Below are 115,343 nucleotides of genomic sequence, written 5' to 3'. Positions count from 1 at the left end.
GCCTGCGACTGTTTTTCGTCCATAAATTAACCTGCTTTTGATGCTGGATTGAACATATCAAAATCAGGCAATGACACAAATCTATGTACTGGCTCTAACGCGAGGTAACTCTCATGCTCCATACTCACAATCCCATCATGCTCCATACTCACAATCCCATCATCAAACACAACGCCGGCCTGCTCAAGCTCGCCGAAGAGCCCGGTAACGTCTCAACAGCCTGCAAGAGCACGGGCGTGTCACGCGACACCTTCTACCGTTATCAGGAACTGGCTGCTGAAGGCGGCATTGACGCGCTGGTTAACCAGAACCGCCGGGGTCCCAACCTGACGAACCGCGCCGACGAAGCCACTGAACGCGCGGTTGTTGGGTTGTTGAGTACGCCGTTGAGTTCCCGGCCCCCGGGCAGCACCGGACCAGTGATGAGCTGCGTAAAAAAGGCGTGTTTACCTCCGGCAGCGGCGTGCGCGCCATATGGCAACGACACGACCTGGAGAACTTCCGTAAACGCCTGAAGGCACCTGAGGAAAAGCTCGCCAGAGAAGGTATCGTGCTTACCGGTGCCCCAATCGCCGCGCTGGAGAAAAAGGCGCATGATGATGAGGCCAGCGGCGAAATCGAGACCGCTCACCCGGGCTATCCCGGGTCGCAGGACACCTTCTGTGCTGGCGATCTAAACGGTGTGGGCCGTATCTGCCCGCAGACGTTCGTGGATACGTACCCGAAAGTGGCACACTGCAAGCGGTATACGAGTAAAACGCCGAACTCTGCCGCCGACCTGCTTCGAGTACGCGGCTCATCGTTGTCATTTGGCCAGGGGCAGGTTTAATATGATCCTCATCTTTACGCCTGTTTTGTGGTAATTTAATCAACTCTTCCGGTTTGCCATAGTAAGTTTCCCAGCAGTTAAAAACATTTTTTACGATATTTTTGCTTTCTTTTAGAAATCGGCTGACGGCGCGGATCATGGCTTTTAAAAATCCACCGTCTAAATCGCTGGCGCGTTCCTTTGCCTGAAGCAGTGTTAACGAAGGACAATCACCTGTGTCATGCTGGTTTATTTTCTCATCGGTAGCGATAAATGAATGTAATAGTGCCAGTGAGCCTGGCGTTCAGATCCTGTGCACCAGACATTCTTTCAACTGCCTGCCTGGGGGATTTTCTTCGTTTGATGTCGGTGAACGCATGTGTACACAAAATCATTAAACTGGAAGCGACAGGTAAATTGTAGTAAAACAGGTCAAAGCAATGTCATGAAACAATTCATTGAAATAGATGGAAAAATTCAATTAAACTCATGCAAATCCGATAACAATAAAACGGTGCTGTATGCCCTCCGTTAATATTTACGCCGAAAAACGGCTTCCCAGCCCGTTTCGCCGTACCTGGCGGCTTTTCTACCGCGATACTGCCGCGATGGTGGGTTTTTATGCTTTTATCGCGCTAATTTTCATCTGTCTTTTTGGTCGTATGCTGGCACCATACAGTCTGGATCAACAGTTTATGGGGTTTCAGCTGTTGCCTCCTTCCTGGTCGCGCTACGGTGAAGTCTCGTTCTTCTTAGGCACTGACGATCTTGGTCATGATCTACTCAGCAGATTACTGAGTGGTGCAGCGCCAACTGTGGGTTCGGCCATACTGGTCACGCTGGTTGCTGCTTTGTTTGCCACGGTACTGGGCATTTTTGCCGGACTCACGCGCGGTCTGCGTTCAGCGGTGATGAACCATATTCTCGATACCCTACTTTCCATTCCTTCACTGCTGCTGGCGATTATTGTAGTGGCCTTTCTCGGCCCAACGCTGGCACATGCCCTTCTGGCGATTTTTCTGTCAATAATTCCACGCCTGGTGCGAGCTGTTTATAGTGCCGTTCATGACGAGCTGGAAAAAGATTACGTGGTAGCCGCCAGGCTGGACGGTGCCAGCAGCGGGAACATTCTGCGCCATGCTGTTTTTCCCAATATTCTGGCGCTGCTGGTAAGTGAGTTCACCCGTGCCTTATCCATCGCCATTCTTGATATTGCCGCATTAGGTTTCCTCGATCTGGGCGCACAGCTACCGTCGCCTGAATGGGGGACGATGTTAGGGGATGCGCTTGAGCTGATCTATGTCGCGCCCTGGACTGTGATGCTGCCAGGCGCGGCTATTATGTTGAGCGTGCTGATTGTTAATCTGTTAGGCGATGGCATCCGTCGCGCTATCGTTGCGGGAGTGGAATAAATGCCGCTGCTCGATATCCGTAATTTGACCATTGAATTTATGACCGCTGAAGGCCCGGTGAAGGCGGTCGATCGGGTCAACATGACTCTGAGCGAAGGTGAAATACGCGGGCTGGTTGGCGAGTCCGGCTCCGGGAAAAGCCTTATCGCCAAAACCATATGCGGCGTGACCAAGGATAACTGGCTCGTTACCGCTGACCGCATGCGGTTTGATGATATTGATTTACTCCGCCTTACGCCTCGTGAACGGCGCAAGCTGGTTGGGCATAACGTATCAATGATTTTTCAGGAGCCGCAATCCTGCCTCGACCCTTCAGCAAATATTGGTCGCCAGTTGATGCAGGCGATTCCAGGCTGGACCTGGAAAGGGCGTTGGTATCAGCGCTTTCGCTGGCGTCGTCGTCGGGCCATCGATCTGCTGCATCGCGTTGGCATCAAAGATCATAAAAACACCATGAGCAGCTTCCCCTACGAGCTAACGGAAGGGGAATGCCAGAAAGTCATGATTGCTATCGCACTTGCCAACCAGCCGCGCCTGCTGATTGCCGACGAACCCACTAATGCAATGGAACCCACCACCCAGGCGCAGATATTCCGCCTGCTGACACGACTGAATCAAAACAACAACACCACCATTTTGCTGATCAGCCACGATTTGCAGATGCTGGCCAAATGGGCCGACCGCATCAATGTGATGTACTGCGGACAAACGGTGGAGACCGCACCCAGTGAGGAGCTGATCGCTGCCCCACATCATCCTTACACGCAGGCACTGATTCGCGCCATGCTGGATTTTGGTCGCCCGCTCCCCCATAAAAGCCAACTGAACACACTTCCCGGTGCGATTCCTTCACTGGAGCACTTGCCAATGGGCTGTCGCCTGGGACCTCGCTGTCCCTACGCACAAAAAACCTGCATTGAACGGCCCCGTCTGACCGGAACCAAAATGCATATTTTTGCCTGCCACTTCCCACTTAACCTGGAGAGTCAGTGATGATTGAAACGCTGCTGGAAGTGCGTAATCTGAGCAAAACCTATCGTTATCGCACCGGACTGTTCCGTCGACAACATGTTGAAGCCGTCAAAGAGGTAAGTTTTATGCTTCGTGAACGGCAAACGTTGGCAATCATTGGCGAAAATGGATCGGGCAAATCCACGCTGGCAAAAATGCTCAGTGGTATGGTGGCCCCCACGTCAGGAGATATTGTCATTGACGATCATCCACTGGAATATGGCGACTACGGCTATCGTAGCCAGCATATTCGAATGATTTTCCAGGACTCTTCCACTGCCCTTAATCCACGTCAGCGCATCAGTCAGACCCTCGATTTCCCCCTGCGACTCAATACCGATTTGTCACCGGTGGCGCGTGAAAAACGGATTATTGCTACACTGCGCCAGGTAGGCCTGCGTCACGACCATGCCAGTTATTACCCGCACATGCTGGCTCCCGGACAGAAGCAGCGCGTCGGGCTGGCGCGGGCGCTCATTCTGCAACCCCGAGTCATTGTGGCCGACGAAGCACTAGCTTCGCTGGATATGTCAATGCGTTCACAGCTGGTTAATTTGATGCTTGAGCTACAGGACAAACATGGCATCGCTTATATCTATGTTACTCAACATCTCGGGATGATGAAACATATCAGTGACCAGCTGCTGGTCATGCATCAGGGCGAAGTGGTAGAGAGAGGCAGTACGGCAGGGGTGCTCTCCAGCCCTTTACATGACCTGACCCGGCGGTTAATTAACAGCCATTTCGGTGAGGTGCTGACGGCAGATGCCAGGTGCCGTGACTACCCGGGTTGATCTGTGGGTGTTATGCTTTTCCGTAATTGATTAGCACTCAACGTTATTTTGTGCCAACACGTTGCCTGGGTAAGGATAGCCTATCCTCGCTGACAAGGAATTATCATGGAACAGCGCCGTTTTTCCGGCTACAGCCACTGGTATCATGAAACGCAATGCACGCTTCGGGTACCCTCTGCCGCACTGGTTCCTGAAGCCGCAGAGGTTGAGGATCATTTTCTTCCTGGCATAGACGCACTCTGCTCTGCGGAGCTAAAAAATATGCTCGATTGCCTACAACCTCTGCTACAGGCCTCGCGTGATTTTTATCATCTATTGTTTCCCCAGAAAATAACTAATTCGATGACGCATACACTGACGCTGTATGACAGGCTGAGTGCAGCATTAACGGTGGCACAGGTTGCCGGCGTTCAGCGCCTTTGTAATCACTATGCCGCGCGGCTTAACCCTCTTACCAGCCTGGACTCATCAAGGGAAAGTAATCATCGTTTGACTCAAATGACGGAATATGCACGTCAACTTGCCAGCCAGCCCGACTTAATCACCCCACTTGCATTGCGCCGTCTTGATGATGTCGGACTGACCACACCGGATATTATTACTTACAGCCAGTTGATTGGCTTTATCAGCTATCAGGCACGCGTGATGGCGGGAATACACGCCCTTCTATCCCTGCCGGCACGTTGGATACCGGGCTTTCCCGAACGAGAAGATGCGGCGGCGGAATGTTTTGCCGATACAGCGCCGTGGCGCCCCCTTTTGCCCCCTGTCGAGCTGCGCTATGCTTCAGCCAGCCAGCTTGAGGTGTTGACCTGGTGCCAGCCACAGCCGATGTTAAATGACTGCGCATGGCTACTTGCACATGATGCATCCGCGCTGCAAGGCTGGGGGATGCTAATTAATCGACTTCAGGAAAACGGCGCGACATCGGAAGGGGCGCTGGCCGCGGCGGTTGTTGCAAGAATTAACGGTAGTGCCGCCTGCTTACAGCACTTTGATGATAAAAGCCTGGGTGATGCGCTGCGAAAAAGCGTGGCGCACGCGCTGAAGGTGGCGACGCAATCAGGACAGGCAGTTATTCAAGCTGCTGCTCAACTCACCCGATCGCCCGAACGTTTCAGTGCTGCTCACATAAAACCGTTAAATGATGCTGGTTTATCGCCTCAGGTTATTTTTGATGTGATCCTGCAAACCGCGGTGGCAAACTGGTGCAACAGACTGCAGCAGGCTTTGGGTACCACATTATCTGATGGCGCATTAAAGGGATGACGGCAGTAGTATCATACGGATGACCAGCCAAAACTGTGCATCCACGGCCAGATTTCCTGACCTTGTCTGCTCTTTAACGATCTTTGTTGAAAGCTGATGATCAATTCCATTCATTAACCGCCGCTGGCGGTCAATGATTTGACCCTGTGCATCGAAATCATGTTCATTGAAAAGCTCTTCAGAACATTTCATCAACGAGGCTCGTTCAGTCATAATGCTGGAGTGGTTAAGCATGGCTGGTAACATTGCCAAGAGATCAATGCTCGCCATTTTGCCGAACTGACTGTCCGGCAAAATGCGATGAAGTGAAGAAAGCGTTCAGATCCGGCTGACCGCTATTGTTTCTGGCCCGCTCAAATAAAGCCTTTAGCTCGCGCTTCGCATAACCTAGAACAACGCAACCGTTTCAACCAGCTTATGCGCCTGGTTTTTAAGATTGTCTGCGGCCGCAGCACTCTCTTCAACCAAAGCAGCATTACGCTGCGTAACGGTGTCAATCTGCGTTATAGCCTGGCCTACCTGCTTAACGCCAGAGCTTTGCTCAACGCTGGAAATGCTGATTTCTGACACGATATTTGTGACCTGCTGAATAGCGGAGATAATCTGTACCATCGTTTCACCGGTCTCATCGACCAGTAATGAACCTTGCTCCACCTGCACTACGCTATCGGTAATCAACGCGTTAATCTCTTTAGCGGCATTCGCGCTTCGCTGGGCCAGATTGCGCACTTCTGAAGCCACTACGGCAAATCCACGCCCCTGCTCACCGGCGCGTGCCGACTCTACCGCAGCATTGAGCGCCAGTATATTAGTCTGGAAAGCGATACTGTCAATCATATTGATAATATCGGATATTTTTTTCGAGCTGTGATTAATACCCTTCATGGTCGCTATCACGCGGTCGACTATCTGACCACCTTTGGTGGCCAGTTCTGATGCGCCGGATGCCAGATAATTCGCCTGACGGGCATTCTCGGCATTATTACTCACGGTCACACCCAGCTCTTCCATCGTAGCAGACGTTTGTTGTAATGCACTGGCCTGCTCCTCGGTACGCTGGCTCAGATCCTGATTTCCCTGCGATATTTGCATGCTGGCTGTCGCCAGGTTTTCCGCATTACTGCGCACATTGGTAACCAACGCCGACAGCGATGACTGCATATCTTTTAACTGAGCGAGCAGGCTCATCTGGTTTTGATATTTCAGCTCAATGTGATGTGACAGATCGCCTTTCGCCATCAGATTAACTTCCCGCATCGCTTCCAACGGCTCCCCACCCAGTTGTTGAAGCAAGCTGCGCAACAGCAATCCACCCAGCATGATCGAAACCATCGCCACCAACGCAACGGTGACAAATGAAATCATCTTTGTCGCCGCCGCTGTATTTTTTTGATTGCTGACTTTTTCACTGGCAAGTTTGTCTTGAGACGTTTTCAACGTCACCAGCTCGTGAAATGTGGTATCGGCATAGGGTTTCACTTCTTCTTTATTTATTGCCCTTGCCCCGGCCAGATCCCCTTTCTCAATTGATACAACCTGGTGTTCCATCCCTTTTCTCATCATTGCATAGGACGAAATAAGGCTGTCATAGGATGAACGCATTGATGAATCAACGATCGGCTTAAGTTCAATCAAGAGATTTTCCACGCCGGTGAAGTTATCCGTATTCTGTTTTTTCCAGATTGCAATAGACGCAGGATCGCCGATTGCAATCATCCTGAGCGTATTGATGTCAATGCGCGTCAGTAAGCCATCCACCTGCCCTATGATGGAAGCGGCGTTGTAATCTTTCTCATAAAGAATTTGTAATTCTGCTGTGGCAGCTGAAAGACGTGAAAGTAAAAACACGGCCAGTAATACAAAAAATAGTATGATTGTCGAAATCATCACGATGAGCTTCTTTTTAACTGACCATTTTTTCATAAGTGCCTATTAAACAAAAAAATTATCTTTATAACTATGTCCGCAGGATGCGATTGCTGTGCCGATATTGCCTGCATACCTAAGCTATATCGGCTGTAAAAGCATTTACTTGACATCCAATAAACACAGTTTTGCAAATTAAATTAAAAGTGGCAGAGCTGAAATTCAACACATTATTTTACATTTTTTTTAGTTTACATACAAAATATTACCTCCCTTACATTCAGAGAGGTAATATTTATTATGATTATTTAATAAATAACGAGACAGCCAGCAGTCGGGCAATTAAATATCGTTTTTTCTCTGCTAAATATTTTAAAGCAACGCCTCCATTGCCTGCTGAATACGTTTTTCAGATACCGGATAAGGTGTCCCCAGCTGCTGGGCGAAATAACTTACCCGCAATTCCTCAATCATCCAGCGTATATCCTGTACTTCTGCATCGTCCCTGCGCGTAGGCGGCAGTTTAGTTAACCAACTACTCCATATCTGTTCCAGGCTTTGTACTTTTATCATTCGTGCACGATCGCTGTGAGGATCGACCGGTAACTTATCCAACCTGCGCTCAATTGCCTGCAGGTAACGCAATGTATCAGGCAGACGCCGCCAGCCACTTTGCGTAACAAATCCGCGATAAACCAGCCTGCCCATTTGTGTTTTTATATCCGACAATGCCAGCGCCATGGACATATCCACGCGCCCTTTCAGACGTTTATTAATATTGAATACGGTGGTCAATACCTGCTCAACCTTACTGGCTATATCCACTACAGTGTCATTAAGCTCTGCGCGCACTTTTTCATGCAGTGCAGTGAACGCCTGTGCCTGCCAACCCGGCCCACCCTGTTCCTCAATCAGTTTGTCGATCGCGCTGGTGATGCAATCATCAATTAAATCAAGCACTTTTCCATAGGGATTGAAATAAAGGCCCAGTTTGGCTTTATTGGGAAGTTTTTCGTGCAGGTATTTGATCGGTGAGGGAATATTCAACAACAGCAATCTTCGCTGTCCCAGCCACATGGCTTTTTGCTGCTCATGCTGTGAGTCAAAAAGGCGGATCGCCACGCTGTCTTTTTCATCAACCAGTGCGGGCCACGCTTTAACATGATAGTTTCCTCGCTTCTGCTCAAAGTGATCGGGCAAATCGCCAAAGCTCCATGTACTAAGGCCACGCTGCACTAATCCATCATCGACAACCTGAGACAGGGTTTCCTGCACTTTTCCCTTTAATTGTAATCTCAACCCGGCAAGGTCACGGCCTTCACCCAGCTTGCGATTTTGCTCATCCACAACACGAAACGTCATTTTGAGATGATCGGGCACCTGCTCCCACTGCCAGTTCTCCCGTTCAAGCGTCACCCCGCTCATCCGGCGAAATTCACGTTCGAGGGAATCAAGCAGCGGACGTTCAAACGGTGTGACGCGAGCCAGAAACGCTTCCGCATAGTTCGGTGCCGGAACAAAATTACGCCGCAGGGGCTTTGGTAACGATTTTATCAGCGAAATAACCAGCTCTCGTCTGACGCCTGGAATTTGCCACTCAAAGCCCTCGCCTTCAATTTGATTGAGCAGCGGTAATGGAATGTGTACCGTCACGCCATCGGCATCCGTTCCCGGTTCAAACTGGTAACTCAGACGCAATTTCACATTGCCCTGCTGCCAGAAATTCGGGTAATCGAGTTTGCTGACGTCTTCCGCCCCCTTTTTTATCAGCATCTCTTTCGCAAAATTGAGCAGATCCGGCTGTTCGCGTCGGGCCTGCTCCCACCAGGTGTCAAAATGCCCTGCAGAGATCGTCTGAGAAGGAATACGCCCATCGTAGAAATTGAATAGCATCTCATCGTCTACCAGAATGTCGCGGCGACGCGATTTATGCTCAAGCTCTTCAACTTCTTCACGCAGGCGAAAATTGTCACGAAAAAATGCATGCCGCGTCTGCCATTCCCCTTCAACCAGTGCGTGGCGGATAAACAGTTCGCGCGATAATACCGGGTCAATACGGCTATAATTAACTTTACGCGCTGCCACAATAGGTAACCCATACAGGGTGACTTTTTCAGTGGCCATTACCGTCCCCTGGCTTTTTTCCCAGTGTGGTTCGCTGTAGCTGCGTTTGATGAGATGCTGGGCTATCGGCTCAATCCATTCAGGTTCAATGCGCGCAGCAATACGCCCCCAGAGTCGGCTGGTTTCGACCAGTTCTGCCACCATGGTCCATTTTGGCGGTTTTTTAAATAGCGCGGAGCCTGGAAAAAGGGCAAAGCGCGCGTTCCGTGCCCCGGTGAATTCCTGCTTCTCGGCATCCTTTTGACCAATATGCGAGAGCAAGCCCGTCAGCAACGCGGTATGTAGCCCTATGAAGTCAGCGGCTTCGCTGTTAAGCGGGATACCCTGCTCGCGCACGATCTGACGCAGCTGTGTGTAGATATCCTGCCATTCACGTACGCGCAAGTAATTGAGATAATCCATTTTACACATGCGGCGAAACTGGCTGGAAGAAAGGGCTTTTTGCTGTTCTTGCAGATAATCCCACAGATTAACGAATAACGAAAAATCAGACGATTTATCAACAAATCGCCGATGTTTTTCATCCGATGCCTGCTGTCTGTCTGCAGGGCGCTCGCGCGGGTCCTGAATCGAAAGGGCAGCAGCAATAATCATTACTTCACGCGTACAAGCATAATCTTTTGCTGCCAACACCATCTTTGCCAGACGCGGGTCCACCGGCAGCTGCGACAGGGTTCGACCGGAAGAGGTCAGCCGATAGCGACCGTCGTCATGATATGTAATCGCACCCAGCTCTTCGAGCAACCGTACACCGTCCTGAATATTACGCTTATCCGGCGCTTCCACAAAAGGAAACGCGCTGATATCGCCGAGCCCCAGCGCCGTCATTTGCAGGATAACTGAGGCCAGATTAGTGCGCAGGATTTCCGGGTCAGTAAAGGCGGGGCGGCTCAGGAAATCATCTTCTGAATAAAGGCGTATACAAATACCTTCGGAAACCCTGCCACAGCGTCCTTTACGCTGGTTGGCTGATGCCTGAGAGATCGGCTCAATCGGCAGGCGCTGTACCTTGGTGCGGAAACTGTAACGACTGATGCGCGCGGTGCCAGGATCGATCACGTATTTAATGCCCGGTACGGTGAGCGAGGTTTCGGCCACGTTAGTAGCCAACACGATGCGCCTGCCAGTGTGCGGCTGAAATACCCAGTTTTGCTCCGCATTTGATAAACGCGCATACAGTGGCAAAACGTCGGTGTGCGGCAGTTCACGACGATTCAGGGCATCTGCGGTATCCCGTATTTCACGTTCACCACTCATGAAAATAAGAATATCTCCATGCCCTTCTTTGCCCAGTTCATCCACGGCATCGAAAATCGCTTGCAGCTGATCCCGCTCGCTGTCATCCGCCTCTTCAACCACGGGGCGATAGCGCACTTCAACCGGATAGGTTCTGCCGGAAACCTCAATAACGGGCGCATTGTGGAAGTGTCTGGAAAAACGCTGGGGATCAATGGTTGCTGAAGTGATAATCACTTTCAGGTCGGGTCGCCGCGGCAACAGCTCTCGCAGATAACCCAGCAGAAAATCGATATTCAGGCTGCGTTCATGGGCTTCATCAATAATGATTGTGTCATATTGCAAAAGCAGTCGGTCCTGCTGAATCTCTGCCAGCAGAATACCATCGGTCATGAGTTTAACCTGAGTGATGTCACTAACCCGATCGTTGAAGCGGACTTTGTAGCCAACACAGCCGCCCGGCGTTGTCTCCAGTTCTTCAGCAATGCGATCGGCGACGGTTCGCGCGGCAAGCCTTCGTGGCTGCGTGTGACCAATTAGTCCGGTTATCCCCCTACCCAACTCCATGCAAATTTTTGGCAGCTGTGTGGTTTTGCCGGAGCCGGTTTCGCCAGCCACAATAACAACCTGATGAGCCTGAATTGCGTCGGCTATCTCCTGCTTTTTCTGGCTGACAGGCAAATTATCAGGATATCTGATGCCTGGTATGGCCGCACGGCGTTGATTCACACGCTGTTCAGCCAGGTCAATCTCGCGATTTAATTCAGACGCTATTGCTTCCTGAGCATGTGGATTTTTTACTTTTTTTGCACCGTGCAAACGCTTCAGCAAACGTTGGCGATCACGCAGCATCAACGTTTCAACGCGCTGAAATAGCGCCGTCAATGGTTTATGGGGAGTATCAGACATAAAAGAACTCGCTAATCGCAGGCTATCAGGCCGGTTTATCATGGACAGACTGGAAAAATTTTGCGTAGTGTAGCACAGACAATCACTTAGCCTGCCTTTTTACCCGCTATATTTGTTCAGTAAATTTGAACACTGGCCTCAGAATATTGCACTATCACTGAGTGTTGATTGCCCTTAAAGTGTCAGTCACCAGGCCGTGAGACCTCTGCATAACTAACAGGACATGATTATCATGAGCAACGTTTTAGTACTCAAATCCAGTATCCTTGCCGGCTATTCCCAGTCGAGCCAGCTGGCCGATAGCTTTGTTGATGAATGGAAAGCGGCACACGGTAGCGACGGCATTACCGTTCGCGACCTGGCGGCCAATCCGCTGCCCGTACTTGATGGTGAACTGGTTGGTGCGCTACGCCCTTCCGATGCGGCATTAACGCCCCGCCAGCAGGAAGCATTGAATTTATCCGATGAACTGATCGCAGAGTTAAAAGCACATGACATCGTTGTTATCGCCGCGCCAATGTACAATTTCAACATTCCTACGCAGCTGAAAAATTATTTCGATCTGGTCGCCCGCGCTGGTGTCACTTTCCGCTACAGCGAAAACGGACCGGAAGGGTTGATAACGGGTAAAAAAGTGGTGGTTATTTCCAGCCGTGGCGGCATTCATAAAGATACGCCGAGCGATTTGCTCACGCCTTATCTTAAATTATTCTTGGATTTCCTTGGAATGTCAGATGTGAAATTCGTTTTTGCTGAAGGTATCGCTTACGGCCCGGAAGTTGCACAAAAGGCCACCAGTGAAGCGAAAGCAGTGCTGAAAGATATTGCGGCGTCCTGAGTAATAGTCCGACACAGTGACTGTGTGAGTTTTGCGGATGAGATTTAATTAAATGTATTAGTCGCGACTTGATCTGACACTGGACCCTGAAAGATTGAGAGTTACCGGTTTTGATATGGGTGTCGAATCCTTATACAAAACACAAGGTAACTCTCATGCTTCATACTCACAATCCGGTCGTGACGCATATTTATTGATAATGATGAAGAGTAAGATACCAACCGATGATCTTATCGTGCATTTCCTCTGACTTCGAAAAGCAAATTGTTCTGCGGGTCAGTCGTTTGATATGTGTGCGAAGATTAAGATTATGTCGTTCTGTCCGTTGGGTATATTTCTTGCTCACCACGTGGCCTGTTGCACTTAACAGAACTTTATAAACCGGCCACGCATCTGTCATATAAAAGGCAATGTTAAATTTGCTTAACAGGGCCAGCAATTGTCGCAGGGTCGGGGCATTTCTCGGGCCGAAGACATGGGCCAGAGCACGTTTGCGGATACGGTCATAAGCATAGAACAACCACCGGGGATTGCTTTTACACCGCACGTAAGACCATTGTTCACCGGCTTCACAGCAGATAACAACCTCCGTTTCGGGGTCGATATTCTCAGCTACCTGCTTTGGCGAAATTTTTTTAAGTGCCGCAGAACCGTATTGAGGCTGATACCGAGAACCCGTGCGGTATCGCGACATCTGGAATCATTCATGGCCATATTAACAATGGTCTGGTGTGTATCTGGTTTGGCACCGGAGTAGCTAAAGTTGAGCTGAAAGGTCTTTGAACAATGCTTGCAGATGTAACGTTGGGCACCGGATGCTGAATGTCCGTTACATCGTACAGCATGAGTTTCATTGCACTGAGGGCAGACGACATCAACTTTAGCCATATGTTACATCCAAAGCGCAAAGCATACGTGATCAGCAAGTCTGCGTCACGACCTAAAAAAGGTGTGTTTATCTCCGGCAGCGGCGTGCGCACCATCTGGCAATGACATGACCTGGATAACTTCCGTAAGCGGCTGAAAGCACCTGAGGAAAAACAGGACAGGCTTAGAGTCTGTCCCAAAAGGCGTTATAGCTGGATGAACCGGTTTCTCCGGATCCTGACCTGACGGGAAAAGAAGTCTGAGAATTACGGGGTCCTGTTGCATTTTTCCTGTGGTCTTATTGTCTGGAATAAAGTCCTGTTGAGATAGGCTCTTAGTGTTAACGTTTCAATTTTTTCGGCCTGAAAACTGCGTTGCCAGCCCATGCGGTCAGCGCCCATGTTTTCATTTTAGTGACTACTCCTCGCCGTAAACGGCGAGGCTTCCCACGTCTCAGGCCGCAACCGTCTGTGTGACGGATTTACGCTGGCCTCCATGGGCAGAGACGACGAGATCCGCCGCCTGTAATTCCAGTATGCCTTTCTGCCGGGTATTGATGGCTGCATTGATATCGCGGTCATCCTCAACTCCGCATTCAGGGCATTGCCATATACGCTTGTTCAGCAGCATTTCCGGCATTTTGTGACCACAGCAGTGGCAGGTTTTCGAACTGGCGAACCATTGATACAGCTTCACCACGTGAACACCTTTCTCTGCTGCTTTGTATTCCAGTTTTGAAATAAATCCGCTCCATCCTGCATCGCCTGTCGCTCGTGCCAGATGGTGGTTCTTCATCATATTTGCCGATTTCAGCGTCTCTGCAATTATCGCCTGGTTTTCGTCAATAATTATACGTGAGAGTTTGTGCTGAAAATCAGCGCGGGCACTGGCTACCCGTTCGTGTACGCCAGCAAGCCGTATGCGGGATTTACGGCGATTTGCACTACCTTTTTTCTTGCGTGACAAGGCCTTCTGTTTGCGCCGTAAATTCCGGCTGGCGTTGATAAGGTGGCGTGGGTTAGCAACTTTATCGCCATCCGATTTTATGGCGTAGTGGGATAACCCCATATCCAGACCGGTAACCGTGCTTACCAGTGCGGGCTTCGCAGGCGCTTCGATTCCATCATCGCAAAGTATGGAAGCATAGTATTTACCTGTAGCAGAACGGCTAACGGTAATGCTTTTTACTTTGCCGATTCGCTCCCTGTGAATATTTGCCCTGATAGGCGGGATTTTCGGGATCTTGATTGTGTCGGCGGTGATTTTCAGGTTTGAGCAATGATAGCTGGACTGCGATCCGTGCCTGCGCCTGAAGCGGGGTATTTAGCTCTCTTTTCAAAGAAGTTTTTGAAAGCCTGATCCAGATTTTGCAATGCCACCTGTAGCGAGTTTGAGTCTGCCGCCTTGATCCAGCTATAGCGGCGTGATTTTTTGGCGATGGGTAGCAGTGGCTGAATGTGCTTTACATTATTCAGTGAAACGCCATGGCGTTTGTACCAATGCGAGCGGATATGCAAGGCTTTATTGTACGCAAATCGCACCGCGCCGAACTGCTTTTCCAGCAATTCAGCTTGTTCTGGTGTTGGGTAAATGCGTACCTTAGTCGCTCTATACATAATTGGTGCTCAATAGTATTATTGCATGTATTATATGGTGCCAAATAAGGTTTTAAAAATGGGTATGCAGTAAGAAAATTTTGCGGGGTATCTAAAGCGCCGCCATAGCGTCAGTAAATTGGTTGTCCATTTGATATTTGTAACGAAGTACCGCCGCAAGCTGTTAGATGGTGCGATGATTGCACAAATGCGCGAAGCATTTTTATCTGCCGCCGAACGTTTGGAAGTGGAAATAATGGAGGTAGACGGCGAAGCGGATCACGTTCATCTACTGGTAGCGTACCCACCCAAATTGCCTGTTAGCGTGCTGGTGAATAACCTAAAGTCGTTCAGCCGCCGCTATGTGCGCCAGTTGAATACGCACCTACGAAAGCAGAGTAATAGCGGGGTGCTCTGGTCACACTCCTATTTCGCCTGTAGCGCTGGCTGCGCAACAACCGAAACGCTGAAAGATTATGTTAGATCGCAGGGAACCCCTGAATAGCTCCCCTTATATCCCCGCCCGCATTGGGCGGGGATATAAGGGGCAGTGGACACAGTGCCGACACACGCCGTTCCGCCCTGAGCAGTTTTCCCCGACGTTTAAGGGTTCTTTTGCAGCCACTGCCCATTGATTCCACGAACATACTCACCAGGGGCAGCCCGTTCAACCAGCTTTTGGCCTGCAATCCGAGCCACTTCAACCGTGCTCAAATTGTTTTTCTTCGCCAGTGTTTCATATTTCTCCTGCCGCTTTTGATTAATTTGCGTAACCAGAGCGCGCGTCTCTTTTTCCTGAGCCAGTGCGGCAATGTAGCCTGATAATGTTTCCCCCACGCGCCCCTTTGCCCTCGCCTCGTCCAGTGTAAGGGCCATCAGTGAGGGAGAAATCAGGCAAAGCGTTAGCCACAGAGCATATATTTTTTTCATCCGTTTATCCTCAGAACAGGCCGCTTTGGCTTTTCAACAGCACTTCAACATCTTTATCTACTTTAATATGGATTTCATGCTCGATTTTGACATTCATATTAATAGTGATTGGTTCTTTCGGCGCCGCCACCTCAATGCGCGGTACACAGCCGTTAAGCAGCAATATTGCGGCTGGTACCAGCAGGCTAATGCGTTTCATTCAGATTTTCCTTGTGGGTTGGCAGCGACGTGTTTTGTTCCAGCCAGGATTGTAAATTGTCACCAAAGCGCAGACTGCGCCACAGCTGAAACAGGTTTTCCTGTTGGGTGTAATTAAGTGAGACACGCTGATTTTTGTCGCTGAAGCGACTTGTGCCGTTAACCTGCGCTTTCATGGTCATTTGACCAAGATTATCGATATCCACAGTGGCCCAGCTGCGGGATATTTCCATATAGCGAAGCCAGTCAATAGCCGCGCCTGCCGCGATATTATTGTCGGCAATTGTATCAGCGAAGTTTTTATCAAGGCGCACGGTAAGCAGACCACTATTGGTAATCCATCCACCTTTTACCAGCCAGCGGGCATTATCCAGCCAGAGCGGTAGTACCGCGTTAATATGCCCCGATATGGCAATCTGTTTTGGCTGTATGGCAGTGATCAGCTCACTCATACTGATACCTTTGATACAAAGTGTGGCGGCCTGCGTCTGAGGCATCGACAAATTTTCCATCCGCATTGTTCCGCCCAACAGGTCGATGCCAACATTACTCAGATGCAAAGGCTGGCCTGTGTTCCAGGGATACCACCCCTGTAAGTCAGCCGTGATATTTCTTAAGATAAACTGGTTCTTTACTTCTTTGATTCGCAGCGATACCGGCCCTTTTTGACCAAAATACCATTGATGGGCTTTGAATCTGAACGGCAAAGAAAAGTCTGTACCCGTGATTTGATTATCTGGCGTACGTGCGCTGCCATTGGCAACAACCCAGTGTCCTCCTGCCTCAAAACCCTGAGTGCTGGCAGCCGAAAAGGCAACCTGAGCCTTGAGCGAGCCGCCAAGAATTTTTAATTTTAAATCATCACTAAGCAGGGACTGAAATACAGTCAGCGGCTGTTCAGGCCACCATGCCTGCCCCCGCAAACGTTGTCCGTCCCAACGTCCCTGAAGTTGTACAGGTCCAACAGGGTGTGCTTCAAGGAAACCTTTTAATAAAAAGGCATCAGGATCGCGTCCTTCAAACTTCATCAACAGCGTGGCTGGCGGTAAATATCCGCCGCTGCTGAACAGGATTTTTTTCGCGTTAAGTTTTAAGATTCCGTTAAAAGACGGTGCGAGCGGGTCACGCTTCCAGCGCAGTGGTGTTTCAAGAAGTAGCAGCGGAGCATGAACGGTCATGCTACCATAAGCGATCTGGTCAAAACCCGTCGACAGCGATTGCAGCTCGATCAGCTTATCCTGCCAGCGTCCCCTACCACGCACATCACATCTGGCTTTGAGCGACGCCAGTTCGCCTTCTCCCCAGTAACGCCATTGCCACTGCCCCTTGTCTGGCCAGAAATTGCTGGCACGGCCATCCAGATGCAAACGAAACTGACCCTTGTCAGGCTGATGTGCGCTAAGAATGGCCTGCAAACGGCCATTTATGCCTTGCGATGAGACCATCACCCCGGACAGCGGCCAGCGTGCTTCGTTTACTTCAATTGTGGACAGTAATTGTCCACGCATCCGCAGCAATGCGCCGGGTTTTAACGCCAAAACAGGATCGGATAACGCCCCCCGTATTTCTCCCGGAACGGCCGCAAAAAATATTAATTGAGCGATTTTACTGTCACCCGTCAGCCTGAAAGGCAACGCACTGTTGCGCCAGTCCAGGTGTCCCGGGCCAAGTGCCATGACCACATTACCTTTTCCTCCTTTTCCCTCTGTTAACATATTTATACGGCCATTAATTTCCGTAGCGGCCAATCCCTGCTGCCAGTTTTTTAAAGAGAGCGAGACTGCGCCCGACAGCCGTTGATTGCCATAGGGCATATACCATTCACCTTGCTCTATGGCGATTTCTGTTGGTGTAACCTGCCACGGCAATCGCAACAACGGTAGATCTTCATCCTGCCGGGCCACATTGAACTCCCCATGCCCCTTCTGCCAGCGAAGACTGGCATTCAGTGCATGCGGAATGACGTCCGTAGTCAAGGTAGTGTGCAGGGTACCGGCTTCTGGTATCGCGTTTAGTGTTACCGGCAAAGTTAATTCACCTGAAAAATGGAGGGGCTGTGGTAAGCCTGGCACATTGAAAGATAATGATGTGATATTAAGTTGCCGCTTGCGTAATGAGGCAATAAGATTAAGATTTTTTCCCTGATAGCAAATCTGCTGTTGCTGATTGTCCAGCCCAAGGTGCAAAACACCTGCCCACTCTTGCCAGGGAAGGATGGTAAGTTGAGCGAGGGTAACGTCGGTCGCAGGTAACATAGCCTGCCACTCAGCCAGTGTTTTGAGCGTGGTATCAGGATAACCTGCGGTCAAATTGTGAAAACAAGCGCTGTCTACCTGCACCTTTTCGGCTGCCAGCTTCCAGCGCCCCTTTTCTCTTTTTAATGATAAACCACGCACGGCTGCCAGTTGGCATTCACCAGCACGGTAGCGAATAACGGGAAGCCATAAGCCTCCGTTATTCCATGTCAGGTTATTATCTAATCTGACCGTGGTATTAACCGGCAACCATACGCCTGCCAGACGGGGCAACCAGTGGGTCATGGTCAATAATAAGGTCACGCTGGTAAACAGCAGCAGTGCGATTGTTGTTATGAACAGCTTCCAGCTGCGGGTCATGGCAGGTTTCCAATACTTCCGTTAAAGTCATAGGGTTGAATAATGGCATGTTATCCTGCATGCGAGAAGCCTTACACAGTGAATGGACAGAGAAATTATCTGATGCGCAAAGCAGGGACGCTGTAAAATGGCGAATATTGTTATGATAAGCCCCGTCCCTTTATGATCGGAGTTTTCAGGAGATGAAAATGAAACTTGCCGTTTACAGCGCCAAACAGTACGACAGGAAATACTTTGGGTAAGTCAATATCCGTTATGGCTATAAGCTGGAGTTTTTTGATTTCCTGTTTACTGAAAAAACCGCTAAAACAGCGGTAGGCTGTGAAGCCGTATGTATTTTCATTAACGATATGATAACCGTATTGTATTGGAAGAGTTAGCCGAAATGGGGGCGTTTTTTGGCGCTGCGCTGTGCCGGGTATAACAATGTTGACCTGGCAGCTGCGCGTGAGCTGGGGATTAACGTTATCCGCGTTCCGGCTTATTCGCCAGAAGCGGTGGCTGAGTGAGGCAATCAGTATGGCTTTCTCGCGAGTAAAAATGGAGTATGTTTTGCAGAATGCAGAGGGAAATACCGCGGATACGGTTGCTATGGGTTATGACATTAAAGCCAATTCAGTCATTTAAACAAAGATGTTATAAGGAAATAAAACTATGTTATTTGTCGATGACGATGGTGTGGTTGATGCGGAATGTATTGTTGTAAAGCGATTCAGTACAATAGAGCGCGGTAAGCTGGATAAGGTAAATGGGATTGTGGTGCATCAAACCGGAGGCTCTACAGCGTGCAGCTCTTTTAATAGTTATAAAAATACAGGCGCAAATGGTGCTCATTTTCTGATAAATAAAAACGAAACCATCTATCAGACAGCTTCATTTTTTAAAGTTACTAATCATGCTGGAAATATAAGATCCAGATGCTACATGGAAAAGACATGTAAGCTTTCAGAAATTACCACAATAAAACCTTTATTGAATAAGTATAAACAACTCTCGCGTTTAGAACAGAAGAAAACTTACCCAGAAAGTTATCCTGCAGACTTTGACCCTCTGGGGATAGAGATTGTTGGGAAGCCTGTTTCAGGTGAAAGCGAAAATGCTGTTTATGAGAAAGTAAATGATGCACAAAACAATTCACTAAAATGGCTTATAGCTGAACTTGCTGACACATTGAAAGTATCTTTTCAGACACCCTGAAGCATCATATAAAGTTAAGACAGAAGCAGGTACGGCAGAATGGCAAAAAAAACATCTACCATAATGTGTATATTTTTTCTATAAGCATGGCTTTTGCAGATCAGGTTTCAATCAGAAAAATTACAGAGGTAAAAATTAATGAAACAGGAAAAAGTAAAGATGGATCAGGAAATGTAAAAAATGGCTGGCTGGCATTTAAAATAACAGAGAAAGATGTGAGAGGTTTCTTTTCTGAGGCATATCCTGTGCCTTTAAATTTCAATATTCATGAGCGTTATTCTCCCTGTTACGCTAAAGGAACTATCGAGTTTAGCAACAATACAAGAGGTAAATGGAAAATATCCTCCATTGGAGGAGGAACACTACGATGGGATACTGGTGATGTGGTAACATTATTTTATAATAATTAAAAATGGGTAGATCCTTTTGAGGGCACATTGTAGTGGCACACTAAACCTGTCCACCTGAAAAGAGGTGATATCATCACCTCACAGTCAGAACAGGTGACATTATGACCGGACGAACCAGAAGAACTTTCAGCCCTGAGTACCGTCCTGAAGCTGCACAGCTCGTACTCGACCAAAATTATTCTGTTGCCAATGCTGCCAGAGCTATGAACGTCGGTGTTTCCACGATGGATAAATGGGTTCGCCAGCTCAAGGACGAACGGGCAGGGAAATCGCCTGATGCAATGCCCATGACACCGGAACAACTCGAGATGCGTGAGCTAAAAAAACAGATACAACGCATTGCAATGGAAAACGATATCTTAAAAAAGGCTACCGCTCTCTTGATGTCAGACTCCCTGAAAAATTCTCGTTAGTTGAGAAACTCAGGAAGCGGTTTCCTGTTGCCATTTTATGCAACGTGTTCGGGGTTCATCGCAGCAGTTATAAATACTGGCGTAAGCCGAAAACTCCCGATGCCTCACGTGTGGCATTACTGAGTCTTGTCCGGGAAGTTCACCACGCCAGCAATGGCTCTGCGGGTGCACGTAATATCGCTGCCATGGTCACGGCGAAAGGTACGCATCTTAGCCGCTGGCGCGCAGGAAAACTGATGAAAGAACTGAATATTATCAGTTGCCAGCAGCCCGGACACCGCTATAAAAAGACATCAAAAGAACATGTTGAGATCCCGAACCACCTGCAACGTCAGTTTGCCGTGAATGAACCAAATCAGGTCTGGTGCGGCGATGTGACTTACATCTGGACGGGGACACGTTGGGCATATCTGGCCGTTGTTCCGGACTTATTTGCACGTAATCCTGTTGGCTGGGCGATGTCATCTTTCCCCGATTCATCGCTGACTGGCAAAGCATTATTAATGGCATGGGAGCGAAGAAATAAACCGGCAAACGTCATGTTCCATTCGGATCAGGGAAGCCATTATACAAGCACTCATCTCAGACAACTATTATGGCGATACCAGATTAAACAAAGTTTGAGCCGACGGGGTAGCTGCTGGGATAACAGCCCGATGGAACGCTTCTTCCGCAGCCTTAAAACGGAATGGATACCAGACACCGGCTACAGTCATTCCAGTGAAGCACAACGCAGCATCACGAATTACATAACAGGTTATTACAGTCATCTCCGGCCCCATCAATATAATGGTGGAATGGCACCGAACGAATCAGAACAGCGGTTCTGGAAAAACTCTAAAACTGTGGACAGCTTTTGTTGACCACTACACTAAGTCGCCGGGCGTGGTTTTTGTCCTTTGTTTTGTGGATCGTTTTCTGCATCAGACATCGTCCGGTTCTGAGTATTGTTGCTATGATCGGCATTGCTCAGTCCGGCTGGTGATTTGGGATATTCAGCGATTGATCAGTTCGCATAAACCGGACTGAGTTCCCCCAAAGTGATCTACTATTCCGGACAGTTATTTAGTGTTCAGGGGAGACTATTTTTTGGATAAACAGGGTTTGCCGGGCGAAAAAACAACCCTTGTATTTAATTGTATTAGTCGCGACTTGATCTGACACTGGACCTTGAAAGGTTGAGAGTTACCGGTTTTGATATGGGTGTCTAATCCTTAAACAAAACGCGAGGTCACCCTCATGCTCCATACTCACAATCCCATCATCAAACACAAAGCCGGCCTGCTCAATCTCGCCGAAGAACTTGGTAACGTATCAAAAGCCTGCAAGATCATGGGCGTGTCGCGCGACACGTTTTACCGTTATCAGGAACTGGCTGCTGAAGGTGGCATCGATGCACTGGTTAACCAGAACCGCCGGGTTCCCAACCTGAAGAACCGCGCCGACGAAGCCACTGAACGCGCGGTTGTTGAATATGCCGTTGAGTTCCCGGCCCACGGGCAGCACCGGACCAGTAATGAGCTGCGTAAAAAAGGCGTGTTTATCTCCGGCAGCGGCGTGCGGTCCATCTGGCAACGGCACGATCTGGAGAACTTCCGTAAACGCCTGAAGGCGCCTGAGGAAAAAGTTGCCAGAGGCGCATGATGATGAGGCCAGCGGCGAAATCGAGACGGCTCATCCGGGTTATCCCGGGTCGCAGGACACCTTCTACGTTGGCAATCTGAAAGGGGTGGGCCGTATCTGCCTGCAGACGTTCGTGGATACGTACTCGAAAGTGGCACACTGCAAGCTGTATACGAGTAAAACACCGATCACTGCCACCGACCTGCTAAATGATCGGGTACTGCCGTTCTGTGAGGCTCAGGGACTGCCGATGCTGAGAATACTGACCGACAGGGGAACGGAGTACTGTGGTAAGGTGGAGCAGCATGATTACCAGTTGTATCTGGCCATCAACGATATCGACCATACGAAAACGAAGGCGATGTCTCCGCAGACGAACGGCATCTGCGAGCGCTTCCATAAAACGATTTTGCAGGATTTTTATCAGGTTACGTTCCGCAAGAAGTGATATGGGGACCTGGAGAGCCTGCAGGCAGATCTGGACAACGGGTTGTGGCATGACAATAATGAGCGAACTCATCAGGGAAAAATGTGCTGCGGGCGAACGCCAATGGCCACGTTACCTGATGGAAAACGGGTCTGGGCAGAAAAGGATCTGAACCGGATGTAATCTGACAGACACTTGTATAAATAACCGGTAACTGTCAGATCAGGTCTGAGCTAGTACAATTTAATGTCTTTAAATATCTGGCAACACTCTATTCTTGCCACTGTCGTTTAGAGAATTAACGCCCGTGGCGAAACAGGCGTTAATTAAAATTATAACAGCGGCTTCTCACTGCGCTGCCACAGGCGCAGGAGCGAGCGTTCGGCGCTATGGGCCGCGCTCTGTGTGAAACGTTCGAGGAGCTTCTTTCTCCTTGTGTAGCGTACAGCGATAACTTCATGACTCTCAATCTGTTCTATTATCAGATCGTCACTGGTTCCAATTGCATCAACCAGCCCTTTTTCAAGTGCCTGAGTTCCAAACCAGTGCTCGCCCGTCGCAACGTTATCGATATCCAAAGTGGGGCGCATTTGATGCACAAATTGTTTGAAAAGCAGATGCGTTTCATTCAAATCTTCCCGGAATTTTTCACGCCCTTCCGGGGTGTTTTCACCAAACAACGTCAGCGTACGTTTGTATTCCCCTGCCGTGTGTAATTCCAAATCGATTTCATTCTTTTTGAGTAGCCGATTAAAGTTGGGGATTTGTGCCACTACGCCAATCGAACCGATAATGGCAAAGGGTGCTGAAATAATGCGATCAGCAACACAGGCCATCATATATCCCCCACTGGCAGCCACTTTATCAACGGCGACCGTCAGCCGGATCCCCCTGTCACGTAAACGCTGTAATTGTGACGAGGCCAAACCATAACCGTGTACAACACCGCCAGGACTTTCCAGACGTAGCAATACTTCTTCTCCCGGTTTTGCTACCGAAAGTATTGCTGAGACTTCCTCACGAAGGGATGAGACCTCATGTGCATCCATGCTGCCACGGAAGTCAATCACATAGAGGCAGGATTTCTTGTTACTCTGATTTAATCCTTGTTTCGCCAGCTGTTTGGCGTTTTTGGCGTCAGATTTTTGATTTTTCTTACGCTCTTTATGCCATTGTTTCTGCTCGGTATGTTTCATTTGGGCCAGTACCATTTCATCTTTCATTTCCCGATAACATTCGCCCAGGTTTGTCAGTTCAAGCTGACCTCCCCGTCCCCGTTTGCGCACGGCAAGGTTCGTTATTACAATAACCACAGCAATAATCGCCACAATAATCGTGAGTATTTTTGCCAGGAAAAGCCCATAATAAGAGAGTAGTTCCACTCAATCCGCCTTAATTATCATCGTTTAAGCAAAGCGGCTAGTGTAGCTTAGACAGCGTGCCGCGTCGCCCCGTTCCTGCTTTTTTGCCTCAGCATCCACGTTGAACACATCCGCATTTTCAGGCAGAAAACGTGCTTCAGGGTACCGCCACCTTAACGCCCCCCCTTTCCGGCTGATGAATACCTGAGGAGCTTTTTATGGATTACCAACCCAGAAGCAATTTGCTGACCGATCGCATTATTCTGATTACCGGGGCCAGTGATGGCATCGGACGTGAAGTCGCCCTCACCTGTGCACGTTATGGTGCCAGTGTCCTACTGCTTGGCCGCAATTCAAAGAAGCTACAGGCGGTTGTTGATGAGATTACCGCCGGGGCGCTGCCAGCCGCCCATAAATTTATTCTTGACCTGGATAGTGCGACAGCAGCCGACTGCCAGCAGTTAGCTAAGGACGTTGCAGAGCGCGTTTCGCGACTGGATGGCGTGCTGCATAATGCAGGGCTGCTGGGTGATATTGTCTCTATGGAGCAACAAAGCCCCTGTATCTGGCAGCAGGTAATGCGGGTTAATGTTGATAACACTTTTTTTCTGACTCAGTCTCTTCTTCCGCTACTACTTAAATCCACCAGCGCGTCACTGGTTTTCACCACATCCAGCGTTGGACGCAAAGGTCGTGCAGGATGGGGGGCCTATTCGGTGTCAAAATTTGCTACCGAAGGCATGATGCAGGTGCTGGCAGAGGAGTATCATATTGACCAGCTGCGGGTGAATTGCATCAACCCCGGAGGGACCCGCACGAAAATGCGTGCCAGTGCCTTCCCTGAGGAAGATGCAGCCAGACTCAAAACGCCCGCTGAAATAATGCCGCTCTATCTTTATCTGATGGGGGATGACAGCAAAGGTAAAACCGGTATGAGTTTCGATGCCCAGCCAGGCAGAAAACCCGGGCCAGCAGAATAATGTCTGTACATCGTTGCTAATGCCCCCAGTAAAGACGAAAAAAGCGGTCCCCAAAAAACGTGACATTTTATGGTTTTTGATGTCTATTTCTTCTGCTTTACCCGTGCCTGCCCCTTATAACAGGACACAAAACATTGTTGACTTTGTTTAATTGACACAGGGGAAATGGCCCAAGCGCAGACATAACTTGCTTAAATATTCAGACATTGCTTACAGGGTTATATCTGTCAGACTGAGCCTTACTGACACAGACGCAAAGCCTGCCGGCTCCTCAAGCGACAGGCAAAACGTATGCGAACTGGCAGCAGCACAGTGCTCCCCTGAAGTCTGCCTGCACAAGCTGTGCACGCAGAATGCCATCATCTCAGGGAGACGATCTCACAGGATAGTAATGCCGAATGCGCAGCTGAGATACACCCGGCTACAGATGCTGTAGATAATAGTGTACCGTCATCGCAGAACATTGACTGGTCAGATTCTTAAGGCTTCATAAACGAAGAGAGGTTAAGCTTCGCCTCCTGAAATTCGCCTGCAAACAGAATTAACGCTTATTTGCGGGCCGACGGCTGGTAACCTGAGAGTGACGTTTGACGGCACGACGAATTTGATTTGCTTTAGTGCGGCGGCGATCTTTTTCAACAGGTACTTTACTGACGGTTTCCGGCTGCAGGCCAACCAGCTCACGCAGATAATTAACAGGCGTCAGGTCCAGTTCTGTCCAACCACCGCGTGGTAATCCTTTGGGTAAATCAATATCACCATAACGGGTGCGGATCAGCCGACTTACCTGCACGCCAACTGATTCCCAAAGCCGACGCACTTCGCGGTTTCGCCCTTCCGTCAGGGTGACGTTATACCACTGGTTAATCCCTTCGCCACCGCTGAATTTGAGTGTTTTAAAGGCTGCCGGGCCATCTTCAAGTTGAACCCCGCGGCTCAGTTGCTTGAGTTTTTCATCATCAATCTGGCCAAACACCCTTACCGCGTACTCTCTCTCCACTTCGCGACCAGGATGCATCAGGCGATTGGCCAACTCACCGTCAGTGGTGAACAGCAACAGGCCACAGGTATTAACATCCAGACGGCCAACGGCAATCCAGCGGGCACCGCGCAATTTTGGCAGGCGGTCAAACACGGTAGGACGCCCCTCAGGATCGTTACGCGTACACAACTCACCTTCAGGTTTGTAATAAGCCAGAACACGACAAACGTCTTCCGTCGATTCCGCAATAGAGACAAGGTGGCCGTCAATACGGATTTTCAATGCCTTGCTGGGCTCAATGCGATCACCCAATCCCGCCAGCTTACCGTCCACACTCACTCGTCCTGCCGAAATCATCGTTTCAATTTCACGGCGGGAACCGTGCCCGGCACGCGCCAGGACTTTTTGCAACTTTTCACTCATCGCGCTACCTCGTTGTCGCCTTCCCAGGCGTCATTTTAGTCTTTAAGAACAGCAGGTGATGATACTTAGCTCACCTGCTGATATGTCATCACTTGTCGACACACAACATGGCAGCAATAAGGCATACATGATGTTATGCCAGCATACATACTACACGAATTTCAGACTGAGTGGTGCGTGTCTTCTTAAGCGCATATAACCATTTAAAAATCTTGGGTTAGTTCGCTGAAGACGATTTTCTTTAAAAGAATATTTATCGTCAGGGAAAACGCCGACATAGAGGCATCATCGAAAAACCGTCCTGAACCCCGATGCGCTCCATTATGAAAAAAAGCCCTGAGGAAAACGTCGCGTCAACGTTGTGCTCTTCAATATAGGTAATTGTCGCCTGTCGAGGTGGGCTAATGAATACGTTAGCCGGCCAGCAGGTGTGCTGAAGTATCTGGTGCTGAACGGCATCATGATACCACCGAGAAATAAGATTCCCTTCCAGCCGCGGCAGGCTGGCATCAAACTATGCCGGAAGGGATTATACAATAATGCACCATATGATTTTTCATCACGATGAAGATAACCAGCAAATATCCTGGGTACCCCCAGGTGACACCCCGTTAAGTCTGACACAGAATGCAAAGCACTGCGGAAACCAGCAGCGAAGCCATTATATCAAATTTAACTGAGCAAAAAACGCGATAACGTTTATTGCATTGACGTCCTGCCAGAACATCATGTCTGCGAACGCTGAAGAAATGCTGCAATCTCTTCAGCTTCGGTACAAATAATGAGGAATGGTAAGTTACCGCGTCGCTTTGCGTTTGCTGGTCGTGACGCAGACTTGCTGATCACGTATGTTTTGCGCTTTGGATGTAATATATGGCTAAAGTTGATGTCGTCTGCCCTCAGTGCAATGAAACTCATGCTGTACGATGTAACGGACATTCAGCATCCGGTGCCCAACGTTACATCTGCAAGCATTGTTCAAAGACCTTTCAGCTCAACTTTAGCTACTCCGGTGCCAAACCAGATACACACCAGACCATTGTTAATATGGCCATGAATGATTCCAGATGTCGCGATACCGCACGGGTTCTCGGTATCAGCCTCAATACGGTTCTGCGGCACTTAAAAAAATTTCGCCAAAGCAGGTAGCTGAGAATATCGACCCCGAAACGGAGGTTGTTATCTGCTGTGAAGCCGGTGAAAAATGGTCTTACGTGCGGTGTAAAAGCAATCCCCGGTGGTTGTTCTATGCTTATGACCGTATCCGCAAACGTGCTCTGGCCCACGTCTTCGGCCCGAGAAATGCCCCGACCCTGCGACGATTGCCGGCCCTGTTAAGCAAATTTAACCTTGCCTTTTATATGACAGATGCCTGGCCGGTTTATAAAGTTCTGTTAAGTGCAACAGGCCACGTGGTGAGCAAGAAATATACCCAACGGACAGAACGACATAATCTTAATCTTCGCACACATATCAAACGACTGACCCGCAGAACAATTTGCTTTTCGAAGTCAGAGGAAATGCACGATAAGATCATCGGTTGGTATCTTACTCTTCATCATTATCAATAAATCTGCGTCACGACCCGTTTGCTCACAATCATAAGCCGGGCGGCGATAAATCATCATGTTCCACCCTGTCATCGCCAGAATTACCTGCCGTTGACTGCTGCCCCAGGCCGGACTTGCACCTTGCGATGCTTCCGGGATGAACTGGCGGGATTGCGGCAACGGGTTTGTTCGCAGGAAAGATCGGTGGCGGCGCTGATTAGCCAAAATCTGAAACTCAGACAACCAGCAAAGAAAAGATAAATCCCACTATCAAAATAATAAATTTGATGTAAGTATTTAACGCAATGATTATTAGCGTTAACTCTGTCGAAAAATAATTTAACAAACCCCATTCAGCGTCGGAAAAATTATGAAAATTGCAATTAGTAGCACCGGTTATCCTGAGCAAAGAAACATTATCGTTGACCCGGAGAACGATTATCTGGATTGCAAAAAAAGAATATCTATCTTTATATCAATGCGTTGAGAAGTAGACTTTTTAAGAAAAATAAAAAATTCCTCTTCCGCACATTGCCCGGCACGTTACCGTCGAATACGCAGGCCATCCACCTGTTCAATGAAGTTGCAAGCACATCAAAACCCTGGATAGCGTCCTTTGAAACGGAAATCCCAAGGGTACTGCCGGTTGATGGTATGGCTAAAACAGACAACCCGGAACTTCATGATTTGCTACAGTTGGCCGCTGCTCCATCCTGCGTAAAGCTCATCGCTATATCAGAAGCAACCCGGCAGATTCAGAAAAAACTTTTGCTCTCTTTTCCTGCTCTGGAAAAGACCATAAACCAGAAGTTATGCGTTTTGCATCCTCCACAAGCCCCACTGTCTGAAACGCCTCGTAAAACTGGAGGCACGCTTAACTTCACTTTTGTTGGTAATGAATTCTACCGTAAAGGCGGTGCCGAGGCCGTGCTTGCTTTTGCAGACTTAGCGGAGGCAGGGCTGATTAACTATGGTGATGTCCAGGTCAATCTGATTGGCGATTTATCACGAAAGCACAACATCGCTCATCGCGACTGGCAAGACAACGCGGACTTCCATCGCCACGTAGAAGCGTGCATTGCAAAATATCCGTTTATTACACACCATGCCAGCCTGCCTAATACGGAGGTAATGAAACTCATAGCCACCAGCGACGTCGGACTATTACCCACCTGGCAGGATACTTACGGTTTCTCTGTTCTGGAAATGCAGGCAAGCGGTTGTCCTGTTATCACTACCAATGTTCGTGCATTACCCGAAATTAACCCGGAGTCCGCCGGATGGTTAATAACCTGTCCATTGAACGATATGTATGAGTTCGTCATTGACAGTGAAAATGCAAAAAATACCCTGAGAACAGCGATTGTCGAACAGTTAAAGACACATATCATTTCTGCACTTGATAATCGTGAAGCCGTCGTCAGTAAATCCGCGCGGTCACTGGAAAGAATTAAACGCGAACACAATTCTGTTAACTTTAAACAACAGCTAAACACCTTTTATCGGTCCGCAATGGTGGGGTAAGATTAACCGTTCCGTATTGGTAAAATTGAAAACAGGGGATATTTCCCCTGTTTAAACATCGCAATGGTTGTAAACTGGCTTAAAGAAAAGGCTGCACGTCCCCCCCCCCTTCCCTTACAACAATCGGCGTACCCTCAGTCAGGTCAACAACCGTTGTGGGTTGTTGACCCAGATAACCACCATGAATAATTAAATCCACCAGCTTACCAATGACATCCTGTATCGCTTCCGGATCGGACTCCGTAAAATCATTTCCGGGGAGCATCAACGATGTGGACATCAAAGGTTCATTGAGCGCTTCGAGGAGGGCCAGAGATATTTGATTAGAAGGAACCCGCAGACCAATTGTTTTTCTTTTCTCGCTCATCAGACGGCGAGGAACTTCTTTGGTTGCTTTCAGAATAAAGGTGTAGTTACCCGGCGTGTTGTTTTTGATCAGACGGAACGCCGTATTATCAACGTGCGCATAGGTCGATAACTCTGACAGGTCACGACATACAAGTGTGAAGTTATGATCCCCTTCCAACTGTCTGATACGACAGATGCGTTCCATAGCATTTTTATCTTCCTGTCTGCAACCTAATGCATAACCGGAATCGGTGGGATAAACAATCACACCACCTTTATTGAGGATTTCAACCGCCTGTTTTATCAGGCGTGGTTGCGGATTCTCCGCATGCATATAAAAAAACTGGCTCATAATTAACCTCTTGCTTACCGCGTAACGGGCGAACAAGCCTCTGTAATTTCAGGGAAACGCTGCCAGACTGCCTCAACCCCACCCGGAAGCCATAGATTTTTTCCTAACTCTATCCACGCACAAGGCTGATGAAAATCAGAACCTTGCGAGGCGGCCAGTTGGAAGGCCAGGGCATAACGCGCAAGTTGGTTACGCTCATTTGATGCCTGCTGACACTGTGCCACCTCCATTGCATCACCACCGTATTCACTGAAACAGGTTAAGAGACGCCTAAGCCACTTAGCCGACAATCCATAACGGCCCGGATGAGCGAGTACGGCTCGTCCGCCGGAATGATGAATTACATCAACGGCTTGCTTCATTGTGGACCATTGAGGCGCTGCGTAGCCGGTTTTACCTTTGGCCAGGTATTTCTTGAATACCTGCGCCATATTGCCGGCTTTACCCTGGGCAATAAGAAAACGAGCAAAATGTCCGCGCGTGACGGCACCGCCTTCAGCCAAGGCCAGCGCCCCTGAAAGGGCATCAGCAATATGCGCTTTTTCCAGACGCGCCGAGATGAGTTCTGCACGGGCTAAACGGCGCTGGCTTTGCTGCTGAAGAAAGTCGATGAGTAAGGGATGCCGCCAGTCGACGCCAATTCCCACGACATGAATTTCATGGTTTTCCCACAGGGTCGATATCTCAACGCCCGCAATCAGCTTAAGTGGCAAACTGTGCTCCGCTATGGCACTAATGGCAGGTTCAATGCCATCAATAGTGTCATGGTCGGTGATAGCCAACACAGATACGCGTTGCTCAACGGCTCGTTTCACCAGTTCTTCTGGTGTAAGTAAGCCATCGGAAGCCTTAGTATGGCTGTGCAAATCGTATAATGACCAGAGACTTGTCGTAGTGGAATCGGTCAAAACAGCTCCCATGTCAACAAAAAAGTTGTGGCATGATAACTGTATTTTATTATGAGGGAAAAGAGTATTGACATTTTCAGCTTGAACCAGTTAACTAGTACGCAAGTTCATTTAATTTACGCATGAGTATCCCAATCATGACCGCGCTATATTCAATGATGACAGTCTGGTGGCGCATCTCTCCCTGAAAAGGCGAGCGAGTAATGCACGCTACCCGCGAGAATGCAGATCCCCAACCCGCCAACCGCGGTTTTTATCAAATTCATAGAGTTAACTGATGCAAAATACCAAAACTGAAATGAAACTGATTACCGGTAACGCTCCCTACCGTGACGATCCGGTTGCTGTTTTTCATCAGCTGTGCGGCGCGCGTTCGGCCACATTACTGTTGGAATCCGCCGATATTGACAGTAAACGTAATCTCAAAAGCCTGCTTATCGTTGACAGTGCACTGCGGATTACCGCACAGGGCTCTTTGGTCACTGTGCAGGCACTAACAGAGAATGGACGCGCTATATTGCCACTGTTGATCGCCGCACTCCCTGCAAACGTTGTCAGTACACCGCAACCAGATGGTGTGGCGCTGACGTTTCCTGCTAATACTGAGGTCCAAGATGAAGATTCACGCCTCAAGTCTGTCTCGGTATTTGATGCCCTGCGAGTTATTCCACAGCTTTTCACCTGCCCGAAAGATGAACGTGAAACCATGCTGCTGGGGGGACTCTTTGCCTACGATCTGGTCGCCAGTTTTGAAGATTTGCCCACCTTAAATAATGAGCAATCCTGTCCGGATTACTGCTTTTATCTGGCTGAAACGCTGCTGGTTATCGATCACCAGAGCCAGACCGCGCACTTACAGGCGAGCCTGTTTACCACTGCACCAGCGGAATTTTTACGTCTGCAAAAACGGATTGAACAATTGCATGCCCGGATGCTTCAACCCGTCCATCCGCTGCCAGTACAACCCATTGAAACAATGTCTCTAGGCTGTAGCCAGAGCGATGACGAGTATTGCAAGGTGGTGGCACAATTACAGCAAGACATTCGCGCTGGCGAGATTTTCCAGGTCGTGCCTTCCCGTCGCTTCTCACTGCCATGCCCCTCCCCGCTGGCTGCCTACGAAACACTGAAAAACAGCAATCCCAGCCCCTATATGTTTTTTATGCAGGATCGGGATTTCAGCCTGTTTGGGGCCTCACCAGAAAGCTCGTTGAAATACGACGCGACAACACGGCAAATTGAAATTTATCCCATTGCAGGTACCCGCCCCCGCGGTCGTCATGCAGACGGTACGCCTGACCGCGATCTTGACAGCCGCATCGAGCTTGAAATGCGCACCGACCATAAAGAGCTGGCTGAACATTTAATGCTGGTCGATCTTGCCCGTAATGATCTGGCACGGATCTGCGAGCCGGGAAGCCGTTATGTGGCCGACCTGACGAAAGTTGACCGTTATTCATTTGTCATGCACCTGGTTTCTCGCGTGGTTGGGACATTGCGTCAGGATCTTGACGTGCTGCACGCTTATCAGGCTTGCATGAATATGGGTACGCTGAGTGGCGCACCTAAAGTCCGTGCGATGCAGCTGATTGCGGCAGCAGAAGGTACACGCCGCGGTAGTTATGGCGGTGCTATAGGGTACTTTACCGCATCGGGCGATCTGGATACCTGCATTGTCATTCGTTCGGCGTATGTTGAAGATGGCGTAGCTACCGTGCAGGCTGGCGCAGGTGTGGTGTTGGATTCAGTGCCACAGGCTGAAGCGGATGAAAGTCGTAATAAAGCCCGTGCGGTACTTCGCGCCATCGCCACCGCTCACCACTGCAAGGATATTTTCTGATGGCTGATATTCTGCTGCTCGACAATATTGATTCCTTTGCCTACAACCTGGTCGACCAGTTACGCGCTTCTGGCCATAACGTGGTTATTTACCGCAACAGCACTCCCATTGAGATTCTGATTGAACGCCTGCAAAGCATGGAACAAGCGATCTTAATGCTGTCCCCCGGACCGGGAACGCCTTCTGAAGCAGGCTGCATGCCCGAACTACTCAAACGTCTGCGAGGACAGCTGCCGATTATCGGTATTTGTCTCGGTCATCAGGCCATAGTTGAAGCATATGGAGGCTATGTCGGCCAGGCGGGTGAAATCCTGCATGGCAAGGCCTCATCCATCATGCATGATGACGTAGGTATGTTTGCGGGATTGAACAATCCACTGCCTGTTGCCCGCTATCATTCTCTGGTGGGAAGCAATGTACCCAGTGAACTTATGGTGAACGCCACTTTCAACGGTATGGTGATGGCGGTGCGTCATGATGCAGACAGAGTGTGTGGTTTTCAGTTCCACCCTGAATCAATTCTGACAACTCAGGGCGCTCGCCTGCTTGAGCAGACGCTGGCCTGGGCGCTTTCCAGATAATAAGGAAAAATGATGAATATCATTCTCGAAAAACTTTACCAGGGTCATACTTTATCACGTAACGAAAGCGAACAGTTATTCTCAGCCATAGTGAAGGGCCAGCTTGAGCCGGCGCAGCTGGCCGCCGCGTTAATCGCGATGAAAGTACGCAGCGAACACCCGGAAGAAATCGCCGGAGCAGCCGCCGCCCTGCTGGCGGATGCCCTGCCGTTTCCTCGCCCGGATTACCCCTTTGCCGATATTGTTGGTACCGGTGGTGATGGCAGCAACAGTATTAATATCTCCACTGCCAGTGCCTTTGTTGCGGCCAGCTGTGGCCTGAAAGTGGCCAAACATGGCAACCGCAGCGTTTCTTGCAAATCGGGTTCATCCGACCTGCTGGCCGCGTTTGGAATTCGGCTGGATTTGCCTGCAGAAGAGGCGCGGCAGGCGCTTGACCAACTTAACGTCTGCTTCCTGTTTGCGCCCCAGTATCATACCGGCTTTCGCCATGCTATCCCGGTGAGGCAACAGTTGAAAACCCGTACACTGTTTAATGTTCTGGGTCCGCTGATAAACCCGGCACGCCCGCCGCTTGCGGTTATTGGTGTTTACAGCCCGGAACTGGTGCTTCCTGTTGCACAAACGCTAAAAATTCTGGGCTATCAGCGCGCAGCGGTGGTCCACAGCGACGGAATGGATGAGGTTGCTCTGCACAGCACCACCCGGGTAGCCGAACTCCACGGCGGTGACATCACCAGCTATTCGCTGACGCCGGATGATTTTGGCCTCAGTGCCTGGCCTCAGGAGGCCATTGCTGGCGGCTCTCCCGAAGAAAACCGTGACATTCTGACACGTTTACTTCAGGGTAAAGGCGAGCGCGCGCACGAAGAGACCGTTGCCGCAAACGTGGCGCTGTTGCTGAAAATTTTTGGCCATGACGATCTGCGACAAAATGCCCGGCAGGCGCTGGACGCTATTCGCAGCGGCGGGGCTTACCAACGCGTTGTCGACCTGGCAGCAAGAGGATGACCATGCAGGAAACTGTACTTACCCAAATTATTCAGGATAAAGCCATCTGGGTGGCAGAGCGGCGGCGGCAACAGCCACTTTCTGACTTTCAAAATGATATTGTCCCTTCCTCCCGCAGTTTTTATGCTGCATTGCAGGGCGCACGAACCGTATTTATTCTGGAGTGTAAAAAAGCATCGCCGTCAAAAGGACTGATTCGTGAAAACTTTGACCTGACATCGATAGCGGGCGTCTATCGGCATTATGCATCCGCCGTTTCCGTGCTGACTGATGAGAAGTATTTTCAGGGAAGTTTTGACTTCCTTCCCATTGTCAGTGCTGCCATACCACAACCGGTGCTGTGCAAAGATTTTATTATCGATACCTGGCAAATCTATCTCGCCCGCTATTATCAGGCGGATGCCATCCTGCTAATGCTTTCGGTGGTAACGGATGAGCAATATCGCCAGCTTGCCGCCGTGGCACATAGCCTGAATATGGGGATACTGACTGAAGTGATCTCCGAAGTAGAGCTGCAACGTGCCAGTGCACTGGGTGCGAAAGTCATTGGCATCAACAATCGCGATTTGCGGAATTTGTCGATTGACCTTGATCGTACCCGTCATCTGGCACCTCAGGTACCGCATGGTATTACCGTGATCAGTGAATCGGGCATTAACAGCTATGCTCAGGTACGGGAACTGAGTCACTTCGCCAATGGTTTTCTGATTGGTTCGTCGCTGATGGCCGAAGATAACCTTACCGCCGCCGTGCGTCGCGTAATTATCGGAGAAAATAAAGTGTGTGGCCTGACTCGTCCAGAAGATGCGCGTAGCGCTCTGGAGTCAGGTGCCATCTATGGTGGCCTGATTTTTGCCGAAAGTTCTCCACGCAAGGTTTCGCTGGATACTGCCAGAGAAGTGATGACGGGTGCCGCACTTAAGTACGTTGGAGTTTTTCGCAACAACGACATGAGTGACATTGTCACAAAAGCAACAACCCTGGGACTTGCAGCCGTCCAGCTTCACGGCGATGAAGACCGGCAATGGGTACAGGAATTACGCAGCCAGCTACACGAAGACATAAAAATATGGAAAGCATTCAGTATTAACAATGCCCTGCCCGCACGTGACTGGACAGACGTTGATCGCTATGTTTTTGACAGTGGTAACGGCGGCAGCGGGAAACGCTTTGACTGGAGCCTGCTGGCAGGGCAATCCCTTGACAACGTTTTGCTGGCTGGCGGGCTGGGCGCTGATAACTGCATTGAAGCAGCTCAGTTGGGGTGTGCCGGGCTGGATTTCAATTCCGGTGTGGAAAGTGCCCCAGGGATTAAAGATCCTATGAAAATTGCCTCAGTTTTTCAAACGCTGGAGGCGTACTGAAGGTAAGGAGCAGTGAAGGCTGCTCCGTATAGTGAAAAAAGAGAAACGCGATGACCTTATTAAACCCTTATTTTGGCGAATTTGGCGGCATGTACGTGCCACAAATCCTGATGCCCGCCCTGCGTCAACTGGAAGAAGCTTTTGTCAGCGCCCAACGCGATCCGGCATTTCAAACAGAATTTAACGACCTGCTGAAGAATTACGCAGGCCGTCCAACTGCCCTCACCCTGTGCCAGAACCTGACAAAAGGCACCAGGACTCGGCTCTATCTTAAGCGCGAAGATCTGCTTCACGGAGGCGCACACAAAACAAACCAGGTGCTGGGTCAGGCCCTTCTGGCAAAGCGTATGGGCAAAAATGAAATCATTGCAGAAACGGGGGCGGGCCAGCACGGTGTGGCTTCCGCGCTGGCCAGTGCGCTGCTTGGTCTGAAATGCCGTATTTATATGGGTGCCAAAGACATTGAGCGTCAGTCGCCAAATGTATTCAGGATGAAGCTGATGGGTGCCGAGGTTATCCCGGTGCACAGCGGCTCATCCACCCTGAAAGATGCCTGTAATGAGGCTTTACGCGACTGGTCCGGGAGCTATGAAACCGCACACTATATGCTGGGAACCGCTGCGGGGCCGCATCCGTTCCCCACTATCGTGCGTGAATTCCAGCGAATGATCGGCGAAGAAACCAAAACACAAATTCTGGAAAAAGAAGGACGTTTGCCGGACGCGGTGATCGCCTGCGTGGGCGGAGGATCGAATGCCATTGGCATGTTTGCTGATTTTATTGATGAACCTGCTGTCGGATTGATTGGCGTTGAACCAGCCGGACATGGTATTGAAAGCGGTGAACACGGCGCCCCGCTCAAACACGGTCGGGTTGGTATCTACTTTGGTATGAAAGCACCCATGATGCAGACAGAGGATGGACAGATTGAAGAGTCTTACTCCATCTCTGCAGGCCTGGACTTCCCATCGGTGGGGCCACAACATGCCCATCTTAACAGCAGCGGCCGGGCAGATTATGTTTCAGTAACCGATGAAGAAGCACTGGATGCTTTTAAAACGCTGTGCCGCAGCGAAGGAATCATTCCGGCACTGGAGTCCTCACATGCGTTGGCCCATGCGTTACGAATGATGCGTGAGGCACCGGAAAAAGAACAGCTTCTTGTAGTTAATCTTTCCGGGCGCGGCGATAAAGATATATTTACCGTTCACGATATTTTGACCGCCCGAGGAGAAATATGATGGAGCGTTATAACCAGCTATTTAAACGTCTGGCTGTCCGTAAAGAAGGGGCCTTCGTTCCCTTTGTTACCCTGGGCGATCCCACGCCGGAGCTTTCCCTGCAGATCATTGATGCGCTGATAGAAGGCGGCGCCGACGCGCTGGAATTGGGTATACCTTTCTCTGACCCGCTGGCAGACGGCCCAACTATCCAGAATGCCACGCTGAGAGCCTTTGCTGCTGGAGTGACACCGTCACAATGCTTCGAATTACTCAGCATGACGCGCCATAAATATCCGGAAATACCTGTCGGGCTGCTGATGTACGCTAACCTGGTTTTTTCCAACGGCATTGATAATTTCTATGCACGCAGTGAAGCGGCAGGGGTGGATTCCGTACTGGTAGCGGATGTTCCCGTGGAGGAATCAGCGCCCTTTCGTCAGTCAGCGATGCGTCACAATGTGGCCCCCATTTTTATCTGTCCGCCAAATGCTGATGACGATCTTCTGCTCGAAATTTCCTCGCATGGTCGCGGCTATACCTACCTCCTGTCGCGCGCAGGCGTGACGGGTTCTGAAAAGCGCGGTGAAAGTCAGTCGCTACAACATCTGATCGCCAGGCTGCGGGAATTCAATGCCGCCCCCCCCATTCAGGGGTTTGGCATTTCTGAACCCTCTCAGGTTAAAGACGCACTGGCTGCGGGTGCGGCAGGAGCAATCTCCGGTTCGGCCATTGTCAAAATTATCGAAAAAAATCACGCCACCCCCTCTGTAATGTTGGCTGAGTTAAAGTCGTTTGTTGCAAGCCTTAAAGCCGCCACGCGCTGATCGTTTCCAGGTGCCTTATCAGTTGGGGTAAGACACTCTTTTTCGGTGATTTTTGTGGCTCTGACATTGCGTATTTTCTCTTCAGGACTAAGCTTGCTTTACAGAGTAAATCTGTAAACACGGCGAAGGCCAGAGCTAAATGGTAGGGAGAAAAATAATGAAATTAATGAAAATTTTTACAGGTATGATTATTGCAGTGGTTGTGGCACTTTCCGTCAGCGCCTGTGCACCAACAAAAACGCAGGAAGGTACGGGTGGCTACTTTGATGACACGGTCATTACCGCTAAGGTAAAAAGTGAGTTCCTGAAAGACAATTCACTAAAATCCACTGAAATCAATGTTGAAACTTTTAAAGGTCGCGTGCAACTTAGCGGATTTGTCAGCTCTCCTCAGATGGCCAACCGCGCAGTTTCAGTTGCCCGTAGTGTTAAAGGCGTAACGTCAGTTACTAACAAAATGCAGATTAAATAAACCTTAATCTTCAGGAAAAGACGCAAATTTTTGTGCCTTTTTATTGCCCGCCTTCATAGAAGGCGGCTTTGATTACGCCCCCCAGAGCGTGTTAAGTTCGGACTCACTGAACCCTCTGCTCATACTTGATAAAGCGAGAGTTGTTTATCTTTCAGCTCATGTTTTTCCTGATACTTAACGCATTTACGCATCATCTGTGCATTCACACCTACGCTATCCACGCAGGAACCCCTGGCACAAAAATGGTTTCCCCCAAATTTATGCTTACGTAAGTTCACTGACAGACATCCATTTAATTTTTGCTCCATCTGCCACTGGTGTCGGAGAGGAAAATATCTGCGGCTATTTTCAGTGCTGATTTTTAGTAGCCTGCCCTTAGGAAACAGGTAAAACGTGTGATGTAGCAATCGAAACAGATGTGTCAGGGAACTCTTCCTGCACTGATTGTCACCTACAATGACACGCCACCGCTCAGGCAAGGCATGTTTTAAACGCAATTCCTGTTCCTTTTAAACGATGTTAGTCACGCAGTCCTGGCAACATACCCTGCCCTTCTGCCTGATTGAGATTTAAAACAGCGACGGAAAAGATGACAAAATATTTCACATCTCCAAATCTTTTTAACGATCTACAACGCACCGACGCTGAAAACGTCGGCGTACACGCTTTGGATTCCCCGAATGGCGCGCAGATTACCCTGTATGTAAATGGTCCGTCGCTGACCTTTCTGGCAGAAATCACCCCTTTGGAAGAAACGTCCCAGGGCGACAAACTACTGCGTAAAATGATGGTTTACGCTTTCCCCGGCTTGCGTTTGCGCGGCGGTGCGCTGACCATCAATCCGAACGAAAAAGCGCTGGTGTATTCTTATGAGCAGCTCTTAAACACCCTCAGCAAAATGCGCTTTGAAAGCCTGTTGGCCAATTTCTCCACAACTGCGATGGAACTGCGTCAGGCAGTTCAACAGCTAAAATCTAGCTAAAAGGGTCATTATGGTAAATAAAATTAATTCGGTCGGTAATGTTGCTGCCGCACACCGCGTCAGCGGCAGCGAGCCTGAACCAATGCGTATGGATGCCGCCCACGGTCAACAGGCTCGTCCCCCGCTGGACTCACCATCAAATTTACGACTGCGTGCAGCACCTGATGCCCCGGTTGCAGCACTTGGCGATGCGACTCCCTCCGTGCCAGCAGCCACTGCCCCCCAGCAAAATCAACCTGAATCTGTAAATCCAATAACCCTGTTTGCAAAAATGATGACCGGAACGCTGGCGTTGCTCGCTGGTCATCGTGTCGCCAGCTATCCTGGCGATTTTGCGAAAGATCCGGGTGGTACGCTCTGGGCAGCCATCAACCTTGCTCAACGCGCAACACCTGAGCATTTGCAGGCAGGTAACCAATCGGTAATCAATCACTTTGGCCGCTATATCCCGGAAAACAGCCCGTGTTTTAGCGCCCGGATGGAAATAAGCCACAATCTTCCTCCCAATGTTCAGGGCCGCTGGAACCCCAACAAGTCACTGGTGGAACTGAGTAATAATATTCAGCTGCAAATACCACCAGGGGATGTCGCCGCACATGAATTTATTCATTGCTACACCCACCCGAATTTTAAAGCGAGTAATAAAAACAATCCTTCCTGGCGCGCAATGAATGAAGGACTCACTTCACGTCTGACAGACAAAGTCCCCACAACAGGTAAATTCTGGCATTCAGGTAAAAAAGATGCCTACCACACGTTTACGCTGTCTTCAGGCAAATCATGGACCCAGGCAGCCAGTGATGTAGAAAATAAAGTTGGCGAAGAAACATTACTCCGCGCCTTTTTCAGTGGTGACGATGATGCCATCAGAAAAGTGTCTACCGCAGCCGCTCAGGTTTATCCGCAGGTTGCCTCACAGCAGACAGAATCACAGATGTGGTTAGTCGGACAAATGCGCGGCAGCCAGCAGCTGGCGGAATGTTATGCGGGAGCCTTGCTCTCAGCCGGGCAGCCCCTGCCCCACAGCTGGACTAAAAACATGCTGCCAGTGTTAAACTACGCTGATATTCCGAAGGATAAGGCTGTGCTAATGCAACAGCAGGCCAGCGAAAGTAAAAAAAGGATGGGTGACATTTTTGACGCTGCTTTTTTTGCTTCTGACACAAAGACACAAAAAACAGCGCTCGGTATGTTACGCGAGGATCTGATTATGCACTGGAAGCCCGTGCTCTGATGAACGGGCCTTGCCCGGGTAGTTTCGTGGCAAGCCGCACGGGCTGTGTATCAATAACATCATGCGTTAATCTACGATAAAAGCAATTAAAAACAACAAATTGCTGCACTCTACTTCTGAAATTCAAGCGGCAGAAAAGGCTTATGGAAAAGAAATTACCCCTATATTTTGCTGATCTCGATCCCGGTGATTTTTGTTCGAAGCCTCAGGAGGGCGGGCAATCAGATGAGCAATAATCTTAATCCCTGTGTTAATTGTGGCGCCTGTTGCGCACACTTTCGCGTGTCGTTTTACTGGTCAGAAGCCGATGATGGTGGTGGAGTGGTTCCCGTGGAACTCACCGAGCCGCTGAATCTTTTGATGCGCAATATGCGTGGTACCAACCAGACTTCACCCCGTTGCGTGGCGCTGCAGGGGGAAATTAGCCGCTGTGTTTCCTGCAGCATTTATGAAAACCGTCCCGGCCCGTGTCGTGAATTCACTCAATCTGGCGAAGACGGGCAACACAACGAAGCCTGCGATCGTGCTCGGGCACGCTATGGCCTGCCACCGTTATTTACACCGATGGCCCCCACACTAACAGAAAGTTATGTAAGTCAGGGTGCCAGGTTGGCGCCGGACCATGTACAATCCCCCGCTCGCTAATACTGGCTTTTCAAGGAGATTACATGTCTTTCACGGCTGGTTCTTTATACCGTGACACGGGGAATTTTTTCCGCAATCAGTTCATTACCATTGCGTTAATTTCGCTGCTGGCTTCTTTTATCACCGTTATCATTGGCCACGCACTGACACCCGGCGTGGAGCAACTGTCGATTATGACCGACGGTAACAATGGTTCAGGAAGCCTGCTCGAAATGGTGCAAAACATGTCACCCGATCAGCAACGTATTTTACTTCGTGCTTCTGCTGCCGGAACGCTGGCTTCTCTGGTGGGCAATACATTGCTTTTAGGCGCGATGCTGATGCTGATCCCAATGGTCTCGGCGGGTCACCGTATCAGCGCCCTTCGCGCCATTGGCTGCTCTGCAACTTTGTTGCCTCGTCTGCTTTTGCTGGTATTTGTAGTGACCTTAGTGGTGCAACTGGGTTTTATGGTGCTGGTCGTTCCCGGCGTCATTCTGAGCATCGTGTTGGCACTCTCGCCGATTGTGCTTGCCACAGAGAAGAGCGGCATTTTTAGCGCTATGCGTACCAGTATGCGTTTGGTCTGGCGTCAAATGAAAGTGGTTGCACCTGCCGTCGCGCTCTGGCTTCTGGCAAAACTTGTGGTTTTGTTGCTGGCATCCTCATTGACAGTGCTTCCCGCCAATGTTGCTTCCGTGCTTTTAAACGCCCTCAGCAACCTGGTTTCCGCCATACTGATAATTTATCTTTATCGTCTTTACATGCTGTTACGATAATTTGCGTCGCGTACGTGACAGGCGAAGCTTTCGATTAATATGATGCTCTGCATTGATTTGGTATCTGGAAACTCTTATGAAGCAGCTACTTGATTTTCTGCCACTGGTCGTTTTTTTCATTTTTTACAAGCTGTATGACATTTATGTCGCCTCAGGCGCGTTAATCGTGGCAACGGCTGTGGCTCTGATCGCCGGCTGGGTGATTTACCGCAAAGTTGAAAAGATGACAATCTTCACCTTCATACTGGTTGCCGTGTTTGGTTCGCTGACGCTGGTTTTCCATAATGATGAATTCATCAAATGGAAAGTGACGGTGATTTATTCTTTGTTCGCGCTGTCGCTCCTGTTTAGCCAATTCTGGATGAAGCAACCGCTTATCCAAAGCATGCTGGGTAAAGAGCTAAAACTGCCTGATTTTGCGTGGAAAAAACTAAATATAGCCTGGGCAGTTTTTTTCCTCGCCTGCGGCCTTGCCAATATTTATGTAGCATTTTGGTTATCTCAGGCATTTTGGGTTAACTTTAAAGTATTTGGTCTCACCGGCCTGACATTGTTGTTCACCCTTATTAGCGGCCTGTATATTTACCGCCTGATGCCGCAAGAAGAAAAAGAGTAATAAATAAAGAAGCTGTTATTAATCAATAAAATGAATAATAGCACCTTCTTTTTCAATGAAAAAATACACTTTTATGTACACATTTAATTTTTGATCTCCCTTCTGCGTTGCCAAGTGTAGTCGTCAAACAAAACTGTCCACGGCTTCAGAGTTTTCCCAGAACAGTCGCTCTGATTCATTCGGCGTCAAGCCACCATTGTATTGATGAGGTCTGGGAACACATACTCGTACCGCAACATACAGGGCAGCGGCAGCACTGGCAAAACAGTTTGGTGCAGATGATGATACGGCATGGAAAATTGGTCTGACAGTTGATGTCGCCGTGTCTATGGGGCTTGCATTAGCAGCGAGTGCATCTCGCATTGCAGCTGTGCGCTCGGGGCGAATCAAACTGATAAAACATGAGTCCGTTACAGGGCTAAAACCCGGTGGACATACGATTGAAAGGCATGTTGGTCAGACCAAGGCAGAACTGAGGCAACGCCTGACTAATCCTCCAACAATGACGGGCATCAGCACATTTTATAAATTGAGCGTGGCAGAAGATGCGATTTCACGCGCGTTAAAATTCAACTCCAGATACATCAGGAATTGGGCGAGCACAGGCAGGAACGGTTCAACGCTCGAAATAGATTTTTTTGCCGGTAATGAAATAGGTTTTGGGATAAAAACAGCATCAGGGCCAATTATCAAATCACACAAGCTCAGAATAGTTCTTGTTTTGCAAAGTTATAATTGAAAGCCCTATTATGTGCTTACTGCATTCCCTAAACTGGATTAGATAAAATGATTTATTCGTATCTTGATCATTTGATGGGGGCATACTTCAATCAGGATTATGACCTGTCAGGTGAGACTATTAATGAAGTTGTTCAATGCTATATTGACAGCGAAGGCCCTGATAAATCATCAGGGCTGGCATCGGACTGTATGAATTTTCTTAAAGAAGTTGATGTTGAGGGAAAATTCGGTCGTGACGCAGATTTATTGATAATGATGAAGAGTAAGATACCAACCGATGATCTTATCGTGCATTTCCTCTGACTTCGAAAAGCAAATTGTTCTGCGGGTCAGTCGTTTGATATGTGTGCGAAGATTAAGATTATGCCGTTCTGTCCGTTGGGTATATTTCTTGCTCACCACGTGGCCTGTTGCACTTAACAGAACTTTATAAACCGGCCAGGCATCTGTCATATAAAAGGCAAGGTTAAATTTGCTTAACAGGGCCGGCAATTGTCGCAGGGGCGGGGCATTTCTCGGGCCGAAGACGTGGGCCAGAGCACGTTTGCGGATACGGTCATAAGCATAGAACAACCACCGGGGATTGCTTTTACACCGCACGTAAGACCATTGTTCGCCGGCTTCACAGCAGATAACAACCTCCGTTTCGGGGTCGATATTCTCAGCTACCTGCTTTGGCGAAATTTTTTTACGTGCCGCAGAACCGTATTGAGGCTGATACCGAGAACCCATGCGGTATCGCGACATCCGTAACCATTCATGGTCATATTAACAATGGTCTGGTGTGTGTCTGGTTTGGCACCGGAGTAGCTAAAGTTGAGCTGAAAGGTCTTTGAACAATGCTTGCAGATGTAACGTTGGGCACCGGATGCTGAATGTCCGTTACATCGTACAGCATGAGTTTCATTGCACTGAGGGCAGACGACATCAACTTTAGCCATATGTTACATCCAAAGCGCAAAGCATACGTGATCAGCAAGTCTGCGTCACGACCGAAAATTCAGGGAACTATATTCAGCTGACTTTGAACCTTCCCTTTGGGGTATAACAGCTCAGGAGTTTCTCGTCAGTGCTCATAAAATGGCTAACGACTCAGAGCAATGACATTCAACGGCTGAATATATGATAGATATCAGCCAGTGGCTTTCGACCCTGTACATGATTCTGTGTAAATGCCTTTTCTCAGTAGTGGCCGTCCGGGCGGTCACCGAACCCGATAATAAAACGGCTCATCGCCATACGCCAGTCCCTCTGTGGCATCCTCCATTTCTGTGATGCGGCCTGGATTGCCAGCCACACCTCTTTTTTCACTGCGTCGTCAGTCGGGAACACCTTCCGTTTCTTGATGGCATCCCGGATCACGCTGTTCAGCGACTCGATGGCGCTGGTCGTGTCGAGCGTCTTGCGGATGTCTGCCGGGTAAGCGAAGAACGTCAACAGGCTGGCCCGGTTTGCCTGCCAGCTCCGGCTTATCTGCGGGTAGCGGCTGTCCCGGGTACCGGCGAACGCTTCCCGCGCCTGCTTCTTCCGTGGGGGCCTGACAATGGCTTTCAGGCCACGGGTGACGGCTTTATAGCCCTCCCAGGAGACGAACCGCAGACTGTTGCGCACCATATGCACGACGCACAGCTGGACGCAGGCCTGCGGATACACCGCGTTGATAGCGTCCGGGGAGCCCTTCAGACCATCAACACAGGCGATGAGGATATCGTTCAGGCCACGGTTTTTCAGCCCCGCCAGCACGTTCAACCAGAACTCCGCGCCTTCATTTTCAGCCAGCTACATACCCGGCAGTTCTTTCTGGCCTTCGATGTTGATACCCGGGGCAAGGAACACGGATTTATTGATGACGCGACTGTCCTGCCGGACTTTCAGGACGATGCAGTCAGGGTAAACGATGGGACAGACCGCATCCAGTGGCCGGTTTTGCCATCCGGTGACCTGCTCCATGACGGCATCAGCTACCTTTGAGACCAGCGCTGACGAGGCATCGGCGTCATACGGCTCTTTGAATGCGGCCGCTATCTCGCCGGTGGTCATCCCTTTGGCGTACAACGATAGGATCGGGTTATCCACCCCGGTGCTCCGGGTCTGGTTTTTCTTCACCCGTTGCGGTTCGAAAGAGCCATCACGATCGCGCGGTATACGCAGCTCCGGCGGGCCATCGCCGGTGATAACCGTCTTTTGGGTGTGGCCGTTGCGGGCGTTGGTCGCCGGTTCTGGCTGATTTTTATCGTCGCCGGGGTGACGGGTCATTTCGGCGTTGGGCACCGCCCCGACACTGATTTTTTTTCAGCAGGCGCTCAAACTGACTGATATCGTCAGGGGTTTTGAGATTTTTGGCCAGTTCGTTAGCCAGGGCCTGCGACTGTTTTTCGTCCATAAATTAGCCTGCTTTTAATGCTGGATTGAACATATCAAAATCAGGCAATTACACAAATCTATGTACTGGCTCGGTAGTGACCGTCCGGGTGGACGGTATGACATTTCTCAAACCCGTTGCCGTCGGCAACGTGGTGAGTTGTCATGCACGCTGTATTCGTACTGGCAGCAGTTCTGTCACGATAAATGTGGAAGTCTGGATTAAAAAAGTATCCTCTGAACCAATTGGGCTTCGCTACTGCACAACCTAGGCTGTTTTCATTTATGTTGCAGTTGACGACAAAGGGAAACCTCGTCAACTGCCCACAGACAAAATTCATTTCCAGGCCGAATAAAAGGCCATAACTCAGCCAGTTTACCCGGCACGGATGCTGTTTCTCTCCAAGCATACCACGAGTGTTTTACACTTACTCAATTGTGGCCCCCCCTTTCAACTTGAAGACTATATTCATCGTTAAGTCTTTTCCTGGTGCACCGGACTGATAACGCCATTTCCTCATCGCAATCCGTACATCCCTTTCAAATATATTACGAGGTTCAGCGGAGATAATACGGATATTGGTTACTTCACCGCCTTCATTCACGTCGAACTGGACACGCACGCTCCCTTCAATACCCAGAGTCTGGGCCCGAACGGGATACCCCGGTTTTGTCACACTTATAGGTTTTGGCCCCTCGGATGCAGCAATAGAGGTAGATGTAGCCGGCGCTGGCGACACTTTTGGCGCAGTAGCAGGTTTAAACGCTGTGGCATTCTTATCATCGTTGAACGGCGATGACTGTTTCGCTTCCGTATGCGGTTTTAACTGTTCCTTATGTTTCGCCGCTTCTTTTTTCACTGGCCTGGGTTTAGGCTTTGACTGGGGTACGACTACGGGTACTGGCATCAGGGGGGCCGGTTTGGGTTCCGGCTCAGGTTCGGGCTGTGAAACCGGCCGTGGTGCGGAATGAGGTTCAGCCTGGACTTCGGGTGCAACCATAGAAACGCTGATGGGCTGGGATGCCTGCGGTACCGCCACAGTCTGGTGACAGGAAGCATACAGAATTGCGCCAACCACAGCCGCATGAAGCGTAAGCGAGAACAGCACGGGCAGTGAGTTGCGTCGAGGTGAGGAGTCTTCGGTCAGCGTCGTCATAATCTGTCTGTTATAAGTAGTGGACCGTCAGTTTAAATGCAAATAGCAATCAGTTTCAATAACATCGCCACCCACTGAAAATATTGGCCCGGAGCATTGTCAATATTGTGCAGTTTATAGCCAGAACACCATTCCATTTGCAGAATAATTCGCAATAACTTACCGTTGGGAACGAATATCACCCAAGTAACAGGAGTTGTCATTGTGCTCTATGTAATTTATGCAGAAGACAGTCACGATTCACTCAGCAAGCGAACCGCGGCTCGCCCTGCTCATCTTGCGCGCCTTCAGATACTTCAGGATGAAGGCAGGCTGATTATTGCCGGCCCACTGCCCGCGGTTGACAACAACGATCCAGGCACTGCCGGTTTCAGCGGTTCTGTGATTATTGCCGAATTTTCGTCTCTCGAAACCGCCCGCACATGGGCACAGGACGATCCATATGTTGCTGCAGGTGTCTATAAAAATGTGGCCATCAAACCTTTTAAACGCGTCTTCTGAGTCAGTGCCCGACTGATAACGCCCCTTAATCAATTTTATTTTGAGTAGTTAAAATTTGACATACAGGTTTTTCACAGACAAATTTTTTCTGCTCACCTTCTATGTACTCTCGTCACACAGCCTTTCTGCCATGGCAATGCTTCACACGCGATCATCTGGCCACTAAACTTTCTGATTACATCTGTTGCGAAATGACAAATTAGTCTTGAGTTTTTCCTTAAAAATATTAGAATTTTTACCCATCATTAAGGCAACACAGCAATGAAATATGGGAAAAATGGCAAGATTACTAAGAAAAATGAAAGAAATAGTGCTCAGGATGGGACTTGAGGCATATTTTTCTACTGTTTCCAGTATTGAAACGGCAAGAACTAAGAAATATTCAAACATTTTGAGCGAACGAATGGGTAATACGGATATTGTTGTAATCATTGCGTTGTATGAAAAAACGATGCTGAGGAGTGATGTACGAAGATATCTGGAAACGCTCAAAAAAAAGGGTGCCTATATTATTGCAGCAAATACATGCGAACTGTCAGTGGAAGATGTAAAACTAATATCAGGCATTGTGGATGTCTATATTGAAAAAGATAATATAGGCCGTGATTTCGGCAGTTACAAAGAATGCGTTCTGTATTTTTTTGATAAAGGAATCAACAACATATGCAAACGACTATTAATCTGCAACGACAGCGTATTCTATTGTACAGATGGAATTGATGCCTTTGTTGATGAAATGATAAAGTCAAAAAAAAATGTTCTTGGCTCGACAGAGAATCATGATTTCTTCAGGCATCTTGGTTCGTTTTTCTTAAGTATTTCCAGTAACATATTTAATAATAAAGCATTTTTAGCATTCTGGAAAAACTATAAAAAAACGAATGTCAGACCGCATATTATCAAAAAAGGGGAGCTGGCGCTTTCTGCAATGCTGTTCTCCGCCTCTCATGGAGACATTGATTTTTCTTCACTCTATAATGCCAGTAAAATCGATGTGTGGGCTGATAGCAAAGATAAAATTTTAGACCTTCCCTCTCTGATAAGAAATGGTGAAGTTACATCCGGAAGCTTCGTTAATCTACAGGAAAATTTTTGCAAAAACCTTATTATCGATAGCTATTACCGATTGTACCTTAAGGAAGGTATCAGTTCGCCAGAAATAAAGACAAGTAAAGAGCTGATGAAGCAAGAAATTGATGAACGGGTTGGTTATCTGACATTTATTCAATGGATTGATTTTTTAAAATCAGACGTCACATCTATACCCGATACATTGCTTGCTGCAATAAAATCTGTGTGCCTAGAGATCTTCACACAGGGGTCCCAGATTCACCTTAATGCCGTGATTTTTAAAATGATGGGTATGCCCATTATAAAACTTGATTTACTTTACCGCTCGGCATTGAGCTTTTGTGATATTTTGCTGCTGACTGATATGATTCAAAATGCAAAGGAAAGAGCTGAACTTAAAAAAATATTATTTTGCAGACTTTCCGGCGATAAGTTCCATTTTGGGTTCAGAAAGGCAGCATTCAAACTAGGATATATTTAAACCATGGGCGGGGAACAAAATCTCTGCACGCGCGAGACTGTAATTAAAATTGTGTAATTGCCTGTTTTTAATATGTTCACTCCAACAATGGAGACAGGCAAATTATGGACGAGAAGAAACTTAAGGCTCTTGCTGCTGAACTGGCCAAAGGCCTCAAAACTGAGGCCGGCCTTAATCAGTTTTCCCGCATGCTCACGAAGCTGACCGTTGAAACGGCACGCAATGCAGAACTGACTGACCACCTCGGGCATGAGAAAAATGCCCCTAAAACCGGCACCAATACCCGCAACGGCTACTCTTCGAAAACGCTGCTGTGCGACGACGGTGAAATCGGGCTAAACACGCCGCGCGACCGGGAAAATACCTTTGAACCTCAGCTGATTAAGAAGAATCAGACGCGTATCACGCAGATGGACAGCCAGATTTTATCCTTGTATGCCAAAGGCATGACCACGCGGGAAATCGTCGATACGTTCAAAGAGATGTACGATGCTGATGTGTCACCGGCCCTGATATCAAAAGTCACGGATGCCGTTAAAGAGCAGGTCGCCGAATGGCAGAATCGCCAGCTGTATGCGCTCTATCCCATTGTTTATCTGGACTGTATTGTTGTTAAGGTTCGTCAGAATGGCAGCGTGATTAACAAAGCGGTGTTCCTGGCACCGGGCATCAATACCGAAGGCCGGAAAGAGCTTCCGGGGATGTGGCTGGCTGAAAATGAAGGTGCAAAGTTCTGGCTGAACGTGCTGACGCAACTTAAAAATCGCGGCCTTCAGGACATCCTGATTGCCTGCGTGGATGGCCTGAAGGGCTTCCCGGATGCGATAAACAGCGTCTATCCGCAGACTCACATCCAGCTGTGCATCATCCACATGGTGCGTAACCGCCTGAAATACGTGGCGTGGAAGGACTACAAAGCGGTCACGGGCGGGCTGAAAACCGTTTATCAGGCACCAACAGAAGCGGCCGCACGGATGGCGCTGGCTGCGTTCGCCGAAGAATGGGATGACAAATATCCACAAATCAGCAAAAGCTGGCGTGCGCACGGGGAAAACCTCAATACGTTCTTCGGCTATCCGTCTGACATCCGAAAAGCTATCTACACCACGAATGCCATTGAGTCGCTGAACAGCGTGATCCGTGCCGCCATTAAGAAACGCAAGGTATTCCCGACGGATGACTCAGTGCGAAAGGTTATTTACCTGGCAATCCAGTCGGCATCGAAAAAATGGAGTATGCCGGTCCAGAACTGGCGGCTGGCGATGAATCGTTTTATTATCGGGTTTGGTGACCGCCTGAGCACTCACCTTTAATATGGTGGCAGTTACACAGAATTATTTATAGGCTCGCACGCGCTTCACTGGCAGCAATAAGTTTCACTGCATGCATGTTCAGCCATAAAACGTCTGTTGGATAACCAACAGGCACTCCCTTTCAGTGAAGCCAATAATACTTTAAAACCCTGTCACCACAGCGCTCAATCAGGAGTCTTGTGTCGGGTTTTATAAACATCACAAACTGCTGACGATTGCCAGCAAAAGGCGTCGCATTTTTCAGATGTTAAATCAGTTCGCCAGGCTATTCAATACTGCTGGTTAACATCGGCAGTTATTGTCAGCCCGGGCGGTGGCGGACAGCATGGCAGGCTCACCTTACCTCAGCATGTTTTACGTTACCAGGCCTGTGGCAGCATGTACAAGCGCATTTTGCTTCTCTGCCATTAGCCTATCCTGTTGAGAGACATTGCACAGAATGATAAACCGCTCACCACATCGCCATATTCCGATGACTTCTGCACGGAAAAGGTTTCGAAAGCAGTCCCCTGCACGTAAACTCTCTTTATCCAAAAGTGAACGGGACGTCCACTAACATGTCAACTTTTTATACCGTATTCAGCTGGCTACTGGTTTTCGGCTACTGGTTGCTGATTGCTGGCATAACATTACGCATTTTAATGAAGCGGCGTGCAGTCACTTCTGCCATGGCCTGGTTGCTGATCATTTATATTCTGCCTCTGGTCGGTATCATTGCCTACCTGTCATTTGGCGAATTGCATTTAGGAAAGCGCCGCGCCGAGCGTGCGCGCACCATGTGGCCATCGACCGCGCGCTGGCTGAATGAACTTAAATCCTGTCATCACATCTTTAGCCAGCAAAACAGCGATGTCGCCCTCCCCCTTTTTCAGCTATGTGAAAATCGGCAGGGTATTGCCGGCGTTAAGGGCAATCAGCTACAGTTGCTTACTTCGACTGATGACACAATGCATGCACTAATCAGAGACATTCAGCTGGCCCGTCATAACATCGAAATGGTTTTTTATATCTGGCAGCCGGGTGGACTGGCTGATGAGGTTGCAGAATCCCTAATGGCGGCCTCAAGGCGTGGCGTTCACTGCCGACTGATGCTGGACTCGGCGGGGAGCGTACAATTTTTCCGCAGTCCCTGGGGCACAATGATGCGCAATGCCGGCATTGATGTGGTTGAATCGCTAAAAGTCAGCCTGCTGCGTGTTTTTCTGCGTCGGATGGATTTGCGTCAGCACCGGAAAGTGGTGTTGATTGATAATTACATAGCCTATACAGGCAGCATGAATCTGGTTGATCCTCGTTATTTTAAGCAGAATGCAGGCGTCGGTCAGTGGATCGATTTGATGGCAAGAATGGAAGGGCCGGTTGCCACAACAATGGGGATTATTTATTCCTGTGACTGGGAGATTGAAACCGGTAAACGCATTCTGCCGCCACCTCCAGATGGAAATATCATGCCCTTCGAAGAAGAGAGTGGGCATACCATACAAGTCATCGCTTCTGGCCCTGGTTTTCCTGAAGACCTGATCCACCAGGCTTTGCTCACCGCCGTTTATTCGGCGCGCGAGCAGTTAACTATGACCACGCCTTATTTCGTCCCCAGTGACGACCTGCTGCATGCCATCTGCACGGCTTCCCACCGCGGTGTGGACGTCAGCATTATTGTCCCGCGGCGCAATGATTCCGTACTGGTGGGTTGGGCAAGTCGGGCTTTTTTTGCGGAGTTGCTGGACGCAGGAGTGAAGATTTATCAGTTCGAAGACGGTTTGCTGCATGCTAAAAGCGTGCTGGTCGATGGTCAGCTGAGTCTGGTCGGTACGGTTAATCTTGATATGCGCAGTCTGTGGCTAAACTTCGAAATCATGCTGGTGATTGATGATGACGGTTTTGGCAGCGATCTGGCGCGTATTCAGGACGATTATATCGCCCGCTCACGCCTGATGGATGCAACACGCTGGTCACGTCGTGCCTATTGGCAGCGAATTGTAGAACGATTGTTTTACTTCTTCAGCCCTTTACTGTAAAACGAGCGGGATTGCACAGCCCCTGCGGACCCTTTAGGAAATGCTATGGATTTGAATAATCGCCTTACCGAAGACGAAACGCTTGAACAAGCCTACGATATCTTTCTTGAACTGGCTGGAGATAATCTCGATCCGGCTGATATTATCCTTTTCAATCTTCAGTTTGAAGAGCGCGGTGGCGCAGAACTCTTTGCCCCTTCAGAAGACTGGGAAGATCACGTTGATTTCGAGCTGAACCCGGATTTCTTCGCAGAAGTAGTCATTGGGCTGGGTGAAGCAGATGGTGAACCCATTACCGATGTCTTTGCGCGCGTGCTGTTGTGCCGCGAGAAAGACCATAAGCTTTGTCACATTCTGTGGCGCGAATAAAAACATATCTCGCAACCATCGGCATTCCTGAAAAACCTTTGTACATTCTGGAAACATCCAACCTGAAAATGTGAAGCCATACAGACCATGGCTGTTCAGCGTACTTTCAGGCAGGGAATGACAGACCCTTTCTTAATACTATGCTGATAAAAGCGTGACGGTTATCTTTTGTCCTGCTCCATCCCTGGAGCAGGCCTTCACCTCAGGTAAACGTGGTTAAGAACAGGTTACATGGGATCCACTTTGAGACAGGAAACCGCATGACGGAAACTGCCTTCGAGTAGCGGCCTTGTTTTTGCGCATTCCGGCCCTGCAATCGGGCAGCGTGTACGAAAAACACAACCTGAAGGAGGATTAACAGGTGATGGAAGCTCCCCTTCCAGCAGCTGTATAACCTTGTTTTTTTCCACATCCGGGTCAGGAACAGGCACCGCGGACATTAAAGCCCGCGTATAAGGATGCTGTGGATTATGATAAACCTCATTGTAGGTACCCAGCTCTACCGCATGTCCCAAATACATCACCAGCACACGATCGGAAATGTGTTTAACAACTGCGAGGTCGTGAGCGATAAATATCAGCGACAGCCCCATTTCACGCTGCAATTTTTGTAGCAGGTTGACCACCTGAGCCTGTATTGATACGTCAAGAGCCGAAACTGGCTCATCACAAATAATCAGCTTAGGCTCAAGGATCAGCGCACGGGCAATACCGATACGCTGGCACTGACCACCAGAGAATTCATGAGGATAACGGTTGATGAGGTTTGGCAACAACCCAACCTTCATCATCATGTTTTTCACCCACTCTTTCACTTCTCCACGCGGCATGTTGGGGTGATACGTGCGCAATGGTTCCGCAATGATTTCACCGATGGTCATACGTGGATTCAGCGATGCCAGTGGGTCCTGAAAAATCATCTGGATATCACTGCGTGCTTTACGCCACTCTTCCTCGCTTTGCCCCAGTAAATCGCGTCCCAGCCAGGCAACGCGCCCCTCTGTTGCCTTAACCAGACCAATAATGGCGCGCGCCAGGGTGGATTTACCGCAGCCTGACTCACCGACGACCCCCAGAGTTTCACCTTCGTATAAGCGCAGGCTAACACCATCCACCGCTTTGAGACTTTTTGGCGGCTGCCAGAACCACTGACGGCCATCCTTAACAGGAAAATGAACTTTAAGATCGGCAATTTCCAGTAAAACCCGTTTCTCTGCCAGGGTATTCATACCAGTTCCTCCATGGGTTTAAAGCAGGCACGCTGACGACCTTCACTAAATGACACCAACGGTGGCGTAGTGGAGCACTCCGCCATCGCATGGGGACAGCGTGGCTGGAAAGGGCACCCCGACGGCAAACGTAAAAGATTAGGTGGATTCCCGGGAATAGTGGTGAGGGATTCACCCTCCGTATCAAGCCGGGGCACGGCATTGAGCAGGCCAATTGAATAAGGGTGCGTTGGCTGATAAAATACATCTCTCGCCCTGCCATACTCCATGGTTCTACCTGCATACATTACCAACACACGATCACAGATCCCGGCAACAACGCCAAGATCGTGGGTGATCATAATGATTGCCGTGTTAAACTCTCTTTTAAGATCGTTCAGGAGCATCATAATCTGCGCCTGAACGGTTACATCAAGTGCTGTAGTGGGCTCATCCGCTATCAGCAGTTTTGGCTGGCACAGCAGCGCCATCGCTATCATTACTCGCTGGCGCATGCCACCGGAAAACTCATGGGGAAACATTTTCATCCGCTTACGCGCTTCCGGCATTTTCACTGCATCAAGCATTTTCACCGATTCTTCAAACGCCTGAGCGTTGCTCATGCCTTTGTGCAGCCTGAGCACTTCCATTAGCTGTTCACCCACGCGCATATAGGGATTTAAGGACGTCATGGGATCCTGAAAAATCATGGCAATTTGCTCTGCCCGCAGTCGGTTTAACTGCTTTTCAGGAAGGTTAAGAATTTCATTTCCATTAAATAGCGCAGAACCTCCAATTCGCCCGTTGCGGGCCAGTAAGCCCATCAGCGCAAAAGCGGTTTGGGATTTACCCGAACCTGACTCGCCGACGATGCCTAAGGTTTCACCCGCCTGCAGGCTGAAGTTCAAATCGTTCACCGCCGTGACGCTACCATCCGGCGTGTTAAATGTAACCCGTAAATCCCTGACGTCGAGCAAAGGCACAGACTGGCCTTTTTTTATCATTGCTGGCTGTAATTCAGTCACACTCATCGGGAACTCCTTAGCGATCTTTCGGGTCGAGGGCATCACGGAGGCCATCACCGATAAAGTTGAAACAGAAAAGCGTTACCACCAGAAATCCAGCCGGAAACAATAACAGCCACAGAGAAACCTCCATTGAATTCGCACCATCACTGAGCAACGCCCCCCAACTACTCAGCGGCTCTTGCGTACCCAGACCGAGAAAACTGAGAAAAGATTCGAACAGGATCATGCTCGGCACCAACAGTGACGCGTACACTACGACTACACCCAGCACGTTTGGCACAATATGCCTTATCACAATGCTGGAGGTGGATACGCCACCAACATGCGCAGCTTCGATAAACTCTTTACGCTTAAGGCTCAATGTCTGCCCGCGAACAATACGCGCCATGTCAAGCCAGGAAACCAGGCCAATAGCAACAAAAATCAGCAGAATATTACGACCAAAAAAGGTCACCAGCAGGATGACAAAGAACATAAACGGGAAGGAGTTGAGGATTTCCAGCAGTCGCATCATCACCGAATCGGTTTTACCCCCAAGGTATCCTGCCAGCGAACCGTAGAGGGTTCCCACAATGACAGCAACCAGTGCAGAAGCGATTCCCACCATTAAGGAAATGCGACCGCCTATTGCCACTCTGACCAGTAGATCTCGGCCTGACGAATCCGTTCCGAAATAGTGTTTTGTCGCTAAATCCGGCGCAGCAGACATCATTCCCCAGTCGGTGTCATCATAGGTAAATGAAGAAATCACCGGTGCAATAACAACAAACAGGCCAATCAACAGCAGAACCAGCAGGCTTGCCAGCGCAGCGCGATTATGTATAAAGCGTCGTCGTGCATCCTGCCAGAGGCTGCGACCCTCGATTTCAAGCTTTTCGCTGAAAGCGTCAAGAGCAGCGCTATTTTTTTTACTCAACATCATGGACTGCTCCCAATCAGTAACGAATTTTGGGATCGATAACGGCGTAGAGCACGTCAACGATCGCATTGAAAAGAATGGTTAAAAATCCCACCAGAATGGTCAGGCTCAACACCAGAGAATAGTCTCGGTTAAGCGCACCATTGACAAATAGCTGCCCTATTCCCGGCAGGCCATAAATGCTTTCAATTACCATTGAACCGGTGATAATGCCGACAAAGGCCGGACCAAGATAAGAGAGAACCGGTAACATTGCCGGTTTCAGCGCATGCCGTAACACAATCAGGCGCATCGGTAATCCCTTCGCCCGCGCAGTGCGGATAAAGTTGGAATGCAGTACTTCAATCATGGACCCACGGGTGATGCGAGCAATGCTGGCGATGTAGGATAATGACAGTGCAACCATCGGCAGAATCATAAATTTCAGTTGTCCACCATTCCATCCCCCTCCGGGCAACCATTTGAGCGCAATAGCAAATATCAGCACCAGCAGCGGGGCCACGACGAAGCTGGGAATGACAACCCCTGTCATCGCCACACCCATCACCACAAAATCCCATTTACTGTTCTGCTTAAGGGCAGCAATCACCCCTGCCGCCACGCCTAAAATTATCGCCAGGATAAAGGCAGCCAGTCCCAGTTTGGCGGATACCGGAAAGGCATGCCCTACCAGGTAATTGACTGAATAATCTTTATATTTAAATGACGGTCCGAAATCACCGTGAGCCAGCTGTACAAGGTAGTCGGTGTACTGTTTCCAGATGGGATCATTAAGGTGATATTTCGCTTCAATATTCGCCATCACCTCTGGCGCAAGCGTTCGTTCACCAGTAAAAGGGCTGCCTGGTGCCAGCCGCATCATAAAAAATGAGATAGTAATTAAAATGAGTAACGTCGGAATCGCTTCCAGAACACGACGTAAAATAAACTTTAACATTGCCCGTACCTGCTGGCTTGTGCCTCAGCACTGCTTAAAAATAGACACAGAGGGAAGGTTCCCCTTCCCTCGCCTTGTCATTAGTGTTTGATGATATAGAGATTTTTATCATAAACGTTATCGAGCGCATCTTTACCCGTATAGCCACCGACATAAGTTTTCACCAGACGGGCATTCACGTAGTAGTAAACCGGTGCAATAACTGAATCTTTATCCAGTATCTGCTCGGCTTTGGCGTAAAGATCGCTACGGCCTTTCTCATCAGCAGCCTTGCCTGCATCTGCAATCGCCTTATCAAATTCCGCAGAGGAATAATGAGACGTATTATTACTGCTGCCGGTCAACATGGTATTAAGGAATGAGGTAGGTTCATTGTAGTCCGCACACCATGCAGCGCGGGCAACATCAAAGGTCCCCTGATGACGGGTATCCAGGAACGTTTTCCACTCCTGATTGTTCAACTTGATATTCACGCCCAGATTTTTCTTCCAGATTGATGAAGCTGCAATAGCCAGCTTTTTGTGCAGATCGGACGTGTTATAAAGCAGTTCGAAACTGAGAGGCTTGTCAGCGGTATAACCAGCCTGGGCAAGAAGTTTTTTCGCTTCTTCGTTACGTTTTTCCTGTGACCAGGTAGCCCATTCTGGTTTGATCAACGCAGCACCATCTGTGGCAGGCGGCGTGTAGCTCCATGCTGGTAACTGTCCCTGTGCCAGCACTTTGTTCACCATGATGTCCTGATCGAGACCCAGTTTTAGGGCGGTACGTACACGAACGTCGTCAAATGGCGGCTTCTGGTTGTTGATTTCGTAGTAATAGGTGCACAGATAAGGATCAACATGCATTTCTTTCGGGTTTTCACGCTGTAACTTTTTAAACAGCTCAATTGGCATGTTGTTATAAGTCAGATCGCTACCGCCGTTACTGAAATAACGATTCACATCACCGACTTCCGATGAGATAGGCAGGAAAGTCACTTTATCGAGTCTGGTATTGACGTTGTCCCAGTAATCCGGATTGCGAACCACCACGATGCTTTCATTGATGATGTGGCTCTGAAGCTTAAATGCGCCGTTGCCAACCCAGTTCTCAGGCTGTGTCCACTTGTCGCCGAATTTATCAACAGCTGGCTTATAGACCGGGGACATTGAGGCATGAATAAGCAACTTGTAAAAATACGGTACCGATTCGGTCAGGGTGACCTGCAATGTATGGTCATCCAGGGCTTTTACACCAAGCGTGTCCGGTGACTTTTTACCGGCAATAATGTCATCAACATTTTCCAGATGACCATACTGCAAATAACTGGCATACGGAGACGCCGTTTTAGGATCGGCAAGGCGCTGCCAGCTGTAGACAAAGTCCTGAGCCGTCACAGGCTGACCATTTGACCATTTCGCGTTTTGACGCAGGTGGAAGATCCATACTTTACCGTCTTTATTTTCCCAACTTTCTGCCACGCCGGGAATCGGATGACCCTGCAAATCGCTGATAACCAGGCCTTCCAGCAGATCGCGACTCACATTAGATTCTGGCGTACCTTCAATTTTGTGTGGGTCAAGTGACTGGACCTCGCTGCCATTTCCTTTTACCAGCTCCTGTTTTGCTGCCAGCTCGACACCTGCTGGTACCGTTGCTGCCATTACCGAATTTCCAGCCAGTGCAGTCAGTATGCCTAATGCAACCAGGCTTTTTTTAGTGATGTTGGTCATGTCGTTATTAACTCCAGTTATATTTTTGCCGATGCGCACAGGACACATCAGCGATCCCCGTTAATCGGGTTTCTCAGGTGCCAGAACGATTGGATTCTGAGTCATTTGCTGCTTTAGCCTTGCCATAAAATGTCGCGTCCGGTGTCCTTGCCAGAGAAAAAATTAAACTCAATGCCTTATGATGTAGTAATACTTCAGTGCCGTCAGGTCCTGCGGGTCTTTACCGGTAAAACCCCCTACCCAGGGTTTTACCAGGCGTGTACTGACGCGATAGTAAACAGGTACAACAGGAGAGTCGCTATCAAGCTGCTGTTCAGCCTGCTGATAGTATTCTGCTCTTTCTGCATCGTTACCTGCAGTCAGCGTTTTCGCCATCAGCGCATCAAATTTCTCACTGCGGTAGAAAACCGTGTTGTTTGAAGAATTACTGAGCATCGCATTCAGAAACGTCGATGGCTCGTTATAATCCGAACACCATGTGGCGCGTGCCACGTCGAAACTGCCCTGATGGCGAGTATCCAACATGGTTTTCCATTCCTGATTATTTAAGGTTACATCCGCACCCAGATTTTTCTTCCACATTGAAGCGGCAACAATCGCCTGCTTCTGATTGATATCTGAAGTGTTATACAACAGTGAAAAACGCAATGGTTTATCGGTACTGTAACCTGCTTCCTTCAGCAGATTTTTTGCCTGCTGATTGCGCTGTGCCTGGGTGAGGCTCATCCAGTCGGGTTGTCTGAGTTCAGCACCATGAATAAACGGAGGGGTGAAGGTGCCCGCAGGTATTTGTCCCTGCGCCATAATTTTTTCAGTAATGATGCTGCGATCAAGAGTGAGTTTGACTGCGGTGCGAACACGCGGATCATCAAAGGGCGGGCGTCTGTTGTTTAGTTCATAATAGAACGTGCAAAGTAATGGATTAATATGTAACTCTTTTCCCAGTGTTTTTTTTAACATCGGAAATTGTTCCGGCGGTAACACGCTGTCAGTAATATCAATTTCACCACTACGGTAACGGTTAACATCACCAGTCGTGGAAGTGATCGGCAGTAAGGTACCCCTGGTAATAATGGTTTTGCTGTTGTTCCAGTAAAGCGGGTTGCGCTTCACTTCAATCTTTTCGTTAATTACCCAGTTGCTGAGTGTGTAAGCACCGTTGCCAATATACTGCCCGGGAAGCGTCCATCGGTCTCCCCATTTTTCCAGTGCATGACGATTCACCGGCATCATTGACGTATGCGTAACAAGCGTAATGAAATAGGGAACCATTGCGGTCAGCGTGACCTGCAAATGGTGTGGGTCAAGAGCCCTGACTCCAAGTGCCTGCGGTGGCTTCTTACCGGCAAGAATATCGTCAATGTTTTCAATATGCGCGTACTGCAAATAACTGGAATAAGGTGATGCGGTTGCAGGATCGGCAAGCCGCTGCCAGCTGTAGACGAAGTCTGCTGCAGTAACCAACTCGCCATTACTCCACGTTGCATCTTTTCTCAAAGTAAACGTCCAGACTCTGCCCTGCTCACTCTGCCAACTTTCCGCCACCCCCGGCACAATCTGCCCAAAATTATCGGTTGTCACCAAACCTTCAAGCAAATTCATTATTACGTTACTTTCCGGCACGCCTTCGGTTTTTTGAGGGTCGAGTGAAGACACCTCACCACCGTTGTTAATAACAATGTGCTGCTGTGAGGCCAGCGCAATATTTGCTGGTACGGTATCGGCAAATGTATTACCTGTGACGGCAACAAAACTAAGTAAAGCGAGCTGACAAACAGTGCGACTGCGCATAAAAGAACTTATCATTGATCGTAAGCAACTTGTGTTAGTTATCATCAAGCCATAATCCCGACATCGCTGGCTGCGGAACGTCATTCACTGCACAAGTGATGCCAGGTATTACCCTTTTCTTTCAACAACGCGCAGAACCTGGTTTGATCAACTTCGGCATAATGATGAAGTTGTTAAACAACCTTCTTTCTATCATGAGATTTTTTACAGGTGAAGCGTTATTTTATATTAAAAAATAACATTTAAACTAAAAATTACAATAACTTATAAAATCACCGCTACAATGCACACGTTAAAAATTCATTATGGCTACATAGTGCACAATTTGGGACAGGAAAGAGTATTTTAGAATTTTTATTCTTCTTTAATTTTTTATAGGTTTATTGAACTAATAAAAAGCATATAAATAGATTTAAAATTCAAAAAATGTCATTTAAGTTGTAAAATATTTTTCTGCATCAAAATTATTGCAGTAATTACACTAATAATTTTTTCCTGCCTTAAGAAAAAAACATAATTGCACCACTTTAGTGCAAAAAAAAACAAAATGTACAGATTAAGTGCAATTATTAATTTCAGACAAAAAAAAGCGCAGATTCTGCGCTTTTAGAGAGGTTTCGCAGGAGTATATTCAACCAGCCAAACCAGGAAACAACGCTTTGATCCCCGTGACAACAAACTCTATCCCAAGCGCCATGAGCAACAACCCCATAATTCGGGTAATAACATTGATACCCGTTTGCCCAAGTAAACGAACCATTAACGGCGCAGCACGAAACACCAGCCAGCAGCAGATTGAAAAAAGAGCAACTGAAATGCTAAAACCTATCAGGTTATGCCAGCTGTGGTAACGCGAACTCCAGACAATGGTTGAACTGATTGCACCTGGTCCAGCCATTAAAGGTAAAGCAAGCGGCACCACGCCAATACTTTCTCTTATAGCGGTTTCTGATTTTTCCTGTTTATTTTGCTTATCCTCACCCAGCTTGCCGCTGATCATTGACATCGCAATGGTTACCACCAGAATCCCACCAGCAATACGGAAAGAATCGATGGAAATACCAAAAAAATGCAAAATAATCTTTCCAAGAAACAGGGAGATCCACAAAATAATCGCCACAGAAAGATTTGCAGTCAGATTAGTTTTATTTCTTGCAGCAGGCACCTGATAGCTGGTCATGCTAATAAAAACAGGAATAATGCCGAATGGATTTACCAGGGCAAACAGCCCCACAAAAAATTTTATATAAATAGAAATATCAATAAATATCGAATTCACGCGGCGCTCCTGAGCAGACTGATTTGCTGGCGCCTAATTTAATGTAAAATCCGCCCTCTTTCCATGCTCAATGAATATGTTTTTATCTGGTATTTATAAACAACAGATAAGACTATAAGTCAGGTAATAGTATTGATTAAACTATAAATAATAACAGGTTATGCAGACACACCCTAAAACCGCTAAAGATTAGAGCTGAAAGAAGTCAGCTTGCGCATGACATGACTCAGATCAAAATTGACCTTACCCGTTGTGAGTAAGATCTAACTCCAGACAGGCAAAAAGCCGAAGCATATTTATCAACCGTTTTAATAGTAGACTTTCTCAGTAAACCATTGGAACTAAAGCTTATTTAGCACAATGTAGCCACTCGTTTTCCCTCAGCAAATTCATTTCCGGTGGCTATACTCCCTGATTCTGACTTGTTTACTAATAGAGTTTAAACTTCCATCAGGAGCGCACTATGCCCGTTACTAATGTTGCTGAACTTAACGCACTGGTTGAACGTGTTAAAAAAGCACAGCGTGAATATACCAATTTCACTCAAGAGCAGGTTGACAAGATTTTTCGGGCCGCAGCGCTTGCAGCCGCCGATGCACGTATCCCGCTGGCAAAAATGGCGGTGGCAGAATCAGGAATGGGCATTGTCGAAGATAAAGTTATCAAAAACCATTTTGCTTCAGAGTATATTTATAACGCTTATAAAGATGAAAAAACGTGCGGCATTCTGAGCACAGATGAAACGTTTGGCACAATCACCATCGCTGAACCAACTGGTCTTATCTGTGGAATTGTACCTACCACTAACCCTACATCAACAGCCATTTTTAAAGCGCTTATCAGCCTGAAAACCCGAAATGGAATTATTTTTTCGCCACACCCAAGGGCGAAAAATGCCACAAATAAAGCAGCAGATATTGTACTTCAGGCAGCAATTGCAGCTGGTGCACCCAAAGATATTATTGGATGGATTGATGTTCCTTCAGTCGAACTTTCAAACCAGCTAATGCACCATCCCGATATCAACCTGATACTTGCGACTGGCGGGCCCGGAATGGTTAAAGCGGCCTACAGTTCTGGAAAACCTGCTATTGGTGTAGGAGCAGGCAATACGCCGGTTGTAATTGATGAAACGGCAGATATTAAACGTGCCGTCGCATCAATTTTGATGTCAAAAACCTTCGATAACGGCGTTATCTGCGCCTCTGAGCAATCAGTTATCGTCGTGGACGAAGTTTATGATGCTGTAAAAGAACGTTTCGCCAGCCACGGTGGACATCTACTTCAGGGCAAGGAATTAAAAGCTGTTCAGGATGTTATCCTGAAAAACGGCGCGTTGAATGCAGCCATTGTAGGTCAGCCTGCGGTAAAAATTGCCGAAATTGCGGGCATTAACGTCCCTGTGAATACAAAAATTCTTATCGGTGAAGTTACGCTCGTGGACGAATCAGAGCCTTTCGCACACGAAAAGCTTTCACCTTCCCTGGCCATGTACCGTGCCAAAGATTTTGAAGATGCGGTTAGTAAAGCAGAAAAACTGGTTGCGATGGGAGGCATCGGCCATACCTCCTGCCTTTACACTGATCAGGATAACGAACGCGAACGCGTTAACTATTTTGGCGACAAAATGAAAACTGCACGCATTCTGATTAACACGCCTGCTTCTCAGGGTGGCATTGGCGACCTCTATAATTTCAAACTTGCACCATCGCTGACGCTTGGTTGCGGTTCATGGGGCGGTAACTCCATTTCCGAAAACGTCGGGCCGAAGCATCTTATTAATAAGAAAACCGTGGCAAAGCGAGCTGAAAATATGTTGTGGCACAAACTTCCTGGGTCTATCTACTTCCGTCGTGGTTCACTTCCCATAGCCATGGAAGAAGTGGCTACCGATGGTGCCAAACGTGCTTTTATCGTTACTGACCGTTTCCTCTTTAACAACGGCTATGCCGACCAGATTGTTTCAGTTTTAAAAACGCACGGTATTGAAACAGAGATATTTTTTGAAGTTGAAGCGGATCCAACGCTAAGTATCGTACGTAAGGGCACAGAGCAGATGAATTCGTTTAAACCTGATGTCATCATTGCTTTGGGCGGAGGCTCTCCAATGGACGCAGCCAAAATAATGTGGGTTATGTATGAGCATCCCGAAACAGCCTTTGAAGAACTGGCTCTTCGTTTTATGGATATCCGTAAACGCATCTATAAATTTCCCAAAATGGGCGTAAAAGCCAAAATGATTGCTATTACGACTACATCGGGAACGGGTTCAGAGGTAACACCGTTTGCTGTGGTGACAGATGATACAACCGGACAAAAATATCCCCTTGCGGATTACGCGTTAACGCCAGACATGGCCATTGTTGATGCCAACCTGGTCATGAATATGCCTAAGTCGCTTTGTGCATTCGGTGGCCTTGATGCAGTAACCCACTCACTTGAAGCCTATGTCTCAGTGCTGGCCAACGAATATTCTGACGGTCAGGCATTACAGTCGTTGAAATTGCTCCAGGAAAATCTTCCTGCCAGTTATCATGAGGGGGCTAAAAATCCGGTTGCACGTGAGCGCGTTCATAATGCTGCAACTATTGCCGGGATCGCATTTGCTAATGCTTTTCTTGGTGTATGTCATTCAATGGCCCATAAGTTAGGGTCTGAATTCCATATTCCACACGGCCTGGCTAATGCACTGCTTATCAGCAATGTCATTCGTTATAACGCTAACGATAATCCAACTAAGCAAACAGCATTTAGTCAGTACGATCGTCCTCAGGCACGCCGGCGTTATGCAGAAATAGCTGATCATCTTCGCCTTAGTACAGCAGGCGATCGTACCGCACAAAAGATTGAGAAGTTATTGTTGTGGCTGGAAGGCATGAAAGCTGAGCTGGGCATTCCCAAGTCAATACGTGAAGCGGGTGTGCAGGAAGCAGACTTTCTGGCCAAAGTGGATAAACTTGCTGAAGATGCATTCGACGATCAGTGTACCGGAGCTAACCCACGCTACCCGCTGATCAGTGAACTGAAGCAGATTATGCTCGATTCGTTTTATGGTCGCGCATTCACAGAGTCATTAAACGTAACCAGCAATGCTGACCGGCCCGAAGAGAAAAAGAATACAGAAAAGAAAATTAAGCGATAGTCGTACTTCAAAACCTGGGTACCGGCCTCTGTCGGTGCCCACTTAAAATCATAATGAAGCGGGCCACATATGGCTTTATTGATAAGAATATCAGTTAACCTGTAACAGGGCTGATTGCCTTTGAAATATGGTTGAGCTGATTAGTACTGGTTAATTACAATACGATTTTTCATCAACAGAATGTAAGCAATTCTGTTCAATAGCAGCTTTATAATGCTTGCGGCAAACGGATAGATAACTTTCATTTCCACCAATAACAATCTTTTCACCTTCTTTATAAGGCACACTTTTTTCATCGAGTCTTAAAACCATACCTGCTTTTCTGCCGCAATTACAGACGGTTTTTAATTCAACGAGTTTATCCGACCACGCCAATAAATACTGACTTCCGCTAAATAATTCACCACGAAAATCTGTACGTAGCCCATAACAAAGTACAGGTATATCCAAAAAATCCACCACATCAGATAAGGCCTTAACTTGTTCACGTGTCAAAAACTGGCATTCGTCAATTAAGATACAGTGCACAGGCTCCAATTTAAGTTCAGAGTTAATTTCATTAAAAAATTCCGTCCCGTTATTATACAGTTTTGCTGGAGAAGAAAGGCCAATGCGAGAACTGACTTTAGCGAAACCAAAACGGTTATCAATCTCTGCTGTATATACCAGTGTTCGCATCCCGCGTTCAACGTAGTTATAAGATGATTGAAGTAAAGCCGTTGATTTGCCCGCATTCATGGCAGAGTAATAGAAATATAGTTGGGCCATCAGGTTGTGCTCCGGTAAAAAAAAGCTTAATGCGCATGATGTTAGCACAGTCTGTTTTGAGTCATTATCGCTATATGTTTTCTATATGCACATTTTTTTCGCCCTGTCATCTGGATCAAATGCTGGCATGGATGGGAATATACTTCATAAGTAAATAGTTTTATCTGTTACATTCATCGCAGATTACACTTTAAAAAAGTAAATCATATTGCATGTATTCTCTGATTTATCCTGAACTTACTCAGCTCACCAAATAACACCAGCCATCACGAGATTAAATACCCCACAATCAACTCAGTTAAGGACTTAATCAAAACGCCTGACTCAGGAAAAAAGAATGATATTCAGGGAAATATAGTTATTCCGTATCGTTAATAATCATCCCGCCAGTTCGTTTAGACCGTTTATTCTTATTGAATAACAAAATTTGCTATTGCAGTTCGTTTTACAGCGCTCTATTATTAATCGGCAGAACTACCCCATCCATTATAATTTGAGATCAGGAAAATGAGCGAAGCACTTAAAATTTTGAACAACATTCGTACTCTGCGCGCGCAGGCACGAGAGTGTTCACTCGAAACTCTGGAAGAAATGCTGGAGAAACTTGAAGTTGTAGTCACCGAACGTCGTGATGAAGAAAATCAAGCTCAGGCTGAAATCGAGGAGCGTACGCGTAAATTGCAGCAATATCGTGAAATGCTAATAGCAGACGGTATTGATCCTAATGAATTGCTCTCGGCTCTTTCCACTACTAAAGCAGCCGGGAAATCAAAACGAGCAGCTCGCCCTGCCAAATATAAATATGTCGATGAAAATGGCGAAACTAAAACATGGACAGGTCAGGGTCGTACCCCTGCAGTAATCAAAAAAGCCCTCGAAGACGGTAAGCAGCTGGAAGATTTCGTACTGTAATCCTGCTGATTAGTGAGTTGCTGGTGCCCCACTGTCGTGTGGGGCACCAGACATCAAACCCGGTAGAACGAACGATACCAACCGACAAATTCCGCAATCCCTTCATCAATACAGGTCTCAGGCCTGAAGCCAATTACATCATACAAGTCAGAAGTGTCCGCACTTGTTTCAAGAACATCGCCGCGCTGCATTGGCAACATATTCTTGTGAGCCGTAATGCTCAGGGCCTTTTCCAAAGCGTTAATATAGGTCATCAACTTAACCGGACTGCTATTTCCAATATTGTAAACACAATACGGCGCTGAACTATTTGCTGCATTGCCCTTCTCAACCGTCCAGTCTGGATTAAGCTGCGGAATGACATTCTGAAGTCTGTAAATGGACTCGGTAATATCATCAATATAGGTAAAGTCACGCTGCATCTGACCGTTATTGTATACATCTATTTTTTCACCCGCAATCATCGCGCGGGTAAACTTAAACAGTGCCATATCAGGCCGGCCCCAAGGGCCATAAACAGTGAAAAAGCGCAAGCCGGTAGTTGGCACCCCATAAAGGTAGGAGTACGTATGTGACATGAGCTCATTCGCTTTTTTAGTCGCGGCGTAAAGTGAAACGGGATGGTCTACAGAATCATTCGTTGAAAAAGGGAGTTTTTGGTTCAGACCATAAACTGAACTTGATGAGGCATAAAGCAGGTGTCCTACATTATGGTAACGACAACCTTCAAGTATATTCAAATAGCCATTCAGATTTGAATCCATATAGGCTAAAGGGTTTTCCAGTGAATAGCGAACGCCAGCCTGGGCACCAAGATGGATTACGCGTTCAAAAGCTTCTTTTCCGAATAAGGCGGGGATTTTCTCCCGGTCGGCAAGATCGAGTTTGGCAAAAGAAAATGCAGAATATGAACGAAGGATATTAAGGCGGGCAAGTTTAAGTTTAACGTCGTAGTAATCATTCAGATTGTCAAGACCGACAACCTGGTGACCGGTGTTTAGCAGACGCTGCGCAACATGAAAACCAATAAAGCCTGCTGCACCGGTAACCAGATATTTCATACTACCCTCGTTAATTATGCGATTTGTATAGAAGCTCCGCGGCCGATTGCATAATAAACAAAACCGCGCTTGCTAAGTCTTTCCGGATCATACAGGTTACGACCATCAAAAATCACGGGGTCTTTCAAAGCTTTTTTGATCACATCAAAATCCGGTGCCCGGAAGTTCTGCCACTCAGTACAAATAACGAGACCATCGGCGCTTTGCAGAGCAGCTTCTTTGGTGCCCATCAGCTTGAGATCGTCGCGATGTCCATAGATGCGTTGCGCTTCGTCCATCGCCTCAGGATCAAAAGCCTGAATAGTGGCACCAGCCTGCCATAACGCTTCCATCAAAACGCGGCTCGATGCTTCACGCATATCATCCGTATTTGGTTTGAAAGACAGTCCCCACAGGGCGAAGGTTTTTCCTTGAAGATTCTCGCCAAAGTGGCGCTTAATGAAGGTTGGCAACTTATTTTTCTGCGAGTCGTTAACATCTTCTACAGCCTGCAGCAAACGCGGCTGGTAACCAATCTGCTGTGCGGTGCGAATCAGTGCCTGAACATCTTTCGGGAAGCATGAGCCACCGTAACCACAACCGGGATAGATAAATGAGTATCCAATACGTGAATCTGAACCTATTCCCTGACGGACTTTCTCAATGTCAGCACCCAGACGTTCAGCCAGGTTCGACATCTCATTCATGAAGCTGATTTTCGTGGCAAGCATGCAGTTGGCAGCATATTTTGTCAGTTCAGCGCTACGGATATCCATCAAAATCATTCGATCGTGATTGCGGTTGAAAGGTTCGTAAAGTTCACGAAGCAGTTCAACAACGTCATCATTATCCGTGCCAACAACGATGCGTTCAGGACGCATGCAGTCTGCAACAGCCGCCCCTTCCTTCAGGAATTCCGGGTTGGATACAACGTCAAAATTGATATCCATACCACGCCCCTTAAGGGTTTCTTCCATCACTGCACGGACGCGATCTGCAGTACCTACAGGCACAGTGGATTTATCAATAACAACTTTGCTGTCTGACATGTGCTGGGCGATGGTGCGGGCAACAGCCGTGACGTATTTCAGATCGGCAGAGCCATCTTCATCCGGTGGCGTACCCACAGCAATAAACTGCATGACACCATGATGCACACCCTCTTGCGCATTAGTGGAAAACTTGAGTCGGCCCGACTCATAGTTCTGCATCACCAAAGGTGTAAGCCCTGGTTCGAAGATAGGAATGATCCCTTTTTTTAAGTTGTCGACTTTTTTCTGATCAACATCGATACAAAGAACGTCATGTCCGACTTCGGCCAAAACTGCAGCCTGAACCAGACCGACATAGCCGATACCAAATACGGTGACTTTCATTGAATTGTCCCGGTTAGAAATTGAAAATTACTTTTTATTACCTACGGTGCTTTCCAGCCAGGCTTTAAAATCGCCACCCAAGGTGTTGTGACGAACGCCATACTCAACGAAAGCCTGCATATAACCCAGTTTATTACCACAGTCGTGGCTGATACCTTTCAGGTGATAAGCTTCAACGGTCTCTTTTTCCATTAGCATTGCAATGGAGTCAGTCAGTTGAATTTCATCACCGGCACCGGGGGGCGTCTTAGCCAGCAAAGGCCAGATGCCCGCAGAAAGAACATAGCGTCCAACTACGGCCAGATTAGAGGGTGCTTTGTCTGCTTTAGGCTTCTCAACAACCCCGACCATTGGTGTGCCTTGGCCAGCACTTAAAGCAGCGCCCTGACAATCAGCAACGCCATAGGCAGTAACATCGTCCACTGGTTCAACCATGATTTGGCTGTGTCCGGTTTCATCGAAGCGACGCATCATATCAGCCAGGTTATCTTTAGTCAGGTTCGATTCGTACTCGTCGATGATGACGTCTGGCAGGATAACGGCAACGGGTTCATTGCCCACAACCGGATAAGCGCACATTACAGCGTGGCCCAGACCTTTAGCCAGCCCCTGACGTACCTGCATGATAGTTACGTGAGGAGGACAGATAGACTGAATTTCCTCCAGTAGCTGACGCTTAACACGTTTCTCCAGCATGGCTTCGAGCTCGAAACTGGTGTCGAAGTGGTTTTCGATGGAGTTTTTTGAGGAGTGCGTAACCAGCACGATTTCATTAATTCCGGCTGAGATGCACTCATTAACGACATACTGAATTAACGGCTTATCAACCAGCGGCAACATCTCTTTTGGAATTGCCTTCGTAGCTGGCAGCATGCGGGTCCCCAAACCTGCTACTGGGATAACCGCTTTTTTTACTTTGGACTTATAGGCAGACATCAAAGTACCTCTCTTTAGGCCGTTCAGGTTATTACTTGATATGTCGAGTTAAAAAACAAAGTCAGTATAACAGTTCAATCTGGGCGGATTTATCCTGGATAAACATTTTGATCATAAATTAAGATTATTACCCAAGTGTAAAGTCATTTTATGGCCCTGCCTGTAACACTCAGGAATAAAGACAAATTGATTGATTAATTCGTGGACAACATCAGGCGTAGCCTACCCCCAGCGCCCCAAACCTGACACTGCCAGGCATCGCATTTTTGACTGATTTGATTCAGGTAGGGGCTACCTGTTGTACCAAGCGGCATACCATTACTGAGTTGTATTTGGTGGGTGTTAATATTAAGCGTGGCGTTTAATCCTGCGGAAACCAGGATTAAATTTTTAATTCCCTGGTGGTAATAACCAACCAGTAAAGGAAATTGCCCTTGCAAATTAGCCTGCCGTAAAAGCTGATTGACTTGTTTCAACAATGACGTTAATTCCGGTAATTCTTGCGCCTGTCCAGATAATTGATCCTGTAACAAACCATTAAATAATGTCCGCAGTAACAATGCGGCCAACACACCATTATTACCAGCCCTTGTCGCATCCAGACAATAAAAAACCAAATCGTGCTCTGATAATGCTGCCACATCCAACACCAGGCCCGGCTGTTCAGCCATCGTTAACTGACGATAATTGACCCGACAGTGGGCAATAGTTTGTTGAACCGGAGGCTGTAACTGCTTAAGGAGTGCCGCTGCTGCCAGCGGATCGCTCACTAACGCATCCCAATCCTGAAAAAGCTGCTCATCTTCTTCTACTTTGGAGGTAAACATTGAGGGATACAGGCATTCATAAACCGCATCACGCACTCGCCCCAAATCCTTAAGGGGTTTAAGTAAAATATCCTGCACGCCCAGACGTAATACCTGTGCAATATCAGACATATTTTCGGTTGCAGAAATCACCAAAATCGGCACGTCATTTCCCCGGCTTCGAAGGTGCTCAACCAGTTTGATTCCGTTCATTCGCGGCATGGCTAAATCACAGATAATCAGTTCCTGCTGGTGGTGTTGCAAAATATCCAATGCCTGAAGCCCGTCATCTGCCAATGTAATGACTGCACCAAGAGCAGCCAGGAAATTGTCAAGCAGAGAACGGAAAACGATTTCGTCTTCAACGATCAGAATTTGTTTCCCATTTAATGGCTTCTCCATTCTCCCCCCTTGTACGCCAACTCCATCAATAGTGGCTCATAAACCACGATTACGCCTCTCCGATTTTTCAATGGTGACTTTATATATGATTCGGCAATGCGCACTAACGCACCAGCGGGAGTAGTTCATCTATCCTCTTATCAACAGCCAGTTCGCCTGCTTCGATCGCCTCTTCAGTACGGTGAAAATCAAGCGTTGATATCTGCGGACACAGAGGTTGAATAAGCACATCAGACGGATCGCCAGCCATACGATTGCGTTTGACACGGTTCTCCAGAACCTGAATGGAGGTGGACATTATTTGCATCGTGCCGGGGACCTGATTCATTTTTCGATGCCTTCCCCGTGAGAAGCTTTATCGCAACCTGCCTGCCCAACCGGTTGCAGCCGTGAGCGCGTCCTCTTCTTCAGTATAATGAAGAAGCAGACATCAAATCCTGCTGCGTCAGATGGGCATCGTGCTGAAGATCAACAGCGATAACAATATCGGCCTCCAGCGCCCTGGTGAGAGAAACAGGATTCACCACTGCACCATCAACCAGCCATTCCAGGCCACCGGTTCCAGTAAACCCGGAATGCTGCATGAAACCCTCACCGCCTGGCGTATATCACCCTGAATCAGCCAGAGTTCACGTCCCTTGCTCAGGTTAGTGGTTACCGCACCAAATGGCAGAGTGCACTGTTCTATGAGGTCGTGGCCGATCAGCCGTTGAATATGGTTAAAAATGCGTTCTCCTCTGAGCAATCCACTACGGTGCCAGGAGACGTCCATCAGGCGAATCACATCACAGTAGCTGAATGAGCGTACCCATGATTCCAGTAATGGCATCTGTTTACTGACATACACTGCCCCACCAACAGAGCAACCCGCAACTAAATCGACTTTGATTCCACATCGTTCAAGCGCATTAATTACACCAAGGTGGTGTCCATCCCCTGGCTGCACCCGACTCCATTGCCAATCCTATTTTTGTCTGCCTTATTGAATCTCGGGTGTTCACTTAACTAACACATGGCATCATACGTGCCACTCCGTTACCATGATGCCAAACGTCTTCGATCTTTAAAACATGCTCATGGAGTCAATGTGTCAGAACCCTGCCCATGCTGTAGCGGATTGCAGTATAGCGTATGTTGCCAGCCCTGGCTGACTGGCGCAGCACTGCCACCGAAACCAGAATCTTTAATGCGCTCACGTTATACCGCCTATGTATATAGGGACACAAACTATCTTGTGGCAACATGGCATCCATCCCGTCAGACCGAGCATCTGCGTACCAGTCTGCAACAAAGTATTGACGCAACAACATGGCTGGGTCTCACAATCATTTCGGCGGACGTAAATGCTGAAAATAGCGAAGGATACGTGACGTTTTTTGCTCGCTACTCTGAAAATCATCAGGAACATTTTCTGCACGAACGTTCTCGCTTTATTCAGCTGGATCAACGCTGGTATTATGTCGACGGCTCATACCCTGAAACAGGACGAAACGTTCGGTGCCCGTGCGGCTCCGGTAAAAAATTCAAAAAATGCTGTAGCCAGTAATGGCACACCTCCGTACAAGAGTGGCTTCAACAGGATTACTATCGCAATGCAAGCTCAAACACCGCAACGAAAAGTTTTACGGACGATTTGCCCGGATGCAAAAGGTCTGATCGCTAAAATCACCAATATTTGTTATAAGCACGAGCTTAACATTGTGCAAAATAACGAATTTGTCGATCACCACACCGGGCGTTTTTTTATGCGCACCGAACTGGAGGGCATCTTCAACGACACTACGCTTCTGGCAGATCTTGACAGTGCTCTGCCCGACGGCTCGGTGCGTGAGCTTAACGCTTCAGGAAATCGCCGAATTGTTATTTTAGTCACTAAAGAAGCACACTGTCTGGGCGACCTGCTGATGAAAAGCGCTTATGGCGGTCTGGATGTCGAGATCGCGGCAGTTATAGGAAATCATGAAACGCTACGCTCGCTGGTTGAACGCTTCAATATTCCGTTTGTTTTAGTCAGTCATGAAGGCTCAAGCCGCGAACAGCACGATAACAATATGGCAGTCGAAATCGACCGTTATCAGCCCGATTACGTCGTGCTGGCTAAATATATGCGGGTACTGACCCCTAGATTTGTACAACGTTATCCCAATCAAATCATCAACATTCATCATTCATTTCTGCCCGCATTTGTTGGCGCACGGCCATATCATCAAGCATACGAGCGCGGGGTGAAAATCATCGGTGCGACCGCGCATTACGTTAATGATAATCTTGATGAAGGCCCAATCATTATGCAGGACGTGATTCACGTCGATCATACTTACAGCGCTGAAGATATGATGCGTGCAGGGCGTGACGTTGAAAAAAATGCCCTTAGCAGAGCGCTTTATGAGGTTTTGGCACAGCGCGTGTTTGTTTATGGTAACCGTACCATTATTTTGTAATTATCCTCACCGTGCTGCTTTGAGTGCCAGAGCAGCACGCCGCGTAAAAAAACGGCAACCGATTTTTTGTTGAACGCAGACCTTACACCGCTATTTTATCTGACATGATGCGCCCGTTCAAAAAATATGAATTAAAAACAACGATTTGTTTGTTGATGAGTATTTCTCCACGGTGGGGGTCCCGAGCGGCCAAAGGGAGCAGACTGTAAATCTGCCGTCATCGACTTCGAAGGTTCGAATCCTTCCCCCACCATCATCAAAAGAATTCCCGACATCCTCAATCCTGAATATTTTCCTGCAATTTTATGTTCAGGGAGGCAATACACTGTCGACTTTTTCCCGGCCCCGTCATCAACTGAAACTGACCAATGCATATCCGACTTTTTTGAGAAAATAGCATATCCAGCTGAAAGGCCTGTTATATGCTTTAAAACGCCTGTATTGCTTATCGACAGCGTTCAGGATGACATTTAGCGACTTACTCTGCTAACATCCTGCTTCTTTTTATCGCGAAGCGACCGCTGAAATGAAATTTGTTTCTTTTAATATCAATGGGCTGCGCGCCCGTCCTCACCAGCTTGAAGCTATTGTTAACCAGCATCAGCCAGAAGTTATTGGCCTGCAGGAAACCAAAGTTCATGATGATATGTTTCCTTTGGAAGAGGTGACGAAACTGGGCTATCACGTCTTTTATCATGGACAGAAAGGTCATTATGGCGTTGCCCTGCTCACCAAAGCGCAACCCGTGAAGGTGATGTGCGGATTCCCTGAGGACGATGAAGACGCGCAACGCCGCCTGATCATGGCAGAGGTGCCAGGCCCGACAGGTAACATTATCGTTATCAACGGCTATTTTCCTCAGGGTGAAAGCCGTGACCATCTCACCAAATTTCCGGCTAAGGCAAAGTTTTATCTTGACCTGCAAACGTACCTTGAAACTCAACTCAAGGCCGACCAGCCTGTACTTATCATGGGGGATATGAATATCAGCGCCTCAGACCAGGATATCGGTATCGGCGAGGAGAATCGCAAACGCTGGCTGCGCACCGGCAAGTGTTCTTTTCTGCCGGAAGAACGGGAATGGATGGATAAATTGATGGGCTGGGGACTGGTGGATACATGGCGAGCACAGAATCCTGAGGCCAGCGATCGTTTTTCCTGGTTTGACTATCGCTCTAAAGGATTTGACGACAATCGCGGACTGCGTATCGATCTGCTCCTCGCCACTAAACCGCTGGCCGACCGATGTGTGGCAACCGGTATTGATTATGCCATTCGCAGTATGGAAAAACCTTCTGACCATGCGCCAGTCTGGGCACAGTTCGACCTGTAATTTGCAATGCGCCCGGTTTATCCCCGGGGCAGTCTTACTGTTTTAATAGTTTCCAGATTAAATTGTTGGTGCCGTAGGAGTGTTCATCACGGACGCACTGTAACAGTACTCCTTCCATTTTAACCACCGCTCCCTCAGTATAACTGCGATTTTCATAGGTGCAGCAGCGCTGACAAGGGGGCTGGCTGGTGTTGCTCTGGCCTTGTGTCCATGCCTGAGGCGGCATATCTACTACCACCCTGCTCCCGGCATTATAACCATTTTCACTGACAACGCTATTTTGAACTGTGCCAGGGTCGGTATACTGCCCTGCTGCCAGCAGTGGCTGGGTACACAGCAATAACAGACTTGCAGAGATCATACTTTTATTCATCATTACGTGTCCTTTACTTTCGTTGACTTACGTGCCGTTTTTTTCTTCTGAACCGCATTCAAACCCCGGAAAGCCTGTGCCGCAGGCTTCTGGCGCACCTGAGACATCAGCTGGTGCAGCGTTTCCACCAGCGGCTGCATAAACCCCTGGTAACTACATTCTTTTTCACTGATTTTAGTCAGTGTTGATTCCCAGTGGGCGGTCATGTCTGGTCTGGCCGCCATTTCGGGCAACGAGTGGATCAAAGCACGTCCGGCAGGACTGGAATGAATATAGCGCCCTTTCTTAAAGAGGAAGGTGCGTTTAAAAAGTAATTCAATAATTCCTGCACGCGTGGCTTCTGTCCCTAAACCATCGGTCGCACGCAGCACTTTCTTTAATTCTTTATCCTGAACAAAACGCGCAATACCTGTCATTGCAGATAATAACGAGGCATCGGTAAAGGGTCGGGGTGGCTGTGTCTGCTTTGCAGCAACCTCGCCGCGTTCACAAAGCAACTCATCGCCCTTCGCAACCACTGGCAGTGGTGTACCATCATTTTCTTCATCCCGCTCTTTACCGCCAAGCAGCGCTCGCCATCCTGCTTCTGCCAAAAAGCGCGCTTTTGCGACAAACTTGCCCCCTGCAATATCCAGCCCGATAACACACTTGCGGTAAACTGCCTCCTGGCAAAACTGCATCAGATATTGCCGGGCAATCAGGTAATAAATATTGCGTTCGTTTTCGGAGAGCCTGGCCGGATTACTGCGCGCGGTGGGAATAATAGCGTGATGAGCATCGACCTTTTTATCATCCCAACAGCGATTTTTACGATCCCCATCAAAGTCAGCTGGGTATGTCAGTTCGGGCTGATGAGCACTAATCGCATTGAGTACCGCATGCCTGCCAGCATAATGCTCTTCCGGTAAATAACGGCTGTCGGAACGTGGATACGTAATCAGTTTATGTGTTTCATACAGTTTCTGGCAGGTGTCCAGCACCGTTTGCGCACTCAGCCCAAATCGTTTGGCCGCCTCAATTTGCAGACCAGAAAGTGAGAACGGCAACGGCGGCGTTTCATTTTCCCGCCTGTCGTTATAGCTGATCACCCAGGCTGGCTGCCCATTAATACGGGTTACTACATGTTCTGCCAGCGGACGATGCAGCAACCTTCCCTCCTCATCCTGATAAGGTTCACAGGACTCACTGGGTTGCCAGAGTGCGACAAAGCGTTCATTTTGCGGCGTGACAATGTGTGCTTTGACCTCAAAGAAGTCTTTCGCAATAAAGTTTTCAATATCTTCATCACGCCGGACCACCAGCCCCAGGACGGGCGTCTGCACGCGCCCCACGGAAAGCACCCCATCATATCCGGCATTGCGGCCCAACAAGGTATAGGCTCTGGTCATATTGATGCCATAGAGCCAGTCGGCCCTCGCCCGGGCCAGTGCAGAAACACACAGCGGAATAAACTCCCGATTCTCCCGCAGTCGGGCAACGGCACGTTCCACCGCAGCAGGGTTGAGATCGTTAATTAAACAGCGCAATACTTTTCCGCGTTTTTCTGGCGAAAGCGTAAGGTAATCCAGCACTTCATCTACCAGTAATTGCCCTTCGCGGTCGGGGTCACCGGCATGGATCACTTCGCTGGCCTGTGCCAGTAAGCCTTTGATTACACCAAGCTGTTTTGCCACGGAGGGACGCGGCTGTAGCTGCCATTTCTCCGGCACTATGGGTAGATCAGCCAGAGACCAGCGGGCAAAGCGGCTGTTATAGCTGTCGGGCTGTGCCTGTTCCAGCAAATGGCCAACACACCAGGTCACCGTATTATCGTTACCACAGGCGATAAAGCCATCCCCCCGACGGTGAGGTTTGGGTAACACATCAGCAATCGCACGAGCGAGACTGGGCTTTTCAGCAATAAACAGACGCATCGGGTTGGGTGATCCTCATGAATACGGTCTTAACAATAGCAAGCGATAAATCGCCGTTACGCAAACGGATCGGGCCTGCGGACAATGCTCACCTGCTGGTAAACCACTACGCGGTAACCAACAAAATACCCCGGACAATCAGGCGGCACGTTTTACCGGCCGTATGGTAGCGCGTATAATCGCGAGTAGTAAGGCTGAAGCGATGCAGTCGCTCATAATCACGTCAGTATGCAAGGTTGTGGGTGCCTCTGCATACTGAACGACGGAATGTCAGAAGTAGCTGACAAAAGGTGAGGTGTCTGGTGCAATGAACCTGGTAGCAGATTTGAGCTGCGGGGTGCCAAGGTAAAGGAAGCCAACAATCGCGTCCTGATCACGGCACAGGAAGGCTTCACGTACGCTCGGATGCTCTGTCCATGGGCCGCTGCGCCAGATACCGTTAAAGCCCTGCGCCACCGCCGTCATTTGCATGGACATAACGGCGCATCCGGCAGAAATAATCTGCTCCCAACGAGGGACCTTGTGATGTGCCTCACAATGGGCAACCACGGTAATAATCATTGGCGCACGAAAAGGGGATTTTTTTGCTTTTTCGACGGCTTTCTCATCCATCCCCTCCTCGTGTGCAACCTTTTCTAAAAGCTCGCTGAAGCGGGTTCTCCCGTCATTTTCTATGATAATAAAGCGCCACGGCTGTAAGCCTTTGTGATCGGGCACACGCATACCTGCGTGCAAAATATTTTGCAGGGCTTCGCCTTCAGGGGCGGGGTCGCTCAAACGTGATGCAGAGCGCCGATTAACCAGCAAATCCAGTGCATCCATAATTGTCTCCTGATAACCATTTTATTCGGCTGAAAACTAGCACAGGATGATGATTTGTTACAGCATCGTGCTTTTTCCTGCTGACAATTGGCCCCCCGGTAATTAGGATGTCAGCATCACATCCGGCTGGCGTCATCTTAGTGGCACCATCGGCTTTATATGGCAATTATGGAGAATCTATGCGGATTTTGTGGCGAGCAATCGCGGGTGTTTTCAAATGGACATGGCGACTGCTAAATTTCGTCCGGGAATTTATCCTCAACCTGTTCCTGATATTTCTGATCCTGATTTGTGCCGGTATCTGGTTTCAATACACAAAGGCGAATGCACCGGCTGAAGCACAGAAAGGTGCGCTGGTTGTCAATCTCAGCGGTACGGTGGTTGATAAGCCTTCAGTCAGTAACAAACTCAGTCGAATTGGTCGACAGCTTCTGGGCACCAGCAGTGATCGCCTTAAAGAAAACTCCTTGTTTGATGTGGTGGATGCCATTCGTCAGGCGAAGAGCGACGCCAATATTACCGGTATGGTAATGGATTTGCGCGACTTCGCCGGGGCTGACCAGCCGTCCCTGCAATACATTGGCAAAGCGCTACGTGAATTTCGCGATAGTGGGAAACCTGTTTATGCCACCGGCGATAGTTACAGCCAGGCACAATACTATCTTGCCAGCTTTGCTAACAAAATTTACCTTTCTCCCCAGGGTACGGTAGACCTGCATGGTTTTGCCACCAACGGTCTTTATTACAAAACGCTGCTCGATAAGCTGAAAGTGACTTCTCACGTATTCCGTGTCGGCACGTATAAATCGGCCGTGGAACCTTATCTGCGCGATGATATGTCCCCGGCAGCTCGCGATGCTGACAGCCGCTGGATTGGCGAGCTGTGGCAAAATTACCTGAATACGCTGGCAGCCAATCGTCAGCTTACCCCTGAACAAATCTTTCCGGGTGCTCAGGGAATACTGGATGGGCTGAATAAAGTCGGGGGGGATACGGCAGCTTATGCTAAAGAGAACAAGCTGGTTGATGAGCTTGCTTCCCGCGCCGTGGTTAACCAGCAGATGAGCAAAATTTTTGGCTGGGACAAACAGACCAATGATTTTAAAGGCACCAGCATTTACGATTACCAGGTGAAAGACAACAGTTCGGCTGATGGCAATATTGCGGTTATACTCGCCAATGGCGCCATCCTTGATGGTGAAGAAACACCGGGTAACGTCGGTGGCGACACCACGGCGATGGCAATCCGTCAGGCGCGTCTGGATCCGAAAATCAAAGCAATTGTTTTCCGTGTGAATTCTCCAGGTGGCAGCGTGACGGCCTCAGAGACCATCCGGGAAGAGCTTGCTGCCGCGAAAGAAGCTGGCAAACCGGTGGTGGTATCAATGGGAGGAATGGCGGCATCTGGTGGTTACTGGATTTCCACCCCGGCGAATTACATTATTGCCAGCCCAACCACTCTGACAGGCTCTATCGGTATCTTTGGTGTGATCAACACCATTGAAAACACGCTGGATTCAATTGGCGTGCACACGGATGGCGTATCTACTTCTCCACTCGCCAATGTGGCCACCACCCGCGCCTTACCGCCCGAAGCCCAGCAAATGATGCAACTGAGTATTGCTAACGGCTATAAAAACTTCATTGGCCTGGTAGCCGCTGCCCGCAGTAAAACGCCCGAACAGGTTGACCAGATAGCTCAGGGCCATGTCTGGACCGGAAGCGATGCTAAAAACAATGGACTGGTTGACGCCATGGGTGACTTCGACGACGCGATGGCTAAGGCTGCTGCACTGGCGAAGTTGCAAAATTGGCAACTGAGCTGGTATCAGGACGAGCCTGGTTTTTTCGATCTGCTGTTTAATCAGATGAACATCTCGGTGCAGTCTGCACTGCCGGGCGCGCTTAAAGCCCTGCTTCCTGCGCCTGTTGCTGACGTTATGACCACCATGAAAAACCAGCCGGGTCTGTTCGATAACCTGAACGATCCACAAAATCGCTATGCCATCTGCCTGACGTGTAGCCAGGTGAAATAACCTTCAGCCCGGCACAGGCCGGGCTGATTTTTCCTGAAATTTATTCTTTGGTTAGCCTGAGTTATTAAATGCAAAAGAAATCTATTTACGTTGCCTATACAGGCGGCACCATTGGCATGCAGCGCTCCAGCCATGGTTATATTCCGGCCTCCGGCCACCTGCAAAATCAGCTGGCTAAAATGCCAGAATTTCATCGCCCGGAAATGCCGGATTTCACTATCCACGAATATCAGCCGTTAATTGATTCATCTGATATGACTCCTCAGGACTGGCAATGCATTGCGGATGATATTCAGGCTAATTATGACCGCTATGACGGTTTTGTTATTCTACACGGTACGGACACCATGGCGTTCACCGCATCCGCCTTATCGTTTATGCTGGAGAATCTCGCCAAACCGGTGATTGTGACAGGCTCACAAATCCCGCTCGCTGAACTGCGATCTGACGGCCAGCAAAATCTGCTTAACGCGTTATTTGTGGCTGCCAACTACCCGGTAAATGAAGTGGGGTTATTTTTTAATAATACCTTGTATCGCGGCAATCGTAGTACCAAGGCACATGCTGACGGTTTCAGCGCATTTGCTTCTCCCAATCTGCCACCGCTTCTGGAGGCAGGTATTCATATCCGCAGGCTGAACACCCCTCCTGCACCCGTTGGTCATGGCACACTGAGCGTCCGGCAGGTCACCCCACAGCCTATTGGCGTTGTAACACTGTATCCGGGAATTTCTGCCGATGTGGTCAGCAACTTTCTACGTCAGCCAGTAAAAGCACTGATACTCCGCTCCTACGGGGTGGGTAATGCGCCACAGAATCCAGCATTTTTGCAAGAGTTACAGCAAGCTTCCGCGCGCGGGACGGTAGTTATCAACCTGACACAATGCATGTCTGGCAAGGTAAATATGGGTGGTTATGCAACGGGTAATGCACTTGCCCATGCTGGCGTGATCAGCGGTGCAGATATGACGGTGGAAGCCACGCTAACCAAACTGCATTTTCTATTAAGCCAGGATCTTTCCAGTGAGCAGGTCCGCCAGCAAATGCAGATTAACCTGCGCGGTGAACTTACGCCGAATGAGTAGAGGAGTCGAAAATGTCGCCCCGCAATGCACTTTTACTGATTGATTTACAAAATGATTTTTGCGAGGGCGGTGCACTCGCGGTACCAGATGGCGATCAGGTGATTGCCATCGCCAATCGCTATGCGGCTGAATTTCATCAACGGGACCAGCCAGTGGTGGCAACTCTCGACTGGCATCCGCCTAATCATGGCAGTTTTGCCTCTGTTGCGGGTAAGCCAGCCTGGACGGAGGGAGAATTGAACGGTCTGCCACAGGTCTGGTGGCCTGATCATTGCGTACAATGTTCAGAAGGTGCAAAGTTTCATCCCTCACTTCAACAGGATTTGATCGATAAACGGATCTGTAAGGGACAGGATGTTAATGTAGACAGCTACAGCGCTTTTTATGATAACGGACACCGACAAAAAACGTTGCTTGACAGCTGGTTAAAGCAGCAACAGGTAACAGCACTCACCATCATGGGCCTGGCCACGGATTACTGCGTAAAGTACAGCGTAATGGATGCACTCACGCTGGGTTATGCAACCACCGTCATTGCTGCTGGCTGCCGCGGCGTTAATTTGCAGCCAGCAGACAGTGAGCGTGCGCTGAATGAAATGGCTGCGAGCGGTGCCATCATTGTGGCAGAATAATTATTGCAGGCGGATGTGCGTCAGGTTATCGTCCGCTATATTAAACTCATCTTTCAGTTGCTTTTTACTTTTGATGACCAGCTCCCCTCCCTTTGCAACCGTCATATGCTGAGGAGAATCATTATGCCGGGCCTGCCACAGCAGCACCAGGTGCAAGCTGTTCTCTTTTTGTTCTGGTGTCAGTGCCACCCCGTCAGTCCATTTTCCCGTTTCCACCGCGGTAGCAAGGCGTTGGTAAAGGTCAGGCGTCATTGCCGCAATAATCTCATCCAGTACCATAACAGTTATCCTGCAATGCTATTGCCATCATTATCGATAAAACGTAATGAGGCAGAGTTAATACAGTAACGTTCACCCGTGGGTTCCGGTCCATCAGGAAAAACATGTCCCAAATGAGCATCACAGTGATCACAGCGAATTTCAACGCGCTGCATACCGTGTGAATTATCTTCGAGATATTTGATGGCATCATCCGAGCAAGGCTGATAAAAGCTTGGCCAGCCACAGCCGGAGTCATATTTACTGTCGGAATAAAACAGCGGAGACGTGCAGACCAGACAACGATAAATGCCTTCACCTTTGTTTTGCAGCAGCTTACCTGAAAAAGGCGGCTCAGTACCGCGCTGCTGGGTAACATAGCGTTGCATCTCAGTCAGGTCAGTTTCAATCTCAGATGATTTCAGGTGATTAACCATAGCGTTACTCTGTGTAGGGTTTATCAGGCAGTTACAAACGCAAGCCATAACAAAAAGTTAACATAATCAGTGTTCTTTTTGTATCATTCAAAAGTATGAAAGTGCTTTAGGTATAAAATTGTGATCAAGATCTCTCTTTGAATTTATTCCCCCTTTATATTCGCGCGGGGTGCCCCAAAATAAGGGGCTTATTAGCGGTCAGAGAAGGTACAAATGCGTGATAATTCCTCCTCTTCGGTTTGATTTGTAGCAACTATTGAACCGATTCCGCTTGACGCCTGATAAGGTTTTTGTAATTTTACAGCCAACCTTTTATTCACTAACAACAGCTGGTGGAATATATGACTATCAAAGTAGGTATCAACGGTTTTGGCCGCATCGGTCGCATCGTTTTCCGTGCTGCACAGCAGCGTTCTGACATCGAAATCGTCGGTATCAACGATCTGCTGGATGCCGAGTACATGGCTTACATGCTGAAGTACGACTCAACTCATGGCCGCTTCGAAGGTACTGTTGAAGTCAAAAACGGGCATCTGGTTGTCAACGGTAAAACTATCCGTGTTACCTCTGAGCGCGATCCGGCAAATCTTAAGTGGAACGAAATTGGCGTTGACGTCGTTGCTGAGGCAACCGGTATCTTCCTCACTGACGAAACCGCTCGCAAGCACATCGAAGCTGGCGCAAAGAAAGTCGTACTGACGGGTCCTTCAAAAGATGATACCCCGATGTTCGTTATGGGCGTAAACCACAAAACCTACGCTGGTCAGGAAATCGTCTCCAACGCGTCCTGCACCACCAACTGCCTGGCACCGCTGGCTAAAGTCATCAATGACAAATTCGGTATCGTTGAAGCCCTGATGACCACCGTCCACGCAACCACTGCCACTCAGAAAACTGTTGATGGCCCATCCCACAAAGACTGGCGTGGTGGACGCGGTGCAGCTCAGAACATTATCCCTTCTTCCACTGGTGCAGCTAAGGCCGTAGGTAAAGTTATCCCTGAGCTTAACGGTAAACTGACTGGTATGGCGTTCCGCGTCCCAACACCAAACGTGTCCGTTGTTGACCTGACTGCTCGTCTTGCCAAACCAGCTTCATACAAAGAAATATGTGAAGCGATCAAATCCGCTTCTGAAGGTGAACTGAAAGGCGTGCTTGGTTACACAGAAGGTGAAGTAGTTTCTACCGATTTTAACGGCGAGAAACTGACTTCTGTTTTCGATGCCAAAGCAGGTATTGCCCTGAGTGATACCTTTGTGAAACTGGTTTCCTGGTATGACAATGAAACCGGTTATTCCAACAAGGTTCTTGATTTGATTGCACATATCGCTAAATAAGTGCGGTCTTTATACCTTGAGAGCGACTACAGTCGCTCTTTTTTTTTGTAATAAACTGATTTTCAATTTACCAATCCTGTCCCTATACGCACTCACATTAAAATTAATAACATGAATGTACAAAGCTGACTCATTCTCTCCCGCAAAAAGCAGTTAAAAATTTTCTTTCCCTGTTCCTCTACCGCCCTCCAGTTATTACTACGCACTCACCGATTGTCTGCTTTCATCAGTCTTAACAGTTTGCAACTGACCTGCCTTATCAGGCACAAATTCCCTGACCATTGCTGTTGGGTGCAGTTATATACTGTAGAATGACCAAATCACGCATCGGCCGAAAAGCGATTTAGTGGGTATTAAATTCAAGAAGATTAAACCCTGTCTTCCCTTACTGAAAGAAAGGACTTTTCATGAACGAGGCTCTTTTTTCGTTGCCAGTCACAGAGCAAATTACCCCATGGATTTCATTACGTAAAATTGGTGAGCTGCCTGTGCTGGTTATTATCCATCCTTCAGTTCGGGCGGCGGTAACACTGCAGGGTGCGCACCTTATCGCATGGCAACCCTCAGGGGGAAAACCCGTGATCTGGGTGAGTGAGAAAACATCGTGGACCCAGGGAAAAGCCATTCGTGGTGGTGTTCCTGTGTGCTGGCCGTGGTTTGGTCCAGGCGGCGAACCCGCCCACGGATTTGCGCGTACACAGCCCTGGACCCTGTCCGCCCACGATGGAAACGACCAGAGCGTAACGCTTACGCTGATGTTGAAAAGTACGCCGCAGACGCTGAAAATTTGGCAGCACGAATTCACACTGTTCGCCCGCTTTCGATTCAGTGAGCAGTGTGAAATTGAACTGGAAGCTCATGGCGATTTTATTGCCACAGCCGCGTTACACAGCTATTTCTGCGTAGAGGATATCAGCCAGGTGGAAGTCAGCGGTCTGGGTAACACGTTTACTGATAAGGTCAATAATGGCATCGTCAGTCAATCCGGTGATGGCAAACAAACCTATCCAGACCGTGTTGATCGTATTTACACGCAACCAGAAGATTGCACCCTGATTCGGGACAGTTCAACCAGCCGCACCATTGAGATTTATCATCATCATCACAGTGACGTTGTCACATGGAACCCAGGGCCGGAGCTTTCATGTGCAATGAGTGATATGGCTAATGAAGGATACAAAACGATGGTATGCGTGGAGACGGCACATATCTCCTCGCCAATGCAAAGTGCAGGCGAAATACCGGCCAGACTTGCAGCGACCTTCCGGCTACGCAGCCAGAGTTAAAGCGGCAATAAAGAGGGGCCATACTACTGTCCCCTCTCTTATTAATGAAGCACCTGACTGGCAGCACAGGCTCTGCCCCCTGCTGTGCAAGCAGTTCAGCCATATCATCCAGCCAAAATCTGACACGCCCCAGCGTAAAATCTTGCCAGACCGCTGCAAGGACGCCATCACGGGAAGTTGTTCCTCATCAGAGTTGGCTGCTGCACTCAAGCAGGTTCGGGAACTACAGCGCCTTCCGGGTAAAAAGACGATGGAAGTTGAAATCCTCAAAGAGGCAGTGGAGTACGGTCAGTCGCGAACAATGGATAGCGCATGCGCCCCTGTTGAATAGCACAGGTCAGCTGCGCCGTGAGCGTGTCGCGGGCGCAGCTGTCACTGCGGATAAGCATGCTGCCGACTGGCAGGGCAGGCGCGGTAACCGGCGTGATGACGAAGCGGACGCTGAAATACTGTCGAACATTATCGACATCATCAGGGATATGCCCGGCTACGGCTACCGACGCGTGTGGGGCATCCTGCGTAAGCAGCGTTGCACAGAGGGGCTGTCGCCAGTCAATGCCAGACGGCTTTACAGGATAATGAGCGAACACAACCTGTTGTTACTGCATGACAAACCGGAGCAGCCGAAGCGTGAACATAAGGGCAAAATCGCGGTTGCAGAAAGCGATATGCGCTGGGTGTTCAGATGTGACAATGGCGAAAAACTGCGCGGGTCACGTTCGCGCTGGACTGCTGTGACCGCGAGGCCATAGACTGGGCAGCGAGCACGGGAGTCTACGACAGCCCGACCTTACAGGATGTGATGTTAAGATCAGTAGAAAAGTGCTTCGCTGACAGGTTACCGGACACACCGATGCAGTGGCTGCAGCGTATACCGCGTATGAAACACGGAGGTTCTCCAGCTGCTTATCAGAGGTATGGTCAGTATCAAAACGCTGCGGAGAGGCCATAGTCGTGAGCGAAAGCTGATTCTGCGAATCTTTCCACAAATAATACCCTGCCTGAGCCGTGCAAAAATAGAAAATAGCACCTTAGTAATTAATAATATTTAGCTGATAATGGCGAAAATCATCATAATTATAGATTTTTTAACCATATAACCCGCCAGCACCAACAGATAATGTAGTGGCCTGAATGATAGCAGCGAAAAAACCAGCAGTGGCAGCCAGAGCTAGCGCACTAATTTTGAAATAGTTCACAATTAATTCATTCCATAAATATAAAAACAGGGGGATGCGGTTTAACAAAGATTCACTTTATAGAAGAAAGTTTATACCTCGACCGATCAGATAGTAATCCCCCCGATAATACCGGCTTCAGGTTTATGCCCGCTGCTTTAACATCGGTATGGCAGACCGCACCAGTAATGGGCATAGTTAAGTCATCTTGTAACTTTGTTATTGAATTTTCATTGAAAAAGATAAAGTTGTCAGGAAATTCTTTGAATGCCAACTAAGCTTACTACACAAGACAGATTTTTATCAGTCCAGCAATCCCGGGCGTTGTTTATCCCGGTAAAACGTAAAGTTGGCACAACCGTTGCTGGACTCAATATAAGTTCCTTCAGGGGCTGTAATTATAAAGCTCTTGTTACCTGTGCTAAAAACGAAAGGACGGGCATCGCTATGAATATATTCGATCACTATCGTCAGCGTTATGAAGCTGCCAAGGATGAAGAATTTACACTTCAGGAATTTCTGACCGTCTGCCGGCAAGATCGCAGTGCCTATGCTAATGCCGCGGAGAGACTATTAATGGCAATCGGTGAACCTGTTATGGTTGACACCGCTCAGGAACCTCGTCTCTCAAGACTGTTCTCCAATCGGGTTGTGGCACGCTATCCCGCCTTTGAAGAGTTTTACGGTATGGAAGACGCAATTGAACAAATCGTCTCCTATCTGAAGCATGCTGCCCAGGGGCTGGAAGAGAAGAAACAGATTCTTTATTTACTGGGGCCGGTTGGCGGAGGCAAATCCTCTCTGGCTGAACGACTCAAGTCTTTGATGCAACGCGTGCCCATTTACGTATTAAGTGCCGATGGCGAACGCAGCCCGGTCAACGACCATCCTCTCTGTCTCTTCAATCCACAGGAAGATGCTGCCATCCTCGATAAAGAGTATGCTGTACCTCGCCGCTATCTGGATACCATTATGTCGCCGTGGGCAGCCAAACGCCTGCATGAGTTTGGGGGGGATATAACGCGTTTCAAAGTCGTCAAAGTCTGGCCGTCCATTCTCGAACAGCTGGCGATTGCCAAAACAGAGCCGGGCGATGAAAACAATCAGGATATTTCCGCTCTGGTAGGTAAAGTGGATATCCGCAAGCTGGAAAACTTCGCACAGAACGATCCTGACGCCTATGGATATTCCGGTGCACTCTGCCGTGCTAACCAGGGAATTATGGAATTCGTTGAGATGTTCAAAGCACCGATAAAAGTGCTGCATCCACTCCTTACCGCCACACAGGAAGGCAATTACAACGGCACAGAAGGTATTTCCGCCCTTCCCTTCAATGGAATTATTCTGGCGCACTCAAACGAGTCAGAATGGGTCAGCTTCCGCAACAACAAAAATAATGAAGCCTTTCTTGACCGTGTTTACATCGTAAAAGTGCCTTACTGCCTGCGCGTCTCGGAAGAAATAAAAATCTACGACAAACTGCTCGACCACAGTGAACTGACTCATGCGCCTTGCGCACCCGGCACGCTGGAAACGCTGGCCCGCTTTTCTATTCTTTCCAGGCTTAAAGAGCCGGAAAACTCCAGCACCTATTCCAAAATGCGGGTTTATGACGGTGAAAGCTTGAAAGACACCGACCCTAAAGCCAAGCCTTATCAGGAATACCGGGATTACGCAGGCGTGGATGAGGGAATGAACGGTCTTTCCACACGTTTTGCGTTTAAAATACTTTCTCGCGTATTTAACTTCGATCATGCTGAGGTGGCTGCTAACCCCGTTCATCTTTTTTATGTACTTGAGCAGCAGATTGAGCGTGAACAGTTCCCTCAGGAACAAGCAGAGAAATATCTCGAGCACCTCAAAGGCTATCTGATCCCTAAATACGCCGAATTTATCGGTAAAGAAATCCAGACCGCCTACCTTGAGTCTTATTCGGAATACGGACAAAACATCTTTGATCGCTATGTGACCTACGCTGATTTTTGGATTCAGGACCAGGAATACCGCGATCCGGATACGGGGCAGTTATTCGATCGCGAATCCCTTAATGCCGAACTTGAGAAGATCGAAAAACCGGCTGGCATCAGCAATCCTAAAGATTTCCGCAACGAGATTGTCAATTTTGTGCTGCGCGCCCGTGCGCACAATAATGGCCGTAATCCTAACTGGACCAGCTATGAAAAATTGCGCACGGTTATCGAGAAAAAAATGTTCTCCAATACAGAGGAACTGCTGCCGGTCATCTCGTTCAATGCAAAAACGTCCACGGATGAGCAGAAAAAGCATGATGATTTTGTCGATCGTATGATGGAAAAAGGCTATACCCGCAAGCAGGTGCGCCTGCTGTGTGAATGGTATCTGCGGGTACGCAAATCGCCCTGATGCCAGCCTCATAAATACTGTGGGGGCTAGGAAAACCTGGCCCGGCTTGCAACGATAGTTGGGGGAGAGTTATGGCCTATTTTATCGATCGGCGGCTCAATGGTAAAAATAAAAGCGCGGTGAATCGACAGCGCTTTTTACGCCGTTACAAGTCGCAAATCAAACAGTCGATCTCCGAGGCCATCAATAAGCGTTCGGTTACCGACGTCAGCAGCGGTGAGTTCGTTTCTATTCCGATTGACGATATCAACGAGCCTGTTTTTCATCAGGGTCGCGGCGGCCATCGTCATCGCGTTCATCCAGGCAACGATCACTTTGTACAAAATGATCGCGTTGAACGCCCTCAAAATGGAGGAGGGAGCGGAAGTGGTCAGGGTAATGCCCGTCAGGATGGTGAAGGCCAGGACGGGTTTGTTTTCAATATATCTAAAGATGAATACCTGGATATGCTGTTTGAAGACCTGGCTTTGCCAAACCTGAAAAAAAACCAGCATCGCCAGCTTAATGAATATAAAACGCATCGTGCCGGATATACCGCAAATGGGGTGCCAGCTAATATCAGCGTCGTGCGTTCGCTGCAAAATTCACTGGCCAGACGCACTGCGATGACCGCAGGGAAACGGCGCAGGTTGCATGAGCTTGAAAATGAACTTGATGCGGTGCAGAAAACTGAACCCGCACAACTTTTGGAAGAGAAGCAACTTAAAAAGGAAATCGCAGAACTTTGGGCAAGCATTAAGCGCGTGCCATTTATTGATACTTTCGATCTGCGCTATAAAAACTTTGAAAAACGACCAGAGCCGTCAAGCCAGGCGGTGATGTTTTGTCTGATGGACGTGTCCGGTTCAATGGACCAGGCGACAAAGGATATGGCAAAGCGGTTTTACATCCTGCTGTATCTCTTTCTCAGCCGGACTTATAAAAACGTCGACGTGGTCTATATTCGTCATCATACGCAGGCAAAAGAAGTGGATGAACAGGAGTTTTTCTATTCACAGGAAACGGGGGGAACCATCGTTTCCAGCGCGCTGAAGATGATGGATGATGTTATTAAAGAACGATATAACCCTGCGCAGTGGAATATCTATGCTGCACAGGCGTCCGATGGTGACAACTGGGCGGATGACTCACCATTATGCTATGAGATTTTGGCAAAAAACATTCTGCCCGTTGTACGCTATTACAGCTATATTGAAATAACCCGTCGTGCTCACCAGATGCTGTGGCGGGAATACGAATATTTACAGGCAACGTTTGATAACTTTGCTATTGAGCATATCCGTGAGCCTGAAGATATTTATCCCGTGTTTCGTGCGCTCTTTCACAAACAGGTGGAAAGCTGAATCAACGGACAAGCCAGCCACTCCGCTGGCTTTTTATCCCTGCATGAACACCACCTCCTGTGGAGGTGGTCAGCAATAAGTTGGCTCTGCCAGTCATACTACTCATGGGAAAATCCGAATCTGTTGTCCCCATAACTGTCAGGGATTTAACCATGAGTAGACTCCAGAAAGCATCTCATGTGCTCTGGTGTTGTCAATATCATATCGTATGGACACCCAGGTACCGGTTTCGCATCCTCAGGAACAATGTTGGTAAAGAGGTCTGTAAGCCGATAAGGATCTCAGGTGAGCAGCCCGGGATAGAAGTAGTGTAGCTGAATGTCCAGACAGACCATGTCCATTTGCGGGTAAAAGTGCCTCCACGGCTTTCGATTTCCCATGTAACAGGCGACTTAAAGGGTAAAACAGCCCTTCGATTGTTCAGTAAATTTACCTGTCTGCGTAAGAACAAGCAGCGGGGGAATGGTTTTTGGGCAAGAGGTTATTGTGTCGATACCGTAGGTATAAATGAAGAAATGATAAGAAAGTACGTGAAGTATCAGGAAAAACATGAAGTTGAAGAGAGCTAGCCTCCACTGAAAGCAGTGTGAAGGGAAGGCTCTCTGAGTCTGGACTTAGTGACCCTGTAAATAATTCTGTGTAACTGCCACCACGTCAAAGGTGAACGCTCAGGCGGTCACCGAACTCAATAATAAAGCGGCTCATCGCCAGCCGCCAGTTCTGGATCGGCATATTCCATTTTTTCGATGCCGACTGGATTGCCAGGTAAATAACCTTTCGCACTGAGTCATCCATCGGGAATACCTTGCGTTTCTTAATGGCGGCACGGATCACGCTGTTCAGCGACTCAATGGCATTCGTGGTGTAGATAGCTTTTCGGATGTCAGACGGATAGCCGAAGAACGTATTGAGGTTTTCCCCGTGCGCACGCCAGCTTTTGCTGATTTGTATTAGTCGCGACTTGATCTGACACTGGACCCTGCAAGGTTGAGAGTTACCGGTTTTGATATGGGTGTCTAATCCTTAAACAAAACGCGAGGTCACCCTCATGCTCCATACTCACAATCCCATCATCAAACACAAAGCCGGCCTGCTCAATCTCGCCGAAGAACTTGGTAACGTATCAAAAGCCTGCAAGATCATGGGCGTGTCGCGCGACACGTTTTACCGTTATCAGGAACTGGCTGCTGAAGGTGGCATCGATGCACTGGTTAACCAGAACCGCCGGGTTCCCAACCTGAAGAACCGCGCCGACGAAGCCACTGAACGCGCGGTTGTTGAATATGCCGTTGAGTTCCCGGCCCCCGGGCAGCACCGGACCAGTGATGAGCTGCGTAAAAAAGGCGTGTTTACCTCCGGCAGCGGCGTGCGCGCCATCTGGTAACGGCACGATCTGGAGAACTTCCGTAAACGCCTGAAGGTGCCTGAGGAAAAGCTCGCCAGAGAAGCCATCGTGCTTACCGGTGCCAGGAACACCGCTTTGTTAATCACGCCGCCATTCTGACGAACCTTAACAACAATACAGTCCAGATAAACAATTGTATAGAGCGCATCCAGCTGGCGATTCTGCCATTCGGCGACCTGCTCTTTAACGGCATCGGTGACTTTAGATATCAGGGTGGGTGAGACATCAGCATCGTACATCTCTTTGAACGTATCGACGATTTCCCGCGTGGTCATGCCTTTGGCATACAAGGATAAAATCTGGCTGTCCATCTGCGTGATACGCGTCTGATTCTTCTTAATCAGCTGAGGTTCAAAGGTATTTTCCCGGTCGCGCGGCGTGTTTAGCCCGATTTCACCGCCGTCGCACAGCAGCGTTTTCGAAGAGTAGCCGTTGCGGGTATTGGTGCCGGTTTTAGGGGCATTTTTCTCATGCCCGAGGTGGTCAGTCAGTTCTGCATTGAGTGCCGTTTCAACGGTCAGCTTCGTGAGCATGCGGAAAAACTGATTAAGGCCGGCCTCAGTTTTGAGGCCTTTGGCCAGTTCAGCAGCAAGGGCCTTAAGTTTCTTCTCGTCCATAATTTGCCTGTCTCCATTGTTGGAGTGAACATATCAAAAACAGGCAATTACACAATTTTAATTACAGTCTCGACTTAGTGCGCCCCTGTGGGGCGAAATCAATGCCACCTGCTATGCAGGTGGTTTTTTACCAACACTCACCGCATTTTAAAACGGTGCTCATGGCTCGCACGTCTCAGACGACCGCAATATTGAACCCACTGCGACCTCCACTTCAGGTTTACCTTATTCAACATTCCTTTCAATACCCTGAGTAACCCTGTTTTTTATCGTTTTTTGGTTAATCACCGGACATAACATACGTATTATCATTAACTTGCCTTCGAAAATTTTGCGAATAACTCACAAACAATAAACTCGTAATATGATCGCATTAACTTTGACATTTAGGACACTTTTACAACACACTGTTGAAGTGTCATTTTTGCCGCAAACAGGAGACTGCCCCATTGGACGCCAGCGCAATCTACAGTCTGTTTATCATCGGTGCCGTGCTGGTTTCAGCGAGTATTCTGCTAAGTTCCTTTTCGTCGAAACTGGGTATCCCCATTCTGGTCATTTTTCTGGCACTTGGGATGTTGGCGGGCATTGACGGCATTGGTGGCATCGCATTCGATAATTACCCTGCTGCTTATCTGGTCAGCAACCTTGCGCTTGCCGTGATTTTACTGGACGGCGGAATGCGGACGCAGGCCAGCTCATTCAAAGTGGCGCTGGGACCAGCGCTGTCGCTGGCAACGGTCGGTGTGTTAATCACGGCAGGTCTGACCGGCATGGCAGCGGCATGGCTATTCAATCTGAATATAATGAATGGGTTTCTGATTGGTGCAATCATTGGTTCTACCGATGCCGCCGCGGTTTTTTCCCTTCTGGGAGGAAAAGGCCTGAACGAACGCGTCAGCGCAACGCTGGAGATTGAATCGGGCAGCAACGATCCCATGGCAGTGTTTCTCACTATCACCCTTATCGATATGATTCAGCAGGGGCAAACCGGATTAAGCTGGATGTTTGTGGTGCACCTTGTTCAGCAATTTGGTTTGGGTATTGTGCTGGGTATCGGAGGCGGCTGGGCATTGCTGCAACTGATCAACCGCGTATCACTTCCAGCCGGGCTTTACCCTCTGCTGGCAGTAAGCGGGGGGATTTTAGTTTTTGCACTGACCACCGTGCTGGAAGGCAGCGGCATTTTAGCCGTTTATCTGTGCGGTTTTGTGCTGGGTAACCGCCCAATCCGTAATCGATATGGCATCTTGCAAACCTTTGACGGCATGGCATGGCTCAGTCAGATTGGCATGTTCCTGGTACTTGGCCTGCTTGTTACGCCCACCGATCTCTGGAATATCGCCCTGCCTGCCATGCTGCTTTCTGTCTGGTTGATTCTGGTTGCCCGCCCGCTATCTGTTTTGGCTGGTCTGCTGCCCTTCCGTGGCTTCAATCTGCGAGAGCGATTATTTATAAGTTGGGTTGGCCTGCGCGGTGCGGTACCAATTATTCTCGCCGTGTTTCCTATGATGGCAGGGCTACCTCATGCAACGCTTTTCTTTAATATCGCCTTCTTTGTAGTTCTGGTTTCTCTGATGATACAGGGAACATCGCTGGGTCTGGCAGCACGAAAAGCGCGGGTCATTATTCCACCTACCGCTTCGCCGATTTCACGGGTTGGCCTAGATATACATCCCGAAAACCCCTGGGAGCAGTTTGTTTATCAGTTGGGGGCTGACAAATGGTGTGTCGGCGCAGTCCTGCGCGACCTGCATATGCCAAGAGAAACGCGCATTGCCGCGTTATTTCGCAATAACCAGCTATTACATCCCACTGGCAACACCCGCCTGAGAGAGGGCGATGTGCTTTGCGTTATCGGCCGTGAAAGAGATCTTCCCGAATTAGGTAAGCTGTTTAGTGAATCTCCACCTGTGGCGCTGGACCAGCGATTTTTTGGCGACTTTATTTTACAGGCCGATACACGCCTTCTCGCTATTTCGGAAATTTACGGCATTGAGATTGCAGAGAATATGAATGTTCAACAAACACTTGGTCATCATATTGCAGGCATGATTGGAGGTACACCCGTGGTAGGTGATCAGGTCGAATGGCAAAATATGATTTGGACGATCGCCGAAAAAGAAGGGAATCAGATTATGAAGATTGGTTTGCGGGTCGCTGATAATAAAGAATAATCTTGGTAATGATAGATTCAATCTCTGCAAAATAACAACTGGGCTTAAGGTTTCTTCTTTTCAGACAGGAAGATACCCTGATTCATATCATCAGGGTTAGCCTCTATAAGATTATCAATGCGGAACGGAAGGGAAAAAATGTGCCGTATTCCTTACAAAAGTCTGCTGACTGGCAGCAAGATGGTTGGGACAACGCAATCATTTTTCCCGCCCGGAATGGCGCTCAGATGGTCGACCTTGTTAAAGAGTTCATCTGGCAGCATCAACACTGGCTGGCTAAGAAACCTGCCCGACTTTATACCCGGATACGCTTGCCGGTGACTCCCTGATTATTGGGCAGAAAATATTTCTTCATTTTATAAAATGAAAATATCGTTATTTTTATACCTATTTACCCGTAAGTTTTATTATTTTCCTGATATAAGCATATTGATAATTTTAGGAATTACCCGTATTAACCAAGTCAGGTTTTTGAATCTGCCACGTGCTTTCCGGTTTCAGCCCCCACCCACTCAAAAAACTGTTCACGGCTAGCCCGTGCTGGACGTCTTTCCTCGACGCTGTGGTCTGTGCGATATCGAAGTCGAAGCCGTCACCAAAATGCTCGCCTGCGGCACCCGCATCAGCGGTGTGAAAGAGTATGCCTGCGACAACGCGCAGTATTCCCACGTCAGGTATATCAACAACGCCTGCCACAGCCGGGCCTGACCGTCCTGTGGTAAAAAAGCCACCGACCTGTGGATTGCCGCCCGGCTTAACCAGCCTGCCGGAATGCAACTGGATACACCCGGTCTTCACCCTCCCCGCTTCGCTCTGGCCACTCTTTGAAGTCAACCGATGGCTGCTTAACGACCTCTGCCGCCTGGCCGTCGATAACCTGCTCTATGCCGCCAGCAGGCGTGGACTCGATAGCGGTATTTTCTGGGCCATTCATACTTACGGCCAGCGACTCAACTGGCACCCTCATATCCACGTCTCCGTCACCTGCGGCGGTATCGATGCGCACGGGAAGTGGAAAAAATCAGTTTCCGTAAGGATGCCATGCGCGCCCACTGGATGTGGAATATCCGCCAGTTACTCCTGAGCGTCTGGTCTGGTGGCGTGGACCTGCCGCCGTCCCTGTCACATATCACCACCGAAGTACAGTGGCGCGGCCTCATACTGACTGCTGGCGGCGATTACTGGCATATGTGCATGTCAAAAAAGACTGCAGGGGGCAAAAACACCGTGAAATACCCGGGCCGTTACCTGAAAAAGCCGCCGATAGCGGCCTCACGGCTGGCGCACTACGCCGGGGGCGCGACGCTGAACTTCCGCTACCACGACCACAATACCGGTGAGCAGGCGACGGAAACGCTGACTCAGCGTGAGAGTCTGGCGCAGCTGAAACAGCATATCCCGGAGAAGTTCTTCCGGATGGTGCGTTATGTTGGTTTTCTGTCCAGCCGGGTGTGCGGAGAGAAGCTGCCGGTGGTCTACAGTGCGCCGGGGATGGAAAAAACGGAGCCGGTGTCGAAGGTATGGTATGCGCAGATGGGTCAGCAGTTCCTGCGGCGTGCCCCGTGAGAATGCGTGCTGTGCGGTGGACAGATGGTGTACCGTCTGGCAGTGACTGGCCTGAGTGTGCAGGGGCTTAAAATCCGCGCCCGGGAAATCAGCCTGATGAGGTACATCGCGGCCTGACACAGCGAAGATCCGCATTTCGCTCGCAGAAAGCACACAAAAGAACCTGAAAACGCACAAATCATCACCAGCCTGCGTAGCGCAGGCTGCCCCTGCAGCATACTAATCGGATAGTGATTAAATTTCAGCCGCCTTATAACGCGCAGAAATAGTTTCAATTTCCTGTACGTGAACGGGAGCGCTATGCAGGTGACGTCGACTATTATCTGATGGCTAAACCGGGAATGTCAGGGCTTTGGCAGATGAGTGGATGCAATGATATTGACTATGATACCCGCATGTATTTCGATTCATGGTATGTAAAAAACCGGGCGCTTTGGGCTGATATCGCCATCCTGTTTAAAACAGCCTGTGTCGTTCTACGTCGCGACGGCGCTTATTGACAGCAAATTACGCAAGTTCTGTCGCCAGGCGATCGGGCTTGCGGGTTCAGTACCACAATCTTCTTTTCTTTTCCCCCAATAATCATTATCCTGCCCTGCTTGCTTTTTAAAGGACGCGACCCCATTCGATGCAAAAGTTTACCCTGCTCCTTCTCGGTCTTGTGCTGCTTGCACCATTAGGTGTCGATCTCTATCTTCCCACCTTGCCTGAAATTGCCTTAGGGCTTAATACTCCGGTCAATAAAATTCAGACCACCATTCCACTGTTTCTGCTGGTGATTGGACTGGGACAACTGTTAGCAGGGCCGCTGGTGGATAAGTTGGGGCGAAAACCTGTTGCTCTGGCGGGCCTTGTGCTTTATCTGCTGGGCAGCATTCTCGCTGCCAGTGCCGCTGACTGGCCGCAATTTTTACTGGCACGCCTCATCCAAGGGGCGGCAGTTTGCTGTACTGCCGTCGTGGCGTTCAGCGGGGTTCGTGACCGACTGGATGGCGATGAGGCAGCAAAAGCCTACGGTTTTCTTAATGGTGCATTGAATATTGTTCCAGCACTGGCGCCAATGTTGGGCGGTTTTTTGGCGGATGACTTTGGCTGGCGTGCACCATTCTGGTTCCTGGCAGGCTACGGCGGACTCATTGGTGTGCTAGTCATCGCCTTTTTGCCGGAGACCCGGTCTGCAGACACCCTTGCCGTAAAAGGTATTCCTTTCAGGCAATATTACGCAATCCTGCGCCAATCCCGCTTTCTTGCTTTTGCCTTTGCAAATGCTGGCGCTATGGGGATGGTGCTGACTTATGTTTCACTGGCTCCCCAAGTGCTAATGACGGAAGGCAAACTTAATGCACTACAGTTTTCCATTGCTGTTGGCGCAAACGGCTTTTGGATCATGCTGGTCAGCGTGGCGGTAAATAAAATAATCCGCAAGCTGGGCCGTCCATTTTGCCTGGCAGCCGGCAGTCTGGCGATGGCGTTGGGCGCACTGACGTTGATGGGAGGGGTATGGCTGCTACCGGGCGACTGGCAGGATCACTGGACGCTGTATATATTTCCGGTGGCCATCTCGCTCGCCGGACTGGCGTTCACCGTGGGTCCTGCTAGCAGCTATGCGCTGGAGCCTTACCAGCAGCAGGCTGGCGTGGCCTCTGCGTTAGCTGGTTTTATTCAAATGGCAGGAGGCTCGTCGGCAGGCCTGCTGCTAATGGCGCTGCCCCTCGCAGAAAAAACCGCACTCTCGCTGATGATGATAATGGGGACAATCCTTAGCGGCCTGGCCTGGATGTACAGTAAAAAGCCACCTGCATAGCAGGTGGCTTTGACACCGCCCCCTAAAAGGGGGCTTAACACCACCTTTCCAGTCCGAGCTGTATGTGCCTTTCTTCTTCCTCTTTGGCAACTTTGTCCTGGTACCGCACATACCTTCGAATTACTTCTTCTTTTGCACCCACCGAATCCACAAAATACCCTCTTTGCCAAAAGTGGTCACACCAAAGCTTGTGCTTCCTGAGATAAGGAAACTTCTCGAACAGCCTGATGGCCGTTCGCCCTTTCACAAATTCCATCAACTCAGAAACACCCAAGCCCGGCTGCGTCCTCACCACCAGATGTATATGATCTATCTGCACATTTAGCTCAACTACTGTGCATTTTTTCATATTGCTGTAAATGTAGATGCTGCGGTAAACCTCTTTACCGAGATTACCTTTGAGGATTTTGTATCTGTACTTCGGTGTCCATACAAGATGATACTGACAGCGATAGGATACGTGGGAAGCGGATTCATATCTGCTCATGCTATTTACTCCTTGATTTGCTGGTAACAAACCGGGGCAGTATTTAGCATGGGCATTCTACCGGCAAAGCCCCACATGAACGATCACCACCTTCACAGGAGGTGGTTTAGTGTTGATAATAAAAGTACACGGTACTTTGACCGCGCTTAAGGTTTAGCAAATCTGAACCGAGACGCGTGGTGCCAGTGCGCACATTAGCTCATAACCCACAGTACCGGCAGCCTGAGCAACATCATCAATTTTGATGTTATTTCCCCACAGTTCAACCCGGCTACCAATTTGAACCTGACTACAGGGCGTGAGGTCTACCGTAATCATATCCATTGAGATTGCTCCCACGGTACGGGTTTTTACTCCGTCTACCCACACGGGTGTACCGGTGGAAGCATGGCGAGGATATCCATCCGCATAACCACAGGCAACAACACCGATGCGCTGCTCCATATCCGCACGATAGTGGCTGCCATAGCCGACTGCATCACCTGCTTTAAGTTGTTGCACAGCGATGATCTCACTTTGCAGCGTCATGACGGGGCGCACCCCGATTTTGGAAATATCCTGCCAGCATCCGCTGGGGGATGCACCATAAAGGATAATGCCGGGACGAACCCAGTCACCATGTGTCTCAGGGTGCCATAGTGTTGCTGCAGAATTGGCGAAAGATCGTGAACACGCCAGCCCCTCTGCGGCCAATTTGATGCGCTGCATAGGCTGCGAAACACCGGTCAGCTTATCCGCTTCGGCAAAATGCGCCATCAGCGTTATTTCACCTACATTTTGCAACGCACGTAGACGTTGCCAGGCCGTGTGAACCTTTTCTGGTTGAAAACCAAGGCGATTCATGCCGCTGTTCATTTTGAGATAAATATTCAGCGGCGCAGAGAGCTTCACCTTTGCCAGCGCGTCGATCTGCCACTCGCTGTGCACGCTGGTTGTCAGCCGATACTGGTCGAGAACGGGCAGTTCATCGGCATGAAAAAAACCCTCCAGCAGTAAAATGGGGTTTTCCCAGCCACACTCACGAAGCAAAATGGCTTCTTCAATGTTCAATAAAGCAAATCCGTCTGTATTGGCCAGACTGTGCCATACCCGCTCAATACCGTGGCCATAAGCATTGGCCTTAACCACAGACCAGACACGGGAATGGCAGGCAGTCTGGCGAACGACAGCCAGATTGTGTCGCAACGCACGAGTATCAATGGTCGCAACAATTGGACGAGACATAACTTCTCCTGGTGATTAAAACCAAAACTAACGGGCCAAAGAAAACGACTGATCAACACCCAATTCAAAACCTGGTAAATAACGCATCACCGAAAGATCGTCTGCGTCAATGGCCGTATTTCGCCCCGAGATAATATCAGAGATAAGCTGCCCTGAACCGCAGGTCATCGTCCATCCCAGCGTTCCATGTCCCGTATTAAGATAAAGATTTTTTAACGGCGTTCTCCCTACAATGGGCGCACCATCCGGCGTCATTGGACGTAAACCGGTCCAGAAGTTGGCCTGTTCAATCGCTCCCGCATGCGGAAAGAGATCGCCAACCACCATTTCCAATGTTTTACGACGCGCCTCACACAGTGCGGTGTCATAACCCACAATCTCTGCCATACCCCCCACACGAATACGATCATCAAAGCGTGTAATTGCCACCTTGTACGTTTCATCGAGCACGGTGGAAAGTGGGGCTATCGTTCTGTTCTTTATTGGAATAGTCAATGAGTAACCCTTCAGGGGGTAGACCGGGACAGCGACGATATCCTGCAGCAGACTCGTTGAAAACACCCCCGCAGCAACAACATAGGCGTCTGCAGTGACCGTGGCCCCACCACACATCACACCAACAATCTTGTTATCCTCACGCAGCAATGCATTCACCGGCATATTAAATTTAAAATTAACACCTTCCGCGACTGCCATTTCAGCCAGACGCAGGGTAAACAGATGACAGTCACCGGTTTCATCATTTGGAAAACGCAGTCCGCCCGTAAGCTTATGCTGTACACAAGCCAGTGCGGGTTCGGCATCAGCCAGCTGACTGGCTTCAAGCAGCTGATAGGGGACATCAGCATCTTTCAGTACGGCAATATCTTTGCCGGCACTTTCAAATTGCTGCGCGGTACGAAACAATTGCAGAGTACCCTGCTGACGCCCTTCATAGGCGATGCCGGTTTCATCACGTAATGCTTTGATGCAGTCGCGACTGTATTCGGCGATGCGCACCATACGACTTTTGTTTTGTTGGTAGTGCTGCATATTGCAGTTTTTAAGCATTTGCCACATCCATTCCAGCTGGAAAAGGCTGCCATCCGGGCGGATTGCCAGCGGCGCATGACGCTGAAACATCCATTTAATCGCCTTTAACGGTACGCCCGGCGCTGCCCAGGGCGCGGCGTACCCCGGCGAGATTTGCCCGGCATTTCCTGCGCTGGTTTCCATCGCAACACCGGGCTGACGATCAATCACCGTGACATCATGTCCCGCTTTCGCCAGATACCAGGCGCTGGCTACGCCAACCACCCCACTCCCCAGAATGACAACTCGCATATCTGCCCCGCAACAATCAAAAGAAGAAAAAACCACTGACCAGACAATGAGGCAGACGATATAACCAGCACAGCTCCACCTCAATCGCGTGAATATACTTCACTTTTTTTACTGAAGAAGCGAATAAAAATAATATTACCCTTTAAGTTTAGAGTAATGTGCTAACAAATACAGTTATCAGGAATCATATTATTAGAAAGCAGGCATTTTTCTCTTTTTAAGTAAAATTATAATAGAGTCATATAGTTAACTTATAAAAAATATATTATTCTGAATGAAAGGCGATTTTTTGCATTTAACAATCATTCAAAATGTATTTCCACTGGCTACTCTATTTTCTGTCAGAGATTTCCATTGTATTCATCAGAGCAATCGGACAGAGTAAACTATCATTGAAAGATTGGCTTTCTATTCCAGACCTGTCGTGCGGGTCAAAATGAAAACGGATGTTTGCCGCTGCGTAACGTAACGTCGAAACCGGTTTTAAAAAAAAGGGGGTGCGATGACAACTATCTCTGATGATGCCATGACCACGGGTAAATGCCTGAGTGATGGACCCGACTGGACTTTCGAACTGCTTGATGCGTATCTGAGCGAAATTGATCGGGTGGCTAAGCTTTATCGGCTGAATACCTACCCCCATCAAATCGAAGTGATCACCTCTGAACAAATGATGGACGCCTATTCCAGCGTCGGCATGCCGATTAATTATGCACACTGGTCATTCGGTAAGAAATTCATTGAAACCGAGCAGCGTTATAAGCATGGGCAGCAGGGCCTTGCCTATGAAATTGTCATTAATTCCAATCCCTGTATTGCTTATCTGATGGAGGAAAACACGATAACCATGCAGGCGTTGGTGATGGCACATGCCTGTTACGGCCATAACTCTTTTTTCAAGAATAACTACCTGTTTCGCAGTTGGACCGACGCCAGTTCAATCGTCGATTACCTGATATTCGCCCGTAACTATATCAGCAGCTGTGAAGAGCGTTTTGGCGTTGAAGAAGTAGAAAAGCTGCTGGACTCCTGCCATGCGCTTATGAACTACGGGGTTGATCGGTATAAACGACCACAGAAAATCTCGTTACAGGAAGAGAAGGCCCGCCAGAAAACCCGGGAAGAATATCTGCAAAGTCAGGTCAACATGCTGTGGCGAACCCTTCCACGTCGGGAGCCTGAGCTAACTCAGGCAAAAGCTGCGCGTTACCCTTCCGAGCCTCAGGAGAACCTGCTTTACTTTATGGAAAAAAATGCTCCACTACTGGAGTCATGGCAGCGTGAGATCCTGCGCATTGTGCGAAAGGTCAGCCAGTATTTTTATCCACAAAAGCAGACGCAGGTGATGAATGAAGGTTGGGCAACCTTCTGGCATTACACCATCCTCAATCGCCTTTATGACGAGGGAAAGGTGTCAGAGCGCTTTATGATGGAGTTTTTGCACAGTCATACCAATGTGGTGTACCAGCCTCCTTATAACAGCAAGTGGTACAACGGCATCAACCCCTATGCTCTGGGGTTTGATATGTTCCAGGATATCAAGCGTATTTGTCAGACGCCAACGGATGAAGACCACCATTGGTTTCCAGATATTGCCGGAAGTGACTGGCTTGAGACGCTGCATTTCGCGATGCGTGAATTTAAAGATGAAAGCTTTATCAGCCAGTTCCTGTCACCAAAGGTCATGCGGGATTTCCGTCTGTTTACGGTTATGGACGATGATCGCAATAATTTTCTGGAGATTGCCGCAATCCATGATGAAGCAGGCTACAGGACAGTCCGGCAACAGCTTTCTGCTCAATATAATCTCAGCAATCTGGAACCAAACATTCAGGTTTATGGTGTGGATTTGCGTGGCGATCGCTCACTGACACTCCGCTACGTGCCGCAAAATCGCGTACCACTGGATAAGAGCAGACGAGAAGTCCTAAAACATGTTCATCGACTTTGGGGCTTTGATGTGCATCTTGAGCAGCAGAATGAAGACGGCAGCACGGAAATACTTGACCGCTGCCCACCCCGTCCCTCAGCCCTCTAGCCTGCACGTTTACATCGCCGGTTCATTCTGAGCCGGCCTCTGATCAAGGTAATCAGGCTGACAGGTCAGCGGGCATACTTTTTTGCATACTATGCCAGATCTCGCCACTGCGGCGACCATAGTCCCTGACGGTATCGACAATTTTATCAAACTGTTCCTGCTGGCAAATACCCAGCAACTGTCGATAAAAGTCATGCGCAAGCTGACGCGCTTCAGGGTTAGAGAAGTAATGACGACCGACCCGGGTATAAAGCCCTTTCAGGCCGTTAAGAATTAATCCGTAAATAGGATTGCCTGAAGCAAAAGCCAGCCCGCGGAAAATATTATAATCCAGCTCGGTATAAGCATCGGCCTTATCTTCCACGTCTCGTGCGATAAAAAGCACTTCTTTCGCTTTGTCAGGATAACTTCGGATAGCCCTGCGGATAAAAATTGATGAGATATTGGTGCGCACAGAAAGCAGGTTATCAATAAGCTGAGGCACGCTGTCGTGATCAAGGCGAGCCAGCGTCTCCAGAATGTTAAGTCCTGATGTTTCCCAAAAATTATTCACACGAGTCGGTTTACCATGCTGGATAGTCAGCCAACCGTCCCGGGCAAGCCGTTGCAATACTTCACGCAGCGTGGTGCGGGTCACGCCTATCAGCTCTGAAAGCTCCCGTTCAGCAGGCAGGATTGTGCCTGGCGGAAAGCGGTTATTCCAGATACTTTCAATGAGGTATTCTTCCGCGAAACCGGCGGGGCTCTGCGCCTTGATAACCATAAGATCCTGTTTCCGTTACGTTCACGAGTACAAAAATTCCGCTCATAATATCAGATGCTCCCGGCATCACATAGACTGGTGAATCGCTAAAAACACTTTCTCAGAGCAAAATTTCCAGAAATGAGCGGTGCCTTAACTTCTGTCGATTGACAGTTAATTTCTATTAACAATTTTAATAAAAACACCCTAATTTTATTACAAGTTTCTTTCTAATATCCCTGAAATGAAAATTTTGCACTGCCAGGCTGGCACTCTGCCGCTTTTGGTTTACACTGCCCGTCTGACGCTCAATACATGGATTGATTATGCTGCGATACCTTAACAATTGTTCCCGTGGTCGTGCTGCCTGGTTGCTGCTGGCTTTTACTGCCTTTTGTCTTGAGATGATTGCGATCTACTTCCAGCATGTGATGATGTTGAAACCCTGCGTAATGTGTATTTACCAGCGCTGCGCCCTCTTCGGGATCATGGGTGCGGGATTGGTAGGAGCTATCGCGCCCAAAACACCGCTGCGATGGTTAGCCATAGTGATTTGGCTTTACAGCGCCTGTGAAGGGTTACGTCTGGCATGGGAACACACGATGATCCGGCTACATCCAAACCCATTTACCACATGCGATTTTGCCGCCAGCTTCCCAACATGGTTGCCGCTTGATAAGTGGCTTCCATCTGTTTTTGTTGCCACAGGTGACTGTGCGGCCAAACAGTGGTCTTTCTTATCGCTGGAAATGCCTCAGTGGCTAATCGTTATTTTTACTGTATGTATCGTCACAGGTTTACTGGTGCTGGTGTCACAGTGTTTCAGGGAGAAGAAACGCGCGCTTTTTACTCGTTGATGATGGAATGACGCTCATTAAGCCACGGAGTTTACATTTTATATCGCCATAAAAATGCGTTATATAAAAAACTGCTTTTACTTGTTTGTCTGACCATGTCTTGAACAGTTTTGTCAGGCAACATCTGGTACTTTCACAGAGCTCCTTCTCCCCTCCAGGATGGCAGTCCCGGACCTGAAAATCTGCCGTCTAACAAGACGCTTACAATGAGGGCGGCTTTCATCACATCATCAATGGCACCCGCCCAAGAATTCCTTTCTGCCACATCAGACAACAGGATTTTCTCTTAATTTATATAATATTCATAGGATTACAACTTAATACCAGATCGCGAGCTTGATATAAATGCCGTCCCCACTGGAGGAGATTTATTCAACATCTTTGCTGAAATACGTGTATGGAACCCGGCTGCTGAACCGGATTGAAAAATCAGTCGTGGTTAACGAGGCAGGACTCAGGCTGAGTATTGAACCGAGATACGAACATGTTATGGCACTCGTCATATTTTCTTTCAAACCTTACCTGTCGTGTACTTCCATTCATACAGCCTGCTTCACGGCCAGATTGAAATTTAGCATTGCTAAAACGCCACTCAGGCAAGCATACAAAATGATACGAAGCATATAAAAGCCTGTCCCAAAAGGCGTCATCGTATAATGCATCCCGGTCATATCTGAGGGCAAAGTATGGCAGGCAGTAAAGGGCAGATTAGCGATTAACTCCGGGACAAAATCGCTCCGCTTATCCCGGAACACAAAACCCGCCACCCTCCGGGTACGCGCCGAAAACGTGTTGATAATCGGGCCGCAATGAACGCCATTTTCTTCATCCCCAGAACAGCCTGTCAGTGGAATGCACTCAATGCCACAGGGATAGGTTCATCAGATTCTGCGCACCGGCGCTTCCGGGAACGGAGAGACGCAGGTGTCTTCGGGCGTTTCTGGCAGAACGGATTACTGGCCTGTGAACACCCGGACGGCACGGACTGCTCATGGTTGTCGGTGGATGGCGGTATGACAACATCACCGCTGCCGGGACAAAAAAACAGGACGCAACACCACGGACAGAGGGAAACAGGGCGTAAAGCCCACTCTGATGACAGATACCGGAGGGCTTCCTCTGTCACGGGGCGCCGCAGCAGCAGACAGGCATGACATCAAACTGGTGGCGGACACACCCGGTGCTCTTCAGACGGGGCGTCCGGGGGCAAAAAACCGTACTCTGCCCGGACAAAGGCGACGAAGCACCCGGGCAAAACAGACCAGCTGGGCCGTCGTGACGAGCCTTATATCCCGCCCCGTAAAGAGGAATGAGATGCCAGCAAAACCACGAGCTTCAGGGCCCGTCGCCGGGCCGTCGGGAGGACGCACAGCCGGATGAACCGGTTTCGCCGGCTCCTGACCCGACGGGAAAAGACGCCTGAGAATGACGGGGTCCTGTTGCGTTTTTCCGGTCGTGACGCAGACTTGCTGATCACGTATGCTTTGCGCTTTGGATGTAACATATGGCTAAAGTTGATGTCGTCTGCCCTCAGTGCAATGAAACTCATGCTGTACGATGTAACGGACATTCAGCATCCGGTGCCCAACGTTACATCTGCAAGCATTGTTCAAAGACCTTTCAGCTCAACTTTAGCTACTCCGGTGCCAAACCAGACACACACCAGACCATTGTTAATATGGCCATGAATGGTTACGGATGTCGCGATACCGCACGGGTTCTCGGTATCAGCCTCAATACGGTTCTGCGACACGTAAAAAAATTTCGCCAAAGCAGGTAGCTGAGAATATCGACCCCGAAACGGAGGTTGTTATCTGCTGTGAAGCCGGTGAACAATGGTCTTACGTGCGGTGTAAAAGCAATCCCCGGTGGTTGTTCTATGCTTATGACCGTATCCGCAAACGTGCTCTGGCCCATGTCTTCGGCCCGAGAAATGCCCCGACCCTGCGACGATTGCTGGCCCTGTTAAGCAAATTTAACATTGCCTTTTATATGACAGATGCCTGGCCGGTTTATAAAGTTCTGTTAAGTGCAACAGGCCACGTGGTGAGCAAGAAATATACCCAACGGACAGAACGACATAATCTTAATCTTCGCACACATATCAAACGACTGACTCGTAGAACAATTTGCTTTTCGAAGTCAGAGGAAATGCACGATAAGATCATCGGTTGGTATCTTACTCTTCATCATTATCAATAAATCTGCGTCACGACCCGTTTTTCGTGTGGTCTTATTGTCTGGAATAAAGCCCTGTTGAGACAGGCACTAAGACGGCAAGACAACGGGTTAATAAGCGCAACGTATTTAATTATTTTGTGCGCTCTCGGAATAAGGCCACCTTTACGGGCAGCGCCAGCATCGATTTTAAAGAACCGTTCGGCCAATGATATGAGACGGTCTGCGCTGGCGGACTACCGCTGGTAAGTGCCTTAATGAGAATTGAAAAAACACCGTGAGTAAATTTTACCCACGTCCAGGACGGTTAATGATGTGTTCTTCCCAGTCGACGACCTCACTTTCCCTCACAGCAATATGCCTGACAGAAATACGCCCGGCATGCATTGCTGCTTTCGAACCTGTTCGAAGCGGATGCCAGGTCGGTAAATTTTTTCCTTCTGCTAATACCCGATAGGCACAACTTGGCGGTAACCAGGAAAATGTCGGCAAGTTTTCACGGGTTAACTTGATGCAGTCTTCTTCATACTCAAAGCGACGCTCATAGTTGCGACATTGACAGGTTTTTATGTTCAGCTGGTTGCAGGCAACGTTGGTGAAATAGATTTCATCCGTGTGCGCATCCTGTAATTTATTAAGACAGCACTGACCGCAGCCATCACATAAGGATTCCCATTCCTTATCGCTCATTTGTTCCAGTGTTTTCCACTGCCAGAAAGGGGTTTCAGTCATGCTTGTGTCCCGTTGATAAAAGCCCGCACCTCGTAAACAATTCGGGCATAACATGCAAGTTCTCTATAAAACGCGGGTTGCAACGCCATGGTCGCCGAATGAGATTTCAAGTTTATCACCCGAAACCATCGGGCCGACACCTCCGGGCGTCCCTGTTAGCACAACATCTCCGGCGCGCAGCGTGAAGAACCGATTCATATAGGCAATAAGAGGAAGAATTTTGTGGATCATATCCTGAGTATTACCGTGCTGACGGACTTCACCATTCACTACCAGCTTAAGCTCGGTATTCTGCAGGTTAGAGCCAAATTCGCTGGCGGGAATAAAGCCGGATACCGGACATGAATTATCAAATGCTTTTGCTTTTTCCCATGGCTGGCCAGCTTTCTTGCACCCTGCCTGAATATCGCGCAGCGTCAAATCCAGCGCAACGCCATAGCCAGCAATGGCTTTTGCAATACTCTCTTCTGTCGCTTGTTTCAGTGGCGAACCAATTAACACCGCCAGTTCGACTTCATGGTGTACAGCACCTAAATCCTTTGGAATTGACAGCGGCTGGCGTATATCACAAAGCGCGGTTTCGGGTTTGATGAATATGACGGGTTCAACAGGTGTGGCATTGCCCATCTCAAGAATATGCTTTGCGTAATTACTGCCAACGCAAACTACCTTACTTACCGGATAGTCTAACAACGCGCCCTGCCAGTTATGATGCTGATACATACCGTTATCCTGCCTGTGATAAGAGTGGATGGTCGCTCAATAAAATTACTTTGCAGACGCGGCTGAAATCATTTATACGTCAGCATGATAAAAAAGTCAGTATACTACCCCCGACCCCAACAGCAATGATACCTTTTGAGATGAGTCCTGGCCGAAATTGTAATTATGTTCGCAGCTGGCAGATAAAATAGTTTGCGATTGTGTGCGAAACAGGCCAGATAGAAAATATGTCGGCTGACATTTCACGATTAATTATTTTTATCTTTTCCCGTATGAAGCTTGAGTAGATTTTCAACGGGTGGTGGCACCTGCAAATAATAGCCCTGCTCATTGATCGCCATTTTTACTTTGCTTAAATCAGCCTTGGCAAGGCTTTTAGAGCCGTCAAGAGGTAACAACATCACTAACTCTGGCTGGCCAAAACCCTGCAGAAGCTCAGTCGGTACACGGCTGAAATCGTCTTTTTTTTCAACATACAGATAAGTCTGGTCGCGTCTGGTGCTTCTGTAGATTGCACAATACATATTTTTATCCGAACTAACCCTGGATGGTCACTTGCCTGAATATAACAGTAACTATAACATGCTTGCAGAACTTAAGAATATTGTCCCATCGCGATTAACAGCCTTAGTGGTAAAATAATTTAGCGGGGATATAAAATAACAGGACTGAGCGCAACAGATGTCACAAACGCCAATTGAGTTGAAAGGCAGCAGCTTTACCCTGTCTGTTGTTCATTTACACCATAATGACCCGACTTTAGTTCAACAGGCATTAGCGGACAAAATCAGTCAGGCTCCGGCTTTTTTGAAAAATGCCCCGGTAGTGCTCAATGTTGCCTCATTGAACGGTGAGTCAAACTGGCTGCAACTACAGCAGGCGGTTACGTCCACCGGACTTCACATTGTTGGCGTCAGCGGATGTAAAAATGAACAGCTCAAGAGTGACATAATCCGTGCCGGCCTGCCCATTCTGGCGGAAGGCAAAGAGCAGAAAAAAAGCGCTGATACTGTCGAACCTGTTAACCACCCTACCCCATTCGCCGTCAAAACCCGGATTGTCAACACACCGGTCCGTTCCGGCCAGCAGATTTATGCTAAAAACAGCGACCTGATCGTCACCAATAGCGTCAGCGCCGGTGCCGAACTGGTTGCCGATGGTAATATTCATATTTATGGCACGATGCGTGGCCGGGCACTGGCAGGAGCCAGCGGTGAACACGATAGTCAGATTTTTTGTACAAGCCTGTCAGCAGAGTTAGTTTCTATAGCCGGTGAATACTGGATTATGGATCAAATTCCTGGTGAATTTTTCGGAAAAGCGTCGCGTCTTTGCTTAAAAGACGGCAACCTGTCAATACAGCCACTGAACTGAACAGGTTTACCCGCCCTATTTTCTTAAGGAAATTATTTTATGGCACGCATTATTGTAGTGACTTCAGGTAAAGGAGGCGTGGGCAAAACCACGTCCAGCGCGGCCATCGCTACCGGTTTAGCCCAGAAAGGTAAAAAAACCGTGGTGATCGATTTTGATATCGGTCTGCGTAATCTTGATTTAATAATGGGTTGTGAGCGCCGCGTCGTCTATGATTTTGTCAACGTTATCCAGGGTGATGTCACGCTTAATCAGGCTTTAATCAAAGACAAACGCACTGAAAATCTCTACATTCTTCCCGCTTCTCAGACACGCGATAAAGATGCACTGACGCGTGATGGCGTGGAGAAAGTGCTGAATGAACTTGACAAGATGGATTTCGACTTTATTGTTTGTGATTCGCCAGCAGGCATTGAAACAGGCGCGCTGATGGCGCTCTATTTTGCCGATGAGGCAATTATCACCACCAATCCTGAAGTCTCTTCTGTTCGCGACTCTGATCGCATTCTGGGCATTCTTTCTTCCAAATCCCGCCGCGCCGAAAATGGACAAGACCCCATTAAAGAACACTTGTTGCTTACACGCTACAATCCCGGACGCGTAAACCGTGGCGATATGTTAAGCATGGAAGATGTACTGGAGATCCTACGCATCCCTCTGGCTGGCGTTATTCCTGAAGATCAGTCGGTGCTGCGTGCATCGAATCAGGGAGAGCCTGTTATCCTCGATGCTGAATCTGACGCAGGTAAAGCCTATGCTGATACCGTTGACCGTCTTCTTGGAGAAGAACGCCCCTTCCGCTTCATTGAGGAAGAAAAGAAGGGTTTCCTGAAACGTCTGTTTGGGGGATAAACCATGGCCCTACTTGATTTCTTTTTATCCCGTAAAAAGAACACAGCTAACATTGCCAAGGAACGGCTGCAAATCATTGTGGCAGAGCGCAGACGGGGTGACAGCGAACCCCATTATCTGCCACAGTTGAAAAAAGATCTTCTTGAGGTTATCTGTAAATACGTGAAGATCGATCCAGAGATGCTCAGTGTCAAACTGGATCAAAAAGACGATGATATTTCGATTCTTGAACTGAACGTCACACTTCCCGAGGCGGAAGAAACGCCAAAATGATCCCTTTTCTGTTTTAATTTTCCCCTGCAAATACGCAGGGGAACCCGTTTTTTATTCTGGCAGAATTTCACGAATGCCATTTTGCAACAGTTCTCCGCGCCAGCCATCAAGCAGTTCAGGTCTGTTATCGCATGGCTTCAGTGCCCAGTGCCAACTTAGTAACTGATTGATTTGCCTGCGTGAAGCCAGTAGTTCCGGACTGATTCCCTTCTTTTCTGCCACTTCCACTACCAATCCTTTCAATGATTTAAAAATTTGCTTATAACCCGGATGGTCTATCAGATTATTGAGCGCAGCGGGTAACTGACTTTCATCCAGCGCATTCGCCTCGTTAACCATCGCTACCAGCGTTTTGCCATGCAGGCGAATCTCCTGTCCTGACAGTCCCAGATGATCCAGCTCACCCAGCGTTCCAGGCATAAATCGAGCCACTTTCCATAAGTTTTCTTCGCGCACAACGAAATTAACGGCCATATCTTTTTCACGAGCCAGCTCAAGGCGCCAGGCGGCCAGCAATCTTAACGCTGCCAGCTGACGGGGCCTTAGCTGCCAGGCATTGGTAATATCGCGCCATGCCTCCCCAGGTTCGACAATCCTCTGACGACGCACACAAAGCAATTCGCATTCGTTAAGGGCAGAACCCAGGCTGCCGGAAGCCTGTGCTTCTTTTATCAGGCTATGCGCTATCGGCAACAAATACCAGACATCGGCCGCCGCATACTGACACTGTTTTTCCGTCAGCGGGCGCGCCAACCAGTCAGTACGGGATTCGCTTTTATCCAGCACAATGCCGGTAAATGATTCCACCAGGGTAGCAAAACCACATGAAAGCGGTCGCCCGTTAAAGGCAGCGAGGATTTGCGTATCAATCATCGGCTCTGGCAGCAAACCAAATTCATGCAGAAAAAGTTCCAGATCTTCACTCGCTGCATGCAGAAACTTGGTGATATTATGGTTAGCCAGCAAATGGCGAAAGGGTGCCCACTCCGTAATAGTTAATGGATCAATTAGCGAGATGTGCTCACCGTCAAAAAGTTGGATCAGTCCTGGGCCGGGATAATAAGTACGTGTGCGAACAAACTCCGTGTCCAGCGCCACAGCAGTTACCCGGCTCGCCACCAGGCAACATTCGGCCAGCGCTTCATTAGTGGTTATTAAAGTGTAATTCAACATGGTCCTCTCGCTACAACGTCTGCATCTCTCTGCATGACTCAGTAAAAACGCCGGTGTATCACCGGCGTTTTTATAAACTTAAATAACAGAGTGTGTCACACTGCTCTTAACGACTTTATCGCCTCTTCACGTAATTCGCGTCGCAAAATTTTACCAACGTTGGTCTTGGGTAAATCATCGCGAAACTCAACAACCTTCGGAACCTTATAGCCGGTCAGATTTTTCTTGCACTGTACCAGTAATTCTTCAGCGGTCAGCGAAGCATTTTTTTACCACGCAAACTTTAACGATTTCACCTGCCACGTCACTGGGAACACCGATTGCCGCGGCCTCACGAACTTTCGGATGTGACATCAAAACGTCTTCAATCTCATTAGGATAAACGTTAAAACCGGAGACCAGGATCATATCCTTCTTGCGGTCTACAATCCGAATAAAACCTGCGGAGTCAACGTTAACAATATCACCGCTGTGAAGCCATCCATTTTTTAATACTTCATCAGTCGCATCAGGACGTTGCCAGTAGCCTGACATCACCTGGGTTCCTTTAATACAGAGTTCCCCCGGTTCGCCTTCAGCCACTTCTTCATCCCGATCGTTGACCAGTTTGATATCCGTTGACGGTACCGACAAGCCAATGCTGCCATCGTGATGGCGAATATCATAAGGATTGACCGAGACCAGCGTAGCACATTCAGTCAGCCCATAGCCCTCAAGTAAATAGTGCCCGGTCAGTTTTTCCCACCGTTCGGCCACGACTTTATGCACCGCCATTCCCCCGGCAGCCGAAAAGTTCAGGTGAGAAAAATCGAGCTGCTGAAAATCTTTGTTATTCAGCAGCGCATTAAAGAGCGTATTCACACCGGTGATGGCGGTAAAGCGGGCCTTCGCCATCTCCCTCACCATCCCAAGAATATCACGTGGGTTGGTAATCAACAGGTTAGCACCGCCAAGACCAATAAATAACAGGAAGTTAACGGTAAGCGCAAAAATATGGTAAAGCGGCAGAAGCGTCACTATCGTTTCGCCCCCCTCTCTTAGCAACGGTCCATAAATTGCTCTGGTTTGCTCAATATTGGCCTGCATATTACGATGGGTAAGCTTTGCCCCTTTCGCCACGCCGGTTGTTCCGCCGGTATATTGCAGGAAAGCCAAATCATCGCTGATTATTTCTGGCCGCTGATAGACTAACTGAGCACCCAAACGTAAGACGTTGCGAAAAGAAATGGCATCAGGCAAATGATAGTGAGGAACCATGCGCTTGATATACTTCACGACAAAGTTAAGAAGCGATGCCCTGGCAAGTGAGAGTTGGTCCCCCAGACGGGTAACAATTACATGTTTTAACTGGGTTCTTTCCACCACTTTTTCCAGCGTGTGGGCAAAATTTGACACGATAACGATCACACAGGCACCGCTGTCATTTAGCTGGTGTTCAAGTTCACGTGGCGTGTAGAGAGGATTCACATTGACGACAATCAGGCCCGCCCGTAGCACCCCCAACCGGGCAACCGGGCAACCGGGCACTGCAACAGGTTTGGCATCATCAAAGCAACCGTGTCACCTTTTTTCAGCTTCAGCGTCTGTTGCAGATAGGTAGCAAAAGCCCGGCTTCGCCCCTCAAGCTCACGATAACTCAGGGTCTGGCCCATATTGATGAAAGCAGGTTTATCACCGTAACGTTTTGTAGCTTGCTCAAACAAATCAACAAGAGATATATAACGGTCAGCACTGATTTCTGCCGGAACATCTGAGGGGTAGCGGTTTAACCAAACCTTATTCAAGAATACACCTCGGAAATGATTATTTACTGTCATCACAATCGTCTTCCGGCATCACTATTAACATTACTTTAACGCAGCGTAACCGTTCGCCTGTTTATCTGTAATTAAGGTTGCGAAGCACATCACTAATTTTATTGTATGTCAGACTCAGTCTGTAAAAATAAACCCGGCAGTTTAACAACAACTGCCGGGTTTTCATCCCGCCATCTCTGCTTACTCTGTCAGAATTGTCTGAACCTGAGCAGGTACCTGAGTGTAAAAACCGCCCGGTGGTGGCCCCCAGTATCCACCATGATGATGCCCGGGCCGAGGGCCGTACCAAATCCAGGGGTCAACAGGCTGCGGCGGCGTAATAATTTGTTGAGTCAAATGCCAGCGCTGATAACCATTAACCTTGATGGTAACAAAATTATAGGATGCTTCACCGATCTGTCCTTTTTCCGTACCCGTAATAATCCCTACCACAGTAACCATCTGTCCATTGAAGTCCACCGGGTCAGCAAAGCCTTTAATATCAGCATAAATTCTGCCCGTCGATGGACTGCCCAGGACTGGTCGCGCCGTGTCATCAAGCGGCATCCCCGCGATTTCAAGTCGGGTGACGCCATTTTTGTTAGTGACTTTCACCACTTTACCGCCAAAGCGGGATTCCTGACCGATATAAAGCTGCGGTGCATTCATGACCCTGACTAAATCCTGCTGTGGTGTCGGCGACGTTCCCCGAACAGAATCCGGTACGCTGGCGCAGCCAGCCAGCAAGACCGCAAGCAAAACTAAACTTCCAAACTGCAATGACATACGTTTACGCATAGTATTTTCCCTGTTAGCGAAAGCTTTGGCTGTGGCACAGATAATTAGTTGCGTAGCACATCATCAGTACCAACACAGCATAAATTGATACCATTTTTATACACAGCCCGCGACTTATTCCCGACCCGGTAATTTCTTCCATGTAACCTCATTGCGCAGATACGTCGGCTCTGCTTGTGCAGCCTCAATCGTTTTTCCCGCCGCGAGGGTAGCAGCAGCAAGCGGCAGCATATCTTCCGCACAGGGTAATATCACCTCCGTAGCGTTTAACGTCAGTTCCGATCTGCTTTCTGTAAGAGAAGGCCAGGCAGCCCAACCGGTTCCCACCCTTGCCCAGTCACCTGTCAGCTTTGCCATACGCTGCCGTGCCGTTTCCGGCTTCAGCACCGCCTCGGTCTCTTCGCCCTGCCAGTTACCCTGTTCATCACGAATATATTCTGCCCAATAAACTTCACCCATTCGTGCATCAATAGCAGCCAGCACCCGGCTTGTACCATGCAGTCGCCAGGCGCTTTGTGCCATCGTTTTCAGCGTTGACACACCGATCATGGGCAACCCGGCGCCAAACGCCAGGCCCTGCCCAATACCGACGGCAATTCGCACACCGGTAAAACTTCCCGGCCCACGGCCAAAAGCAAGAGCATCAAGGTCGGTAAGCGAGATTTGGCATTCACTGAGGATATGTTGAACCACAGGCAAAATCCGCTGGGTATGCTCACGAGCGCACAACTCAAAGTGTGCCGTGACTTTTTTATCAATCAGCAGCGCGACCGAACAGGCCTCTGTTGCCGTATCAATAGCCAAAATCCGCATGGAAGTAGATACCTCAGGAAGGAAAAATTCGCCGCGCAGCATAGCACACTGTCCTGCAAATTACTGTTGAGGTGATGAGGTCAAAAAAGCGATTGCCCGTTCGAGATCGCGGGTGCGGGGTGCTGGCGGCAGGCTGTTAAGGAAGACAGCCCCGTAAGGGCGCATCACCAGACGGTTATCACATATAACCAGTACGCCTCTGTCATCAACGTCACGAATTAAGCGTCCCACTCCTTGTTTTAATGTAATGACGGCGTCAGGCAACTGCACATCGTCAAAGGGATCGCCGCCACGCAGTTTGCAATCTTCCATCCTGGCTTTCAGCAGTGGATCGTCTGGTGACGCGAACGGTAGTTTGTCAATAATCACCAGAGATAACACATCCCCCCGCACGTCAACCCCCTCCCAGAAACTGCTGGTCGCCACCAGCAGCGCATTCCCGGCGGCCACAAACTGTTTGAGCAGCTGTCCTTTACTGGTTTCGCCCTGTAACAATACGGGTAAAGTGAGTAAAGCTCTGAACTGCTCTGCCAGATCTCTCATCATCTGACGGGAGGTACACAGCAGGAAGCAACGACCATTGTTGGCCTCGATCAATGGTAAAAGCATTCTGGCCATCTGCTGCACACCTCCGGCCTGATTCAGCGCCGGCAAATTTCTTGGCACGTACAGCAGGGCCTGTCGGGAAAAATCAAAAGGGCTGCTGAGAATAAGTGTTGCTGCCTGGCGCACGCCAAGTCGCTCAAC

94 protein-coding genes, 1 tRNA gene and 20 pseudogenes (2 of these 115 only partly in view) are annotated in these 115,343 nt (G+C 48.7%); 66 read left to right on the top strand and 49 right to left on the bottom strand.

Annotation, left to right across the window (positions count from 1 at the left end; all coding sequences use genetic code 11):
* Positions 1-23 (bottom strand): annotated as a pseudogene (locus tag LU633_RS12475) (IS256 family transposase); it reaches 1,177 nt to the left of the window's first position.
* Positions 24-137: 114 nt separating this feature from the next.
* On the opposite strand from LU633_RS12475, the pseudogene LU633_RS12470 reads away from it, so the two are divergent.
* The 5 genes and pseudogenes from LU633_RS12470 to LU633_RS12450 all read left to right on the top strand — a co-directional run.
* A pseudogene (locus tag LU633_RS12470) lies at positions 138-784 on the top strand (helix-turn-helix domain-containing protein); the annotation flags it as partial.
* A 545-nt stretch (positions 785-1,329) separates the two neighbouring features.
* Positions 1,330-2,220 carry a putrescine export ABC transporter permease SapC gene (gene sapC, locus LU633_RS12465; RefSeq protein WP_016192559.1) on the top strand — a complete coding sequence of 297 codons (891 nt, stop codon included), beginning with the start codon at positions 1,330-1,332 and terminating at the stop codon, positions 2,218-2,220.
* Complete coding sequence (gene sapD, locus LU633_RS12460; protein ID WP_016192558.1) at positions 2,221-3,213, top strand: putrescine export ABC transporter ATP-binding protein SapD; 993 nt, start codon at positions 2,221-2,223, stop codon at positions 3,211-3,213.
* A complete protein-coding gene (gene sapF, locus LU633_RS12455; protein WP_016192557.1) occupies positions 3,213-4,025 on the top strand; it encodes a putrescine export ABC transporter ATP-binding protein SapF in 813 nt (270 codons plus the stop codon). Before sapD ends, sapF begins: the two co-directional genes overlap by 1 nt.
* 105 nt (positions 4,026-4,130) lie before the next feature.
* Positions 4,131-5,294, top strand: coding sequence for a CMD domain-containing protein (locus tag LU633_RS12450; RefSeq protein ID WP_016192556.1), 1,164 nt, complete (start codon positions 4,131-4,133; stop codon positions 5,292-5,294).
* On the opposite strand, the gene LU633_RS12445 is transcribed toward LU633_RS12450, so the two are convergent.
* The 3 genes from LU633_RS12445 to hrpA form a co-directional block, all read right to left on the bottom strand.
* Entirely contained in the window at positions 5,283-5,564 is a 282-nt protein-coding gene (locus LU633_RS12445) for a hypothetical protein (protein ID WP_016192555.1), read from the bottom strand. The genes LU633_RS12450 and LU633_RS12445 overlap by 12 nt on opposite strands.
* Before the next feature lie 117 nt (positions 5,565-5,681).
* Entirely contained in the window at positions 5,682-7,181 is a 1,500-nt protein-coding gene (locus tag LU633_RS12440; protein WP_016192554.1) for a methyl-accepting chemotaxis protein, read from the bottom strand.
* Positions 7,182-7,532: 351 nt separating this feature from the next.
* Positions 7,533-11,429 carry an ATP-dependent RNA helicase HrpA gene (gene hrpA, locus LU633_RS12435; RefSeq protein ID WP_040465798.1) on the bottom strand — a complete coding sequence of 1,299 codons (3,897 nt, stop codon included), beginning with the start codon at positions 11,427-11,429 and terminating at the stop codon, positions 7,533-7,535.
* A gap of 232 nt (positions 11,430-11,661) precedes the next feature.
* Here hrpA and LU633_RS12430 point away from each other — a divergent pair, with 232 nt between their 5' ends.
* Positions 11,662-12,267, top strand: a complete 606-nt coding sequence (locus LU633_RS12430; RefSeq protein WP_016192552.1) for an FMN-dependent NADH-azoreductase — start codon at positions 11,662-11,664, stop codon at positions 12,265-12,267.
* A gap of 190 nt (positions 12,268-12,457) precedes the next feature.
* Here the strand turns inward: LU633_RS12430 and LU633_RS12425 are convergent.
* A protein-coding gene (locus LU633_RS12425; protein WP_233481910.1) for an IS1 family transposase occupies positions 12,458-13,155 on the bottom strand; the annotation gives its coding sequence in 2 pieces (ribosomal slippage) (positions 12,458-12,894 and positions 12,894-13,155; 699 coding nt in all).
* Between LU633_RS12425 and LU633_RS12420 the strand changes: the two genes are divergently transcribed.
* Both LU633_RS12420 and LU633_RS12415 read left to right on the top strand, forming a co-directional pair.
* Complete coding sequence (locus LU633_RS12420) at positions 13,090-13,260, top strand: hypothetical protein (RefSeq protein ID WP_200896945.1); 171 nt, start codon at positions 13,090-13,092, stop codon at positions 13,258-13,260. The two genes, LU633_RS12425 and LU633_RS12420, sit on opposite strands and share 66 nt — an antisense overlap.
* A 72-nt stretch (positions 13,261-13,332) precedes the next feature.
* Positions 13,333-13,464, top strand: a pseudogene (locus tag LU633_RS12415) (IS5/IS1182 family transposase); the annotation flags it as partial.
* A gap of 123 nt (positions 13,465-13,587) precedes the next feature.
* Here LU633_RS12415 and LU633_RS12410 read toward each other — a convergent pair.
* Positions 13,588-14,750 (bottom strand): annotated as a pseudogene (locus LU633_RS12410) (RNA-guided endonuclease InsQ/TnpB family protein).
* Positions 14,751-14,868: 118 nt separating this feature from the next.
* Here LU633_RS12410 and tnpA (LU633_RS12405) point away from each other — a divergent pair.
* Positions 14,869-15,234 (top strand): IS200/IS605 family transposase, encoded by a 366-nt coding sequence (gene tnpA, locus LU633_RS12405; RefSeq protein ID WP_152664154.1) that lies wholly within the window; start codon positions 14,869-14,871, stop codon positions 15,232-15,234.
* A 98-nt stretch (positions 15,235-15,332) separates the two neighbouring features.
* Here the strand turns inward: tnpA (LU633_RS12405) and LU633_RS12400 are convergent, their stop codons facing one another.
* Genes LU633_RS12400 through LU633_RS12390 form a run of 3 tightly spaced genes read right to left on the bottom strand, consistent with a single transcriptional unit; the run spans position 15,333 to position 18,472 of the window.
* Positions 15,333-15,659, bottom strand: a complete 327-nt coding sequence (locus LU633_RS12400; protein WP_016192551.1) for a YdbL family protein — start codon at positions 15,657-15,659, stop codon at positions 15,333-15,335.
* A 10-nt stretch (positions 15,660-15,669) separates the two neighbouring features.
* Positions 15,670-15,858: a YnbE family lipoprotein gene (locus tag LU633_RS12395; RefSeq protein ID WP_016192550.1), complete on the bottom strand. Its 189-nt coding sequence runs from the start codon at positions 15,856-15,858 to the stop codon at positions 15,670-15,672.
* Entirely contained in the window at positions 15,845-18,472 is a 2,628-nt protein-coding gene (locus LU633_RS12390; RefSeq protein WP_016192549.1) for a YdbH family protein, read from the bottom strand. Before LU633_RS12390 ends, LU633_RS12395 begins: the two co-directional genes overlap by 14 nt.
* A 248-nt stretch (positions 18,473-18,720) precedes the next feature.
* Here LU633_RS12390 and LU633_RS12385 point away from each other — a divergent pair.
* The 5 genes and pseudogenes from LU633_RS12385 to LU633_RS12365 form a co-directional block, all read left to right on the top strand.
* Positions 18,721-18,978 (top strand): annotated as a pseudogene (locus LU633_RS12385) (2-hydroxyacid dehydrogenase); the annotation flags it as partial.
* Positions 18,899-19,099 carry a hypothetical protein gene (locus LU633_RS12380; RefSeq protein WP_016192548.1) on the top strand — a complete coding sequence of 67 codons (201 nt, stop codon included), beginning with the start codon at positions 18,899-18,901 and terminating at the stop codon, positions 19,097-19,099. The pseudogene LU633_RS12385 and the gene LU633_RS12380, both read left to right, overlap by 80 nt.
* A gap of 27 nt (positions 19,100-19,126) precedes the next feature.
* Positions 19,127-19,669, top strand: coding sequence for a peptidoglycan recognition protein family protein (locus LU633_RS12375; RefSeq protein ID WP_016192547.1), 543 nt, complete (start codon positions 19,127-19,129; stop codon positions 19,667-19,669).
* Positions 19,670-19,734: 65 nt separating this feature from the next.
* Positions 19,735-20,079 (top strand): hypothetical protein, encoded by a 345-nt coding sequence (locus LU633_RS12370; protein ID WP_040465797.1) that lies wholly within the window; start codon positions 19,735-19,737, stop codon positions 20,077-20,079.
* A gap of 101 nt (positions 20,080-20,180) precedes the next feature.
* Positions 20,181-21,355, top strand: a protein-coding gene (locus LU633_RS12365) for an IS3 family transposase (RefSeq protein ID WP_152664153.1) whose coding sequence is annotated in 2 segments (ribosomal slippage) — positions 20,181-20,436 and positions 20,436-21,355 — 1,176 coding nt in all. Because the reading frame shifts where the segments join, the coding sequence is not laid out codon by codon here.
* Here the strand turns inward: LU633_RS12365 and LU633_RS12360 are convergent.
* Positions 21,354-21,458 (bottom strand): annotated as a pseudogene (locus LU633_RS12360) (IS630 family transposase); the annotation flags it as partial. The gene LU633_RS12365 and the pseudogene LU633_RS12360 sit on opposite strands and share 2 nt — an antisense overlap.
* Positions 21,459-21,560: 102 nt before the next feature.
* Between LU633_RS12360 and LU633_RS26205 the strand changes: the two are divergent.
* Positions 21,561-21,653, top strand: coding sequence for a DUF2498 family protein (locus LU633_RS26205; protein ID WP_233478473.1), 93 nt, complete (start codon positions 21,561-21,563; stop codon positions 21,651-21,653).
* Positions 21,654-21,731: 78 nt separating this feature from the next.
* Positions 21,732-22,725: pseudogene (locus LU633_RS12355) on the top strand (IS481 family transposase).
* 149 nt (positions 22,726-22,874) lie between these two features.
* Here LU633_RS12355 and sohB read toward each other — a convergent pair.
* Positions 22,875-23,924, bottom strand: a complete 1,050-nt coding sequence (gene sohB / locus LU633_RS12350) for a protease SohB (RefSeq protein ID WP_016192544.1) — start codon at positions 23,922-23,924, stop codon at positions 22,875-22,877.
* A gap of 197 nt (positions 23,925-24,121) precedes the next feature.
* Here sohB and LU633_RS12345 point away from each other — a divergent pair, with 197 nt between their 5' ends.
* Positions 24,122-24,883, top strand: coding sequence for a YciK family oxidoreductase (locus LU633_RS12345; RefSeq protein WP_016192543.1), 762 nt, complete (start codon positions 24,122-24,124; stop codon positions 24,881-24,883).
* Between the two features lie 541 nt (positions 24,884-25,424).
* Here LU633_RS12345 and rluB read toward each other — a convergent pair.
* On the bottom strand, positions 25,425-26,288 hold the full coding sequence (gene rluB / locus LU633_RS12340) for a 23S rRNA pseudouridine(2605) synthase RluB (protein ID WP_016192542.1): 864 nt from the start codon (positions 26,286-26,288) through the stop codon (positions 25,425-25,427).
* Between the two features lie 873 nt (positions 26,289-27,161).
* Between rluB and LU633_RS12335 the strand changes: the two genes are divergently transcribed.
* Positions 27,162-27,859, top strand: a protein-coding gene (locus LU633_RS12335; protein WP_233481909.1) for an IS1 family transposase whose coding sequence is annotated in 2 segments (ribosomal slippage) — positions 27,162-27,423 and positions 27,423-27,859 — 699 coding nt in all. Because the reading frame shifts where the segments join, the coding sequence is not laid out codon by codon here.
* Positions 27,860-28,285: 426 nt separating this feature from the next.
* Positions 28,286-29,362 carry a glycosyltransferase gene (locus LU633_RS12330; RefSeq protein WP_016192540.1) on the top strand — a complete coding sequence of 359 codons (1,077 nt, stop codon included), beginning with the start codon at positions 28,286-28,288 and terminating at the stop codon, positions 29,360-29,362.
* A gap of 79 nt (positions 29,363-29,441) precedes the next feature.
* Here the strand turns inward: LU633_RS12330 and LU633_RS12325 are convergent, their stop codons facing one another.
* Both LU633_RS12325 and rnm read right to left on the bottom strand, forming a co-directional pair.
* Positions 29,442-30,062 carry an L-threonylcarbamoyladenylate synthase gene (locus tag LU633_RS12325; RefSeq protein ID WP_046371859.1) on the bottom strand — a complete coding sequence of 207 codons (621 nt, stop codon included), beginning with the start codon at positions 30,060-30,062 and terminating at the stop codon, positions 29,442-29,444.
* A 14-nt stretch (positions 30,063-30,076) separates the two neighbouring features.
* Positions 30,077-30,982 carry an RNase RNM gene (gene rnm / locus LU633_RS12320; protein ID WP_040465796.1) on the bottom strand — a complete coding sequence of 302 codons (906 nt, stop codon included), beginning with the start codon at positions 30,980-30,982 and terminating at the stop codon, positions 30,077-30,079.
* Positions 30,983-31,247: 265 nt separating this feature from the next.
* On the opposite strand from rnm, the gene LU633_RS12315 reads away from it, so the two are divergent.
* From LU633_RS12315 to LU633_RS26200, 13 genes and pseudogenes are all read left to right on the top strand, one after another.
* Positions 31,248-32,810 (top strand): anthranilate synthase component 1, encoded by a 1,563-nt coding sequence (locus LU633_RS12315; RefSeq protein WP_016192537.1) that lies wholly within the window; start codon positions 31,248-31,250, stop codon positions 32,808-32,810.
* Positions 32,810-34,402: pseudogene (gene trpD, locus LU633_RS12310) on the top strand (bifunctional anthranilate synthase glutamate amidotransferase component TrpG/anthranilate phosphoribosyltransferase TrpD). Before LU633_RS12315 ends, trpD begins: the two are co-directional and overlap by 1 nt.
* A gap of 2 nt (positions 34,403-34,404) precedes the next feature.
* Positions 34,405-35,766, top strand: coding sequence for a bifunctional indole-3-glycerol-phosphate synthase TrpC/phosphoribosylanthranilate isomerase TrpF (gene trpCF, locus LU633_RS12305; RefSeq protein WP_016192534.1), 1,362 nt, complete (start codon positions 34,405-34,407; stop codon positions 35,764-35,766).
* A gap of 50 nt (positions 35,767-35,816) precedes the next feature.
* Positions 35,817-37,007 carry a tryptophan synthase subunit beta gene (gene trpB, locus LU633_RS12300; protein ID WP_016192533.1) on the top strand — a complete coding sequence of 397 codons (1,191 nt, stop codon included), beginning with the start codon at positions 35,817-35,819 and terminating at the stop codon, positions 37,005-37,007.
* Positions 37,007-37,813: a tryptophan synthase subunit alpha gene (trpA, locus tag LU633_RS12295; RefSeq protein ID WP_016192532.1), complete on the top strand. Its 807-nt coding sequence runs from the start codon at positions 37,007-37,009 to the stop codon at positions 37,811-37,813. Before trpB ends, trpA begins: the two co-directional genes overlap by 1 nt.
* A 157-nt stretch (positions 37,814-37,970) precedes the next feature.
* The gene (locus tag LU633_RS12290; RefSeq protein WP_016192531.1) at positions 37,971-38,285 is read left to right on the top strand and encodes a BON domain-containing protein; all 315 of its coding nucleotides are present in this window, start codon (positions 37,971-37,973) and stop codon (positions 38,283-38,285) included.
* A 589-nt stretch (positions 38,286-38,874) separates the two neighbouring features.
* Positions 38,875-39,267, top strand: a complete 393-nt coding sequence (locus tag LU633_RS12285; RefSeq protein ID WP_016192530.1) for a CesT family type III secretion system chaperone — start codon at positions 38,875-38,877, stop codon at positions 39,265-39,267.
* Between the two features lie 10 nt (positions 39,268-39,277).
* Positions 39,278-40,501 carry a type III effector HopV1 gene (locus LU633_RS12280; protein ID WP_016192529.1) on the top strand — a complete coding sequence of 408 codons (1,224 nt, stop codon included), beginning with the start codon at positions 39,278-39,280 and terminating at the stop codon, positions 40,499-40,501.
* 225 nt (positions 40,502-40,726) lie between these two features.
* Positions 40,727-41,146, top strand: a complete 420-nt coding sequence (locus LU633_RS12275) for a YkgJ family cysteine cluster protein (protein WP_016192528.1) — start codon at positions 40,727-40,729, stop codon at positions 41,144-41,146.
* A gap of 23 nt (positions 41,147-41,169) precedes the next feature.
* Complete coding sequence (locus LU633_RS12270; protein ID WP_016192527.1) at positions 41,170-41,904, top strand: YciC family protein; 735 nt, start codon at positions 41,170-41,172, stop codon at positions 41,902-41,904.
* 76 nt (positions 41,905-41,980) lie between these two features.
* On the top strand, positions 41,981-42,520 hold the full coding sequence (locus LU633_RS12265) for a septation protein A (RefSeq protein ID WP_016192526.1): 540 nt from the start codon (positions 41,981-41,983) through the stop codon (positions 42,518-42,520).
* A gap of 328 nt (positions 42,521-42,848) precedes the next feature.
* Entirely contained in the window at positions 42,849-43,259 is a 411-nt protein-coding gene (locus LU633_RS12260) for an RNase A-like domain-containing protein (protein WP_016192524.1), read from the top strand.
* Positions 43,260-43,306: 47 nt separating this feature from the next.
* A complete protein-coding gene (locus tag LU633_RS26200) occupies positions 43,307-43,564 on the top strand; it encodes a contact-dependent growth inhibition system immunity protein (RefSeq protein ID WP_016192523.1) in 258 nt (85 codons plus the stop codon).
* Here LU633_RS26200 and LU633_RS12255 read toward each other — a convergent pair.
* Both LU633_RS12255 and LU633_RS12250 read right to left on the bottom strand, forming a co-directional pair.
* A protein-coding gene (locus LU633_RS12255; protein WP_232426911.1) for an IS1 family transposase occupies positions 43,505-44,202 on the bottom strand; the annotation gives its coding sequence in 2 pieces (ribosomal slippage) (positions 43,505-43,953 and positions 43,953-44,202; 699 coding nt in all). The two genes, LU633_RS26200 and LU633_RS12255, sit on opposite strands and share 60 nt — an antisense overlap.
* Before the next feature lie 241 nt (positions 44,203-44,443).
* Positions 44,444-45,644, bottom strand: a pseudogene (locus LU633_RS12250) (IS256 family transposase).
* A gap of 58 nt (positions 45,645-45,702) precedes the next feature.
* On the opposite strand from LU633_RS12250, the pseudogene LU633_RS12245 reads away from it, so the two are divergent.
* Positions 45,703-45,978, top strand: a pseudogene (locus LU633_RS12245) (hotdog domain-containing protein); the annotation flags it as partial.
* 72 nt (positions 45,979-46,050) lie between these two features.
* Here the strand turns inward: LU633_RS12245 and LU633_RS12240 are convergent.
* Positions 46,051-46,779 carry an energy transducer TonB gene (locus LU633_RS12240; RefSeq protein WP_016192517.1) on the bottom strand — a complete coding sequence of 243 codons (729 nt, stop codon included), beginning with the start codon at positions 46,777-46,779 and terminating at the stop codon, positions 46,051-46,053.
* 204 nt (positions 46,780-46,983) lie between these two features.
* Between LU633_RS12240 and LU633_RS12235 the strand changes: the two genes are divergently transcribed.
* From LU633_RS12235 to LU633_RS12215, 5 genes are all read left to right on the top strand, one after another.
* On the top strand, positions 46,984-47,280 hold the full coding sequence (locus LU633_RS12235) for a YciI family protein (RefSeq protein ID WP_016192516.1): 297 nt from the start codon (positions 46,984-46,986) through the stop codon (positions 47,278-47,280).
* Between the two features lie 268 nt (positions 47,281-47,548).
* Positions 47,549-48,832 carry a rhamnan synthesis F family protein gene (locus LU633_RS12230; RefSeq protein ID WP_040465794.1) on the top strand — a complete coding sequence of 428 codons (1,284 nt, stop codon included), beginning with the start codon at positions 47,549-47,551 and terminating at the stop codon, positions 48,830-48,832.
* Between the two features lie 104 nt (positions 48,833-48,936).
* Positions 48,937-50,145 (top strand): IS256 family transposase, encoded by a 1,209-nt coding sequence (locus LU633_RS12225; protein ID WP_046371858.1) that lies wholly within the window; start codon positions 48,937-48,939, stop codon positions 50,143-50,145.
* A gap of 557 nt (positions 50,146-50,702) precedes the next feature.
* Complete coding sequence (gene cls, locus LU633_RS12220; protein WP_016192514.1) at positions 50,703-52,163, top strand: cardiolipin synthase; 1,461 nt, start codon at positions 50,703-50,705, stop codon at positions 52,161-52,163.
* Between the two features lie 45 nt (positions 52,164-52,208).
* Complete coding sequence (locus tag LU633_RS12215; RefSeq protein ID WP_016192513.1) at positions 52,209-52,532, top strand: HI1450 family dsDNA-mimic protein; 324 nt, start codon at positions 52,209-52,211, stop codon at positions 52,530-52,532.
* 227 nt (positions 52,533-52,759) lie between these two features.
* Here LU633_RS12215 and oppF read toward each other — a convergent pair whose 3' ends face one another.
* The 7 genes from oppF to LU633_RS12180 all read right to left on the bottom strand — a co-directional run bounded on the left by oppF (position 52,760) and on the right by LU633_RS12180 (position 61,406).
* Complete coding sequence (oppF, locus tag LU633_RS12210) at positions 52,760-53,761, bottom strand: murein tripeptide/oligopeptide ABC transporter ATP binding protein OppF (RefSeq protein WP_016192512.1); 1,002 nt, start codon at positions 53,759-53,761, stop codon at positions 52,760-52,762.
* The gene (oppD, locus tag LU633_RS12205) at positions 53,758-54,771 is read right to left on the bottom strand and encodes an ABC transporter ATP-binding protein (RefSeq protein WP_016192511.1); all 1,014 of its coding nucleotides are present in this window, start codon (positions 54,769-54,771) and stop codon (positions 53,758-53,760) included. The genes oppF and oppD overlap by 4 nt, the downstream gene beginning before the upstream one ends.
* A 10-nt stretch (positions 54,772-54,781) precedes the next feature.
* On the bottom strand, positions 54,782-55,690 hold the full coding sequence (gene oppC, locus LU633_RS12200; RefSeq protein WP_016192510.1) for an oligopeptide ABC transporter permease OppC: 909 nt from the start codon (positions 55,688-55,690) through the stop codon (positions 54,782-54,784).
* 13 nt (positions 55,691-55,703) lie between these two features.
* Positions 55,704-56,624 (bottom strand): oligopeptide ABC transporter permease OppB, encoded by a 921-nt coding sequence (gene oppB / locus LU633_RS12195; RefSeq protein ID WP_016192509.1) that lies wholly within the window; start codon positions 56,622-56,624, stop codon positions 55,704-55,706.
* Between the two features lie 80 nt (positions 56,625-56,704).
* On the bottom strand, positions 56,705-58,336 hold the full coding sequence (gene oppA / locus LU633_RS12190) for an oligopeptide ABC transporter substrate-binding protein OppA (protein WP_016192508.1): 1,632 nt from the start codon (positions 58,334-58,336) through the stop codon (positions 56,705-56,707).
* 168 nt (positions 58,337-58,504) lie between these two features.
* Complete coding sequence (locus LU633_RS12185) at positions 58,505-60,127, bottom strand: ABC transporter substrate-binding protein (protein WP_016192507.1); 1,623 nt, start codon at positions 60,125-60,127, stop codon at positions 58,505-58,507.
* Between the two features lie 631 nt (positions 60,128-60,758).
* Positions 60,759-61,406, bottom strand: a complete 648-nt coding sequence (locus LU633_RS12180) for a YchE family NAAT transporter (RefSeq protein WP_016192506.1) — start codon at positions 61,404-61,406, stop codon at positions 60,759-60,761.
* 463 nt (positions 61,407-61,869) lie between these two features.
* Between LU633_RS12180 and adhE the strand changes: the two genes are divergently transcribed.
* On the top strand, positions 61,870-64,548 hold the full coding sequence (gene adhE, locus LU633_RS12175) for a bifunctional acetaldehyde-CoA/alcohol dehydrogenase (RefSeq protein WP_016192505.1): 2,679 nt from the start codon (positions 61,870-61,872) through the stop codon (positions 64,546-64,548).
* 150 nt (positions 64,549-64,698) lie between these two features.
* On the opposite strand, the gene LU633_RS12170 is transcribed toward adhE, so the two are convergent.
* Positions 64,699-65,316 (bottom strand): thymidine kinase, encoded by a 618-nt coding sequence (locus LU633_RS12170; protein WP_016192504.1) that lies wholly within the window; start codon positions 65,314-65,316, stop codon positions 64,699-64,701.
* Positions 65,317-65,823: 507 nt separating this feature from the next.
* Between LU633_RS12170 and hns the strand changes: the two genes are divergently transcribed.
* Positions 65,824-66,228, top strand: a complete 405-nt coding sequence (hns, locus tag LU633_RS12165) for a histone-like nucleoid-structuring protein H-NS (RefSeq protein ID WP_016192503.1) — start codon at positions 65,824-65,826, stop codon at positions 66,226-66,228.
* A 53-nt stretch (positions 66,229-66,281) separates the two neighbouring features.
* On the opposite strand, the gene LU633_RS12160 is transcribed toward hns, so the two are convergent.
* The 5 genes and pseudogenes from LU633_RS12160 to rssA form a co-directional block, all read right to left on the bottom strand.
* On the bottom strand, positions 66,282-67,289 hold the full coding sequence (locus LU633_RS12160; protein ID WP_016192502.1) for an NAD-dependent epimerase: 1,008 nt from the start codon (positions 67,287-67,289) through the stop codon (positions 66,282-66,284).
* 14 nt (positions 67,290-67,303) lie between these two features.
* Positions 67,304-68,644 carry a UDP-glucose dehydrogenase family protein gene (locus LU633_RS12155; RefSeq protein WP_016192501.1) on the bottom strand — a complete coding sequence of 447 codons (1,341 nt, stop codon included), beginning with the start codon at positions 68,642-68,644 and terminating at the stop codon, positions 67,304-67,306.
* A gap of 27 nt (positions 68,645-68,671) precedes the next feature.
* Complete coding sequence (gene galU / locus LU633_RS12150) at positions 68,672-69,580, bottom strand: UTP--glucose-1-phosphate uridylyltransferase GalU (protein WP_016192500.1); 909 nt, start codon at positions 69,578-69,580, stop codon at positions 68,672-68,674.
* Positions 69,581-69,774: 194 nt separating this feature from the next.
* Positions 69,775-70,788 carry a two-component system response regulator RssB gene (gene rssB, locus LU633_RS12145; RefSeq protein ID WP_016192499.1) on the bottom strand — a complete coding sequence of 338 codons (1,014 nt, stop codon included), beginning with the start codon at positions 70,786-70,788 and terminating at the stop codon, positions 69,775-69,777.
* Between the two features lie 103 nt (positions 70,789-70,891).
* Positions 70,892-71,771, bottom strand: a pseudogene (gene rssA, locus LU633_RS12140) (patatin-like phospholipase RssA).
* Positions 71,772-71,875: 104 nt separating this feature from the next.
* Here rssA and LU633_RS12135 point away from each other — a divergent pair.
* The 4 genes from LU633_RS12135 to xthA all read left to right on the top strand — a co-directional run bounded on the left by LU633_RS12135 (position 71,876) and on the right by xthA (position 74,562).
* Complete coding sequence (locus LU633_RS12135) at positions 71,876-72,334, top strand: YchJ family protein (RefSeq protein ID WP_016192495.1); 459 nt, start codon at positions 71,876-71,878, stop codon at positions 72,332-72,334.
* Positions 72,335-72,380: 46 nt separating this feature from the next.
* Positions 72,381-73,229 (top strand): formyltetrahydrofolate deformylase, encoded by an 849-nt coding sequence (gene purU, locus LU633_RS12130; protein ID WP_016192494.1) that lies wholly within the window; start codon positions 72,381-72,383, stop codon positions 73,227-73,229.
* A gap of 171 nt (positions 73,230-73,400) precedes the next feature.
* Positions 73,401-73,482: transfer RNA gene (locus LU633_RS12125), tRNA-Tyr, on the top strand.
* 273 nt (positions 73,483-73,755) lie between these two features.
* A complete protein-coding gene (gene xthA, locus LU633_RS12120; protein WP_016192493.1) occupies positions 73,756-74,562 on the top strand; it encodes an exodeoxyribonuclease III in 807 nt (268 codons plus the stop codon).
* A 34-nt stretch (positions 74,563-74,596) separates the two neighbouring features.
* Here the strand turns inward: xthA and LU633_RS12115 are convergent, their stop codons facing one another.
* From LU633_RS12115 to LU633_RS12105, 3 genes are all read right to left on the bottom strand, one after another.
* Positions 74,597-74,938, bottom strand: coding sequence for a DUF1496 domain-containing protein (locus LU633_RS12115; RefSeq protein WP_016192492.1), 342 nt, complete (start codon positions 74,936-74,938; stop codon positions 74,597-74,599).
* A complete protein-coding gene (locus tag LU633_RS12110) occupies positions 74,938-76,848 on the bottom strand; it encodes a DNA topoisomerase III (protein WP_016192491.1) in 1,911 nt (636 codons plus the stop codon). The genes LU633_RS12115 and LU633_RS12110 overlap by 1 nt, the downstream gene beginning before the upstream one ends.
* A gap of 270 nt (positions 76,849-77,118) precedes the next feature.
* Entirely contained in the window at positions 77,119-77,670 is a 552-nt protein-coding gene (locus LU633_RS12105) for an NAD(P)H nitroreductase (protein ID WP_016192490.1), read from the bottom strand.
* 179 nt (positions 77,671-77,849) lie between these two features.
* Here LU633_RS12105 and sppA point away from each other — a divergent pair, with 179 nt between their 5' ends.
* The 3 genes from sppA (at position 77,850) to pncA (ending at position 81,423) form a co-directional block, all read left to right on the top strand.
* A complete protein-coding gene (gene sppA, locus LU633_RS12100; RefSeq protein WP_016192489.1) occupies positions 77,850-79,706 on the top strand; it encodes a signal peptide peptidase SppA in 1,857 nt (618 codons plus the stop codon).
* Between the two features lie 68 nt (positions 79,707-79,774).
* Positions 79,775-80,791, top strand: a complete 1,017-nt coding sequence (gene ansA / locus LU633_RS12095; RefSeq protein WP_016192488.1) for an asparaginase — start codon at positions 79,775-79,777, stop codon at positions 80,789-80,791.
* Positions 80,792-80,802: 11 nt separating this feature from the next.
* Complete coding sequence (gene pncA, locus LU633_RS12090) at positions 80,803-81,423, top strand: bifunctional nicotinamidase/pyrazinamidase (RefSeq protein ID WP_016192487.1); 621 nt, start codon at positions 80,803-80,805, stop codon at positions 81,421-81,423.
* Here pncA and LU633_RS12085 read toward each other — a convergent pair whose 3' ends face one another.
* Together LU633_RS12085 and msrB are read right to left on the bottom strand one after the other, a co-directional pair.
* Positions 81,424-81,702 (bottom strand): YeaC family protein, encoded by a 279-nt coding sequence (locus LU633_RS12085; RefSeq protein ID WP_016192486.1) that lies wholly within the window; start codon positions 81,700-81,702, stop codon positions 81,424-81,426.
* Between the two features lie 5 nt (positions 81,703-81,707).
* The gene (gene msrB / locus LU633_RS12080; protein ID WP_016192485.1) at positions 81,708-82,118 is read right to left on the bottom strand and encodes a peptide-methionine (R)-S-oxide reductase MsrB; all 411 of its coding nucleotides are present in this window, start codon (positions 82,116-82,118) and stop codon (positions 81,708-81,710) included.
* A gap of 341 nt (positions 82,119-82,459) precedes the next feature.
* Between msrB and gapA the strand changes: the two genes are divergently transcribed.
* The 6 genes and pseudogenes from gapA to tnpA (LU633_RS12050) all read left to right on the top strand — a co-directional run bounded on the left by gapA (position 82,460) and on the right by tnpA (LU633_RS12050) (position 90,213).
* Positions 82,460-83,455, top strand: a complete 996-nt coding sequence (gene gapA, locus LU633_RS12075) for a glyceraldehyde-3-phosphate dehydrogenase (protein ID WP_016192484.1) — start codon at positions 82,460-82,462, stop codon at positions 83,453-83,455.
* Positions 83,456-83,862: 407 nt separating this feature from the next.
* Positions 83,863-84,741: a D-hexose-6-phosphate mutarotase gene (locus LU633_RS12070; RefSeq protein WP_016192483.1), complete on the top strand. Its 879-nt coding sequence runs from the start codon at positions 83,863-83,865 to the stop codon at positions 84,739-84,741.
* Positions 84,742-84,925: 184 nt separating this feature from the next.
* A pseudogene (locus tag LU633_RS12065) lies at positions 84,926-85,606 on the top strand (IS3 family transposase); the annotation flags it as partial.
* Between the two features lie 760 nt (positions 85,607-86,366).
* Entirely contained in the window at positions 86,367-88,301 is a 1,935-nt protein-coding gene (gene yeaG / locus LU633_RS12060; protein WP_016192480.1) for a protein kinase YeaG, read from the top strand.
* Positions 88,302-88,372: 71 nt separating this feature from the next.
* Complete coding sequence (locus tag LU633_RS12055) at positions 88,373-89,644, top strand: YeaH/YhbH family protein (RefSeq protein ID WP_016192479.1); 1,272 nt, start codon at positions 88,373-88,375, stop codon at positions 89,642-89,644.
* Positions 89,645-89,796: 152 nt separating this feature from the next.
* Positions 89,797-90,213: pseudogene (tnpA, locus tag LU633_RS12050) on the top strand (IS200/IS605 family transposase).
* An 85-nt stretch (positions 90,214-90,298) separates the two neighbouring features.
* On the opposite strand, the pseudogene LU633_RS12045 reads toward tnpA (LU633_RS12050), so the two are convergent.
* Positions 90,299-90,592 (bottom strand): annotated as a pseudogene (locus LU633_RS12045) (transposase); the annotation flags it as partial.
* 100 nt (positions 90,593-90,692) lie between these two features.
* Between LU633_RS12045 and LU633_RS12040 the strand changes: the two are divergent.
* A pseudogene (locus LU633_RS12040) lies at positions 90,693-91,127 on the top strand (helix-turn-helix domain-containing protein); the annotation flags it as partial.
* Here LU633_RS12040 and LU633_RS12035 read toward each other — a convergent pair.
* A pseudogene (locus tag LU633_RS12035) lies at positions 91,109-91,666 on the bottom strand (IS256 family transposase); the annotation flags it as partial. The pseudogenes LU633_RS12040 and LU633_RS12035 overlap by 19 nt on opposite strands.
* 449 nt (positions 91,667-92,115) lie before the next feature.
* Here LU633_RS12035 and LU633_RS12030 point away from each other — a divergent pair.
* The 5 genes and pseudogenes from LU633_RS12030 (at position 92,116) to LU633_RS12010 (ending at position 97,213) form a co-directional block, all read left to right on the top strand.
* Positions 92,116-93,843 carry a potassium/proton antiporter gene (locus LU633_RS12030; RefSeq protein ID WP_016192477.1) on the top strand — a complete coding sequence of 576 codons (1,728 nt, stop codon included), beginning with the start codon at positions 92,116-92,118 and terminating at the stop codon, positions 93,841-93,843.
* A 140-nt stretch (positions 93,844-93,983) separates the two neighbouring features.
* Positions 93,984-94,172, top strand: a complete 189-nt coding sequence (locus LU633_RS12025; protein WP_016192476.1) for a hypothetical protein — start codon at positions 93,984-93,986, stop codon at positions 94,170-94,172.
* A gap of 155 nt (positions 94,173-94,327) precedes the next feature.
* Positions 94,328-95,526 (top strand): annotated as a pseudogene (locus tag LU633_RS12020) (IS91 family transposase).
* A gap of 170 nt (positions 95,527-95,696) precedes the next feature.
* A pseudogene (locus LU633_RS12015) lies at positions 95,697-95,909 on the top strand (sugar transferase); the annotation flags it as partial.
* 128 nt (positions 95,910-96,037) lie between these two features.
* Positions 96,038-97,213, top strand: a complete 1,176-nt coding sequence (locus LU633_RS12010) for a multidrug effflux MFS transporter (RefSeq protein WP_016192471.1) — start codon at positions 96,038-96,040, stop codon at positions 97,211-97,213.
* Positions 97,214-97,247: 34 nt separating this feature from the next.
* Here LU633_RS12010 and tnpA (LU633_RS12005) read toward each other — a convergent pair whose 3' ends face one another.
* The 3 genes from tnpA (LU633_RS12005) to LU633_RS11995 form a co-directional block, all read right to left on the bottom strand.
* Complete coding sequence (gene tnpA / locus LU633_RS12005) at positions 97,248-97,700, bottom strand: IS200/IS605 family transposase (RefSeq protein WP_016192470.1); 453 nt, start codon at positions 97,698-97,700, stop codon at positions 97,248-97,250.
* A 153-nt stretch (positions 97,701-97,853) separates the two neighbouring features.
* Positions 97,854-98,924, bottom strand: coding sequence for a catabolic alanine racemase DadX (dadX, locus tag LU633_RS12000; RefSeq protein WP_016192469.1), 1,071 nt, complete (start codon positions 98,922-98,924; stop codon positions 97,854-97,856).
* A 27-nt stretch (positions 98,925-98,951) separates the two neighbouring features.
* Positions 98,952-100,247, bottom strand: coding sequence for a D-amino acid dehydrogenase (locus LU633_RS11995; RefSeq protein ID WP_046371856.1), 1,296 nt, complete (start codon positions 100,245-100,247; stop codon positions 98,952-98,954).
* Positions 100,248-100,749: 502 nt separating this feature from the next.
* Between LU633_RS11995 and LU633_RS11990 the strand changes: the two genes are divergently transcribed.
* On the top strand, positions 100,750-102,285 hold the full coding sequence (locus LU633_RS11990) for a SpoVR family protein (RefSeq protein WP_016192467.1): 1,536 nt from the start codon (positions 100,750-100,752) through the stop codon (positions 102,283-102,285).
* Between the two features lie 52 nt (positions 102,286-102,337).
* On the opposite strand, the gene fadR is transcribed toward LU633_RS11990, so the two are convergent.
* Positions 102,338-103,048 carry a fatty acid metabolism transcriptional regulator FadR gene (gene fadR, locus LU633_RS11985; RefSeq protein WP_016192466.1) on the bottom strand — a complete coding sequence of 237 codons (711 nt, stop codon included), beginning with the start codon at positions 103,046-103,048 and terminating at the stop codon, positions 102,338-102,340.
* Between the two features lie 305 nt (positions 103,049-103,353).
* Here fadR and dsbB point away from each other — a divergent pair, with 305 nt between their 5' ends.
* From dsbB to LU633_RS11965, 3 genes and pseudogenes are all read left to right on the top strand, one after another.
* Positions 103,354-103,884: a disulfide bond formation protein DsbB gene (gene dsbB / locus LU633_RS11980; protein ID WP_016192465.1), complete on the top strand. Its 531-nt coding sequence runs from the start codon at positions 103,354-103,356 to the stop codon at positions 103,882-103,884.
* A 731-nt stretch (positions 103,885-104,615) separates the two neighbouring features.
* A pseudogene (locus LU633_RS11975) lies at positions 104,616-105,335 on the top strand (IS5 family transposase); the annotation flags it as partial.
* A gap of 53 nt (positions 105,336-105,388) precedes the next feature.
* Positions 105,389-106,086 (top strand): IS1 family transposase gene (locus LU633_RS11965; protein ID WP_233481912.1). Its coding sequence is split into 2 segments (ribosomal slippage): positions 105,389-105,638 and positions 105,638-106,086, totalling 699 coding nucleotides; the frame shifts between segments, so codons are not numbered across the junction.
* Between the two features lie 264 nt (positions 106,087-106,350).
* Here LU633_RS11965 and LU633_RS11960 read toward each other — a convergent pair.
* From LU633_RS11960 to LU633_RS11950, 3 genes are all read right to left on the bottom strand, one after another.
* Positions 106,351-106,794: a YcgN family cysteine cluster protein gene (locus LU633_RS11960; protein WP_016192461.1), complete on the bottom strand. Its 444-nt coding sequence runs from the start codon at positions 106,792-106,794 to the stop codon at positions 106,351-106,353.
* 63 nt (positions 106,795-106,857) lie between these two features.
* Positions 106,858-107,517, bottom strand: coding sequence for a fumarylacetoacetate hydrolase family protein (locus tag LU633_RS11955; protein WP_016192460.1), 660 nt, complete (start codon positions 107,515-107,517; stop codon positions 106,858-106,860).
* A gap of 248 nt (positions 107,518-107,765) precedes the next feature.
* Positions 107,766-108,041, bottom strand: coding sequence for a YcgL domain-containing protein (locus LU633_RS11950; protein ID WP_016192459.1), 276 nt, complete (start codon positions 108,039-108,041; stop codon positions 107,766-107,768).
* A 157-nt stretch (positions 108,042-108,198) separates the two neighbouring features.
* Between LU633_RS11950 and minC the strand changes: the two genes are divergently transcribed.
* Genes minC through minE form a run of 3 tightly spaced genes read left to right on the top strand, consistent with a single transcriptional unit; the run spans position 108,199 to position 110,016 of the window.
* On the top strand, positions 108,199-108,891 hold the full coding sequence (minC, locus tag LU633_RS11945; protein ID WP_016192458.1) for a septum site-determining protein MinC: 693 nt from the start codon (positions 108,199-108,201) through the stop codon (positions 108,889-108,891).
* A 39-nt stretch (positions 108,892-108,930) separates the two neighbouring features.
* Positions 108,931-109,743 carry a septum site-determining protein MinD gene (gene minD, locus LU633_RS11940; protein ID WP_016192457.1) on the top strand — a complete coding sequence of 271 codons (813 nt, stop codon included), beginning with the start codon at positions 108,931-108,933 and terminating at the stop codon, positions 109,741-109,743.
* Between the two features lie 3 nt (positions 109,744-109,746).
* Positions 109,747-110,016, top strand: a complete 270-nt coding sequence (gene minE / locus LU633_RS11935; protein WP_016192456.1) for a cell division topological specificity factor MinE — start codon at positions 109,747-109,749, stop codon at positions 110,014-110,016.
* Between the two features lie 51 nt (positions 110,017-110,067).
* Here minE and rnd read toward each other — a convergent pair whose 3' ends face one another.
* From rnd to LU633_RS11910, 5 genes and pseudogenes are all read right to left on the bottom strand, one after another.
* The gene (gene rnd / locus LU633_RS11930; RefSeq protein ID WP_016192455.1) at positions 110,068-111,186 is read right to left on the bottom strand and encodes a ribonuclease D; all 1,119 of its coding nucleotides are present in this window, start codon (positions 111,184-111,186) and stop codon (positions 110,068-110,070) included.
* Between the two features lie 98 nt (positions 111,187-111,284).
* A pseudogene (gene fadD / locus LU633_RS11925) lies at positions 111,285-112,973 on the bottom strand (long-chain-fatty-acid--CoA ligase FadD).
* 213 nt (positions 112,974-113,186) lie between these two features.
* Entirely contained in the window at positions 113,187-113,783 is a 597-nt protein-coding gene (locus LU633_RS11920) for a Slp family lipoprotein (protein WP_016192454.1), read from the bottom strand.
* Between the two features lie 114 nt (positions 113,784-113,897).
* Positions 113,898-114,596, bottom strand: coding sequence for a tRNA (adenosine(37)-N6)-threonylcarbamoyltransferase complex dimerization subunit type 1 TsaB (tsaB, locus tag LU633_RS11915; protein WP_016192453.1), 699 nt, complete (start codon positions 114,594-114,596; stop codon positions 113,898-113,900).
* Between the two features lie 60 nt (positions 114,597-114,656).
* Positions 114,657-115,343, bottom strand: partial view of an ATP-dependent DNA helicase gene (locus LU633_RS11910; protein WP_016192452.1) — the end only. Its footprint extends 1,224 nt past the window's final position; the window shows 687 of its 1,911 coding nt (coding positions 1,225-1,911); its start codon lies off the right edge, out of view; it ends in the stop codon at positions 114,657-114,659.

Source organism: Erwinia tracheiphila (genome assembly GCF_021365465.1).
GTDB lineage: Bacteria > Pseudomonadota > Gammaproteobacteria > Enterobacterales > Enterobacteriaceae > Erwinia > Erwinia tracheiphila.
Note: the sequence above shows the minus strand (reverse complement) of the source record. Positions and strands in the feature narration are given on the sequence as shown.

Bases quoted from the DNA above. Each gene is read 5' to 3' on its own strand.
- sapC (WP_016192559.1), top strand. From the start codon at position 1,330: ATGCCCTCCGTTAATATTTACGCCGAAAAACGGCTTCCCAGCCCGTTT.
- sapD (WP_016192558.1), top strand. From the start codon at position 2,221: ATGCCGCTGCTCGATATCCGTAATTTGACCATTGAATTTATGACCGCT.
- sapF (WP_016192557.1), top strand. From the start codon at position 3,213: ATGATTGAAACGCTGCTGGAAGTGCGTAATCTGAGCAAAACCTATCGT.
- LU633_RS12450 (WP_016192556.1), top strand. From the start codon at position 4,131: ATGGAACAGCGCCGTTTTTCCGGCTACAGCCACTGGTATCATGAAACG.
- LU633_RS12445 (WP_016192555.1), bottom strand. From the start codon at position 5,564: ATGGCGAGCATTGATCTCTTGGCAATGTTACCAGCCATGCTTAACCAC.
- LU633_RS12440 (WP_016192554.1), bottom strand. From the start codon at position 7,181: ATGATTTCGACAATCATACTATTTTTTGTATTACTGGCCGTGTTTTTA.
- hrpA (WP_040465798.1), bottom strand. From the start codon at position 11,429: ATGTCTGATACTCCCCATAAACCATTGACGGCGCTATTTCAGCGCGTT.
- LU633_RS12430 (WP_016192552.1), top strand. From the start codon at position 11,662: ATGAGCAACGTTTTAGTACTCAAATCCAGTATCCTTGCCGGCTATTCC.
- LU633_RS12420 (WP_200896945.1), top strand. From the start codon at position 13,090: ATGTCCGTTACATCGTACAGCATGAGTTTCATTGCACTGAGGGCAGAC.
- LU633_RS12400 (WP_016192551.1), bottom strand. From the start codon at position 15,659: ATGAAAAAAATATATGCTCTGTGGCTAACGCTTTGCCTGATTTCTCCC.
- LU633_RS12395 (WP_016192550.1), bottom strand. From the start codon at position 15,858: ATGAAACGCATTAGCCTGCTGGTACCAGCCGCAATATTGCTGCTTAAC.
- LU633_RS12390 (WP_016192549.1), bottom strand. From the start codon at position 18,472: ATGACCCGCAGCTGGAAGCTGTTCATAACAACAATCGCACTGCTGCTG.
- LU633_RS12380 (WP_016192548.1), top strand. From the start codon at position 18,899: ATGTTGACCTGGCAGCTGCGCGTGAGCTGGGGATTAACGTTATCCGCG.
- LU633_RS12375 (WP_016192547.1), top strand. From the start codon at position 19,127: ATGTTATTTGTCGATGACGATGGTGTGGTTGATGCGGAATGTATTGTT.
- LU633_RS12345 (WP_016192543.1), top strand. From the start codon at position 24,122: ATGGATTACCAACCCAGAAGCAATTTGCTGACCGATCGCATTATTCTG.
- rluB (WP_016192542.1), bottom strand. From the start codon at position 26,288: ATGAGTGAAAAGTTGCAAAAAGTCCTGGCGCGTGCCGGGCACGGTTCC.
- LU633_RS12325 (WP_046371859.1), bottom strand. From the start codon at position 30,062: ATGAGCCAGTTTTTTTATATGCATGCGGAGAATCCGCAACCACGCCTG.
- rnm (WP_040465796.1), bottom strand. From the start codon at position 30,982: ATGGGAGCTGTTTTGACCGATTCCACTACGACAAGTCTCTGGTCATTA.
- LU633_RS12315 (WP_016192537.1), top strand. From the start codon at position 31,248: ATGCAAAATACCAAAACTGAAATGAAACTGATTACCGGTAACGCTCCC.
- trpCF (WP_016192534.1), top strand. From the start codon at position 34,405: ATGCAGGAAACTGTACTTACCCAAATTATTCAGGATAAAGCCATCTGG.
- trpB (WP_016192533.1), top strand. From the start codon at position 35,817: ATGACCTTATTAAACCCTTATTTTGGCGAATTTGGCGGCATGTACGTG.
- trpA (WP_016192532.1), top strand. From the start codon at position 37,007: ATGGAGCGTTATAACCAGCTATTTAAACGTCTGGCTGTCCGTAAAGAA.
- LU633_RS12290 (WP_016192531.1), top strand. From the start codon at position 37,971: ATGAAATTAATGAAAATTTTTACAGGTATGATTATTGCAGTGGTTGTG.
- LU633_RS12285 (WP_016192530.1), top strand. From the start codon at position 38,875: ATGACAAAATATTTCACATCTCCAAATCTTTTTAACGATCTACAACGC.
- LU633_RS12280 (WP_016192529.1), top strand. From the start codon at position 39,278: ATGGTAAATAAAATTAATTCGGTCGGTAATGTTGCTGCCGCACACCGC.
- LU633_RS12275 (WP_016192528.1), top strand. From the start codon at position 40,727: ATGAGCAATAATCTTAATCCCTGTGTTAATTGTGGCGCCTGTTGCGCA.
- LU633_RS12270 (WP_016192527.1), top strand. From the start codon at position 41,170: ATGTCTTTCACGGCTGGTTCTTTATACCGTGACACGGGGAATTTTTTC.
- LU633_RS12265 (WP_016192526.1), top strand. From the start codon at position 41,981: ATGAAGCAGCTACTTGATTTTCTGCCACTGGTCGTTTTTTTCATTTTT.
- LU633_RS12260 (WP_016192524.1), top strand. From the start codon at position 42,849: ATGGGGCTTGCATTAGCAGCGAGTGCATCTCGCATTGCAGCTGTGCGC.
- LU633_RS26200 (WP_016192523.1), top strand. From the start codon at position 43,307: ATGATTTATTCGTATCTTGATCATTTGATGGGGGCATACTTCAATCAG.
- LU633_RS12240 (WP_016192517.1), bottom strand. From the start codon at position 46,779: ATGACGACGCTGACCGAAGACTCCTCACCTCGACGCAACTCACTGCCC.
- LU633_RS12230 (WP_040465794.1), top strand. From the start codon at position 47,549: ATGGGAAAAATGGCAAGATTACTAAGAAAAATGAAAGAAATAGTGCTC.
- LU633_RS12225 (WP_046371858.1), top strand. From the start codon at position 48,937: ATGGACGAGAAGAAACTTAAGGCTCTTGCTGCTGAACTGGCCAAAGGC.
- cls (WP_016192514.1), top strand. From the start codon at position 50,703: ATGTCAACTTTTTATACCGTATTCAGCTGGCTACTGGTTTTCGGCTAC.
- LU633_RS12215 (WP_016192513.1), top strand. From the start codon at position 52,209: ATGGATTTGAATAATCGCCTTACCGAAGACGAAACGCTTGAACAAGCC.
- oppF (WP_016192512.1), bottom strand. From the start codon at position 53,761: ATGAATACCCTGGCAGAGAAACGGGTTTTACTGGAAATTGCCGATCTT.
- oppD (WP_016192511.1), bottom strand. From the start codon at position 54,771: ATGAGTGTGACTGAATTACAGCCAGCAATGATAAAAAAAGGCCAGTCT.
- oppC (WP_016192510.1), bottom strand. From the start codon at position 55,690: ATGATGTTGAGTAAAAAAAATAGCGCTGCTCTTGACGCTTTCAGCGAA.
- oppB (WP_016192509.1), bottom strand. From the start codon at position 56,624: ATGTTAAAGTTTATTTTACGTCGTGTTCTGGAAGCGATTCCGACGTTA.
- oppA (WP_016192508.1), bottom strand. From the start codon at position 58,336: ATGACCAACATCACTAAAAAAAGCCTGGTTGCATTAGGCATACTGACT.
- LU633_RS12185 (WP_016192507.1), bottom strand. From the start codon at position 60,127: ATGCGCAGTCGCACTGTTTGTCAGCTCGCTTTACTTAGTTTTGTTGCC.
- adhE (WP_016192505.1), top strand. From the start codon at position 61,870: ATGCCCGTTACTAATGTTGCTGAACTTAACGCACTGGTTGAACGTGTT.
- LU633_RS12170 (WP_016192504.1), bottom strand. From the start codon at position 65,316: ATGGCCCAACTATATTTCTATTACTCTGCCATGAATGCGGGCAAATCA.
- hns (WP_016192503.1), top strand. From the start codon at position 65,824: ATGAGCGAAGCACTTAAAATTTTGAACAACATTCGTACTCTGCGCGCG.
- LU633_RS12160 (WP_016192502.1), bottom strand. From the start codon at position 67,289: ATGAAATATCTGGTTACCGGTGCAGCAGGCTTTATTGGTTTTCATGTT.
- LU633_RS12155 (WP_016192501.1), bottom strand. From the start codon at position 68,644: ATGAAAGTCACCGTATTTGGTATCGGCTATGTCGGTCTGGTTCAGGCT.
- galU (WP_016192500.1), bottom strand. From the start codon at position 69,580: ATGTCTGCCTATAAGTCCAAAGTAAAAAAAGCGGTTATCCCAGTAGCA.
- rssB (WP_016192499.1), bottom strand. From the start codon at position 70,788: ATGGAGAAGCCATTAAATGGGAAACAAATTCTGATCGTTGAAGACGAA.
- purU (WP_016192494.1), top strand. From the start codon at position 72,381: ATGCAAGCTCAAACACCGCAACGAAAAGTTTTACGGACGATTTGCCCG.
- xthA (WP_016192493.1), top strand. From the start codon at position 73,756: ATGAAATTTGTTTCTTTTAATATCAATGGGCTGCGCGCCCGTCCTCAC.
- LU633_RS12115 (WP_016192492.1), bottom strand. From the start codon at position 74,938: ATGATGAATAAAAGTATGATCTCTGCAAGTCTGTTATTGCTGTGTACC.
- LU633_RS12110 (WP_016192491.1), bottom strand. From the start codon at position 76,848: ATGCGTCTGTTTATTGCTGAAAAGCCCAGTCTCGCTCGTGCGATTGCT.
- LU633_RS12105 (WP_016192490.1), bottom strand. From the start codon at position 77,670: ATGGATGCACTGGATTTGCTGGTTAATCGGCGCTCTGCATCACGTTTG.
- sppA (WP_016192489.1), top strand. From the start codon at position 77,850: ATGCGGATTTTGTGGCGAGCAATCGCGGGTGTTTTCAAATGGACATGG.
- ansA (WP_016192488.1), top strand. From the start codon at position 79,775: ATGCAAAAGAAATCTATTTACGTTGCCTATACAGGCGGCACCATTGGC.
- pncA (WP_016192487.1), top strand. From the start codon at position 80,803: ATGTCGCCCCGCAATGCACTTTTACTGATTGATTTACAAAATGATTTT.
- LU633_RS12085 (WP_016192486.1), bottom strand. From the start codon at position 81,702: ATGGTACTGGATGAGATTATTGCGGCAATGACGCCTGACCTTTACCAA.
- msrB (WP_016192485.1), bottom strand. From the start codon at position 82,118: ATGGTTAATCACCTGAAATCATCTGAGATTGAAACTGACCTGACTGAG.
- gapA (WP_016192484.1), top strand. From the start codon at position 82,460: ATGACTATCAAAGTAGGTATCAACGGTTTTGGCCGCATCGGTCGCATC.
- LU633_RS12070 (WP_016192483.1), top strand. From the start codon at position 83,863: ATGAACGAGGCTCTTTTTTCGTTGCCAGTCACAGAGCAAATTACCCCA.
- yeaG (WP_016192480.1), top strand. From the start codon at position 86,367: ATGAATATATTCGATCACTATCGTCAGCGTTATGAAGCTGCCAAGGAT.
- LU633_RS12055 (WP_016192479.1), top strand. From the start codon at position 88,373: ATGGCCTATTTTATCGATCGGCGGCTCAATGGTAAAAATAAAAGCGCG.
- LU633_RS12010 (WP_016192471.1), top strand. From the start codon at position 96,038: ATGCAAAAGTTTACCCTGCTCCTTCTCGGTCTTGTGCTGCTTGCACCA.
- tnpA (WP_016192470.1), bottom strand. From the start codon at position 97,700: ATGAGCAGATATGAATCCGCTTCCCACGTATCCTATCGCTGTCAGTAT.
- dadX (WP_016192469.1), bottom strand. From the start codon at position 98,924: ATGTCTCGTCCAATTGTTGCGACCATTGATACTCGTGCGTTGCGACAC.
- LU633_RS11995 (WP_046371856.1), bottom strand. From the start codon at position 100,247: ATGCGAGTTGTCATTCTGGGGAGTGGGGTGGTTGGCGTAGCCAGCGCC.
- LU633_RS11990 (WP_016192467.1), top strand. From the start codon at position 100,750: ATGACAACTATCTCTGATGATGCCATGACCACGGGTAAATGCCTGAGT.
- fadR (WP_016192466.1), bottom strand. From the start codon at position 103,048: ATGGTTATCAAGGCGCAGAGCCCCGCCGGTTTCGCGGAAGAATACCTC.
- dsbB (WP_016192465.1), top strand. From the start codon at position 103,354: ATGCTGCGATACCTTAACAATTGTTCCCGTGGTCGTGCTGCCTGGTTG.
- LU633_RS11960 (WP_016192461.1), bottom strand. From the start codon at position 106,794: ATGACTGAAACCCCTTTCTGGCAGTGGAAAACACTGGAACAAATGAGC.
- LU633_RS11955 (WP_016192460.1), bottom strand. From the start codon at position 107,517: ATGTATCAGCATCATAACTGGCAGGGCGCGTTGTTAGACTATCCGGTA.
- LU633_RS11950 (WP_016192459.1), bottom strand. From the start codon at position 108,041: ATGTATTGTGCAATCTACAGAAGCACCAGACGCGACCAGACTTATCTG.
- minC (WP_016192458.1), top strand. From the start codon at position 108,199: ATGTCACAAACGCCAATTGAGTTGAAAGGCAGCAGCTTTACCCTGTCT.
- minD (WP_016192457.1), top strand. From the start codon at position 108,931: ATGGCACGCATTATTGTAGTGACTTCAGGTAAAGGAGGCGTGGGCAAA.
- minE (WP_016192456.1), top strand. From the start codon at position 109,747: ATGGCCCTACTTGATTTCTTTTTATCCCGTAAAAAGAACACAGCTAAC.
- LU633_RS11920 (WP_016192454.1), bottom strand. From the start codon at position 113,783: ATGCGTAAACGTATGTCATTGCAGTTTGGAAGTTTAGTTTTGCTTGCG.
- tsaB (WP_016192453.1), bottom strand. From the start codon at position 114,596: ATGCGGATTTTGGCTATTGATACGGCAACAGAGGCCTGTTCGGTCGCG.